At 58.3% G+C, this 112,620-nt stretch carries 110 protein-coding genes, 1 tRNA gene and 12 pseudogenes (1 of these 123 only partly in view); 68 read left to right on the top strand and 55 right to left on the bottom strand.

What is annotated here, in order from left to right; genetic code table 11:
* Together KX729_RS27595 and KX729_RS27590 are read right to left on the bottom strand one after the other, a co-directional pair.
* Positions 1–241, bottom strand: partial view of a patatin-like phospholipase family protein gene (locus tag KX729_RS27595; protein ID WP_219745694.1) — the beginning only. The gene continues 785 nt to the left of window position 1, outside the view; the window shows 241 of its 1,026 coding nt (coding positions 1–241); its start codon is at positions 239–241; the stop codon falls past the left edge of the window.
* Between the two features lie 34 nt (positions 242–275).
* Positions 276–1,196 carry an LLM class flavin-dependent oxidoreductase gene (locus KX729_RS27590; RefSeq protein WP_219745693.1) on the bottom strand — a complete coding sequence of 307 codons (921 nt, stop codon included), beginning with the start codon at positions 1,194–1,196 and terminating at the stop codon, positions 276–278.
* A gap of 742 nt (positions 1,197–1,938) precedes the next feature.
* Between KX729_RS27590 and KX729_RS27585 the strand changes: the two genes are divergently transcribed.
* Together KX729_RS27585 and KX729_RS27580 are read left to right on the top strand one after the other, a co-directional pair.
* Positions 1,939–2,829, top strand: coding sequence for an MBL fold metallo-hydrolase (locus KX729_RS27585; protein ID WP_219745692.1), 891 nt, complete (start codon positions 1,939–1,941; stop codon positions 2,827–2,829).
* Between the two features lie 42 nt (positions 2,830–2,871).
* A complete protein-coding gene (locus KX729_RS27580; RefSeq protein ID WP_219745691.1) occupies positions 2,872–3,672 on the top strand; it encodes an SDR family NAD(P)-dependent oxidoreductase in 801 nt (266 codons plus the stop codon).
* A gap of 479 nt (positions 3,673–4,151) precedes the next feature.
* On the opposite strand, the gene KX729_RS27575 is transcribed toward KX729_RS27580, so the two are convergent.
* From KX729_RS27575 to KX729_RS27565, 3 genes are all read right to left on the bottom strand, one after another.
* Entirely contained in the window at positions 4,152–4,397 is a 246-nt protein-coding gene (locus tag KX729_RS27575; protein ID WP_219745690.1) for a DUF6894 family protein, read from the bottom strand.
* 72 nt (positions 4,398–4,469) lie between these two features.
* Positions 4,470–4,655 (bottom strand): hypothetical protein, encoded by a 186-nt coding sequence (locus tag KX729_RS27570; RefSeq protein ID WP_219745689.1) that lies wholly within the window; start codon positions 4,653–4,655, stop codon positions 4,470–4,472.
* Positions 4,655–4,882, bottom strand: coding sequence for a hypothetical protein (locus tag KX729_RS27565; RefSeq protein ID WP_219745688.1), 228 nt, complete (start codon positions 4,880–4,882; stop codon positions 4,655–4,657). Before KX729_RS27565 ends, KX729_RS27570 begins: the two co-directional genes overlap by 1 nt.
* Before the next feature lie 757 nt (positions 4,883–5,639).
* Here KX729_RS27565 and KX729_RS27560 point away from each other — a divergent pair.
* A pseudogene (locus tag KX729_RS27560) lies at positions 5,640–5,998 on the top strand (hypothetical protein); the annotation flags it as partial.
* 135 nt (positions 5,999–6,133) lie between these two features.
* Here the strand turns inward: KX729_RS27560 and KX729_RS27555 are convergent.
* From KX729_RS27555 to KX729_RS27540, 4 genes are all read right to left on the bottom strand, one after another.
* Complete coding sequence (locus KX729_RS27555; protein WP_219745687.1) at positions 6,134–6,937, bottom strand: response regulator; 804 nt, start codon at positions 6,935–6,937, stop codon at positions 6,134–6,136.
* 68 nt (positions 6,938–7,005) lie between these two features.
* Positions 7,006–8,886 carry a putative bifunctional diguanylate cyclase/phosphodiesterase gene (locus KX729_RS27550; RefSeq protein WP_219745686.1) on the bottom strand — a complete coding sequence of 627 codons (1,881 nt, stop codon included), beginning with the start codon at positions 8,884–8,886 and terminating at the stop codon, positions 7,006–7,008.
* Positions 8,886–10,709, bottom strand: a complete 1,824-nt coding sequence (locus KX729_RS27545) for a sensor histidine kinase (RefSeq protein ID WP_219745685.1) — start codon at positions 10,707–10,709, stop codon at positions 8,886–8,888. The genes KX729_RS27550 and KX729_RS27545 overlap by 1 nt, the downstream gene beginning before the upstream one ends.
* Positions 10,710–11,232: 523 nt before the next feature.
* Positions 11,233–11,373, bottom strand: coding sequence for a hypothetical protein (locus tag KX729_RS27540; protein ID WP_219745684.1), 141 nt, complete (start codon positions 11,371–11,373; stop codon positions 11,233–11,235).
* A 950-nt stretch (positions 11,374–12,323) separates the two neighbouring features.
* On the opposite strand from KX729_RS27540, the gene KX729_RS34450 reads away from it, so the two are divergent.
* The gene (locus tag KX729_RS34450; protein ID WP_312992277.1) at positions 12,324–12,515 is read left to right on the top strand and encodes a gamma-glutamylcyclotransferase; all 192 of its coding nucleotides are present in this window, start codon (positions 12,324–12,326) and stop codon (positions 12,513–12,515) included.
* A gap of 147 nt (positions 12,516–12,662) precedes the next feature.
* Here KX729_RS34450 and KX729_RS27535 read toward each other — a convergent pair whose 3' ends face one another.
* Entirely contained in the window at positions 12,663–13,160 is a 498-nt protein-coding gene (locus KX729_RS27535) for a DUF4142 domain-containing protein (RefSeq protein ID WP_219745733.1), read from the bottom strand.
* A 588-nt stretch (positions 13,161–13,748) separates the two neighbouring features.
* Positions 13,749–13,889: pseudogene (locus KX729_RS34645) on the bottom strand (hypothetical protein); the annotation flags it as partial.
* Positions 13,890–13,979: 90 nt separating this feature from the next.
* Here KX729_RS34645 and KX729_RS34640 point away from each other — a divergent pair.
* On the top strand, positions 13,980–14,216 hold the full coding sequence (locus KX729_RS34640; RefSeq protein ID WP_376776082.1) for an Lrp/AsnC ligand binding domain-containing protein: 237 nt from the start codon (positions 13,980–13,982) through the stop codon (positions 14,214–14,216).
* A 798-nt stretch (positions 14,217–15,014) separates the two neighbouring features.
* On the opposite strand, the gene KX729_RS27525 is transcribed toward KX729_RS34640, so the two are convergent.
* The 5 genes from KX729_RS27525 to KX729_RS27505 form a co-directional block, all read right to left on the bottom strand.
* Positions 15,015–15,458: a hypothetical protein gene (locus KX729_RS27525; protein ID WP_219745682.1), complete on the bottom strand. Its 444-nt coding sequence runs from the start codon at positions 15,456–15,458 to the stop codon at positions 15,015–15,017.
* 12 nt (positions 15,459–15,470) lie between these two features.
* Complete coding sequence (locus KX729_RS27520) at positions 15,471–15,866, bottom strand: hypothetical protein (RefSeq protein ID WP_219745681.1); 396 nt, start codon at positions 15,864–15,866, stop codon at positions 15,471–15,473.
* A gap of 54 nt (positions 15,867–15,920) precedes the next feature.
* On the bottom strand, positions 15,921–16,493 hold the full coding sequence (locus tag KX729_RS27515) for a hypothetical protein (RefSeq protein WP_219745680.1): 573 nt from the start codon (positions 16,491–16,493) through the stop codon (positions 15,921–15,923).
* A gap of 513 nt (positions 16,494–17,006) precedes the next feature.
* The gene (locus tag KX729_RS27510) at positions 17,007–17,549 is read right to left on the bottom strand and encodes a response regulator (RefSeq protein ID WP_376776081.1); all 543 of its coding nucleotides are present in this window, start codon (positions 17,547–17,549) and stop codon (positions 17,007–17,009) included.
* 182 nt (positions 17,550–17,731) lie between these two features.
* Positions 17,732–17,983 (bottom strand): YMGG-like glycine zipper-containing protein, encoded by a 252-nt coding sequence (locus KX729_RS27505; RefSeq protein WP_219745679.1) that lies wholly within the window; start codon positions 17,981–17,983, stop codon positions 17,732–17,734.
* A gap of 1,325 nt (positions 17,984–19,308) precedes the next feature.
* Here KX729_RS27505 and KX729_RS27500 point away from each other — a divergent pair.
* Complete coding sequence (locus KX729_RS27500; RefSeq protein WP_219745678.1) at positions 19,309–19,461, top strand: hypothetical protein; 153 nt, start codon at positions 19,309–19,311, stop codon at positions 19,459–19,461.
* A 110-nt stretch (positions 19,462–19,571) separates the two neighbouring features.
* Complete coding sequence (locus KX729_RS27495; protein WP_219745677.1) at positions 19,572–20,042, top strand: transposase; 471 nt, start codon at positions 19,572–19,574, stop codon at positions 20,040–20,042.
* Positions 20,043–20,090: 48 nt separating this feature from the next.
* Here the strand turns inward: KX729_RS27495 and KX729_RS27490 are convergent, their stop codons facing one another.
* Complete coding sequence (locus KX729_RS27490; protein WP_219745676.1) at positions 20,091–20,294, bottom strand: hypothetical protein; 204 nt, start codon at positions 20,292–20,294, stop codon at positions 20,091–20,093.
* A 48-nt stretch (positions 20,295–20,342) separates the two neighbouring features.
* Between KX729_RS27490 and KX729_RS27485 the strand changes: the two genes are divergently transcribed.
* On the top strand, positions 20,343–20,702 hold the full coding sequence (locus tag KX729_RS27485) for a hypothetical protein (protein WP_219745675.1): 360 nt from the start codon (positions 20,343–20,345) through the stop codon (positions 20,700–20,702).
* Between the two features lie 6 nt (positions 20,703–20,708).
* Here the strand turns inward: KX729_RS27485 and KX729_RS34935 are convergent, their stop codons facing one another.
* The gene (locus tag KX729_RS34935; RefSeq protein ID WP_512699460.1) at positions 20,709–21,062 is read right to left on the bottom strand and encodes a hypothetical protein; all 354 of its coding nucleotides are present in this window, start codon (positions 21,060–21,062) and stop codon (positions 20,709–20,711) included.
* Between KX729_RS34935 and KX729_RS34930 the strand changes: the two are divergent.
* The 3 genes and pseudogenes from KX729_RS34930 to KX729_RS27470 all read left to right on the top strand — a co-directional run.
* Positions 21,045–21,112: pseudogene (locus KX729_RS34930) on the top strand (hypothetical protein); the annotation flags it as partial. The gene KX729_RS34935 and the pseudogene KX729_RS34930 sit on opposite strands and share 18 nt — an antisense overlap.
* Before the next feature lie 226 nt (positions 21,113–21,338).
* Positions 21,339–21,581 (top strand): DUF1236 domain-containing protein, encoded by a 243-nt coding sequence (locus KX729_RS27475; RefSeq protein WP_219745674.1) that lies wholly within the window; start codon positions 21,339–21,341, stop codon positions 21,579–21,581.
* Between the two features lie 366 nt (positions 21,582–21,947).
* On the top strand, positions 21,948–22,406 hold the full coding sequence (locus KX729_RS27470) for a hypothetical protein (RefSeq protein WP_219745673.1): 459 nt from the start codon (positions 21,948–21,950) through the stop codon (positions 22,404–22,406).
* Here KX729_RS27470 and KX729_RS27465 read toward each other — a convergent pair.
* The 5 genes and pseudogenes from KX729_RS27465 to KX729_RS34635 form a co-directional block, all read right to left on the bottom strand.
* Positions 22,380–23,054 carry a response regulator gene (locus KX729_RS27465; RefSeq protein ID WP_219745672.1) on the bottom strand — a complete coding sequence of 225 codons (675 nt, stop codon included), beginning with the start codon at positions 23,052–23,054 and terminating at the stop codon, positions 22,380–22,382. The genes KX729_RS27470 and KX729_RS27465 overlap by 27 nt on opposite strands.
* Positions 23,051–24,502 (bottom strand): sensor histidine kinase, encoded by a 1,452-nt coding sequence (locus tag KX729_RS27460; RefSeq protein WP_246617902.1) that lies wholly within the window; start codon positions 24,500–24,502, stop codon positions 23,051–23,053. Before KX729_RS27460 ends, KX729_RS27465 begins: the two co-directional genes overlap by 4 nt.
* 364 nt (positions 24,503–24,866) lie before the next feature.
* Entirely contained in the window at positions 24,867–25,466 is a 600-nt protein-coding gene (locus KX729_RS27455) for a general stress protein (protein WP_219745671.1), read from the bottom strand.
* A 17-nt stretch (positions 25,467–25,483) separates the two neighbouring features.
* A complete protein-coding gene (locus KX729_RS27450) occupies positions 25,484–25,801 on the bottom strand; it encodes a PepSY domain-containing protein (RefSeq protein ID WP_219745670.1) in 318 nt (105 codons plus the stop codon).
* A gap of 577 nt (positions 25,802–26,378) precedes the next feature.
* Positions 26,379–26,607 (bottom strand): annotated as a pseudogene (locus tag KX729_RS34635) (IS21 family transposase); the annotation flags it as partial.
* Between the two features lie 383 nt (positions 26,608–26,990).
* Here KX729_RS34635 and KX729_RS27440 point away from each other — a divergent pair.
* Positions 26,991–27,451: pseudogene (locus tag KX729_RS27440) on the top strand (ATP-binding cassette domain-containing protein); the annotation flags it as partial.
* A gap of 59 nt (positions 27,452–27,510) precedes the next feature.
* Here the strand turns inward: KX729_RS27440 and KX729_RS27435 are convergent.
* The 5 genes from KX729_RS27435 to KX729_RS27415 form a co-directional block, all read right to left on the bottom strand.
* The gene (locus KX729_RS27435; protein WP_219745668.1) at positions 27,511–27,924 is read right to left on the bottom strand and encodes a DUF4174 domain-containing protein; all 414 of its coding nucleotides are present in this window, start codon (positions 27,922–27,924) and stop codon (positions 27,511–27,513) included.
* A 178-nt stretch (positions 27,925–28,102) separates the two neighbouring features.
* A complete protein-coding gene (locus tag KX729_RS27430) occupies positions 28,103–28,708 on the bottom strand; it encodes a J domain-containing protein (RefSeq protein ID WP_219745731.1) in 606 nt (201 codons plus the stop codon).
* Positions 28,709–28,815: 107 nt separating this feature from the next.
* The gene (locus tag KX729_RS27425) at positions 28,816–29,130 is read right to left on the bottom strand and encodes a hypothetical protein (protein WP_219745667.1); all 315 of its coding nucleotides are present in this window, start codon (positions 29,128–29,130) and stop codon (positions 28,816–28,818) included.
* Positions 29,131–31,440: 2,310 nt separating this feature from the next.
* Positions 31,441–31,896: a hypothetical protein gene (locus KX729_RS27420; RefSeq protein WP_219745666.1), complete on the bottom strand. Its 456-nt coding sequence runs from the start codon at positions 31,894–31,896 to the stop codon at positions 31,441–31,443.
* Positions 31,893–33,055 (bottom strand): IS3 family transposase gene (locus KX729_RS27415; protein ID WP_312992271.1). Its coding sequence is split into 2 segments (ribosomal slippage): positions 31,893–32,797 and positions 32,797–33,055, totalling 1,164 coding nucleotides; the frame shifts between segments, so codons are not numbered across the junction. The genes KX729_RS27420 and KX729_RS27415 overlap by 4 nt, the downstream gene beginning before the upstream one ends.
* A 157-nt stretch (positions 33,056–33,212) precedes the next feature.
* On the opposite strand from KX729_RS27415, the pseudogene KX729_RS27410 reads away from it, so the two are divergent.
* Positions 33,213–33,386, top strand: a pseudogene (locus KX729_RS27410) (transposase); the annotation flags it as partial.
* A 52-nt stretch (positions 33,387–33,438) separates the two neighbouring features.
* Here the strand turns inward: KX729_RS27410 and KX729_RS34630 are convergent.
* Positions 33,439–33,534: pseudogene (locus KX729_RS34630) on the bottom strand (hypothetical protein); the annotation flags it as partial.
* 421 nt (positions 33,535–33,955) lie between these two features.
* Positions 33,956–34,153 (bottom strand): IS66 family insertion sequence element accessory protein TnpB, encoded by a 198-nt coding sequence (gene tnpB, locus KX729_RS27400; RefSeq protein WP_219745665.1) that lies wholly within the window; start codon positions 34,151–34,153, stop codon positions 33,956–33,958.
* A gap of 573 nt (positions 34,154–34,726) precedes the next feature.
* Here tnpB and KX729_RS27395 point away from each other — a divergent pair.
* Positions 34,727–34,897: a hypothetical protein gene (locus KX729_RS27395; RefSeq protein WP_219745664.1), complete on the top strand. Its 171-nt coding sequence runs from the start codon at positions 34,727–34,729 to the stop codon at positions 34,895–34,897.
* 210 nt (positions 34,898–35,107) lie between these two features.
* Here the strand turns inward: KX729_RS27395 and KX729_RS27390 are convergent, their stop codons facing one another.
* Entirely contained in the window at positions 35,108–35,287 is a 180-nt protein-coding gene (locus tag KX729_RS27390) for a hypothetical protein (protein ID WP_219745663.1), read from the bottom strand.
* A gap of 631 nt (positions 35,288–35,918) precedes the next feature.
* On the opposite strand from KX729_RS27390, the gene KX729_RS27385 reads away from it, so the two are divergent.
* Together KX729_RS27385 and KX729_RS27380 are read left to right on the top strand one after the other, a co-directional pair.
* The gene (locus tag KX729_RS27385; protein WP_219745662.1) at positions 35,919–36,056 is read left to right on the top strand and encodes a hypothetical protein; all 138 of its coding nucleotides are present in this window, start codon (positions 35,919–35,921) and stop codon (positions 36,054–36,056) included.
* A 194-nt stretch (positions 36,057–36,250) separates the two neighbouring features.
* On the top strand, positions 36,251–36,385 hold the full coding sequence (locus tag KX729_RS27380; protein WP_219745730.1) for a GMC oxidoreductase: 135 nt from the start codon (positions 36,251–36,253) through the stop codon (positions 36,383–36,385).
* Here the strand turns inward: KX729_RS27380 and KX729_RS27375 are convergent.
* Positions 36,382–37,461: an ABC transporter ATP-binding protein gene (locus KX729_RS27375; RefSeq protein ID WP_219745661.1), complete on the bottom strand. Its 1,080-nt coding sequence runs from the start codon at positions 37,459–37,461 to the stop codon at positions 36,382–36,384. The genes KX729_RS27380 and KX729_RS27375 overlap by 4 nt on opposite strands.
* 100 nt (positions 37,462–37,561) lie before the next feature.
* Between KX729_RS27375 and KX729_RS27370 the strand changes: the two genes are divergently transcribed.
* The 8 genes from KX729_RS27370 (at position 37,562) to KX729_RS27335 (ending at position 44,689) form a co-directional block, all read left to right on the top strand.
* Positions 37,562–38,239 carry a GntR family transcriptional regulator gene (locus KX729_RS27370; RefSeq protein ID WP_219745660.1) on the top strand — a complete coding sequence of 226 codons (678 nt, stop codon included), beginning with the start codon at positions 37,562–37,564 and terminating at the stop codon, positions 38,237–38,239.
* On the top strand, positions 38,236–39,219 hold the full coding sequence (locus tag KX729_RS27365) for an alpha/beta hydrolase (RefSeq protein ID WP_219745659.1): 984 nt from the start codon (positions 38,236–38,238) through the stop codon (positions 39,217–39,219). The genes KX729_RS27370 and KX729_RS27365 overlap by 4 nt, the downstream gene beginning before the upstream one ends.
* Before the next feature lie 27 nt (positions 39,220–39,246).
* Positions 39,247–40,446 (top strand): ABC transporter substrate-binding protein, encoded by a 1,200-nt coding sequence (locus tag KX729_RS27360; RefSeq protein WP_219745658.1) that lies wholly within the window; start codon positions 39,247–39,249, stop codon positions 40,444–40,446.
* Positions 40,447–40,541: 95 nt separating this feature from the next.
* Positions 40,542–41,441, top strand: coding sequence for a carbohydrate ABC transporter permease (locus KX729_RS27355; protein WP_246617900.1), 900 nt, complete (start codon positions 40,542–40,544; stop codon positions 41,439–41,441).
* A complete protein-coding gene (locus tag KX729_RS27350; protein ID WP_219745656.1) occupies positions 41,438–42,271 on the top strand; it encodes a carbohydrate ABC transporter permease in 834 nt (277 codons plus the stop codon). The genes KX729_RS27355 and KX729_RS27350 overlap by 4 nt, the downstream gene beginning before the upstream one ends.
* Before the next feature lie 149 nt (positions 42,272–42,420).
* Complete coding sequence (locus KX729_RS27345) at positions 42,421–43,302, top strand: sugar phosphate isomerase/epimerase family protein (RefSeq protein WP_219745729.1); 882 nt, start codon at positions 42,421–42,423, stop codon at positions 43,300–43,302.
* Positions 43,299–44,294: a Gfo/Idh/MocA family protein gene (locus tag KX729_RS27340; protein WP_219745655.1), complete on the top strand. Its 996-nt coding sequence runs from the start codon at positions 43,299–43,301 to the stop codon at positions 44,292–44,294. The genes KX729_RS27345 and KX729_RS27340 overlap by 4 nt, the downstream gene beginning before the upstream one ends.
* Before the next feature lie 319 nt (positions 44,295–44,613).
* Positions 44,614–44,689 (top strand) — tRNA-Ile (locus KX729_RS27335).
* 808 nt (positions 44,690–45,497) lie between these two features.
* Here the strand turns inward: KX729_RS27335 and KX729_RS34445 are convergent.
* The 3 genes from KX729_RS34445 to KX729_RS33730 form a co-directional block, all read right to left on the bottom strand.
* Complete coding sequence (locus tag KX729_RS34445) at positions 45,498–45,635, bottom strand: hypothetical protein (RefSeq protein ID WP_312992199.1); 138 nt, start codon at positions 45,633–45,635, stop codon at positions 45,498–45,500.
* Positions 45,636–45,772: 137 nt separating this feature from the next.
* Entirely contained in the window at positions 45,773–46,006 is a 234-nt protein-coding gene (locus tag KX729_RS33735; RefSeq protein ID WP_246617898.1) for a hypothetical protein, read from the bottom strand.
* Between the two features lie 55 nt (positions 46,007–46,061).
* Positions 46,062–46,481: a hypothetical protein gene (locus tag KX729_RS33730; RefSeq protein ID WP_246617897.1), complete on the bottom strand. Its 420-nt coding sequence runs from the start codon at positions 46,479–46,481 to the stop codon at positions 46,062–46,064.
* An 86-nt stretch (positions 46,482–46,567) separates the two neighbouring features.
* Between KX729_RS33730 and KX729_RS33725 the strand changes: the two are divergent.
* Positions 46,568–46,684 (top strand): annotated as a pseudogene (locus KX729_RS33725) (ribonuclease activity regulator RraA); the annotation flags it as partial.
* A gap of 251 nt (positions 46,685–46,935) precedes the next feature.
* On the opposite strand, the gene KX729_RS27320 reads toward KX729_RS33725, so the two are convergent.
* Positions 46,936–47,511, bottom strand: a complete 576-nt coding sequence (locus KX729_RS27320) for a histidine phosphatase family protein (protein WP_219745654.1) — start codon at positions 47,509–47,511, stop codon at positions 46,936–46,938.
* A 139-nt stretch (positions 47,512–47,650) separates the two neighbouring features.
* Between KX729_RS27320 and zwf the strand changes: the two genes are divergently transcribed.
* Positions 47,651–49,174 (top strand): glucose-6-phosphate dehydrogenase, encoded by a 1,524-nt coding sequence (gene zwf / locus KX729_RS27315; RefSeq protein WP_219745728.1) that lies wholly within the window; start codon positions 47,651–47,653, stop codon positions 49,172–49,174.
* A 123-nt stretch (positions 49,175–49,297) separates the two neighbouring features.
* Here zwf and KX729_RS33720 read toward each other — a convergent pair.
* The 6 genes and pseudogenes from KX729_RS33720 to KX729_RS27285 form a co-directional block, all read right to left on the bottom strand.
* Positions 49,298–50,058 (bottom strand): annotated as a pseudogene (locus KX729_RS33720) (hypothetical protein); the annotation flags it as partial.
* A gap of 137 nt (positions 50,059–50,195) precedes the next feature.
* A complete protein-coding gene (ligD, locus tag KX729_RS27305; RefSeq protein ID WP_219745653.1) occupies positions 50,196–51,233 on the bottom strand; it encodes a non-homologous end-joining DNA ligase in 1,038 nt (345 codons plus the stop codon).
* A gap of 143 nt (positions 51,234–51,376) precedes the next feature.
* A complete protein-coding gene (locus KX729_RS27300) occupies positions 51,377–51,703 on the bottom strand; it encodes a hypothetical protein (RefSeq protein ID WP_219745652.1) in 327 nt (108 codons plus the stop codon).
* Positions 51,704–51,706: 3 nt separating this feature from the next.
* Positions 51,707–52,525, bottom strand: coding sequence for a non-homologous end joining protein Ku (ku, locus tag KX729_RS27295; protein WP_219745651.1), 819 nt, complete (start codon positions 52,523–52,525; stop codon positions 51,707–51,709).
* Positions 52,526–52,527: 2 nt separating this feature from the next.
* On the bottom strand, positions 52,528–53,436 hold the full coding sequence (gene ku, locus KX729_RS27290) for a non-homologous end joining protein Ku (RefSeq protein ID WP_219745650.1): 909 nt from the start codon (positions 53,434–53,436) through the stop codon (positions 52,528–52,530).
* Between the two features lie 159 nt (positions 53,437–53,595).
* Positions 53,596–53,871 carry a hypothetical protein gene (locus KX729_RS27285; RefSeq protein ID WP_219745649.1) on the bottom strand — a complete coding sequence of 92 codons (276 nt, stop codon included), beginning with the start codon at positions 53,869–53,871 and terminating at the stop codon, positions 53,596–53,598.
* A 110-nt stretch (positions 53,872–53,981) separates the two neighbouring features.
* On the opposite strand from KX729_RS27285, the gene KX729_RS27280 reads away from it, so the two are divergent.
* Both KX729_RS27280 and KX729_RS27275 read left to right on the top strand, forming a co-directional pair.
* The gene (locus KX729_RS27280) at positions 53,982–54,209 is read left to right on the top strand and encodes a hypothetical protein (RefSeq protein WP_219745648.1); all 228 of its coding nucleotides are present in this window, start codon (positions 53,982–53,984) and stop codon (positions 54,207–54,209) included.
* A gap of 267 nt (positions 54,210–54,476) precedes the next feature.
* Positions 54,477–54,773, top strand: coding sequence for a hypothetical protein (locus KX729_RS27275; RefSeq protein WP_219745647.1), 297 nt, complete (start codon positions 54,477–54,479; stop codon positions 54,771–54,773).
* 1,035 nt (positions 54,774–55,808) lie between these two features.
* On the opposite strand, the gene KX729_RS27270 is transcribed toward KX729_RS27275, so the two are convergent.
* Complete coding sequence (locus KX729_RS27270) at positions 55,809–56,057, bottom strand: hypothetical protein (protein ID WP_219745646.1); 249 nt, start codon at positions 56,055–56,057, stop codon at positions 55,809–55,811.
* A 349-nt stretch (positions 56,058–56,406) separates the two neighbouring features.
* On the opposite strand from KX729_RS27270, the gene KX729_RS27265 reads away from it, so the two are divergent.
* Complete coding sequence (locus KX729_RS27265) at positions 56,407–56,700, top strand: hypothetical protein (protein ID WP_219745645.1); 294 nt, start codon at positions 56,407–56,409, stop codon at positions 56,698–56,700.
* Positions 56,701–57,138: 438 nt separating this feature from the next.
* Positions 57,139–57,327: pseudogene (locus KX729_RS27260) on the top strand (ABC transporter ATP-binding protein); the annotation flags it as partial.
* Between the two features lie 233 nt (positions 57,328–57,560).
* Here KX729_RS27260 and KX729_RS27255 read toward each other — a convergent pair.
* Both KX729_RS27255 and KX729_RS27250 read right to left on the bottom strand, forming a co-directional pair.
* Positions 57,561–58,442, bottom strand: a complete 882-nt coding sequence (locus tag KX729_RS27255) for a 2-dehydro-3-deoxygalactonokinase (protein ID WP_219745644.1) — start codon at positions 58,440–58,442, stop codon at positions 57,561–57,563.
* A gap of 30 nt (positions 58,443–58,472) precedes the next feature.
* Entirely contained in the window at positions 58,473–59,624 is a 1,152-nt protein-coding gene (locus tag KX729_RS27250) for a mandelate racemase/muconate lactonizing enzyme family protein (RefSeq protein WP_219745643.1), read from the bottom strand.
* 140 nt (positions 59,625–59,764) lie between these two features.
* On the opposite strand from KX729_RS27250, the gene KX729_RS27245 reads away from it, so the two are divergent.
* The 8 genes from KX729_RS27245 (at position 59,765) to KX729_RS27210 (ending at position 68,843) form a co-directional block, all read left to right on the top strand.
* The gene (locus KX729_RS27245) at positions 59,765–61,489 is read left to right on the top strand and encodes an SMP-30/gluconolactonase/LRE family protein (RefSeq protein ID WP_219745642.1); all 1,725 of its coding nucleotides are present in this window, start codon (positions 59,765–59,767) and stop codon (positions 61,487–61,489) included.
* 16 nt (positions 61,490–61,505) lie between these two features.
* Positions 61,506–62,600: an ABC transporter ATP-binding protein gene (locus KX729_RS27240; protein ID WP_219745641.1), complete on the top strand. Its 1,095-nt coding sequence runs from the start codon at positions 61,506–61,508 to the stop codon at positions 62,598–62,600.
* The gene (locus tag KX729_RS27235; protein WP_219745640.1) at positions 62,597–63,403 is read left to right on the top strand and encodes an SDR family NAD(P)-dependent oxidoreductase; all 807 of its coding nucleotides are present in this window, start codon (positions 62,597–62,599) and stop codon (positions 63,401–63,403) included. Before KX729_RS27240 ends, KX729_RS27235 begins: the two co-directional genes overlap by 4 nt.
* An 87-nt stretch (positions 63,404–63,490) precedes the next feature.
* On the top strand, positions 63,491–64,762 hold the full coding sequence (locus KX729_RS27230; protein WP_219745639.1) for an ABC transporter substrate-binding protein: 1,272 nt from the start codon (positions 63,491–63,493) through the stop codon (positions 64,760–64,762).
* A gap of 211 nt (positions 64,763–64,973) precedes the next feature.
* Positions 64,974–65,906: a carbohydrate ABC transporter permease gene (locus KX729_RS27225; protein ID WP_219745638.1), complete on the top strand. Its 933-nt coding sequence runs from the start codon at positions 64,974–64,976 to the stop codon at positions 65,904–65,906.
* Between the two features lies 1 nt (position 65,907).
* A complete protein-coding gene (locus tag KX729_RS27220; RefSeq protein WP_219745637.1) occupies positions 65,908–66,744 on the top strand; it encodes a carbohydrate ABC transporter permease in 837 nt (278 codons plus the stop codon).
* Positions 66,741–67,652 carry a dihydrodipicolinate synthase family protein gene (locus KX729_RS27215; RefSeq protein ID WP_219745636.1) on the top strand — a complete coding sequence of 304 codons (912 nt, stop codon included), beginning with the start codon at positions 66,741–66,743 and terminating at the stop codon, positions 67,650–67,652. The genes KX729_RS27220 and KX729_RS27215 overlap by 4 nt, the downstream gene beginning before the upstream one ends.
* Before the next feature lie 9 nt (positions 67,653–67,661).
* A complete protein-coding gene (locus KX729_RS27210; protein WP_219745635.1) occupies positions 67,662–68,843 on the top strand; it encodes a mandelate racemase/muconate lactonizing enzyme family protein in 1,182 nt (393 codons plus the stop codon).
* A 163-nt stretch (positions 68,844–69,006) separates the two neighbouring features.
* Here the strand turns inward: KX729_RS27210 and KX729_RS27205 are convergent, their stop codons facing one another.
* A complete protein-coding gene (locus tag KX729_RS27205; protein WP_376776085.1) occupies positions 69,007–69,759 on the bottom strand; it encodes an extracellular catalytic domain type 1 short-chain-length polyhydroxyalkanoate depolymerase in 753 nt (250 codons plus the stop codon).
* Between the two features lie 10 nt (positions 69,760–69,769).
* The gene (locus tag KX729_RS34625) at positions 69,770–69,949 is read right to left on the bottom strand and encodes a PHB depolymerase family esterase (RefSeq protein ID WP_376776084.1); all 180 of its coding nucleotides are present in this window, start codon (positions 69,947–69,949) and stop codon (positions 69,770–69,772) included.
* A 498-nt stretch (positions 69,950–70,447) separates the two neighbouring features.
* Between KX729_RS34625 and KX729_RS27195 the strand changes: the two genes are divergently transcribed.
* The 5 genes from KX729_RS27195 (at position 70,448) to paoC (ending at position 76,407) form a co-directional block, all read left to right on the top strand.
* A complete protein-coding gene (locus KX729_RS27195; protein WP_376776080.1) occupies positions 70,448–71,359 on the top strand; it encodes an alpha/beta fold hydrolase in 912 nt (303 codons plus the stop codon).
* The gene (locus KX729_RS27190; RefSeq protein WP_219745633.1) at positions 71,346–71,771 is read left to right on the top strand and encodes a DoxX family protein; all 426 of its coding nucleotides are present in this window, start codon (positions 71,346–71,348) and stop codon (positions 71,769–71,771) included. The genes KX729_RS27195 and KX729_RS27190 overlap by 14 nt, the downstream gene beginning before the upstream one ends.
* A gap of 854 nt (positions 71,772–72,625) precedes the next feature.
* Entirely contained in the window at positions 72,626–73,258 is a 633-nt protein-coding gene (paoA, locus tag KX729_RS27185) for an aldehyde dehydrogenase iron-sulfur subunit PaoA (protein ID WP_219745632.1), read from the top strand.
* Complete coding sequence (locus KX729_RS27180; protein ID WP_219745631.1) at positions 73,255–74,205, top strand: FAD binding domain-containing protein; 951 nt, start codon at positions 73,255–73,257, stop codon at positions 74,203–74,205. Before paoA ends, KX729_RS27180 begins: the two co-directional genes overlap by 4 nt.
* 3 nt (positions 74,206–74,208) lie before the next feature.
* Complete coding sequence (paoC, locus tag KX729_RS27175; RefSeq protein ID WP_219745630.1) at positions 74,209–76,407, top strand: aldehyde oxidoreductase molybdenum-binding subunit PaoC; 2,199 nt, start codon at positions 74,209–74,211, stop codon at positions 76,405–76,407.
* Between the two features lie 499 nt (positions 76,408–76,906).
* On the opposite strand, the gene KX729_RS27170 is transcribed toward paoC, so the two are convergent.
* Positions 76,907–80,242: a DEAD/DEAH box helicase gene (locus tag KX729_RS27170; RefSeq protein ID WP_219745629.1), complete on the bottom strand. Its 3,336-nt coding sequence runs from the start codon at positions 80,240–80,242 to the stop codon at positions 76,907–76,909.
* A 610-nt stretch (positions 80,243–80,852) separates the two neighbouring features.
* Between KX729_RS27170 and KX729_RS27165 the strand changes: the two genes are divergently transcribed.
* The 21 genes and pseudogenes from KX729_RS27165 to KX729_RS27070 all read left to right on the top strand — a co-directional run bounded on the left by KX729_RS27165 (position 80,853) and on the right by KX729_RS27070 (position 102,675).
* A complete protein-coding gene (locus KX729_RS27165; protein ID WP_312992164.1) occupies positions 80,853–81,254 on the top strand; it encodes a response regulator in 402 nt (133 codons plus the stop codon).
* A 73-nt stretch (positions 81,255–81,327) separates the two neighbouring features.
* Positions 81,328–82,140, top strand: a pseudogene (locus tag KX729_RS34925) (methyl-accepting chemotaxis protein); the annotation flags it as partial.
* A 429-nt stretch (positions 82,141–82,569) separates the two neighbouring features.
* Entirely contained in the window at positions 82,570–83,313 is a 744-nt protein-coding gene (locus tag KX729_RS34920) for a methyl-accepting chemotaxis protein (protein ID WP_512699459.1), read from the top strand.
* 4 nt (positions 83,314–83,317) lie between these two features.
* A complete protein-coding gene (locus KX729_RS27155; RefSeq protein ID WP_219745627.1) occupies positions 83,318–84,748 on the top strand; it encodes a chemotaxis protein CheW in 1,431 nt (476 codons plus the stop codon).
* Entirely contained in the window at positions 84,745–85,830 is a 1,086-nt protein-coding gene (gene cheB / locus KX729_RS27150) for a chemotaxis-specific protein-glutamate methyltransferase CheB (RefSeq protein ID WP_219745626.1), read from the top strand. The genes KX729_RS27155 and cheB overlap by 4 nt, the downstream gene beginning before the upstream one ends.
* Positions 85,830–86,696 (top strand): CheR family methyltransferase, encoded by an 867-nt coding sequence (locus KX729_RS27145; protein WP_219745625.1) that lies wholly within the window; start codon positions 85,830–85,832, stop codon positions 86,694–86,696. Before cheB ends, KX729_RS27145 begins: the two co-directional genes overlap by 1 nt.
* Entirely contained in the window at positions 86,697–88,655 is a 1,959-nt protein-coding gene (locus tag KX729_RS27140; RefSeq protein ID WP_219745624.1) for a chemotaxis protein CheA, read from the top strand.
* Positions 88,655–88,915, top strand: coding sequence for a hypothetical protein (locus tag KX729_RS27135; RefSeq protein ID WP_219745623.1), 261 nt, complete (start codon positions 88,655–88,657; stop codon positions 88,913–88,915). Before KX729_RS27140 ends, KX729_RS27135 begins: the two co-directional genes overlap by 1 nt.
* Positions 88,916–89,004: 89 nt before the next feature.
* Positions 89,005–89,388 (top strand): response regulator, encoded by a 384-nt coding sequence (locus tag KX729_RS27130; RefSeq protein WP_219745622.1) that lies wholly within the window; start codon positions 89,005–89,007, stop codon positions 89,386–89,388.
* Positions 89,385–90,020, top strand: a complete 636-nt coding sequence (locus tag KX729_RS27125) for a chemotaxis protein CheC (protein ID WP_219745621.1) — start codon at positions 89,385–89,387, stop codon at positions 90,018–90,020. The genes KX729_RS27130 and KX729_RS27125 overlap by 4 nt, the downstream gene beginning before the upstream one ends.
* A gap of 31 nt (positions 90,021–90,051) precedes the next feature.
* Positions 90,052–92,421: a PAS domain-containing hybrid sensor histidine kinase/response regulator family protein gene (locus tag KX729_RS27120; RefSeq protein WP_219745620.1), complete on the top strand. Its 2,370-nt coding sequence runs from the start codon at positions 90,052–90,054 to the stop codon at positions 92,419–92,421.
* A 363-nt stretch (positions 92,422–92,784) separates the two neighbouring features.
* A complete protein-coding gene (locus KX729_RS27115) occupies positions 92,785–93,012 on the top strand; it encodes a hypothetical protein (protein ID WP_219745619.1) in 228 nt (75 codons plus the stop codon).
* Positions 93,013–94,179: 1,167 nt separating this feature from the next.
* Positions 94,180–94,953, top strand: coding sequence for an IclR family transcriptional regulator (locus tag KX729_RS27110; RefSeq protein WP_219745618.1), 774 nt, complete (start codon positions 94,180–94,182; stop codon positions 94,951–94,953).
* A gap of 5 nt (positions 94,954–94,958) precedes the next feature.
* The gene (locus KX729_RS27105) at positions 94,959–96,668 is read left to right on the top strand and encodes a phospholipase D-like domain-containing protein (RefSeq protein ID WP_246617894.1); all 1,710 of its coding nucleotides are present in this window, start codon (positions 94,959–94,961) and stop codon (positions 96,666–96,668) included.
* A complete protein-coding gene (locus KX729_RS27100; RefSeq protein WP_219745617.1) occupies positions 96,665–97,387 on the top strand; it encodes a hypothetical protein in 723 nt (240 codons plus the stop codon). The genes KX729_RS27105 and KX729_RS27100 overlap by 4 nt, the downstream gene beginning before the upstream one ends.
* Positions 97,384–98,352, top strand: coding sequence for a membrane dipeptidase (locus tag KX729_RS27095; RefSeq protein WP_219745616.1), 969 nt, complete (start codon positions 97,384–97,386; stop codon positions 98,350–98,352). Before KX729_RS27100 ends, KX729_RS27095 begins: the two co-directional genes overlap by 4 nt.
* Positions 98,353–98,392: 40 nt before the next feature.
* Complete coding sequence (locus KX729_RS27090; RefSeq protein WP_219745615.1) at positions 98,393–99,433, top strand: ABC transporter substrate-binding protein; 1,041 nt, start codon at positions 98,393–98,395, stop codon at positions 99,431–99,433.
* 96 nt (positions 99,434–99,529) lie between these two features.
* The gene (locus KX729_RS27085) at positions 99,530–100,378 is read left to right on the top strand and encodes an ABC transporter permease (RefSeq protein WP_219745614.1); all 849 of its coding nucleotides are present in this window, start codon (positions 99,530–99,532) and stop codon (positions 100,376–100,378) included.
* 6 nt (positions 100,379–100,384) lie between these two features.
* The gene (locus KX729_RS27080) at positions 100,385–101,191 is read left to right on the top strand and encodes an ABC transporter permease (protein WP_219745613.1); all 807 of its coding nucleotides are present in this window, start codon (positions 100,385–100,387) and stop codon (positions 101,189–101,191) included.
* 19 nt (positions 101,192–101,210) lie between these two features.
* On the top strand, positions 101,211–102,278 hold the full coding sequence (locus KX729_RS27075) for an ABC transporter ATP-binding protein (protein WP_219745612.1): 1,068 nt from the start codon (positions 101,211–101,213) through the stop codon (positions 102,276–102,278).
* Positions 102,279–102,294: 16 nt separating this feature from the next.
* On the top strand, positions 102,295–102,675 hold the full coding sequence (locus KX729_RS27070) for a RidA family protein (RefSeq protein ID WP_219745611.1): 381 nt from the start codon (positions 102,295–102,297) through the stop codon (positions 102,673–102,675).
* Here KX729_RS27070 and KX729_RS27065 read toward each other — a convergent pair whose 3' ends face one another.
* From KX729_RS27065 to KX729_RS27055, 3 genes are all read right to left on the bottom strand, one after another.
* Positions 102,676–104,229: an acetolactate synthase large subunit gene (locus tag KX729_RS27065; RefSeq protein WP_219745610.1), complete on the bottom strand. Its 1,554-nt coding sequence runs from the start codon at positions 104,227–104,229 to the stop codon at positions 102,676–102,678.
* A 33-nt stretch (positions 104,230–104,262) separates the two neighbouring features.
* Positions 104,263–105,570 carry a 4-aminobutyrate--2-oxoglutarate transaminase gene (gene gabT, locus KX729_RS27060; RefSeq protein ID WP_219745609.1) on the bottom strand — a complete coding sequence of 436 codons (1,308 nt, stop codon included), beginning with the start codon at positions 105,568–105,570 and terminating at the stop codon, positions 104,263–104,265.
* Between the two features lie 75 nt (positions 105,571–105,645).
* Positions 105,646–106,233 carry a cupin domain-containing protein gene (locus KX729_RS27055; RefSeq protein ID WP_219745608.1) on the bottom strand — a complete coding sequence of 196 codons (588 nt, stop codon included), beginning with the start codon at positions 106,231–106,233 and terminating at the stop codon, positions 105,646–105,648.
* A gap of 249 nt (positions 106,234–106,482) precedes the next feature.
* On the opposite strand from KX729_RS27055, the gene KX729_RS27050 reads away from it, so the two are divergent.
* Entirely contained in the window at positions 106,483–108,783 is a 2,301-nt protein-coding gene (locus tag KX729_RS27050; RefSeq protein WP_219745607.1) for a methyl-accepting chemotaxis protein, read from the top strand.
* A gap of 114 nt (positions 108,784–108,897) precedes the next feature.
* Here KX729_RS27050 and KX729_RS34620 read toward each other — a convergent pair.
* Positions 108,898–109,037: pseudogene (locus KX729_RS34620) on the bottom strand (ABC transporter substrate-binding protein); the annotation flags it as partial.
* A gap of 320 nt (positions 109,038–109,357) precedes the next feature.
* On the opposite strand from KX729_RS34620, the gene KX729_RS27045 reads away from it, so the two are divergent.
* The 3 genes from KX729_RS27045 (at position 109,358) to KX729_RS27035 (ending at position 111,420) form a co-directional block, all read left to right on the top strand.
* A complete protein-coding gene (locus KX729_RS27045) occupies positions 109,358–109,840 on the top strand; it encodes a pyridoxamine 5'-phosphate oxidase family protein (protein WP_219745606.1) in 483 nt (160 codons plus the stop codon).
* Positions 109,841–110,024: 184 nt separating this feature from the next.
* Complete coding sequence (locus tag KX729_RS27040; protein WP_219745605.1) at positions 110,025–110,261, top strand: circadian clock KaiB family protein; 237 nt, start codon at positions 110,025–110,027, stop codon at positions 110,259–110,261.
* A gap of 892 nt (positions 110,262–111,153) precedes the next feature.
* Complete coding sequence (locus tag KX729_RS27035; protein ID WP_219745604.1) at positions 111,154–111,420, top strand: DUF982 domain-containing protein; 267 nt, start codon at positions 111,154–111,156, stop codon at positions 111,418–111,420.
* Here the strand turns inward: KX729_RS27035 and KX729_RS27030 are convergent, their stop codons facing one another.
* The 3 genes from KX729_RS27030 to KX729_RS27020 all read right to left on the bottom strand — a co-directional run bounded on the left by KX729_RS27030 (position 111,421) and on the right by KX729_RS27020 (position 112,470).
* Positions 111,421–111,621 carry a DUF2934 domain-containing protein gene (locus KX729_RS27030; RefSeq protein ID WP_219745603.1) on the bottom strand — a complete coding sequence of 67 codons (201 nt, stop codon included), beginning with the start codon at positions 111,619–111,621 and terminating at the stop codon, positions 111,421–111,423.
* A 169-nt stretch (positions 111,622–111,790) separates the two neighbouring features.
* A complete protein-coding gene (locus KX729_RS34615) occupies positions 111,791–112,000 on the bottom strand; it encodes a hypothetical protein (protein ID WP_219745602.1) in 210 nt (69 codons plus the stop codon).
* Between the two features lie 5 nt (positions 112,001–112,005).
* Positions 112,006–112,470, bottom strand: coding sequence for a LysE family translocator (locus KX729_RS27020; protein ID WP_219745601.1), 465 nt, complete (start codon positions 112,468–112,470; stop codon positions 112,006–112,008).
* Between the last annotated feature and the right edge of the window lie 150 nt (positions 112,471–112,620).

The raw sequence follows: 112,620 nt of genomic DNA, 5'->3' as shown, positions 1-112,620 counted from the left end.
GCCCATGGTGGCTGATGAATGATAATGTTTCGGTTGCCACCCGCCAGAAATCGTTCAGCCGCGCGACCCGGTCTTGCGGATGGTTCCCGACGATAAGCGCACCGTTCACGGCACCAATGGAGGCACCCGCTACTCGATCGAACGCGACGCCCGCTTCGAGCAATGCCTGGATTGCGCCAGCCTGATAGGCTCCGAGCGCATTGCCGCCAGATAGGCACAACCATGTCTGCCGCTCTGACATCATGTTTTCCTTCCATTTTGCGAAAGTGAAAGTTTCATTTGTTCTGAGCGTCACTGGTGAGATACGGGATAACCTCTCTCGCCATGAACCACAGGAACCCCTCCTGGTCGAGCGAGACGTTATGGATATAGATCTCTTCGAATCCGCAAGACCCGGCCGCCCCGATGAGAGCCAGCAGCTCTTCGCCGTGGACGATGAGCGGGATCACGTCTTCAATCTCTTCAGGTGCCATGCCGCGTGTCACCGCATCGAAATCTCTCGGCAACTTCAGTTCAGCCAGGCAATCAGGAGGCGCAGCAGCATTGCGCCAGTTTTGCCACGCGGCGATGCGGGCCTCTTCTTTGTTTGTTGCCCAAGCGACCTGTAACTGGAGAACGCGGGGTTTCCCGGTGATCAACCCGTCCGCCCAGGGTCCCATCCACGCCGCCGTCGCCGAAGTGAGCGCGGCGCCGAAAAACAAAGGGGAGCGGGCAGGACGAGACCAGAGCTTGGCGTCTTCTGCGGCGAACCAGGGGTGACGCACTGAAACGGTGTCGCCTCGAAGCAGGGCTCGGATGATCTCCGTACCGGCAAGCAGCCGCTCATTGCGCTGCGTCTTATCGGGCCAGCCATTGCCAACCACTGCCTCATTCAGGGCCTCGCCGCTTCCGACAGCGATCCACCGCAGCCTGTCGGGATATATTTCCGCGAGCGTGGCGATGGTATGCGCGAGTACGACGGGGTGATACCGCCAGCCGCCCGGGATTGCCAAGCTTGAGAAAGGCAGGGACGTGGCGGCAAGTGCTGCACCGAGCCAGGCCCAGTTATTGCCCGAGTTTGCTTGCCGTTCGCTCCATGGGGTAATGTGGTCCGATGTCATGATGCCGCCGAACCCCGCATCCTCGGCAGCCTTTGCAAGGGTGAGCAGCCGACTGGGCGGAAACTGCTCATGGGACGCGTGATAACCGATCAGCATTCGGATCAACCTGCACCGCCGACTGGCGTCACGACCTTCCCTGATCCATCGCATTCCGGGCAAGTTTTGCCATCAACCTGACCCTTTCCTGCACAGGCACGACAAGTATTCTCGCCGGAATTCGGAGTGCCCTCTGGCACAGCCTCAGGATTTCTGGTTCCATCGTTCGGATCTTGAGCGGTCATTTTGTCCTCGCGCTATGTCTGGCCCTGGAACCATCCGCTTGCCTTCGGGTTCCATCGGATCGCCAGCTTCGTTCCCGCTCGGTGTCTGAAGCGAGCCTTCCGTCTGCTTCCGTACGTTGACGAGCACGTGCTTGAACCTCTTTGCTTCAGTTTCCACCTGAGGTCCTCCACCCTGCACGTGCACCACCGTGTGCCCGAAGTCAGCCGTGGCGCGCGGCGGCTGTCGGGAGGATGAGAAGGCGCTCCCGAGTACCGGTTGAGTGCCCTCAGCTCAGATTGCGCGTTACAGGATGAGAGGCTATCGGATCACCGAGTGGCATCGTCCAGTCGGCACTTACGCCACGCTACATGGCCGCAAGCCCAAGCGTACGTTTTCGCATTGAGTAGAACCTCTGTCGGAACTTCGGTCGAGCCTCTCATAAATGAACGATATTTGCAGCTCGAATCTCGGTAAGATGCCTTGTTCCCTGAGGAACTACTCGAAGCTCTAGCGCTTCGAGGTACTTGTGCCGTCGCATTCCCTTAGCAGCGGACCCGCGAATCCAGGAAAGACCCTTATGGCCCAGCAAATTCCGCTCAGCGAAGACGACCGCGCCGACGAGGTCGATCGTGACGACGGCACCCGCAATATCGCAGCCGACCTCGCCTATATCCGCACTATCATGGCCAACGTCGTTTTCTATGGTCTGCCAGATGGCGGCGACCGTGGCTGGGTCCTGATTGACGCCGGCGTCATTGGCGGGAAAGCCTCAATCAAAAAAGCGGCGGCCGAGCGTTTCGGTGATGCCTCACGTCCCGCTGCGATCATCCTCACCCATGGACATTTCGACCATGTCGGCGCGCTTGAGGACCTCGCGGAAGAATGGGACGTGCAGGTTTACGCCCACGAGCTGGAGCATCCTTATTTGAACGGGAAGGCATCTTATCCAGACGGCGACCCTACCGTCGGCGGCGGCCTGATGGCGAGACTTTCCGGGCTGCTACCCACGAAGCCCGTCGATGTATCCGCGCGGCTGCGGCCGCTTCCAGGCGGCGGAAGCCTTCCCTTCATGGATGGTTGGCACTGGGTTCATACGCCTGGGCACTCGCCGGGACATGTTTCGCTGTGGCGTGAGCGCGACCGGGCCCTGATCGTCGGAGATGCGTTCGTCACGACAAGAGCTGAATCAGCATATGCGACCGCGTTTCAGACGCTACAACTGCACGGTCCGCCACGCTATTTTACCATCGATTGGGTCAAGTCGAAAGAATCCGTGGAAGTGTTGGCGGATCTGGAGCCCGATCTCGTCATAAGCGGCCATGGTAGAGCAATGCAGGGTGCGGAACTTGCCGTAAAGCTGCATACGCTGGTCCGCGACTTCGATCGCATCGCTGTACCCGAGCAAGGCCGGTATGTCAGCCATCCTGCGACAGTCGAGGATGGCTCGGCATACATAACACTGAGCTGAGATGTCCGGGATCATGATCGACGCGGTTGAAGGGAGACCGATATGACAGTTTGCACAGCCCGGCGCGGCCTGGCGGTTATCACGGGTGCTTCGAGTGGCATCGGCTTCGAACTCGCCAAATGCGCAGCTGGCGAGGGCTTCGACCTCATTATTGCTGCCGATGAGCCAGAGATCGAAGAGGCTGCGGCTGGTCTGAGAACAAGTGACTTTACAGTCGATACGGTTCAGGCAGACCTTTCGACCATTGCCGGTGTCGATCGACTGATCGAATATATCGTCTCAACAGGGTGGCCGATCGATTTGCTGATGGCAAACGCCGGCCGCAGCCTTGGTCACGCCTTTCTCGATCAGGATTTCGATGACGCCCGACGCGTTGTTGATACTAATGTCACCGGCACGATCTACCTGGTCCATCAGATCGGCAATATGATGCGAAGCCGGGGGGAGGGCCGCATCATGCTGACGGGCTCCATCGCCGGCTTTTCGCCAGGCCCATTTCAGGCCGTCTATAATGGCACCAAGGCTTTCATCAACAGCTTCTCCTTCGCCCTTCGGAACGAGTTGAAAGACAGCGGCGTCAGCGTGACCTGCCTGATGCCGGGCGTTACCGAGACGGACATATTTCGAAAGGCGGATATGCTCGACACTGCCATCAACGCCCAGGAAAAAGATGATCCGGCAGATGTTGCGAGAACAGGGTTTGACGCGATGATGAACGGGGAGGGCGACGTCGTCAGTGGCTGGAAGAACAAACTGCAGACAGCTGTTGCCAACGTAACACCAGCCGGCGCGCTGGCGGCACAGCATCGAAAATTGACGGAACCCGGTTCTGCGCCGAAATAGGCATTCAATTATCCTCACGCGCTGAGAAACCGTTTCAAAGCAGCCAGCATTTGTAAGAACGAAGAATGCGATTTTCGCGCGAGCGTAGATGTCCGAGCGGCGGCCTGCTTTCGATTAAGCGTACTCAACAATGCGGTCGAGCATGCCGTAGGAGAAGAGGCACGCACTAGTCGACATGAGGATTTGTCCGATCAAGCCGCCATCGTCAGCTTTCCTCTTGCCTTTGGCATCCCGGACAGCGTGCTAAACCGCCGTCAATTCTACACGCTCAAGCGAATTAGCTATTAGCCACTCTTCGAATACGCTCATGAGATGACGTCGCCGCTAAAATTGACAGTAAACGGCAGCGAGCGCTCGGATCGACCCGCTATAAGTGAGCATAACGCCGTAGGCACTGCCGATGCATCGGAAGCGGTTGTTATGGTCATACGTTGCGCGCTCTTGCAAAGTGCAGCGGTAGCATGAGCACGCAGAGGCGACTACTGTGTTCGTTGCGTCCAACCACCCCGAAAGAACAGTTCGCCGTTGTAAATGTCTAGACCGACATCGTCGCGGACATTGACCTGTATATGGACGGTGCTATCAGAGGGCAGTTCGTCACGAGCGATCTCTGTAAGAATCCGCGAAACTTCGCCTCGCACTTGATCCGGTCCCTCAAGCTCAACACCATCGTTATCACGGTGCAAGCCGTGACCGTTAATAACGTCAAAAAAGAACCGGGCCATTACTCACTCCTATGGTTACGGAGAGCGAAGTCAAGTCAGCCGGTTTTGTTCCAAGACAGGGCGCGCGGCGGGTTAATGGGCACCTTTAACATGCTTGTCCGCATTCAAGCGGTTGCGGATCATTGAAACGATTTGTAACGCGTACTCGCAAACCTCCAGGTCAGTTAGGCCGTCGGTTGTAGCCGCGGCGATGGCTGCTTCAATCGAATTGGTAAGGCGGTCGATCGCTCGCTGATCAACTTCGCTTCTCTCGCCCATCACCATTCTCCCGCGATCAGATCGCCAAGTTCTTCGTCCATCGGTGGGTCATTGTCGTTGCTCAAGTTGTACTCGATCCGAAACAGCGCAGCTTTATAGTGCGCTACTAACCATTCGGCCTTTCGCTCTTCCTCCCGAGTAACGTCACCTATTTCAGGTAAGACGATGCGCGTACCTTCGTGGATCATGCGGAGCGTTTCGAGATGCCGGTGAAGGTTATTCAACATGCTGTCCGCTAGCTCCTGCTCCCAACCGTTGAGTTGTTCCCTACGTCGCCTTTCCATTGCCTGCTCCGATTGATGCCGAAGGGTATTCCTAAGCGAGAAATTCGTGAAAAGTTCCAAAGGCGGAAAGTCTGGCTACCAAAAAAGGAAGGATCCCTATCAAACTTAACCCGGAGCAACAGCAGTTGGACTGGTCGAACGACGACAACGTTCCGACTTTCCAGAATATCGTTGGCGAAGAAAGGTCAATGCCATTACTGACTTCGGTGCTGGTGACGGTTACATATCGGAATGGGTTCGCCCGGTGTGTGGTGGCGCTGGCAAAGGCGATATTGCAGCACCCTGACTCAGATCCTTGTTCGCGGGCACGGTATTCGACCTAACAGCGTAACAGCCCGCGCAGTCTGCAGGGCTCTTCCGATAGCGGCAGCGCTCAAAACGATCCGGCTCGTAGGCGGCGCCCCGCAAGCCATAGCGCTCTCTCAGGGTCCGCAGCCCGAGCAAAGAGACAGACGCAGCCTGGCTGTACGACAACATTTCCCAGCAGGGTCGAGGGGAAGGTGAAGGCTTATTCGCACGGATGGGGGAGCGGCAGGCGCTTATAGTGCGGCAGTTCGGTAACACGGCCTTCTGCCGTGAACGAACGCCTGGTGCAGTGGTAGCCGGAACCTGACGTCTACATTTGCAATGCTGAATATGCTGGGAAATGGTAGATGTTCGTGTGGTTCCGCCGCCACTGGGTTAAGTGGCATTGAGAATCGATGCAGCCGAGGTTGCTGGCGCTGGGATCGGCGCGGTGGTCGGTGGTGCGGGCGGCCTACTCACAGGTCTTGGCCTGATGGCCATTCCAGGCGTTGGCCCGGTTGTGGCAGCTGGTTAGCTCGCGGCGACCGCTGCGGGTGCTGCAGCCGGCGCCGTCGCTGGTGGGGCCGCAGGCTCGAATGTAGCTCTGGCATCAGAAGCAGAGGCTATCCGGAAGCGCTCGGACTGGGTCGATACGGTGGAGCGCCGCACCCCCTACGAGCAGCAGGGATGGACACGATTCGACGACACCCTCGACCCATACCATACCACCAAATCGAGCAGGAACGGCTGCGATATCGTCGCACCGGCCTCTAACACACCCCACGAGGGGCGCCACCGTGGCGCCCTTCTCATTTGCAGTCTCCCTCAGGGCTCGTGATCGGAGAGTTGTCAACAAGATTCCCATGCAGGTTGAAATCCTGAAGTCGTGGGTTTTAAAACTAAATAGATTTAAACGTCGTTATCAAGCGAGCGATAGCCGGCGACCCAAGACAAGAAAAGTTCAGGCTGCTTCAACGCACTGTATGGGCAGAACGCAAGCCCATCCCTGCGGCCGTACGCCGCTCTACCTTCGCGGAAAGCGACGTCCTTCGCCTGCGGCGGTGGTAGCGCCGATTGGGAATCAAGGCGATCGATTATGACGCCGTTCGAAACGGCCGGTTCTGGCTTTGCATTCACTTGTGCGCGAAGCTGGGCGATCTCTCTCTCAAGTTCGAGCGTTCTCGCCTCCCTCTCAGACGAAGCAGCAGCGGCCATTCTCTCCGAGTTCCATCTGTGGATCAGCGCGGTTGCCAGCTGGAGCAGCTCATCGGGATTGAACGGCTTGACAAGATAGAAGAGTCGATCGGCGCCACCCACTTCGGCAGCAAGCTGGTGCGGCGGATGATCGGAGTAGCCAGTGACAACGACGATGTTGATATCCGGGCTGATCTGCCGCAACCGCTTGGCTGTTTCGAGGCCATTTATGCCAGGCGGGATACGCATGTCGATAAATGCGATTGGATATTGGCTTTTCTCGTCTTGTCTTGCTTCAATCCACCGGAGTGCTTCTTCGCCTTGCCGACAGAGATCAACACCCGCGACAGTTGTCGATGTCTTTGGCTTTGTCGAAGCGGACTCGAACAGCGTATTTGCGATCGTCTCGAGTTCATCTTCGGCTTTCGCGACGATGCCGCTGAAAACGCTCCCATACGCCGCCAAGACATCTGGTTCGTCGTCCACGACAAGAATTCTTGCTTCGGCAAAATGGCTCAAACTGTCCTCTTATCTGTCCTCGGCATCCGGAGGGGCAAAATCTGCATCACACGATCCGCATGATCTGCTTAAGCTGCACGGTCCGCACTGCGCTGACGATCCAAAAGCTGCTTCACATCCTCTCGGCTGCAAGGCCGGTGGAAAAGGAAGCCTTGCATCTGATCACAACCGGCAGCGCGCAAAAGCTCATGCTGAAACACCTCTTCGACGCCTTCCGCGGTCACCGTCAACCCCATGGCCTCACCTAGCCCAACAAGCGACCGTATAATCCGTTCAGCGTTAGGTTCAATGCGCAGGTTACTGACGAACGACTGGTCAATCTTCAGCTTGTTGAAACGGAGTTGGCTAAGATAACCGATACCGGCATAGCCACTTCCAAAGTCGTCCAGCGCAAGTTTAAAGCCAGCGTCACACAGCTTCTCCACTTGCTGCGCGAAATCGAACATGTTGCCGCACAAGGCGGTTTCCGTAATCTCGAACTCGATGAGTGAGGGTGATATGTCTGCCGCTCTTGCAAGCTGGATCACTTTTTCGGCGAAGCACGGCTGGCTGAATTGGACAGCGGAAAGGTTTATGGAGGTAATAATATCTGGCCAGGAGCGGATATCCCTCATGGCCTGGCGCAATACCCAATCGCCAAGCTCAATCATCATGTTGTTTTGCTCTGCAATGGAAATGAACACGGCTGGCGAGACATCTCCATGCTCCGGATGCGTCCAACGCAAGAGGGCTTCAAGGCCCGTTACCTTGCAGCCGTCGGCGCTCATCAAGGGCTGATAGTGCAGCTGGAGACCACTATTCTCGATGGCAGCCTTCAGGTCGCATGCGATCACTTGGCTACGGAGGAATTCGTCATCAAGGCTCTTGTCATAGCCTCTAGCGGTACCTCTGCCAGCCGCCTTAGCGGAATAGAGCGCCAAGTCTGCGCGGCGCATCGCGTCCGACAGGCCGCCGCCGACGACATCGCATCGACAGTATCCGATCGAAAGGCTAACCGGTAACTCGGACCCCGCTTCGGCAAAAGGGATATCGCCAACCCGCAGGACCCGGTTCAGTACACTATCTAATTCCTCACCCTCGGTAATTACGACAGCGAATTCATCACCGCCCAACCGAGCGACAAACCCATCCTGTCCAGTAGCGCGGACGATGCGATCTCCCACGTTACAGATAAAAAGGTCCCCAACTGCGTGACCGTGCACGTCGTTCACCATCTTGAACCGGTCGAGATCGATATAGGCAAAGAAGAGTTTGCCGTCTGCCTTACTGGCTTCTGACATCGCCGCATCAAAAGCTTCCTGCAGTCCTTTTCGGTTCAGCAATCCTGTCAATGGGTCGCGCCGCGCCGCTCGGTGGGCCGACGCCTCGCTGACCTGCAGTGCTCGGTTGACCTTTTCGAGTTCTTGCAGACGTCCGGTCAGTTCGGCTGCGGCGCGCATGTCGCTCGTCCAGCGGTGAACGAGCGTCGTCGCCATCTGCCGGACCTCATCCGCATCGAATGGCTTCACCAGATAGAACAGGCGGTCCTGTGCTCCGATAGCTCCTGCGATCTCAGCCGGCCGGTGATCGGAATACCCCGTCACCATCACGATGTTGATCGCAGGATCGAGCGCCCGCATCCGTCTCGCCGCCTCAACTCCGTCAAAGCCCGGCGGCATCCGGACGTCGACAAAGACCGCGGCGAAGGGCTCGCCTTTGCCTGCGGCCTCTCCGAATACGGCAACTGCCTCGTCGCCCTGCCGGCAGTAAACGATCTCGTCGATCCCGGTGCCGTTTATAGCAGGTGTCTGCTCGTCGCCGAAAAGATCAGCCGCGAGCGCGTCGAGGGTCACCTCAGCCTGCGCACTGGCACCTTCGACGAGATCGGATAGAATCCTCCGGTACGCTTCTATGACACCAGTCTCGTCATCACAGACAAGAATTCGTCGGCGCAATAGAGCATTGGTCATCAGGCAGCAGCCTTGTTGATCTGCAGTGCGGGAAGAATAATGCTGACCGTCGTGCCCTGCTCGATCCCCGCGCTTTCCACCATTATCTTACCACCCATGGCGTTGATCGCGTTCGCACAATAGTGCAGGCCAAGACCTCGTTTTCCGTCGCGCTTGGTGCTGAAGCCTTTTTCGAAGACGCGATCGAGATGAACTCTTTCAATGCCAATGCCGCTGTCGCGGATATGCAGAACCACCTGCGCGTTCCCCTGATCCGATACAGCTTGTTCCGTGGCGACTTCTATATGGCCCATCTTCTTAGGAGATAGTTCTATGGCCTCCGCCGCATTGATCAGAATATTGGCGATCACTTGGTCGAGTGGAATTTTGTGACCCATAACCGCTGCGCCATGCATGCCGTCCAGTTTGACCACGACCGTGCCGCGGTGCTCCACCACTCGCACAGCGTCGACGATGGTTTGCTTGAGATCAATCTTTTCAGCAACCCGCTCAAGCTGTGCGGAAGCATCTGATTCTCGAAGGATATCTTCAATGTGACGCAGCATCGTCACCATCGAGTGGAGATCTTTCTGGTTCTTCGCGTCGTCCTCGAGCAAACGAGCGGCAGACATTGCCACAAACTGGTTGAGTTTGGTCGCACGTTCAGGGGCAAGGTCAGGATTCTTCAGCTGATCAATGGCCTTAGCAAGGTTTTGCCGTGAGGTCGTCTCGTTCTGTCTCGATAGGTGCCAGGCCAATGCAGATACTGGGCTCATGGCGTTACGGACATTATGGAGGAGATCTGCTGCCTGATCGGCGGCGCCATGGTCGTAGTCCTGCCGACGGAGTTTGTCCCGCAACTCGGCCAGCTGCCGCGCCATCCCGTTGAAGGATTGCAGTGTCTCGCTTAGCTCATCGCCTCTGCCATCCTCCGGCAATGTCGCCAGATTTCCACTCGAAGCCACAGCATTGAGATGAGATCGGAGTCTCTCGATACGGCTCACCGCGATCTTGCGGATCACGAAGCCGAGCGCGAGTAGAAGCAGCGCTGAGCCCGCTAGAAGGAAAAGCATCGTCGTCAAAATAGTGCGCTGGCCAACAGCGCTGATATCGCGGAGGGTGGTGGAAACAAGCATAGCAACCGGGGCGCCATCTAGACCCGCAAGCTGATCAACCCGGTTTAGGGAAGCTGCGTCAGATGATCTCGCAGTCCTAGTTATAGAACCGGGTTGTAGTAGGTCAAAGTCCACCTTCGTCGCCGCTTTGATCGCGCTTGAATCGAGAATGCGACCAAGAAGCAGAATTCCTACGCGTTCGCCGCTGCGGTCCGACCGCAAGATCGGCGCGTAGCCCACGACAATCACGCCCTCCTCGGTTCGCATCAGCCCCGACTGGATCTTGATCTCGTCGTGTTTGGCGACCAGAGCATTCACCGAGGGAGTCGCGCCCGTCTGGAACAGCTTGAGTGGCTTCGGTGCTTCGCCCTCATACCTGAAGCCTTTGTCCAAAATGATTTTGCCGTCGTTGTCGAGTGCCACGAAGTAGTTCACCCCAAGCGTCTTCAGGGATTCCGCCGTAACATTCTTCTCTTCGTACTCATCGCTTCGACCGCTCATGAACTCATAGGTGTCGTCCCAGATGGCGTAATCGCCGGCGCTGTTAGCAACCTGTTCCTTCTGAAGCTCAATCGCCTCGATGACACGGCTTTGGTTCTGATCCGCCGCCTGCGCTTCGAGCGCAGCAAAGCTTGGCATGACCGCCATCCGCAGCGCCGCAAAGTTCAGACCCGCTGAGACGGCAACAACCCCGAGAAGTGCCAGATTGATTTTGGTGACGAGACGCATGACCTACCCCTGTTTTTACGGAGTTTACCGTCTTGAATATTAAGCAAGGCTTCTATTCGACGGTAAACATCTCTCGGAGCACGCAATGTACGTTATCGTACAAAATGGGGCCTTTACCACTGATTTCGGAGAGGGGCACCGATATCCCAGCCGAGACTATGGAATCATCAAACGCGCTCCGCTTTGCCCGTCTTCTCCGCCCAGCAACGTCTTTAGCTTAAAGCGGTTCGAGCATCACCTTAAGCTGACCCGGATGCCTTACGCCGAACAGATACCAGTTCACGAGCTCTCGGGCGATGTTGGCCGCATCGGGATGATCGAGTGTGACTGATCTCTCACCGCAAACCTCTTCCAGTAATGCCCTGAGAAATCGAAGATCACTCGGCTCGAGAGTATCGAACGATGAAAATGCCACTGCAGCCCCCTGCTGCTCCACCCACGAAGATGATACAAATTTTCCCGAACCCCCTGCAAGCGTTCCATGCGCCGTCAGACTTCGGTCCGATGGAGTACCGATTTTTGCTCAGGTGGACGCTTTTATCTCGTCACGAGCTTCGGCCATCTCCGCAGTAATTCCGCCCAAGCCGCCACTCACCGTGAGGCGACCCTGGGTGTCCGTCTCCGGCAGGACGAGCTCTCTCCACTGGCGGTCTGCCTTACTCATCAGCATTATCGAGATCACCCTCGCACGGGTTTGACAACTGCTGCAACGTCAGTCCAGGACCAGCGCTAGGATCTTTAAGGCGCCGAAATAGTGACAACCGGCTTAGCATCACCAGCCAGACGGCAAATATGCGCCAAGATTCAAAACGCTCTACGAAGCCATCCAACTCAGCGAATAGAAGCCGGAACTTCTTTTGAACTAGGCCATGACATGTTGGGCCAAACGTTCCGAGGTAAACGACGTCTTGGAGAGCCTCTGAGGCCCGCCGTCAGAGCAGCATCACCGAATTCGCGGCGTGCAGCGCCCTTCACTGGTAGAGCCTGACTAAGGTTCGTCTTCCATCATCTGTTGCGGGCGACATGTTGGCGTTATGACCTTTCGGGCCGATTGTTCTTACTGATTTAGTTCGTCGCATTAGGGCGCTTGCCGAAAAAGCCGAGCAAGTCGAGGACGTCGCTGATGAAAGGCTTCGGGTGCAAAAGGCTCTTGGACTTGGACGGGCGCTACTGTACGATGCAAATCCGGCAACGCCGCCGGCTCACTCCTCGCGGCTCTCTTATCTCGCGGGGCCGGGTAGCGGTCGACCCGCGGATAAATTGGCACGGCGAAGGCGCATAAGGACTAAACTCCAAGACAATTTCTGCGGATGGATATTGCTCGCGGCATTACCAGTTGCCGCTAAGCCATCCTGGCAAAAGCAAGTCCGAGACGATCACCGCGGCTATTCCGACCCACGAAAGCTTGACGCTTCGGTTTCGAACCATTTCCCTAAGTTGTCCGTGGGTTGCGAGGACCTGTTCGCGCAGATCGTCAACGAGGGACGAAGGTGACCGCGCCCCCGGGATGGTCATGACTTCGGCACGCTCAAAAAGGGCTCCCCACCTTTCGAAAAGGGATTCAAGGCGTTCGATACATCGGCGACGTCGAACCCTCGAAGCTAACCCCTCTACATCGCCGGATCGTTCGACGGCCCGACGATGCTGGATCGACCGGGAGAGGAATTGCGTGTCCGGGGGGAATTGTTCGACGTCGAAGAAGATCGGATCTCCATCCTGGACGAACTTGAGGGCATCGGAGAAGAGTGGAGCTTCCGCACGAACGCTGGACGTTGCGCCAGTGGGCGGCCGCAATGGAAGCGATAATCCCATCTCAATCGACCTCGTGAAACCTGAAGAGTGTCATCCTTCTCTATGTTGTTAAAGGGCCGGCATCAGGTGCCGGCCCCCGAGAAGTCGGTGCCAGTACATCCGTGGTCACCGATCAGCGGTATGCGCGAAGAAAAACCAGCGTTACTTGTTCATATCCTTCGCCATCATCAGATGGTGCTCAAGGGCGGGACGGGTCTTCGCAGCCCACGCCTTGAGGTCAGCATTTTCACCTTCTTCGCCGTAGCGCTTAAAGAGGTCGACAGCGTCTTCGTGGGCATCTTCCTGATCGGAATGGTACTGCTTTGTAAAGTCGTCGCCCTTGAGCTTCTTGAGGTCGTCAAGCATGCTTTGCTGGGCAGAGCTCATCGCCGTCGGGATGGTGGCTTTCACTTTGCCACCTGATACCAAAGCCTTCAGCTCCTCGGACGTCTTCGTGTGATCTGTGATCATCTGCTGGGCGAAGGTCTTGGTCGCAGGGTCCTGAGACTGTACAAGAGCAAGTTTGCTGGATTCGATCTCGAACATGTCCGACGCGGCCGCCTCAGTCACGAAATCTTCGGTTTTTGGGGCGACACCCATGACGGAGTTGACGCCGGTCTTTTCCGCGGCGGATTGCGCCAGGACTGGTGACGCGAGCATAACGGCAAGGCCGGCGAGTACGAGGACGGTTTTCAAAATCAGTGCTCCTTTTTGTGGAATATCGTCACTTTAAACTCCTGCGCGTCCTGAACGTTCCGCGCGGACCTGCGGCAATATAATTTCCTTTCGAACCAGCTCTCCAACCGCGCCACCCGAAGACTGGAAAACGCCGCCCCTCGCCAGGCGAATGTAACTCTGCTTCGTGCTGCTTGGCCATCGTTAGGCACTCCGGCACCACACTAAAGGACGAGCCCGTTTCTGTCGGCCCATACGGGAAAATGCGCCTCCGCTGCTGCCCGTAGTGCAATCGCAACCTTTAGTCTCCACACTGCCTCTTCCTTTTCACCTGCGACCCGAGCGACGCTGAATGAGAGGAGGGAAGGGCTGTCCTGCAGTGCAGCGGAAACTCGAGCGGGGTCGAGATGAGCTTCGGGCCAAGGAATGCCCACTGTCTTTATCTTCTCAGCGAGGTCGGCTCCGACCACATCCAGGTCCGATCCTGTCGTCACCGCCCACCAGTGATCCGACCATAGACAAGCATGCCCAGCCTGTTCCGAATTGTCGCGTTTGGCTCAGACGGCTTGATATTCAGTGTTTTTTCCGGCCATTGTTGCGATTGCGGCCAAACACTCCGAGATTGAGAGTGAATTTCCCAACTTGTCCAATGTTGGCACTGCTTGCCTGCAGGTTCAGGATCAGCCAATCGTCGCCATGCAAACGATGCCAATTGTGTCCTGAATTCGACGAGAGCCATCGCTGCTCCCGACATGTGGCTCATTCGCCTCGCCACAGCCGGGCCGGTTGACAGAACGGCTCGTGATGCGGCTCCAACGAAGAGTCCAGGCGTTTAAGGAGGCATTGCCGAACGTGACAGAGATCATTCAGGCACAGTGTCTGTTTGGTGATCCTGACTACATGCTGCACATCGTAACCAAAGACCTTCCTGCGTTTCAACGTCTTTATGACGAGAAGCTGTCGGCCCTTCCGCATGTACTGCGGCTAATGTCGACATTGGTTATGAAGACGATCCTCCAGAATAGACCGCTTCAGATTTGACGTCTGGTTTTAGCGCGAAGCGGAAGACGCCTATGACCTGAAGCTGATTTCGCAAATTTGCCCTAGATGCCTAATCTGCCAGACAAAGAAAAAGATCGTGACCGCAAAAGCGATTGCGGCGGCTGAAGCCCCATCAACATCATCCTTACAGGATATTCCGACCATTCGCCGTGCAGCATCGTGGACCAGGTGGGTGGCCAGATCAATTGTTGTATCTCGTGAAGCCGTTCCATCCTGACCAATTGCTGCAAATGAGCTCAACGCTGCTCAGTCGATGGCTAGCGGAAGCGGGCCATCGCCGACAGCCTGACTTCCAACGTTAGCGCCGGAACAAGTCCAGCGGCATTGAGTGAAAGTGAAGCGGAGGCGCGGAACTGAGGGATGAGGTCACGATTAACGTTTCGCACGCGGATGGATCTTGGAAAGTGTCCGGCGCTCAAGGGCAAAGCGTCGACGACCCTACCGGACCGGCGGCTTGCGGCCCTCCGACCAACCCTCACCAAACCAACGGGCAGCATTTCTGGCAGGTCGCTCTGCGGTTCGTCGCTTCAATAGGGTCCGCTTCTGCCTCTACACTCCCGTAAAGGAGCCGGATTTGTCTCCTGCATCGATTGCTGGTTACCGCTCACTTTCGGATGATGCGTTGGCGCTATCGCAGGCCAACATTGATCAAATAGATCCCGACCGAGACTTCGATCAGCAAAACTGTCCAGAATAAAGTTCCCATAGGTCCGTCCGTGTTGACCTCCATAAACCATTTGGCCTCCGTCGATGCACGGAGGCCATCTGTCATCCGGATCACTGCTTCGGCAGGACGACATTGCTGTCGGTCGTGCTTTTCACCGGCTTTTCACCGGGCACGTGAGACATGCTACGGGTCGTGCTCTGCAGATCATCGCCTTGGACGCGTGTCTTTGTCTGCGACTTGCTGAACGTCCCTTGATCCATCGCCTGGGCCTTGGATTGCGTCCGCAGCCCATTCGGGTTCTCGTTTACCTTGGTCTGGCTTTTTGCCTTTCCGTCAGCGGTAGCAGCGCTGCCTCCAGATCCGATCGATGCCGTTGTACCATCGTCGGTTTTGCAAGCGCCCGCGGTGCCAAGCGTGCTGGCGGACGTGCCGCCCGCCGCGGCACTGCCGCCGGAGCCGACGGTACCAGCCGCATTACAGTCCTGCGCAAATACTGGTGTCGTGAACACCGACGCCAGGAACGCCAAGCCTACGATCGAAATTGCTTTCGACATGATTGCCTCCATTCACTTCTTGGGTTTCGTTACATCGCACGTTCCGTCAGAGCGGCGGGTGATGACCGTTCCGTCGGGCCGTGTCACGCTGGCGGTCGAAAACGACTGGCTGCCAGCGGTGCCACTGCTGGCGGACGAGCCGGCACTCGAAGACGTCGAGCCGTTGCCCGACTGCATCGTCGTCGTGTTGCCGTCGATTGTCGTTGAAGACGAAACGCTGCCGCCGCCGGCAGTGACCGAGGTCGATGTACCGTTGCCGATCGATCCGGTGCTATCGATGACGGTGCAGGTGGTCCCGTCGTCGAGTTTGATAGTCTCATTGGCCGACAATGCGGTGCCTGCGATCATGAGCGCCAGGATCAGCGGCAGGGCAAAGGCGCCCTTGTGTAAGATTGATACCGAGGTCATGCCCGGTCCTCCTGAAGATGGGCGGAAGCCTATGGCTTCCGCCCTGTGAATGGATTAGCAGGAGCCGCCTTCCTTCTTGGCCTGGCCGGGAGGGCATGCCTTTTTGCCCTGGCCGTTCTCCATTCCGGCGCTGCCGGCGGAACTGCCGCCCGTTCCGACCGAGCTGGTCGAGGTGCCATCCTTGGCGGATGTGCCGCCGGTGCCGAGCGTAGACGCTGAACCGGAGCCGTTGCCGGAGCCTGCAGCCGAACCGCCCGTGCCAACCGAGCTGCTGGACTGGCCGCCGCCGGCCGAGGTGCCGCCCGTGCCAAGGGTCGAAGCCGAACCCGAACCGCTGCCCGATCCTGCAGCCGAGCCACCAGTACCGACCGAGCTGCTGGATGTGCCGCCGCCAGCAGACGTACCACCGGTGCCAAGCGTCGAGGCCGAACCGGAGCCGCAATTGGTGCCGGTGGTGCAGTTGGTGCCGCCTGCCGAGCTGCCGCCCGTGCCGATGCTGCTGCTGGAGGTGCCGCCGCCGGCCGACGTGCCGCCGGTACCGACGGTGCTGCTGGTTTGGGCATAAGCGGACAGGGTCGTGCCTGCGAGAAGTGCTGCGGCAAAGGCCGCACGTACAACGATGTTCATCCTCATATCTCCTTGAATTTTTTCGAGCTTCTGACGCCCGTGCGCTTCGAAGCTGTCAATCAAACCCAAGGCTTTCCTGCTTGTTCCAGCCCGGGACTTCAGTCGGTGCCACCTTTGGACCTTTGGTCCTTAGCGGGGATCGACTAAGGTCCTACCGGCGGACATTTTCCCGGACAGGCGCGGTTTCGAGCCTGGACCACGTTCAAAAACCAGAATTTCAGATAACACTTCGATCGACCACTGCCGGTGGATAAAGCCAAATGTGCTAGGGCGTGAATAGCGCTGGCCTCAGCATCGATCGATGGTGGCAACAATACGGAGATGGAGCTCCAGGATCGTCAGCGGCTCGGCTCTGGAGTTGGAACAGCGAATGGCTGATCGCTTGTCGGATCTTCAGGCCCGCGTTTCGCGCCATCATTCGATGGCTGCTCGGCGGGATAACACCGTCGGATACATCGCCATGCCAATGCAGCCTCCGTACGGTTGATCACCCCGAGCTTGGAGAATTCTACGTCAAATGATGCTTGATGTTTTTTCTCGAAGCTCGAGCTTGATGGCAATCTTTCGATTGCTGAATCCCCACATCAGCAGTTCGAGAATCCGCTGTTCTCGTTCCTTCAAGCTCGCTATCGTTTGCTCACGAGGCAGAGCAAGGACTTTGGCGCATACGTTCGGTTCGACATAGCCGTTCCCGGTGGATATATGGTCGAGAAGCGTGGCCAGCGCTTGGGCCCCGATGCCTTTCAAGATGTAACCGCGAACGCCGAGCTGCAGTGCCTGGCGAAGGTCGTCATCCTGCTCCGAGGCGGTGAGCATCACGATCTTTGCATTTGGTTGGGCCTGAAGGACCGGAGCGATCGTCTCGATCCACCTCCGGGGAAGTGATATGTCGAGAAGCAGGATATCTGGTGATAACCTCTCTGCGATGGTCACGGCGTCAGCTGCACACTCCCCTTCCGCCACGACATCGAAACCATTTTCAATGAGGCTGAGCCGCACACCTTCCCTAAATAGTGGATGGTCGTCGACGACCGCAAGCCTCAGATTCTGACGCATGCCCGTTTCACTTTGGACTTCGCTGTTGATGACGGGATTTCTCACCGTCGCAAATGGGACAGTATGGTGAGACCCCGTGCACTAATGCCTAAATCACGCTTTCCAGCGACGACACCTGAACGGAGTTTGTCCAGGTGTCGCCCTTAGTTTGCAAGTCCAGGTTTTGAGGCGCGCTCTACCGGTCAGCAGCGATCAACGTAGCGGCGGCCGTACTGATCGCGATAATAGCAACGGCCCGGTTGATCAGCCACGCTTCCAATCAAAGCTCCGGACACACCGCCCACAGCGGCGCCAACGGCCGCGCCGCGAACATTGCCGGTTGCGACGCCGCCTATCACTGCGCCTGTTGCGGCTCCGAAGCCCGCACCTTGCTCGGTCGCGGTGCAAGCTGCGAGAGATGTTGCGATAAGTCCGATGGTTAAGATCCGCTTCATGTGATCCTCCTGTTAGTGTCCCGGCAAAAACTGTGCCATGGTCTCAAGTTGCAACGACAGCGCATATGCGATGAAGATCACCAAAGAATTGGCGGTCGAGGCGCGCACCCCATCAGATGCCGCCATCCGCCGCCAAGTCCATATCGTGGGGACCTTTGCCGCACAGCCTATGGACCAATGGCCAATTAGGCGTAGGACTTTTGGTACCATGATCGGTTTCGCTTCAGCTGTTGGTCGGCGGTGAAACTGCTCAAAGCGTCGTCGCATGACCGGCCACAGGCTTTGCCGCCCCCAGGTCTTCGTCTTTGGCAAAACCGTCGGGCGCTAGACGTTGGACGATCAGACTTTGGCTTGAACGCATTCGCAAAGGTCCAAGGTTGGAAACAAGGATTCCTTCCAAAGGTTTGCGTTGATGAAGGAGACAAGGGATGGATCCCCCCAATTATCGACTAAGGCTGGTGGCCGAAGACCTGCTTGCCATACATCGCCGGTATCCGGACGTAAGTATGGCGGCTGGTGCACGCCTGTTGGCTTGCCTGCTGCTCGAATGACAGCCGGCTCTCGATCTTCCGATCCCGATATTGTCGAAACTTTATTGGAGTCGCGGAAAAGATGCTTCTGACGTCCGTCACAGTTCACTAAATGCGAGGATGAGGCAGCCTTAAACTTGTTGAGGAGGGCGGCGGCGAAACTGTCTCTTATCTCTGGGGAGATGGGAAACACGGCAATCTGCGCAACTGCTCAGTTGTGAAGCTATCGAATACCGTCTGATGATCTTGGTCAGTGCTTCTTCAACACCCGCAATTGAATGCCGTTGCAGAACCGCCCCAATCCGTTAAGTCAGCTATGAACTGCAATTCTGAGACAGGGGCCCCTTACTGAACGCCCCTTTGCAGCCTGCTGCCTGGGAGACAAAATATGAAATCGCCCTGGCAATTTATCTCGGATTTGGCCGGCCGCCGGCGCCAGCGTCTCGCCGAACAGAGTTCCGAGCCGACTGCCGATGAAGGTCCCGATCGGCTCTTGCTGCCAGCCCCATCAGATTGGCCCGAAGACGGTGTCACGACGACCAACGCTAATAACCAGCCCGATCAATTAACACGCCCGCCTGAGGAAGCGCTGCATGAGGAGACGCAGCTTAGTGCACAAGCGTCGCTTGGTGAGGCCGTAGGCTATAGCCAGAAAGACGACGGAACCACGTTGGTAGCCCCCGAGACATCAAACGCTACCCAAGCTCAGAGTGTGCCGAAGACTAGAGGACGTGTCGCGCGCAGCGCAAGACCAGAGTCTCGACACAACCCGATGTCGCTCAGGCACCCGGTTTAATGCCAGACCAGATGCCGGTTGCGCGCACGTTTCATGATGATGTCAGGTCGGTCGACGTCAACATCAAGCGGCTCCGGACCGAACTTGCGGCAGAGCTGCGCGTGCAGAAAGAGCAGCTTAAAAAGATGCTCGAGCGTTTCGATTGCCAATAGCGGCCATTTTCGGTGAAAAATGCCGAATGGCTGGGTCTTGAAGGGGCTCAGACATGTTGACTATTCGTGGTGGGTGTTTGACATAGTGTTGATCCAGATGAGGGCTCCCCATGGCTGAAGAAGACGTTCAAGCACCTGCAGACGTGACCGCGACGAACGAACCGGAACAGACCGCACTTGCGCGTCAGAAGAAGATCCCTCGGCCGAAGAAGGCAGTAGCCGAAAAGGCGAGCGCTTCTGCTCCAGTGGTCGCAAGACCGAAGACACGTGGCCTGACAGATCAGGAGAAGCAGGACAGGGTCTCCCAGATCGAGAAGGACGTTGCTGGTGGCGCGACCTTGAAAGATGCGGTCAAAACAGTCGGGATCTCCGATCAGACCTACTATCAGTGGAAAAAAGCTGCCGCAAAGCTTGCTGTGGCTCCCGTCGCTTCCAAGGCCAGCGACAAATCCGTCTCTGCCGACGACGAAATCGCCGAGTTCATCGCGCTGGAAGAGGAAAATCGGCGGCTGCGGAAGCTTGTTGCCGAGAAGCTTCGGGCTGAGAACGCAGACCTTCGCAAACGTCTGAGAATTGAATAAGATTGCTGTCAGCGGTGGGCGCCGAGCCCATCACGCCGTCGCCACCGATCATGCCACCGAAGAAGCTTTGAATTCATGAAAGCACCACGACGCGAATTCGTCGTTGAGTACAAATCGGCCCGCCGACAGACCAAAGCGCAGCCGAAATCGATCTGGGGAAACCTCGATCTTGGTGCGGTTGCGCGTCAGGTCGATGCAGACGACGTCCTGCCTGCCGAACAGCCAATCCGACCTGAGCCCGTCGAAGCGCAATCGGTTAAACCTCCAACGTCCTCGAACGCTGTCGTCCAGGCGGCGGAGATGCCCGAGAACGTGGATGATCTCCCGCCATTGGTCGAGGCCGGTTCCCAAATCGTCGACGTAGTTTTTCCCCCGGATATTGACGTCCCGATTGACGCGTCACCTCCGGCTGAGGCCGAGACATCCCAGCCGCAAAGGAGACGCAAACGGAAATCAGCGACGCGAGAGCTTTCCCCGCGCCGTTCTGACGCCCCGCATGCAATTCTGCCGGCAGTCGAGCTCGACGATGACATCGAAGCGCTTGATGCCGAGAACCGCCGGCTGAAGCGTCTCATGGTGGATAAACTTCGCAGCGAGAACGGTCGGCTCCAATCGATCCTCGACCGGCTTGAAGAGATCCCGGCCACCTGTCGGGGCTGAACGAGTTCACAAAGAGAACTCGATCAAAACGAGTAGGCGCAACGCTCCGGTCAGCGCGAACAAGATGGCTCCGAAGTCAAAAGCATCGAGCTGGAACGGCTGATCGCCCAGGGCATCACGCTTCTGGAACGCCGCAACAGTTCCGAGTTCATGCGCGACTATGCGGGCGACCTCTTCGAGGCCCAGACCGGCTCCGCCTGGCGGCCGCGCACTGGCTCGAAGGTCAGCCACGCAAACATGACCGCCGCGATGGTCGACAGCCGCGATTTCCTGTCCGCTCGCCGACGCGCCGAGGCCGAAGTGCTGATCCCGGCCGGTACCAAGATCGCCTTTGCCGGTGGCATGGACTTCAACGATCACGAATGGATCTGGGCCAAGCTCGACCAGGCCAGCGCAAACACCCCGACATGGTGCTTCTGCACGGCGGATCGCCCAAGGGGGCCGAGCGCATCGCTGCCTGCTGGGCCGAGGGCCCAGATCAGCTTCAGCCGAACTGGACAAAACACGCCAGGCCGCCCCGTTCCGTCGCAACGACCGCCTCCTCCTGCTCCCCAGACCGGGATCCCGAGCCGACGAGCGGGGCCGTTACGGGTGCGATCGTCGGCGGCCCTGTTGGTGCAACCGTCGGCGGTGTGGTTGGCCGTTGCAGGCACTGCGATCGATCCGCCGCCGGAACGTGTCGTCACCTATGTCCGCGAGGCTCCGATGCCGATCGAACCGGTTATTCTGGAAGAGAAGGTGGTCTTGGGTGAGGCCTTGCCTACAGCGGTCGCCGTCAAGCAGGTGCCTGAGAACCCCAAATACAGCTGCGCGATCGTCAACAAGCAGCGGGTGATCGTAGAACCGTCGTCCCGCAAGGTCATTCAGGTGATCGACTAAACCAATCCCAAGGTCGGGCGGTGTCACAGCCGCCCGCCTTGTCCCCTTCTTATTACAATGTTTGGAATGATCATGGCATCCGCAATCACTGGAACAATGTTGGCGATGGCACCTATGGTTTTGGCGCTTGTTTTTCTTCACGACCAATCCAGAAATCTTCCGTCTAGGGTTTACGTACCAGACGCTGCGGTTCTCGCAATAACCGGGAAATGACGGATCGGGCCTATCGACGCAGCCGTCCCGAACGGGCGGTGAACATTGGCAACGTCCGCGACCTGTTGCAGCTTTGTTTACTTCGCCATCGCGCCGTGGTTCTGTGGTTCGGACCGAGCAATCTTGAACCAGATCCGAGGACACGGAAATCCGATGATATCCCGCCGTAGCTTCCTGTTGGGCTCAAGTTGGTTGGCCACGGTTGCCGCCACCACGGTCGACATCGATCAGGCGTCCGCCAAGAACGGGAACGGTGGAAACGGTGGCGGTGGCGGTGGCGGTGGCGGAAACAATGGTAATGGTGGGGGAAACGGAAACAGCGGCGGGAATGGCAACGGAAACGGCAATGCCGGTGGCGACGGTCAAGGGAAGGGGCCAGGGACAGGAAGCTCGCTCCGCTCGACGACCTCATCATCCCGAAGCGAGGTCAATGCCCGCACCGGCGACACAGTCAGCGTTTCCGGATCGTCCATTCAAGTTCGTCATCGCACCGGAATCGAAGAAGCGCTGACCGAAGGGCGCTACGTTATGCGCGACAAGCGCGGCAGAACCATCGTTGAACGCGCCGCAACCCAGGCCGATCGGTCACGAATCCAGTCGCTTCTCGATTAACGGAGCGGCCGGCCTCTTCGCACCCGACGCCTGCCATTTCAACGCAGCTTCCGTACGATTGGAAGCGCCAAACTTTGCCATGATCTTAGTCATATGATGCTTGACGGTCTTCTCGTGAAGACTGAGACGGCGCCCGATCACCTTATTGCTCAGTCCCATGGCGACAAGTTCAATAACGTCGATTTCGCGGGCGCTCAATCCATAGGATAGGTTGGCTGGTTCGGCAGCATCAAGCGAGCCGGCGATCAGTTTAAGGCTCAGATCCGACGCGACATAGCGCTCGCCCTCTGCCACTGTTTTCAATACGTCGGCAAAGGTGGTCGGACCTACGCCCTTCAGCACATATCCACACGCTCCGAGTTGAAGCGCTTTGCGGACATGCTCGCCATCCTCCGACGCGGTCAGCATAACGATTTTGACATGAGGGGAGGTTCTAACGATTGTATCGATCGCCTCTAGCCCCCCACCGGGCATCGAGATGTCCAGGAGTATGACGTCGGGGCCGTGCTCTCGGGCGATAGCGATCGCATCTGCTGCGCAGGCACCCTCTGCGACGACATCCATGCCCAGCTCGACGAGGGTACTCGCAACCCCAGCCCTGAAAAAAGGATGATCATCGACAATCCCCACCCGCAACGTCCCGTTCATGCAGCCTCCGCTTCAAAAATCTTCAATGACATCGTCAAAGTCGTCCCTTGCTGGGATGTCGTTAGGTCGAACCTTCCGCCCAGGCTCTCGACACGGTCTTTCAGCCCGGAAAGGCCTAGTCCATCGTTCGAAACGCTCGGATCAAAGCCAGGCCCGTGATCGCTGACGGCAACCACGACACAATCGCCGGCAATCCACTGCTCGACTCGTTGGCCTTTGCCATCGGCGTGTTTCCAACCGTTGTTGAGCGCCTCCTGAACAAAGCGGTAGATGCAGATGCGCGCGGATGCGGGAAGAACTGCATAGGCCCCTTCCGCGATCAGTTCCACATCCACGCCGGTGTGGGATCGATAATTCGAAACGACACGGTCCAGGATTTCCGGGAGAGGAAGCGTTTCAATATCCGGGAGAGCGAGCCCACGACAGATATTGCGGACCTCACGGATTGCATCGTCGAGACTGTGCTTGATCGCCTCGACCTCTTTCATCCGTTCGGGCTCAGGACGACTGCCGTCGCGAATTGCTCGGCTTTCAACCCGCATCGATGCATAGGCCATGAGTTGGACAGGGCCGTCATGAAGATCGGCGCTAACACGTCGGAGGACTCGCTCATTGAGAGAGGCGGCGTTCTGTGAAGCTCTCCGGACGCGACCCGAAAGGTCCTGATTATGGCGTAGCAGCAGATCAAGTTCTTCGACGCGTGCGTTCAATGCGGTGCGCTGGTTTTCAATGGTCTTGCTGCCCTTAAGGACGATCGCTGATAACAGGAGGAAAAAACCCACCGTGACGGCGACAACGGCAAGCCAACTTTTTGTCCGCGTCAACGCCAGGGTATCGGTCAGTTCATTCGCGCGCTCATAAAACTCCGCGACGGCAATCACTTCGCCCGACCACGGCTGGTGTATAGGATTGTAAATCTCCAGGACCGGCGTGTCTGATTTTACCGCGGCGGCTGGATCTTCGTCCTTGTCTAGCTCGAACTCCGCCACCATCTGGCCGGAAAAGGCGCGCTTCAGATCATCATCCGGCGGGACCTTCATCCCCATCAGGGCTTTGTCGTTGGAATAGAGCGCCGTTCCGTCACCCCTCCACAACCGAAACGAAATCAAACGATTTGCGAGCGCGCCCTGGCCCAACGTCTCATCCAGAGCTCTCTCAATCGACTCGTCGAGGCTCTCGGTTGTGGTCAGGTCTGGCAGGATCGGCGCTATGACGCTGTCAACATAGAGAGCCGTAGCGGCGGCAGTGTTTTGGGTGATTGCTTTAGCGATCAGATCGGTGACGAAAAAACCAACAGAAAGGAGCGCAACGAGCGTCACAAGTCCGCCAGCAAAAAAGAACTGCTTTGCAAGGGAGAATGAGCCGAAGAACTTCACAAATGCACGCACTTCAACCGGTCCTCTCAAGATGGAGAGCGACGTAAATAATGCAGCATATTCGGGGTTCAATACGTCAATCGAAGATCGGCAGCGCAGAACAAAGGTCGACCTTGCGAGACAACACAAAAATCCCGCACGACGGCGGGCCAACTGCGGTCTAGTCGATTAGGTAGGGACCGGTCCCAAGACAGGTCGCTCCTAATAGCCGATATTCATGTCGAATAAATGTACGCTCGGGAAAAACGTAATCGCAGAGTTGGTGCATGGGCGAGCAGATCTCGGCCATGCCTGAGGCTTTATAACTCGCTGGGTTTAATCTGAACCGGTCGTCAAAAGCAGCGTATCGCGAGACGTGTTCTCGACCGTGGGAGTAGAGACGAACGTATTGCTTATCGGAAGAAAAGGGCGCCGGGAGGCGCCCTTCGTGGCTTGGTCAGAGAGCGCCACGGCGATAGCGGAGCCGCTCTTCTTCGACCTGGCTGGCATCATACGGATCAAGCGTGTCATTAAATCGCGTCCATCCCTGCTTTTCATAGGCGGTACGACGCTCAGTCGGATCGACCCAGTTTGAGCGTTTCAAGATCGCTTCGGCTTCGGGCGCAATGGCGTCATCCACCTTGGCGGTGACCAATGTACCGCCCCGGCGAACGCCTTCAGCATAAAAATGGGCATCGCGTTCCGGAATACCGGAGTCCGTCAGCGCGCCGATAATGCCGCCGGCCGCACCGCCGGCGACCGCACCGGCCGCTGCACCAGCAGCGGTCGCTGCAAGCCAGCCTGCAGCCACAACAGGTCCAACACCGGGGATCGCCATCAAGCCAAGGCCGGTGAGAAGTCCGCCTGCGCCGCCGACCACCGCGCCAATCCCGGCGCCGGTTCCGGCACCCTCGGCCGCGTTCGAATCCCCGTGCCGCCGGTCCGCATTATTGGAGACGATGCTGATGTCGTTAGACCGCACGCCTGCAGTTTCTAGTTCACTCACCGCTGCGCTGGCATCGGCATAGTCGTCGAATAGTCCGGTTACAGTTCTCATCGATGATCTCCTTGAGGTTACTTGGCGACAACGTTGCCCTGGTAATCCAGTGCAATCGAGACGGCCTTACCGTCCTTCATGCCTGCGGCGTTCCAGACGCCTTTGTCGTCTTTCTTGAGGTCCTTGACCCCGGTGTATCCGGCTTTTTCAATCCGATCCTTTGCCTGGCTTTCCGTAAAGCTGTTTGCGCCCTCTACCGGCGCTGTGGGGTTCTTGGTGTCCGGTGTCGCGACCGCGGGCGTGTTGCCATTGCTGTTGGCCGCTGGCGCAGTCTGCGCAACGGCGGAAAAAGCCGCAACGGAAGCGAGTGCGGCGGCGAGAATGATGGTTTTCATGGTTTCCTCTCTAGCTCGGATCTTCGTCGTTGGATCCGTTTGCTCAACACCCCGATAACCTGATGGTTCCGCCATTGGACTTTAGGCCGAAGGTCCGGACCGATGACCCTGAGAGCGCAAAGGACGTTTGTTCGGTCATCGTAACGAGAGGCGCTGCGGATATGGCCGATCCAATATGGACCGGTACCGATTGGTTGGACCGCGACGAGCACTTAGCTGCAGCAGGCATTTCCGCCGGATGACGGTTTGCAACATTACGATGTGCGGCTGTCAGGTTCGACGAGCGACCGATCGCGCGGTTTGTAGTTTGCTGGCCGCGCGGAACGCTCAACATGCACGGCGTCATCATACAGGGGAAGGGGCCTCGGCACAGTAGAGCTGCATCGGCTTTTACGCCGTCGCCTACCTCGAATGTCAACTTGACCGATCCGTCAAGCTGCACATGCTCCGACGCCTTTCGGATGATCGCCGCGAATGATCGGGATCGTATGGCCGGCGTAGTTGCATTCCATCGCGAAACCAGTAACGCGACGGCTGCGGTAGGTGGACCTGGCTCGGCTTTCGTGATCGACAAACCGGCCGCAAAACCATATATAGCCATAGCCATCCGGTTCCCGGTATTCCTGCCAAAGCAAATGGAGCGTGACGCCCTTGCGCTCCAGTTCTATGGCCATCTTCGGCCAGTTCGGCTCGACCGTATCGCGTGGATGCCGTCCCATACGCCGGAATAGTCGATGCTCAAAAACATCGTCCTCGTCCAGGCCCGGAGGTAGCGGCCAGACCGCAAGCCCGGCTTCCCTTAATCTCTGAAACCGGTCTTTTTTTGAGCTTCGATAGCCATAGATCGGATCAAAGCAGATCCTAGACCAGTTCGACGATAACCCCTGATCCACGAGCAATAGTAAAACAATCCAAGTGTTCGGTTCGGACGAGATATCGATAACCGCAACGGCCACAACTCAACCGCTTAGCCGCGCCACGATATGCAAGCATTGGTCTGGCCATACCGAACTCTCGAGGTTAAGCACAAGGGTTTTTCCGGATACTTTCAAAAAGGAAAAGTCTGAGCACGCTGCGTCTGGACCTAGACGCAGGGTGCCCTTGTTGATGACACTGGTTATGCTGTTCGTGACGCCGTCCGAGATCCCACCGTCAGCATTGGAGGCGAGGTGCTAGTCTATCGACATTGCTCGCGATCCTGTCGATCGGCTTTACGGGGCTCGTTGAAGGCATTGTCACGATCGGCGAGTTTGTGGCTGCGGTTTATGCTCTCAGCCGGGCCATACCTTTACTTTTCTGCAGATGGGCCAGCAGATCTTTCAGGCGCCCGGCACGATCAATGACGCCATGCCCGTCATGACTACACCGCCGACGATCGTCGACCGGCCAGACGCGACCGAGTTGACCGTGGAAAGCGGTCCGGTTCGCCTCGAGAACCATAGATTCTCCTACAAGTCGAGCCCACCCGTGATCGTGAACCTCTCGCTGACGATCTGTCCTGGCGAAAAGGTCGGTCTCTTTGGCCTCTCCGGCGCCGACAAGACAATGCTCGCCAGTTTGCTCCTTCGCTTCTACGATATCAAAGACGGCACAATCCCGATCGATGAAAGATATCGCGACGTCACGCAAACCGGTCTACGCCGCGCCATTCTAAGCGCGCTTTTTGTTGAAAATTCGGAACGCGATACCTGAATATCAGAGGGCTGGAGTCACGAAATCGTGGAACGGCGAACATGCCCGTAAGCTGAGCGATCAAGGCTTGGGCAACTGATGCGCGGTTGCGAGTAAGCGCTAGCCTTGTTCGGCCTTGCGCATGGACATTCTTTGACAACGCGGTTGCTGCGAAACTTCACGCCGCCGTCCTTGCCCACGAGCAGCACCTGAAAGCGATCGTCGGCGAGCTTCGCTTCCTTGCGAAGAGCGGCCGCGTTCAGACCAGATGCGTTTCCATAAATGGAAAGAGCTCCGCCATCGGCGACTTTGATTATTACGATGTCACGATAGGCGAACTCGTCTTTCTTGCTTTCGAGCAATTCGATCTGTTGGTCAAGCCGTGGGTCCGCTGAGCTCCCGAAAACAAGGATGACGCGGTTTTTCCATTCGAGATCGGGAAGACTTTGCATGGCTGATACCTATGAGGCTAGGAGGTCAACAGCGAAGGCTAAGACCATTCGGTTCATATCGAAGTCCTCTGTTGATGAAGCCTAACGTGCTGCGAGTATATTGTTCGCGGTCTCGCAGACCGTCTCGTGGTGGGGGTGAGTGTGGGCTTGTCCGCAGGCTGCGGCGCCGGCTGCCTCGTCAACAGAACCCGTTGAGTTTGAGGATCTTGTGCGCTTCGATCGCCGCCCGAAGTTCGTTTTCGGAATTGCGATTGCCCTGGTTCGCATCCGGATGATGCATTTTGAGCCGTTCCTTGTAGCGGCTTCTAATCTCCTCAGGAGTTGCTTCCGGCGACAGGCCCAAGGTCTCGAACGCCTTCGCTTCGAGGACCTTGAGTTTTCGGGCCTGAAGGGCCGCTCTTGCCGCCTGGCGTTCTGCCGCACTCTTGCGGGCGTTGATTGCCTTGGCAGAACCTGATCGCGCCGTCGATGGAAGAGGGGCTTCGGTCGCCCGTTTGGCCCGCACGCCGATCGTCGGGCGAAGGCCACTTGCCGCCTCCTTTTGGTAGCGAGCCGTTTCGGGGTCGGACAGAGCCGGCGAATAGCTGTAACCCTTGGTGTATTTTTGAACATGCTCGGCACAGAAGAGCAAGTACAAGCCATCTGCCCCGCTCCCGACCGGTGCTCTGTGCGTGCCCGGCTTTTCGCAGCCATCCCACTGGCATCGTGGGCCGGTCGGTTCGTTTTTGGTCTGAGATTTGCGGATGGGGCGCAGGCCCACGAATATTTTGGAGTCAGAGGTCATAGGCGGGATATAGGGTGAACTGTCGACTGGTGGCAAGGATTTCACTGTAAGTGCGCTACAGCCGAAACAGCGAGCACCTTCCAATTAACCGATCAAGCCGCGCTGATTCAGCAATTGATCTGTAATTCCAATTTCAGCAAAATCAGTGCTCTAATTAACTTGGTGACGTGCCAATGGTTCGGCTCCTTACAGGGCCCGAATTTGGTTCCTTCTGGGGATTCATCGCCGAAGAAGTTGCTGAACGTGACCCGCAGCTTTTTCCCTGAAATCTGGAGGGTACCGGCACCACCAATTACCTCCGCTGGACTGAGGAAGACCCGTTTTTGAGTCGGGTATTGGGTGAGTATGTGGGTCGCGTCGAAACGACGTTTGTTACCAAACCAAAGCCTGACGGCGTCCAGTATGACCGCTATACGGTCCATCTTCTCGCTATGTTTCGAGAGATGTGGAAGACGGTCGAGGATTACACTCCTATCAGGTGACGACAAACTTCTTCGCATCCTCGACCACCAGCATGGTCGTTCGTCTTTCTTTCCAAGGGGATGGCGGGGCAGATAGCCCAAGCAACTACTAACCCGCATGATGCTCAAATGGCTTTGACAAACGCATTGTCCCAATGCGCGTGGCGTGACGGCGATAGGAATTGCAGAGCCTCGATCGCGCCGGTCCCTGCAACCGCAAGTACGCCAAAAGGACCGTATGTGTGTGATATGCGACGACAAACAAGAAGCTCATCAATGCGAATGCTAGGACACGATCGACATTCACTGGAAGCAAGTCATGAGGGCGCAACTCAATCGGACTCATGGTGACGAAGATGATCAATGCCAAGCTCGTCCACGCTACTGCACGCAGGATTTTCTGTGTCATCATTGTGTTATAAATGGAAATGCTGCCCTGCAGCAATCAAACTCGTTTGCGATGATTAGCCCCGCGCCTATCATTTCCTACAAACGCGGCGGGATTTCTTGAGCGCCCTATACGCTTTGGTACACCGGACGGGCCATGCCAGGCAGGAAAAAGACGAGCCTTCTTCGCGCTCGTGAAAATATCAGCACTTAAGAATGCATACTCGGTTAGGCCCGCGCGCCCTATCATCGCGCAAGCGAGGCCAACGACGGCAAAGCCGCGCTGACCTCTACCGCAGTAGGGTATGACGGGTGAGGTCACTGCGGTGCCAGATCGCTATCAGGCTGACAGTTCCAAAGGAAATTCAGACGGAAGTGATGGTTGTTCGAAAGTTAAGGATGGGACACGAACGTGCAGCACGACCCGCATCGATGATGGGACATTCTTAACATTCCGCCGCGAGCGGCGTCGGTAGCTGATACGAAGGGAGCGGACGGAATTTGCTCTTGGCATACTCATGAGGACCTTCTTTCGATAGGTCCCTCATATCGGATGCGCTTGCCGCGGCAACTTGATCCATGGAATGCGGTTACGCAGTAACCTTACCGGCGCTCGCCCAACCACCGCTCCCTATTAGCGCGCTAGAGCAGCCTGTTGACGTCATCACCGTTCCTTGGTCAAGGACAATTCGCCATTGGTGGCTTATGTGGCGACAAGTGGGGAGTGTCAGACCTATTAGCAATTAGGCGAAAGCAGCCTGTGGGCTCGATATCACTTCTACTCGGATTGTGGCGCGACCGTCTTTTACGAGAACGAAGATTTGCCCGGTGCGTACGCGATCCCCGTCGGCGCTTTTGCTGATCCGGCGTTCCCGCATCCGACGCGATCAATCTTTGAACGGCGCAAACATGAATGGGTTGATGTCTTGGAAAGCGGTATCGTCGCCAAGTTCTGACAAGTCCGGCCGGGGCGCTTCAATCACCTGTTCGGCCCGGCTGTCTTCGAAGAACCAGCCAACCAAACGGTGGAATGAAGATCGCGGCTTCAGTAAAATCAGCTGACTATGAGAAATTTCCCCAGCGAAAGATTTTAGCAGCGGTCATGTGTTTTTTCGGCCGCTCTCCCCGAGGGGTTTTCCTCAATGGCCCTAAAGATCAAAGGCTCGTTGAAGAGTTGTCGTCCCCAGCGAAACTGCATCCTCATTAAAGTACCCAGATATAGTGGCACTGGCGTCTCGTCTCCCACGGTATTCAGGTCTGGAAGCTGAGCGCTTCCGAGAATGTCGCGGGCAACAGCCGTGACGACGGCGTCTGATACTTTCTGCAGCGAAGTCGACTCAACTCCGGACTGGAGCTGATATTGTATTGATGGGTAGTCACCGATAAATTAGCTGTATATTGAGAGCCATCGGCTCGCGCCTATGCGCGGTTGACGGGTATAGTCGCGACCGGCCGCAAGTGCTGGATGAGTTCGCGCGCGGTCAGATAGCGCTCGAAGAGCATGTTGACATGCGAGCGGCGCAGAATACGCGGCAGACGCCTAATTTAATTGAGGAACTTTTTGTCACGAAAGCCGTTAACGATTCGAGCGGCGTAACCTAGTCAGTGACGCAGTTCACATGGAAGAGCCCGGGATCCACCCCGGGCTTTTTCTATTTTGAAGTCGTACGCCGGTGCGGGCGGTCGCTGGACCATTTGCATTCCGCAAGTAGAGCTGGTGCATCGTCTCGGCAACGGCTTTCGATTCTGTCCCGGGAGGTGGTGTAGGTCGATAGCGGTGGTCATCGGCTTTTTCCGGTAGGGTTGGGTTGTTCAAGCACAACCTTTTGGAAAGACCACCGATGACCAATTGGAGTTGCCCCATAAATTCCGGACAGGATCGGTTTAGAGACTTTGATGATAGACGGCTATTATGCCGTCGTTGACAAGGCTTTGAAGTAGGGGGGACATCTCCTCAGATCGGACGAAAGCCACCCGCTCGTGGCCAACTGTTTCCAGTAAAACTGTTGTTCCTGACGTCATGAACAGGTCCTCAGGAAACGACCGCTTAGACCAATCAAATAATCCACTAGCGAAGTCGGTCATAGCTTTTAGAACCGATGGGTTTACGTTATACTCCAAGACTCTGCCAAAGCCGTTAAGAAGCGTTGTGCCGGGCCATGACTGCTGAATGCTGTCACTGACTTTCGCACTCTCGATCTGGTCTAATAGCTGTTTTCCTTCCGCCGCTATGTCGCCTTGAACGACGAAGCCAATCGTGTCGGCGTTTCGCCCGAGTTCGGCCAGAAGGGCGACGTACACAGCTCCTTGGATATCGTCTACCACGTCAAACACCATCATTCGGCGGCTCCCGCGCTGCGCATATCCGTCTGACTGCTCGACAAGAACTCTCTCGGAGAACGATAGCCGAGTGCCTTGTGAGGATGAAGTGTGTTGTAGTGCTCGAACCATGCGGGCAGTTGCGCGATGACGGTCATGGCGTCCGGGACGGGGTTGACCGAGACGTAATCGCGCTTGAAGGTTTTGACGAAGGCCTCGGCCATTCCGTTGGATTGGGGACTGCGAACGGGCGTTGAACACGGCTCCATGCCGATATCGATGAGCAGCGTTTTGGTTTCCTTTGCGATGAAGCAGGAGCCGTTGTCCGTCAGCCATTCGATTGACTTTGGAAGTTTGTTGACGAGACCGAAACGGTTCTCAACAGCCGTGATGACAAGGTCCTGGACGTCCTCGCTTTTGATGCCCTCGGTTGTCGCGACATGGGCGATAGCCTCGCGATCACAGCAATCGAGAGCGAAGGCAACGCGGACCTTCTCCTTGTTGTCACAACCGATTTCGAAGCCGTCTGAACACCAACGCAGATTGGATTGCTCGACGGCGACGCGGCCATCGTGGCGACGGGTGTCGACTGCACCCGTATGGCGCTGAAGAAGCATGCCGTGAACCTTCATCACCCGGTAGACGCGTTTGGCATTTGGCCATGGACGGTTTTCGCTGCGGGCTTTACGGCGCAGGATCGCGTGGACCCGGCGATATCCGTAGGTCGGCATGTCATCGATGATCGTCTTGATCTCATCCATCAGTTCCTGATCAGCGAGCGGCGGCCGCCCTCTGGCTCTGGAAGGACGTTGCCTCACACGTTCCGCTATGTTGGATCGGGCGACAGCCAAGGTCTCGCACACCGCCGTCATCGCGAACCGTCCTTCGGCAACGACAGCGAGCGCAACAGGTGTTTTTTTGACCCTGATGCTATCTCAAGCGCTTCTTTGAGGATTTCGCCTTCCATCGTCTTTTTGCCGAGGAGGCGCTGAAGTTCTTTCACTTGGTTCTGAAGCGCTCTGTATTCGGATGCCGGGACGACCTCTTCCTGCGATGCCGTCGCCGTCAGCGCACCTTGCGCCGCCAATTTACGCCAGGCGAACAACTGGTTTGGCTGAATGCCATGCCGTCGAGCAACGATGCTGACCGTGACATCCGGCTCGTAGGTCTCCTGGACTATCGCGAGCTTCTCCGCTGTCGACCAGCGACGACGGCGCTAAGGGCCGGACAGCACTTCTATCTTAGGTATGTGACTAGTCATAATGGGCACATTACTCCTCACACTTAACAATTGGGAGATCGTGTCCGGAGATTTAGGGGGCCACTACACCAATAACATGATGGACCTGCGCTCTCGTGTTGAGAAGAGTGCTGATGCGGATTTGCTGCGCGAGATGATTGGCTTTGCGGCCGAGAAGCTGATGGAGCTGGAGGTGGGTGCCAAGACCGGTGCGGCCTACGGCGAGAAGAACGACTTTCGGCTTGCTCAGCGTAACGGCTATCGCGATCGCGTGCCTCGTCGGGGTCGGCTTTGCCCTTAACCACATTGAAGCAGGCAGTTTTGGCCTCTGCCAGCGCGTCACCTTCTTCAGTCGGCCACTCGTAAACCAGCTTTCGAGCCGCCGTGTCGGTGTCCGGAATAACAACGTATAGGCCCACACGATCGAGTTGGATTTCGACTGGTTCATCCCATCCGCTACCCTCGTGCCGGTTGAAAGGAATCGGTAACGAGGATAGGGTAGGTGTGCTGATCAAAGCGTTCTCAAACTTGGAGAACCCGGTTTCTCCAAGATTAGCACTTTCCAAACCCGGTCGTCCTCTGGCCGGGTTTCTTTTTAACAAATAATGTTTGTTCGATAGCGTACCGACAACAAATCAGATATGGATGTTCCCGCGATCCACAAGATGCGGCTTGTACTCGTGACGGGAGCGTCCAGCGGAAATGCTAGACGCTCCCAATCTCCATATTGGGCTGGTTGATACTCCTCCAACGGATGGCGAACACCACCCGTACATACAATGGATAACCAAGCATTAGCAGGACTTGCTAAGATTGGGTGTAGTGATAGTCGGCGTGTTACTACGCGTTTTTCAACCGCTTCGAGTAGAAGCAGCCCCCTGATCCACCCCACCAGACGATCTTGAGCCGGTCCGCCCGCTTCGCCCGGAAGACACATATGAAGCCGTTGAACAGATCACTGCCGGCGTCGTGCACCAGCGACATCAGGTTGTCCGGCCGCTTGCGGAAGTGGGTAGAATGGCTGGCGAGGAACACCATCAAACCCGCGGGGGATCATGCTGAGCGAACCGACCGGATCCCGCGCTGCAGACGTTCTTCGTCAGCATGCCAGCCGTCCCGCACGACGATACCGACGAAAACGATTTCGACGAGGGGGCGGGGTCAGATACAACGATCTGCGGATCAACCGCCGCTGTTGCTTGTCCAGGCTCATAGTTGCCCAACAGTTTCCTGCGCCAGCGGTAGAGTTGAAACGGCAAAATTCCGCACTGTGCGCAAGCGACCAGACCATGGTGAGCGATCCGTTTCCCTATCCGGCACGGCGTGCTAATTGCGGCAGTTCCAAGTACATCTATGGGGTCATCACCCCGAGTTAGTGTCACGGGGTTCCTGGCTCGGCTAGGCTTCACACGTGAGAATGTGGAGTAGCACTGTCCCGTGGTGCGGCGAGTGACAGCAAAGCTTGAGGCCACCCCAATCCAAGCAAACGCTAATACCACGAGAAGCGAACCGTGCGGCAATTGCCGAAGAATTTGAAAGTCGGAGTAACGGCGGCGTGCTTGACCTTGCCGCGACGCACCACGCCTCTATGTCCGGTTGACGGAGGTAACCATGGCCGAGCAAGAACAAGATGTGACGAAGACCGAGCGCAAACGCCGGGATCATGAAGAGACCACCCGGTTTGCGCAGGAAGCCTCCCGGCAATGGTTGCAGGAATCTCGCGAAAAGACCGAACGGCTTCGGGCCTTGAGACTGGCGAAGGGTCAGCAGCATGACTCCTGAGCATGAAGAGGAAATCCTCGGATCTTTCATCGCGTATATGGGAACGGCTCCTGCCAAAGGCATGATTGATATCAACATCTTCAGTGAAGGCGTCCAGACTGCACGAGCCGGGAGATGGATCTCGGATTGTCCATACGGGCGGGACGAGCGCGAGAAGGTCGAGATGTGGCGATCCGGCTATTGCAGCGTTATGGTACGTCACCTACCGATCTAGTGGTGGACTTGCGAAGCTTGATCAGAAAGAGATTCGCGCTGTTCTACCAGACCATTTGGTGGCAGATTGTCGCGGAGAAGTGCTAGGCGACGACGGTATTCTGCAGTAGCCGCGACGTATTCTTCGGAAATGGAAGCACGTTCTTTTTCGTCGGCAAGATCAATGAATTCGGTCAAGGCATTGGTTCGCAGTGATTTGACGTTTCGGCTATATCATCATATCGAATTCTTACCGTCGGCCTAACACGGCTCTTTCAAGCACTAAACTCTTCGTCGGCATCTTAAGGCAACCTGCGATTAAGCCCGGCGTTCCTCAACGCTTCTAATCCTGGCGTTCATGCGGTGGTGCTTAGGTTCGGTCCTTTCCAGGGGAATGACCGGCGGGAGGGCAAGGCAGGCAGCCGGAAAAAAAGGCCCGCCCACCGGGCAGGCGTCGAAGCCGCAGCAAGACAAGAGCTTATCTTGCAGAAACACGCGCTCGTTGATTCTGCCGCTCTTCGACAGCGCCATGGCGCAGTAGCCGGCACCCCCGACGCCACCGGCGAGCAAAGCCTCGGCGTCGCTGGCCGCCGATCCGCTGGCAGCGGTTGCCGAGGTGATGAAGTAGGAAAAGCTGCGTAACGAGCTGATCGGCCGGTCGAGGAACTCCTAAAGACCCCGCCGGCGGCACCAACCGCAGCCCCGGCCGCATCCGCCGAGGTGTCACGCTCGGCTACTTCGCCCGCCAGGCGTCAACCCGGGAATTTCTGGGTTGCCTGCCGCTCATGCTCTGCTTTCTGATTGCCGGCGCGTGACTAGGGTAAGCTTGTTGGTCAAGCGACTTTCTCCCCTCGCAGCCGGCGACATCCGCGTCTGCGCGGACGCCGATCTGGACGCGTGCCGCGCATCCGGTTCAATTCGTACCGAGCGCTCCGACATGGACAACATGATCAAAGCACCCGGCTGACGCGCGAGATCTACAACTCCGACCCCCAAAGGCCTGACCGGAGACGAGATTTTACCCGGTAAAGGACTTGCAGACCGATGCAGAGCTGGAAGCCGTCATCCGCAGACGGCGCTGATCCGGCATCATGTGCTGGGTACATGCGCGATTGGCGTGACATCAGGCGCCGTTGCGATCCGTAACACAAGGTTCACGGCATCGAAGGCCTGGGCGTTGTCGATGCTTCCCTCATGCCGGAAGAGCCAGGTGACAATACCAACATCCCGACAGCCATGATTGCAGAAAAAGGGTCTGACATGATCTGCGGACGGAATGTCGCCACATCGGGTTAGATATAGGCCAGCCGCTTTTGAGTCGCCTCATTGAAGAGATGCAGGCTGCCGCGGCGTCCTCGAACATGCACTGTTTCCCCGACCCGGATGTCGGCATCTCTCGGAAACTCGACCGAGAGCATTTTTGAATGGCCGACCTCCAGATAGCCGTAAGTCTGGCTTCCGAGCCGCTCGGCGACCATCAGTTCACCGCTGAGCCAAGCCTCCTCAGCCGGGCACCGGATCAGATCTTCCGGCCTGATGCCGAGCACGATATTTTTTACGAGGCTATCGACGGCATCTGACCCTTCCAGACGGACGGTCCGGCCCAGCAGTTCCACCGTCCCGCCACTCCCCGAGATTGTCGTCGGCAACGTATTCATCGTCGGGCTGCCGATGAAACGTGCGACGAAAAGGCTGGCAGGCTTATGGTAGAGGTCGAGTGGCTTGCCGATCTGCTCGACGACCCCACCGTTCATCACGACGATGCGGTCGGCGAGCGTCATCGCCTCCACCTGATCGTGGGTGACGTAAACGGTGGTGGCCTTCATGCGGTTGTGAAGCTTGGCGATCTCAAGGCGCATCTCGACACGCAATGCCGCATCGAGATTGGAAAGCGGCTCGTCGAACAGAAATGCCGCCGGCTCTCGGACGATGGCGCGACCCATGGCGACACGCTGACGCTGTCCGCCGGATAGCTGCGCCGGCCGGCGATCGAGATAGTCCTGAATCTTCAGGATATCCGCCGCCTGGTTGACGCGCTTGTCGATGTCGTTCTGGTTGCCGCCGCGCATCTTCAGCCCGAACGACATGTTCTCGCGCACGCTCATGTGCGGGTAGAGCGCATAGTCCTGAAAGACCATGGCGATGTTGCGTTCCGCAGGCGGCAGTTCGTTGACCGTATGGCCGTCGATATTTAGTTCGCCGCCCGAGATTTCCTCCAGCCCGGCGATCATGCGCAGCAGCGTGGACTTGCCGCAGCCGGATGGCCCCACGAGCACGAGGAACTCGCCGCTGCCGATCTCAATGTCTATGTCGTGGATGACCCGCAGGGCGCCGTAGGATTTCTGGATTTTCTTCAATGCAATGCCGGCCACGTTTTCCTCCCCGGATACGACTTTCGAGCTTGACGCCAATTATCGATATCAATATCGATAATGATAAGTTTGGAAATGCGCAACGGCTGGATCGACCTACATGGCGTATTTTTCGTCCCGACCGACACCTGTCAAAACGCCGAAGGCGAGCGTCGCGTTTAATGCGCTGAAACGCGATATCATGCTTGGGAATTTGGCCGCGGGAAAGGGGCTCACGGAGCTGGAACTGGCAGCGCATTTCCAATGCAGTCAGGGAACCGTACGGGAAGCGCTGTTGCAGCTGCAGGAAGAAGGGCTTGTTCGCCGGCAGGGTCACCGCGGCACTCAGGTCTCCGAATGCACCGAGGACGAGGCGATCGAGATGTTCCGCTTGAGGCAGCAGATCGAGGGAAGCGGCATAACGCGCGTCATGCTGGCGCCGAGCCGCACACTGACCCGAGACCTGAGCGGCCTTCTGGAAAAAATGCTGGTCGCGGCGGCGGCCGGCGACGAGTTGGAACTCGCCTCATTCGACCGCGACTTTCATCGCCGTATATTCGAGGATGCCAACCTGCCGGCCCTCGACCCGATCTTGCACCGGTGTCTGGTGCACAACCACCGTTTCAAGATTTCCCGCAGCCCAATGGCGCGCGATCTTGAGGCGACGGCCATGCGCCACCGCAGCATCATCGATGCGATCGAAGGCGGCGATGCCCGCCGTGCTTCGGCGGCCATGCATCATCACATCGCGACGATCGTTGACTTCGGACCGGAAGTTTTTCCGGAGGCGACCCAATGATCGACGTTGTCGAACTATCGGCTGAGTTGTCGGGCGAAACGTTGACCCTTATGGAACGGGTCGCCGCCGAGCTGGGGCCTTTGTCCGATCCGACGACCCTGCCGTCGGCGGAAGGACGTGCGCAGTCGCTTGCCGCCAATGTCCGCAACAACGTCAACCTGCCGGAGATGGAGAATGTCGCCGAAGTCTTTGTTGCGGAGGATGCAGTCCTCGGATCGGCGCGCTGTCGCGTGAAGGTTTTGGTGCCGGCCGGGGTGGGCGAGGGTGCAATCCTTTTCGTGCACGGTGGCGGCTTTGCCTTCTGTTCTCCGGAGACGCATGAGCGATGCGCGCGGGTCCTGGCGCTCGAAGCGGGTCTCCCGGTTGTCCTGCCGCATTATCGGCTAGCGCCGGAAAATCCCTATCCCGCCGGGTTGAAGGATGTCGTTGCCACGCTTCGCAGCCTTTTCGAGGTGACAGCTGGAGCCGGTGTGCGCCCCGGCCTCCTGTTGATGTCCGGTGACTCGGCCGGCGCAAACCTCGCGCTCGCGACGATGCTGCACGAGCAGGCTGAAGGCCGTGCGTTGCCGGATGCGGGACTGCTTTTCTACGGCAACTATGCGCGCAGTTTCGACACGCCTTCCTACGAGCGCTTTGCCGATGGCCCAGGTCTGACACGTGGCAAGATGCAGCGTTACTGGTCATTTTATGCCGGCGGGCGGGCGATCGAGGATGACCTGCTTGCCTGTCCGCTTGCGGCATCAGATGCGGCGCTCGCCGCATTGCCGCCGCTCTACCTGATGGCGGCGGCAGTCGATCCGCTGCTGTCCGACACGTTGACTCTGAGCCAGCGTCTCAGGGCTCTCGGCCGCGACGACGAGCTGAACGTCGTGCCGGGCGTCGTTCACGGTTTTCTGCAGAATACAAACGAACTTTCAGCCGCAAGGGAGGCTCTGGCGGCTGCAGGCAAAGCAGCAAGGCAACTGACGCGACGTCCATGACGGGACGTTCAAGAGGAGGAGATAGACGTGAAATTCCTGAGGACACTGGCGCTCGGCGCCGCTCTTGCGGCGTCTGCCGCATTCACCCAGGCGAAGGCTGAAACCGTTCGCTTCTGGTACCATTTCGACAACCCGGCAAATCCGATGACGGATCTCGTCAAGAAGTTCGAAGCGGCTAATCCCGGCATCAAGATCGAAGCCGAGAACGTGCCGTGGAACAGCTATTACGACAATCTCTACACCTCGCTGGTCGGCGGCAACGCACCCGACGCTGCCATGGTAAAGCTTTTCGCCCAGCCGCGACTGGCAGAAATGGGCGCGCTGGAGCCGATCGGTAAGCAGATCGACAGTTGGCAGGGTAAGGCCGACCTTCTCGACAACCTGCTGGAACTCAACAAGGGACCTGACGGCAAGCAATATTACCTGCCGATCCAGTATGTGGTCCTTTACCTCTACTACCGCACCGATCTCTTCCAGGCTGCCGGCCTGCAGCCGCCGAAGACCTGCGAAGACTTCCGCAACGCTGCGATCAAGCTGACCAACGCACCGCAGACCTATGGTTTTGGCCTGCGCGGAGGCAAGGGCGGCTGGGACCAGTGGGGCGCCTTCGTGATGTCGCAGGGCGCCGAGCTAAAGCCGGGCGGTCTCGTCAAGCCGGAGGCTATCGCCGCCAACCAGTGGCTGGTCGATCTCTTCCAGAAGGACAAGGTCATCCCGCCGTCTGCGCCGAACGACGGCTTCCAGGAAATCGTCGCCGCTTTCAAATCCGGCAAGACCGCTATGACCATCCATCATATCGGTTCGTCCAAGGATCTCGTTGCCGCGCTCGGCGACAAGGTTTCCGCCGTTCCGGTTCCGAAATGCGGCAATGGCCAATGGACCTCCTACGGCGACGAGTCGCTGGCGATCTTCTCCTCGTCTTCGGTCACGGACGCTGCCTGGAAGTGGATTTCGTTCCTCGCCGAAGGCCAGAACAACGTCGCCTTCAACAGCGCGACCGGCCAGCTGACGGTCACCAAGAGCGGTTCGGCCGACTGGAAGCTGCATGAGCGCCGTTTCGTCGATGCGACCGTCCAGTCCCTGCCGTTCGCCAAGGTGCTGCCGCAGACATCCGCCGTATCCGAATTCGTCAACACGGCGTGGCAGACCAACATGCAGCAGGCCCTGACCGGCCAGATCACGCCGAAGCAGATGATGGAACAGCTGCAGACACTGTTTGCACAGTAAGCTCTCCTGGTCCCGACGCCAAGCGTGTCGGGACCTCCTTTTCCGCCTTGCTTCCCACAGGCAGGACAAGCATGTCCCTATCCATATCTTCCCCCATGGCACGCCGCAGAATCTCCATCTGGCGTTCGGAACGGCTGCTGCCTTATCTGCTGTTGGCGCCGGCCGTGGTGGTGACCGTCGTCATCGTTTTCATGCCTATGGTGCAGGCAGTCTTCACCAGCTTCTACGACCTGATCCTGTTCCGGCCGAATGCCAGCAAATTCGTGGGGTTCGGCAACTATGGGAAACTGTTCAGCGATCCGGTGTTCTGGACCGCGCTCTGGAACACGATCATCTGGATCGGCCTCACCGTGCCGCTGCAGATGGGGCTCGGGCTGATGACCGCGGTGCTTCTCAACCGCGAATTTCCCTGGCGGGGGCTGGCGCGCGCCCTGATCATCATTCCATGGGCCTTGCCGAGCGTGGTGATCGCACTGATGTGGCGCTGGATCTACGATCCGAATACCGGTGTGCTGAACGATATTCTGATCTATCTCTCGATCGTCCAGTCGGCCGTTCCGTGGCTGGCCGACCCCAAAGTGGCGATCTACGCGATCATTGCGACACTCACCTGGCAAGGTTTTCCATTCTTCGCGGTGATGATCCTCGCCGGCCTGCAGGGCATCCCGAAAAGCCAGTATGAGGCGGCCTCGATCGATGGTGCCTCGACCTGGCGGCAGTTCGTCCACATCACTCTGCCCGGCATCGCACCGGTTCTCGCGACCGCGGGTCTGCTGCGGGTGATCTGGGTTGCCAATTCCATGGACGTCATCTTCGTCATGACCGGCGGCGGTCCTGGTTACGCAACGCATACGTTGCCGCTTTATGCCTTTATCAAGGCCCGCCAGAACCTCGACTTCGGCTACGGCACATCTATCGCCGTCACCTTTACGATTTTCCTCGGTGCCTTCGTGGCTCTCTATCTGGCCCGCACTATGCGCGAGGTGGAAAGATGAACAAGCAAACCACCGTTCGCCGGATCATTACCACGGATCTGCCCGTACTTGTGATTGTCCTGTTCGCCATGGCGCCGTTTGCCTGGATGATACTGACGTCGCTAACCCCAACGGCAACCCTGAACGCGACCGGAGTTGCGCTCTCGCCGATAGGCTGGAGTCTCGACAATTATTTTCGGTTGATCGAGCAGACGTCGTTCCTGAAGAACATGCTCGACAGCCTCATCATTGCCTGTGGCACGGTCGTGGTCGGCCTGATCGTGTCGGTAACGGCGGCCTATGCCTTTTCCCGTTTCCGTTTCAGGGGCCGCAAGCTTTTGATGCTGCAGTTCCTGCTGATCAACATGTTCCCGATCGTGTTGCTCATCCTGCCGCTCTTCGTGCTGATGCGCCGCTCCAGTCTTCTCGACACGCATTTCGGTCTGATCCTCGCTAATGCGACTGTGGCGATCCCGTTCGCCGTGTGGATGCTGACGAGCTATATCGGCGCCATCCCGAAAAGCCTCGACGAAGCGGCGATGACGGATGGTTGCTCGCGGCTGACGGCGTTGCGCAAGGTAGTCCTGCCGCTCACCATGCCCGGCATCATTTCCACCGGCATATACATCTTCATCACCGCCTGGAATGAATATCTCTATGCGCTGACGCTCGGCGGACGAAACGTGCGGCCCGTCACCGTCGCCATCCAGACCCTGATCGGCGAGTACCAGATCGAATGGGGTCTGCTGGCCGCCGGTGCCGTGGTTGGCGCCATGCCCGCGACCATCCTCTTCCTACTTGTCCAGCGTCGGCTGATCGGTGGGCTGACTCAAGGGGCGGTGAAGGGGTGAGGTGAGAAATGGTCGGCGAAGCCGATGAAACGATCAGGTGGATCGTTTTGAATGACGAACGCCCGGAGCCCGAGCGAAGAGCCAGGGGACGGTTCGGCAAGCTCGAACAACGCCAAACTGAATTTTTGGATGCAAAAAGAGGAATGACAATGAACCCCATCGGGTTGATTTCCATGCAATATGCTAGGCCGTTCACGGCGGAGCATTTCCCGCTGTTTGCGAAGATGCGCGAGCATGGCTTCGATTTCGTCGAGCTTCTGGTTCCGGAAGCCGGCGAAATTGATCTCACGGAAACGAGGAAGGCGCTCGATGATGCCGGTCTCGGCGCGGTGCTTGCCGCACGCGTCAACCTGCAGCGCAATCTTTCGTCTGCAGATCCCGAAGCGCATCGCGCCGGTATCGACTATCTGAAATATACTGTCGATTGCGCGGCCGGCCTGGGCGCGAAAATTGTCGGCGGTCCGCTGACCGGCAATCCGCTCGTCTTCGCAGGCAGGCCCCCTCTGCCGGTTGATGAAACCGAACGGTTGGCTCGCAAGGAACGCTGCGTCGCGGGCCTCAAGGAAGCCGGTGATCACGCAGCAAAAGCTGGCGTGCTATTGGCCGTGGAGCCTCTGAACCGCTTCGAGAGCGACGTGCTGTGCACCACCCAACAAGCTATGGAGCTACTGGATGCGGTCGACCATCCGGCTGTGAAGCTGATGCTCGATACCTTTCACATGCATATGGAAGAAAGCTCGCTCGCCGAGGCGATCCTTCTCGCCGGAGATCACCTCGTGCATTTCCAGGCCAATGAAAATCACCGCGGCTTTCCAGGAACGGGCATGACCAACTGGGTTGAGGTCTGCCGCGCGCTTCACGAGGTCAGCTACAAGGGGCCCGTTTCGCTCGAGCCTTTCCGCCGCAACGACGACCGGTTCGGCGTGCCGTTCGCCCAATGGCGGGCACCGCACGAAGACGAAAGCGATCGCCTTGCAGCATCCAGCACCTTTATGAAATCCCATCTCCTGCTTACGGAATATCGTCGATGACTTTGAAAATCGGTTGGATCGGTTGCGGTGTCCACGCAACCCAGATGCTGCTTCCTCAGCTTGTGCGCCATGACGTCGAGCTCGTCGCCATGTGCGATATCGACGGCAAGCGCCTGAAGGATGCCGGGCGGCAATTCGGCGTCACCAATCTGACGACGGATGCGCAAACGCTGATCTCGACCCCCGGCATCGACGCGGTCGGCATGGCGGTCGGTCCGGATCAGCACTTGGCCTTCGGCAAGGCAGCGCTCGAACGCGGTCTTTCGGTTTTTATGGAAAAGCCTCCGTCAGGCTCGGCCGCCGGGGCGCGCGAACTGCTCGCCGCCTCCGAAAAGGCGAAAAAGCCGCTGCTGGTCGGTTTCATGAAGCGTTATTCGATCGGCAATCGCATGGCGGCGAATATCGTCAGATCCGGCCGCTTCGGCGATGTTCTGGGCCTCACCGGTTACTATATGACGGCGCCGGGCTATTTCGTCGGCAATGTCGATTATACAGGCTTCTTCCTGCATCACTGCGTTCACTACATGGATCTGGTGTCCTTTCTGGTTTCGCCGGTGCGCTCGATTTCCACGCGCAAGGTGGAGAAGGTGCCGGGTCGCATGCTTTTCCATGTTGCTTTCGAATTCGAATGCGGCGCTATCGGCAACATCGCCATGGGCACCGTGCAGTCGCGCGGCACGCCGGTCGAGCGCATCGAACTGATGGGCGATCATCAGCGCATCGAGGTGGACGACGTGATCGAGATTAAGTGGCACCGCAACCCACCCTTCAAGATCGATGACCTCGGTGCGACGCTGACGGAGAACTGCGATACGCTGACGTGGAAACCGAATTTTACGGCCGCGGCCAACGAGGACCCGAAGGGCTATCATGCGCTTCTGGCGGACGTCGTGCCTGCTCTGGGCGGGGCACCGACACCTGCCCCCACGATCGCCGAAGGCGTCATCGCCATGGAACGATTGGAAATGATGCGGCGCGAACTGGCGCTCTGAGACGACGATTCATCCCGACCATTAAAAAGGCACCGCCCAAGTCTCGCCGGTGCCTTTTTATGTCTCGAGCCTTCTCGGATGACTTGACGACGATTTGCCGCGGACCGTTTGTCAACCGTTCGTAGCCGTCCTTGGTGATCGTGACCGACTCCATACGGCATGATTTTCCTTGTTCACGGTCGCCCGGCACTGAAGTGCTGAAATTTCAAATTAGGTTTCGACACGCGGGTCGGGTTTCTAATCCGTTCAGGCGAGACATTTTTTTGTGGGTGTGTAAGAGATTGCATTTTAACGGAAGGGACCCTAGTTTCCCGCGGCCGGGCCTGTAGCTCAACGGTTAGAGCCGTCGGCTCATAACCGATTGGTTGCAGGTTCGAATCCTGCCGGGCCCACCAACGACTATGTCGGCCGCCACGATCCGTTGATCTGGCCTCCATCAACCTCTGAACTCACGGCGCAAAAAAATGCCCCTAAGACGGGGTGTTTCGCGTTTGAGCGTAAATGCAGGAATTTTCACAAAAATGTGAAGTCTGGCAATCGCGGTGAATCCGAGGGACGTTGACCGGGTTAATCTGGCGACGACGACCGTGCCGTTGTCGCAGGTAGTCAGGTCCGCGAGGGTTATCTTCGTTGCCATCAGAGTCTTGGATCACAGCAAGGGCGCGAGGCCAGCTCGGAATGGTTGTCCCCGACAGTGCCGCTGGTTACCGCATGCTTATGGGGCGAACGATCTATTTGCGCGGACCTTCGAATATTATAGCTTTCTGTCGGAACTGGCCGTGTCTGAGGGGTTCGGCTCATGGGCGAGGGCCGCCTTGAGAACAGTAATTGTCCGTTCTTGTGCGATTTCGGGTATGTCCTTATACCCTCGACGGATTTCAGCTGGTCGATGATGCCCTTGACGAAATTAGGCTTCATGCGTTCGGCCACGCCAAGGGCAATGCCGACCTTGTCGTTCAGTAGCGATAAAGCCTCGATGACATATTCATCACCGCAGAATTCGCCACGCACGCGAGATCAAAGATATACCGAGGTTGCAGCGATCCTCCGCGACAATGGATTTTCTTCGCAATTATCTCGCCCGGCGTTTCGAGATCGACTTGAACGCCTCGTACTCCCGTTGTGTGACAGGGTCTTTCGTGAGACTGGGCGCGCAAATGAAGTCGATCTCGCCGACTCCGGAGAACGCCATTTTCAGCGCCCTCACCCGTCGGTCTTATATTCGTCCGGCTCCATCTCAAGCGTGTTACCCTGCGTATTAGGATTGAGATATGGAAGGACTTGCGGATCGTCGACGAACAGATCGATATCGTAGCTTTCGCGATAGTCGATCTGCAACATCGTCGCGGTACCGCCGCGAAGGACCAGCTATCCACGACCGTAAACGCCGAGTTGGCCTGATTGATGATAGATACCGCCTGATCGAACAGGGTTTCCGACTGGCTCCTCGACAAGGAAGTGATCGCCTGTCAGAGCATCTATCTGGCGCCCGTTTCCGTTTTGATCTGTCGCACGAAATAATCGAGAGATATCTGAATTGCCGCCAAGATCAGCCTTCTGACGCTCTCATCCATAGCGAACACCCGCAGGCGCTCGAGCACGTGGAGGCTTTCGATGATGTGGTCCTTGACCGTGTCGAAGTCCAGAAGGTGATTGATCGCGGGCGTCTGCACATTGACGAACGCCAGGGATTTTATCGGCCGAACGATCATGTCGGGTTGGAGGTAGAGCCTCAATGCATCGGTAGTTCCTCGGATTTCCTGGTCGTCAATGCAACTCGCAGCCGATGCCCTTGAACTTGAGGATCAGCCTGAGGCTGTTGCCGCCAAATAGGGGAGGGTAGTAAATTCCGCTCCCGACGACGTCCGGTTTGATGAGGTGGAGTTGTGGGAATTGAGACGAGGCAATTGCATCAGTAGTTCTGATAGAACTCCATGATCGTGACATCTGGCGACTTGACGTCTCCTCTCCCTGAAATCCGCTACTGAAGGCGAACTCGGGTCGTTCAGCGAGGAAATCAATCACGACCTCGTAGGACAGGTTCGCATCGATCTGCGAGGAATGCTCGACGGCGAGAGTCTGGTAGTAGGATTGCGGCGACATCAGGATCGCCTTGAACCGCTGCCACTGGCCACTAAGGATGCTTGCCTCGCCACGCATGCGATAGCGGGCAAACTGGCGGTCCATCAACGGTGCGCGAACCTTGTTCTCAATGAGGATGCCGCATCGTCATCGGTCTTAACCACCAATTCGATGTCAGTCTCCCCTAGCGAGAGGCGGTCGCCATGGAGGAGCAGGAAGAGTTTCTAAAGCTGGAAATTGAGTCTGGAAAATCTACACTCGGTGTCTATCCGCCCAACGCGGAAACTTTGGAACGTTTCGACACGTAGCGTCGAGTACGAGCCTTCGTCGCATAGGACGAGCCGCTCCCGTTTTGACGCTACCCGCCCGCTTCTATGGATGAAGGCTCGCACGAAAGCCGTTGCGATTAACGACAGTTCACCTGGTAAGCATGGTGGCAAAGCAGGCCTCGCATAAGCGCACAGAGGCATCCGCATCAACGCTGTTCGCCAAGAAGCAGACGTGTTCCTTTCCGTGAATGCGACATCCAAGGCCTGGATCAATGATTACGGTGGAGGCTTTACGTATTCCACGCCCGGATAACCGGTTCTTGACGATCGTGCTCGTATCCGAGGATACTAAGGCTTGCTGTGCCAAGAACGAAGCTTTCGCCCCGTTCGAGCCGAAGTCCGAGCCATCTGGCGGCAAGAACACGCAGAAAATGCGAACTTGAGAAAATTAAGATGGGTGCACCGATCTGTCTGATGTTGTGGATGATGCGATCCGCTCTTACACCCACCTGTTTCACATCTTCACCGCCTGGGGCACCATCACGGAAAAGCCGCCAGCCGGGCGCCGTCTGCTGAATCTCCTTCGTAGTGATCCCTTCATACTGTCCGTAATCCCACTCGTGTAGATCGGGCTTCACGGACACCTCGGATGCGAATCCAGCAAGCTCGCATGTCCTGCGCGCGCGCAGAGACGGACTTGACCAGACGACCTCAGTGGCAAATTCCTGTAGACGCCCAGCGAGCGATCTCGCAGCTTCTTCGCCATTGGGCGTCAGATCGATATCCGACCTTCCAGTGTGACGGCCGGAGACCCAGGCCGTCTCGCCATGTCGAACCAGGAAAATCTGTGGCAGAAGCATCGGCATGGCGTTTCCTTTCCATAAGCTTGATCCGTTCCGAGATAGGTCCCGCATACCGTCGAGAAAGTCCACATCCCCGGAGAATTGCTGATCGCAGGCTCAGCCCTATATCCCTGCAATGTTTCATCGAAGGGAGCCATGTATGATGGTCTCAAAGTCAGCACCGCCAGTCACTCTCGTCATCTTCGGCGCTACCGGCGATCTGACCCGCCGGCTGCTTATTCCCGCGATTATCAACCTCACCCGCAGCGGTCTGGTGGGAGATGATCTCACCATTCTCGGCGTCGGCATCGATCAGGGCGATGACGAATTCCTGCGGGGGCGCCTTGATAAGTTCCTGAGCCATCTCAACCCTCACCAAGACGAACAGGCGACGAAGGATGAGGCCTGGGACAGCCTGAGATCACGAATTTCCTATCTGAGCGGCGACTTCACAAAAGACGGCATCTACGATGCCATCGGAAAACGGCTTGGGCCGACGGCGAATGCCGCCTTCTATCTCGCCGTACCGCCAAGCTTGTTTGGACCGATTGTTGAAAAGCTCGCGACGCATGGATTGATGGAGGAAACTGACGTCTGCTTCCGCCGCGTCGCGATCGAAAAACCGTTCGGTACCGACCTCGCCTCGGCGCGCGCGCTCAATGCGCAGATATTGGCGCGGGTTTCGGAGACACAGGTCTACCGGCTCGATCATTTCCTCGGCAAGGAGACCGTGCAGAACCTGATGACGGCACGCTTTGCAAACATGATCATCGAAGGCCTGTGGGGCAACAACTTCATCGACCATGTTCAAATCACGGCCGCGGAGATCGTCGATGTCGGCAGCCGTGGCAAGTTCTATGACGCGACGGGAGCGCTTCGGGACATGGTCCCGAACCATCTGTTCCAATTGCTGGCAATGATTGCCATGGAACCGCCGAACAGTTTCGATGCCGAGGCTGTTCGCAATGAAAAGGGAAAGGTTCTGAAAGCTCTGCGTGTCTACTCAGTGGAGGAGGCGTCAGCAAACAGCGTACGAGGGGCGTATGGGCCTGGATCTCTGAATGGCCTGCAGGTGACAGGATATCGGGAGACGCCCGATGTTACCCCCGATAGCAGAACCGAAACCTATGTCGCTCTCAAGCTCTACGCCGACACTTGGCGCTGGGCGGGAGTGCCGTTCTATCTTCGGACGGGGAAGGCTTTGACCGCGCGCGACACAGAAATTGTCATCACATTTAACAAGGTGCCGTTTGCTCAGTTCCGCGAGACCGAAGTAACACGACACTTGCCGCCAAATCGGCTCGTTATCCAGGTTCAGCCGGATGAAGGAATGAGCATGGAGATCTCGATCAAGCGCCCCGGCCAATCGGTTGAGACCGTTCCCGTATCGATGGACTTCCGCTACGCTGACAGGTTCGATATCGGGCAAACGACCGGCTATGAATCCTTGATCTACGATTTGTTCATTGGTGACCAGACTCTGTTCCAGCGCGCGGATAGCATCGAAGCAGGATGGGCGGCAGTCCAGCCGTTTCTTGATGCCTGGGCGGGCGGTGGCACATTTCCGGATACATATGCTCCCGGTAGCATGGGGCCGGCCTCGGCAGATGATCTGATCCGAAAAGACGGACGCGAGTGGCATGAGCTCGGCGTCGTTTTGCACCAGGGGGCTGGTCGGCCGGTCTGAGGCGAGGCCATTGGCGCATCAGATGTCGCCAGCGAATGTCGGAGCGAGATTCAGGATGGCAGGATCCTGATAGTTTTGAACTGGCGGAAGATTGGCGCAGCCGGTAGCATAAGACGCTTCGACCTTGACGACACCGGACGGGGAGGCGGCAAGCGCGCCGAACATCAAGCCGAGATGCTCGATCTTCTGAGAGGCAGTTTCTTCGCCCCAGACCCATTGCGCTGTAAGCCTATCGCTGTCAGCATCGAGGTCTTAAAAACGGATCAGGTCTGCCATTTCCCATCGCAAGACGCGGCAGTGCGCAGCAGGTCCGGATGGTCGAGTTCCTCGGCCATGTGCAAATTCACGTTGGCAGCAGAGTCAGTGTGCGCGGCGAAGGCGAACCGCCGCCATAGGTGACGCCGGCGCACCCAGTCGAGGGCAGGCTGCTGAAATCATCCGGCAAATGCAGGGAAATACGCCGCCGCTCTGCCGGACTGATGTAGCCGGGATCATGACCGTAAAGGGAGCGCGTCTGGTGCGGTAGCTTCTCCTTCAAAAACCCTTCCGGTACTCTGTAGCGCATCTCTATCCAGCGCAGGATGGCCAAACTGGCAACCGACCGCGGGGACACTCTCGCCCTGGATCCAGGACAAAAAGCGTCTTGCTGTCGAAGGTCTCTGTCAAACGAACCACGGCACGATAGAGCTGCCAGTAACTGTCCCCGAACCGGCGCATGTGATAAATGAGCGCATCCTGAAAGCTTGCCGGATCGTCGGCGTTTCGAATAACGGATCAGAGAATGGGCTGATTTGCTTCGGCGCAGGACCGCGTTGCGCAGATGTGTTCCGGGCATAAATTGGTCTAGTCCAGGCAATCGAGACGGATGGTGCTCTCGCGTTCATGCGCGGCAACAATGTCATCCCATTCCAACCGACCTGAACCCTGTATTCGAGACACGACCGGCCTACACACGCATTGAGTTAGAATGCGGAGTTAAACGAACGGTATTTTCCTCCGCCACAAAACTGGTCATCCTTGTTTAATCCGTGTCCGTCAGCTTAAAAACCTTCGAATTATCCTGCTCATCACGAAGGCCCTTGTACGAGGCGTGCCGCAGGTTTCCATCGCTTGTCCAGCCGCGAAAGTGGATTTCAGCGATCAGGGTCGGCTGCGCAAACACGAGATTTCTTCCCTTTAACGGGACGGCTGGTCGCTTCGTTTTTAGCTCATCGAGCATTTGTTTCAGTTCAATTGCGTCGCGCTCCTTAAAGCCAGTGCCGACTGATCCCACTGACCTTAGGCCATCACCCTGTCGCGCCGCCAACAACAGACTGCCGATGCCGCCTCGCGCCACGCTGCTTTTCTCGTATCCTATGACGAAAAAGCTCTCACTCTGCACGCATTTGATCTTGAGCCAATCGCCGGTGCGGCCGGATCGATATTTGCTGTCGCGATGCTTGGCGATGATCCCTTCAAGGCCGTATTCGCACGCTTTCTCCAGCAGGTCGTCGCCATCGCCCTCGACTTCCTCGGAGAGCTGGATCGCGCCGGTTGCGCCGTCGAGGAAATCCGTCAACAGGTGACGTCTCACCGATAGTTCAGTATTCGTCAGGAGGTGACCATCGAAATACATGACATCGAAGGCAAAAAAGATTGCTTCGGCTGAAACCTTCTTTCCACCACGTCCGCCGAGCGACCGTTGTAAAGCGCCAAAATCTGAGCGGCCCCGGTCGTCAAGAATGACGGCCTCTCCGTCGAGAATGGCGGTTCCGACGTTAAGTTTTTTAGCCGCGTCTTTGATGGCCGGAAAACGACGGGTCCAGTCATGGCCGCCTCGTGTCAAGATACGGACGTTACCATGCTCGATGTGTACCGCTAAACGATACCCATCGAATTTGACCTCGTATGTCCAGTCGGGACCGGAGGGCGGTTTTGGCTTGAGAAGGGCCAAAGCGGGCTCGATCCTCTCCGGCATCCTGTCGAATGGAAGATTGGGCTGGGCAGGGTCTCTCGCCCTGCGGGGCCGCGATTTCGCGACGCTATCATCGTGGAGAAGGGGCTTTGAGGGGCGACGCATTACATGACCTCGGATGGAGAGTACCTTACCCTCTAATCCGGGATTCAATTGTTTCGGCTCCGATTCGTTCCTTACGTGCCTAGCCTCAAGCCGAGATTGCTTAATGTTATTGGAATGCACGATCTTTCAGGAACGTCGCCCGATTAACAGGATGTGGTCGATACCATCGCCTGCTGAAAATGAACCGGCCAGTGCGATTCGTCCGATAGACCACCCTGATCGTCGTCAGCGATGTGGGCAGAAGTAAAAAATAGGCCACGCGGCAGGGGGCCGTCGCCTATAATTTTCCAGTCAACCTCTGCTTCCAAGGCAAAGGCATCCCGTCCGCATATCGCAATCAAAGCCACACCATCAGTCAAGCACTGATCGATCAGCGCTTTAAGACGTAAGCTCTTTGGCACAGGGTTCTGCAGAATGATGGCACGCGCAAGTCTCATCTCACCAAGATAGAGCGATGCAATCAGCAACAAAGGCTAGCCTGCTTTGCGCGCCTTAAGCTCCTTGGCGACCGACTTCTTCAGCGCATCCATGATGCTGACGACATTCGACTTCGACTCCTTGTCGCCGGTAGATGCCTTGGTAGTCTTTCTCGTCGGTTTGCTTTGCTTTTTCTTGTCCGCGATCAGCTGCAGCAAACTCTCTTGGATCGGATCAGAAACCATAGTAGGCGACCAGTACTTCAGCCGCTTCTTGATAATCTTCTCTATGGCCTCGACGCCTTTGGCGTCCGACTTTTTATCGATGCCCGTGAAGTAATCGGTTTCGGGACGAACTTCGTCTCCGTAGCGCAGAGTCCATACAACGATCCCTTCTCCGCGTGGCGCCAAAATCACCGCTCTTTCACGCCGTCCCAGCACGACCCGCGAGACGCCGACCACGTCCTGCGCCTTCATTGCCTCTCTGATAACCGCAAAGGCTTCATCGCCTATCTTCTCGTTGACGGTGAGGTAATACGGTGTGTCGAAATAAACCCACTCGATGCTGTCTCGTGCTACGAATTTTTCGATGTCGATTGTCCGCACCGTCTCCAACTCGACCGCTTCCAGGTCTTCGTCGGTCAGGATGACGTAATCGTTCTCGCCGCGCTCGTAGCCTTTCGCTTCGTCCTCATCCTTGACCGGCTTGCCGGTGACACTATCGAGGTAGTGAGAGACGACGCGTTTGCCGGTCTTCTCGTTGAGAGTGTGAAATCTAACCTTCTCGCTTTCGGATTTGGCGGGCGTCATAGCGACGGGGCAGGTGACGAGCGACAGCTTCAAATAGCCGCGCCAGTAGGGACGACGGGGTGCCATGATCAGCTTGCCTTCCTTTGCAAGGTTTTGCCAGACGAAGTTTTAGAAGACTTCGAAGTTGTTTTCTTGGCGGTGGATGCTTTCTTCTTTCCGGCGCTCGTGGTCGCGGCCTTCGGCTTTTTCGCCGCCCCTTTGTCCATCCCGGCGCTTTCACGCAATGCCTTCAACAGGTCGTTAGGCTTGGATACCTTAACCGGCTTCGGCTTCGGCAAGGATTTTCCGTTGGCCTTCGCTTCGACTAAGGCAGCGAGGGCGGTCTCGTATCTGTCATCGGTCGTTCCCGGATCGAACTCCCCGATCTTGGTGCTTATAATATGCTTGGCGAGGTCAAGCATTTCTCCTTCGACCTTCACCCTGGCGACGTCCTTGAACGCTTCTTCCGACGAGCGCACCTCGTAATCGAAGTTTAATGTCGTTGCGATCAGGCCAAGTCCGTGAGGCCGGATCAGGACCGTTCGCATTCTTCTGAATAGGACGGTGCGCGCAACGGCCGTTGCGTTCGTCTTCTTCAACGCATCTCTGATGCAGCTGAACGCATCATTCGCCTCATCATCAACCGGGACCAGGTAGTACGGCTTGTCGAAGTAGACATCATCGACATCACCGCACGGAATAAATGCCTCTGCTTCGAGCATCTTATCGGAGTCGGGAACGACCGCCGCGACTTCGTCGGGGTCGATCATGATGTAGTCGCCGCTCCCGGTTTCGAATCCTTTGACCTGCTGGTCGCGTTCCACGACCTCTTCCGTCTCGCTGTCGATGAACTCCCGCTTGAGCCGGTTTCCGGTCTTCGCGTTCAGCATGTGGAAGCTGATGCGGTCCGACGTCGAAGCAGCGGAGTACAGGCCTACGGCGCAGCTAACCTCCCCAACCTTTAGATGACCTTTCCACTGAGCACGATGCGCTGCCATTTAATCACTCCGGGTCCGGGTTCATGTTAGGGAGGTTGGTTTCGACCTCCCGCTGTTTGTCGTCTGACAACGACGCAACGTTCGTGCGCCAAAATCCAGCGGCGGCTTCTGGCTCGCCGTCCCAAAGCCGAGTGCTGACAATGTTGTCGTCGAGTTTGGCTATAAGTTCCCACCCAGACGAGCATATTCCTCCGCAAGCCGGGCAGCACCCGTTGAAGGTCCGATCATCGGGCAATCCCAACCTATCTCCGGACCCGTGGGACCATCGAGTAAGTCTACGTCAATCAAGGCGACATCCGCGTTCACACCTAGCGAAAGGGCCTTGGATTTTGTCGAAGCCATTCCAACTGGCTTATATCCAAGTTCGATGACGACCTCTTCCAAATAGAGGGCTATGAGCGGCTGGTCTTCGACGATTAATATACGGCAGGTCATCGGCTCATTTCCTTCTTGCACTTGTAGACGATGAACCGCTCGATCGTTGGACGCTCCTGATGTCGATCCGGGAGGCTGGTTAGTACCGGATGTTGTGAGAATGCGGCCTCTTGAATGGCCGCTACAGGGTTCACATCTTTTCCCTCATGAGCAAACTGCAGGCGATCATCGCTATCATCACAACCGGCGCCGGCATTATTGGCGGCGCTTGGTTAGGTGCGATCTTGGCGGGATGGCTGGGCGCGATGCTCTTCTTCCCATTTGGAGGGGGTGCCGGTTACCTGATCGGAGCGAAGCCCGGCGTGACATTTGACTTTTTCGGCGAACTCCTGTCGTAGCTCATGACTGTCCCGAACTTCGTGACTCTTTTGCGGTGCCAACGGGTCTCGAAGTTCGTCCGAGACATGTAAGCAGCGCTCTAGCTTTGGAACACTTCTGAGCCCATATTGGTTTTGAACCGTCACGAGGGCGCGCCCCCCTAACCGGTCGTTGGCATCCTTGACAACTGAGCGCTCTCGAGCGCGCCGGCATTCGCGACTCGCCCCCGGAACTTATCCCTCTGCCGACTGTTCGGATAGCGCAACGTAACCAGGGAGAACCCACCAATGTATAAGATTCTTGCAGCCTCGATCCTCACCATCGGCCTCGCTACTTCCGCTTTTGCTCAGGGCGCTGGTAACTCTGGAAGCGGTAACGGCGGCAACTCTAACCAGAGCGGCGGTTCTGGTGCAGCAACGACGATGCAGCCGACCGCAAAAGACAACATGATGACTAACAGCACATCCGGGACCACTCCCCAGGACGCAATGAAGGACTGCCCATCCTCAACGGCTGGCGCAGGCGCCGCTGGCAGCGCCAAGACCGACACCAACGCGACCAACCCGGCTTGCGTAAACAAGTAACTTGGTCATAACCTCGAAAAGCCCGGGAAACCGGGCTTTTTTCGTATTGCTATTTGAAACGAATGATCGATGAATCCGTTGCGTTCGCCATTCTGGTTTTGGGTTATCATAATGGCTGTGGTAATAGCGGGCTATGCAGCCTTCTCAACGTAAGCTGGTGCACCCTCATCGAGAGAGTTCTGGCGCGGGGGCATGCTTTCGGCCTCCAGTGTACAAGCTAATAGCTATGTTCTACTCGAGTTGCGACGAAATCTGCGGACATTCTAAGGTGCCTAAAGGCACTCCCCATCGAAGACGCTTCAAAGCGCGTCCATCGCTGCGGCAAAGGGGGTAGCCTGAAGCCGTTTATAGTCATATCCGTTAAGGCCGATGTTGTAGTGCAAGTCGTACAACTCAAAGTCAGAGCCCGATGGAGCATCGTATTCAGCGAAGCCTTGGTACGACCAGTCGCCCGTGTCATCTCGCAGGGATGCGAGCTCTACCGCAGTAATGAAGCGGCCGGAATACGGCCTTGGTAATCCGAAATTGTTTCCACGTACCGCTCTGTGCTGTTCAAGCGCAGAAGACGAGCATCAACCGCGAAGCGCGGCGGGGTCCGCTTTGGTCCATTGCGATCACAGTTTACGGTGGCTACCTCGCTTCAGCTGGGTCGATCCCCCCGCCGCATAGCGAAGCAACTTATCCATGACAATGCGGCTCTCGGCGCGAAGAGGAGGAGTACTTTGCAGGAGTTTCTCGTTTTCGGTAAAGTTCTAGGTCCCGCTATGCTTTCCGCATTGGGACAGGGGTTCACACTTCACTATGGGCGCAGGACGCTAATCTGGCTCTTTATAGTCCTGTTTCACGGAATATCCTTCGCTGGAATCGCGCTCGTACACTGGTCTTATACTGGAAGCAAAGTAGCGGCGAAGGGCGGCGCTTGTGCTGCGGTAGCAGCGGGCCTGGTCTTAGGCTATGCTTGGATATCGGTAATGCCTTCGTTTCTGTCTACCTCATCCCGATTTAATTGCGCAAGTATAGCTCGCGGAGGCTTCATCATAGTGCTTTTGCTTGATGTGCAGTCATGGTGCAAAGCTCTTCCTGAGCGATGATCGGCTGCGGGGTCGCGCCTAGATCGAATGCGCCGCAACCCTCACCAGATTGTAACCAAGTCTTTTCACCTGATACCAACGTTTCGAGACTATAACCACCATAATCGTTTTGGAGGTCCGGTGCTTGTCTCGTCTTCTCAAGTTCGTTGGCGTCTGCTGCCTTTCCGCCGTCTTGTTGTTGTGTGCCGCACAAGCAAGCGTCGAACTCTACGGCGTCGTCTGGACTGACTCTCCGCTCAGCAATGGCTTCGAATAGCTTTCAACGCGCCGCGACATGAAAGATAGGCGTCCTGACAAATGGCAATAAGCGAGCGCTAATACGTTTTGCTATCCAAAAACCGTGCTGGATCGAGCTTGTTCTTCCAGAGTCGGACTCATGCAATTCCGGCTCGCCGCGCATACCGAAGCTGCATGGTGCACGGGCCGGCCTGTCCCCCAGGCCGGCCTTTTTTCGTTAGCGTAGTCCGGGAGCGAGGCCTTGAATCCAATGCGCCTTCGCCTAAATTTTGCGGCGTCAAACGAGCGCGAGAAAGGAGATAGCCATGGCGAACACCCTGTTTGACAAACCTCTCTTCGTAAGAAGACCCCGGTACATCCAGGAGCTTTGCAGCCTCGAGGATGTGTGTGATCTTCTCGATGAATGGCCCGATGAGAAGAGGGACACCACCTACGAGGTTTTGGCGAAGGCATCTCGGATGGCAGCTCAAGGAATTTTCCCTTTGCCTGCGTTCCGGGAAAACGTCCGCCGGTTTCTGATAAGGCAGGGCGCGCTTGCCAATATCGACGAGGTGCCGCTGTTTGCTAAGCGCATGACCGACCGCAATATCGGGTCGTAAGCTCCCATATTTTTGAAAGAGCCTTTGCAGAATGGGTGAGGTTATCCCATTGTGTTAGAATGGCCAGCACCGGAGCAAGTCTCCTTGCCTATCTGAGACTGAAATGCCGCGGCAGGCCCTACAGGCGGGGCCTGTCCTTCTGCCCTGAGCGTCGACGCCATACCCTCAAGCTTTTCTGACGGTTCAATCAACGAACTGCAACCTAAATTGAGTTTGCGGAACGGGTGCTCCCAACCTGGAGTGATGTGATTTGAGCCTTCGTTTAAGAGGAGCCTCCACATGATTGAGCGCGAGTCGGAAGAAGTTATTCCGCAACGTCCAGTTCCAAAATCCGTCATGGACGAATTTAAAGAGTGGTTTGACTATACCAGTTGCTGCCTCGGCCTTGCCGCTTGGGACGCCGCGATTGTCTACGTCTGCATCAATACCTGGGCAGATCGTCGGAAACGGCTCGAAGTGGCGCAGGCGCTGTTGCTCGGTCCGATAGTGATCCTGATCGACGAGCCCTCGGTTGGGCTCTCGCCGAACCTCGTACAGGAAGTTCTCCGTACGCTGATGCGGCTGCGGGATCAGGGCGTGACGATCCTGATGGTGAAGCAGAACGCAAAGGCGGCGCCCGCCGTGTCGAGTTTGCATTCTTTTCGAAGCATATCGAAGGGCGCCCAGGGAGTCTGGCAGGATTTCGCCGACCGTCGGTGGCTTCGATCGCATCAAAGCCATTCAGGCGCGTAAGCGGCTAGTTGGCGATGTGTATAACTCAGGTCTGCCAAGGCCGTTGGACCTAATTCAGTTGCACCTGAGGGGCAATCGATTCCGTGTCCAAGGGCTCGGCGCCCTGTTCGTACCGACAAAAAGCGAAGTTACGAGCTGGCGAGCGCTCGCTGAACACGGGCAAAGCCCTTTTCGATCGACGGTGAGGAGAGCGTTATGCGGGCGCCGGCCAAGTCGAGCGCCAGTTTGTATTTTTCGGCAAGTGCCGTGTGACCGAGGATGTTGATGTCACGGGATTTATCGTCGCCCAGAGCCTCGGCAATCTCCGCACCGATCATCAGGCCGGCGAGGTAGTCGGTGATATCGTCCGGTGGCAGTTGATTGAACAGAACAAGGCTGCGAGCGGAAAAAATGCGAGCGAGAATCCGGCCCGGCAGGGCATCCTGCTGATAAGCGGTCTCGACACCACGACGAAATGCGTCCGGCCGTTCCTTGTATGCCGAAGGGATGAGCCGCGAGACGAGCGAATCCTTCTTCAGTAGATTGAGGATTTCGCCGGACATGTACGTGGTGATACCGGTAATGCAGCCATTGTCCATCGTCACCCATTTCGCATGCGGGCCGGGCAGCACGAAAAGGCCGTCCGTCTGCTTAAGCCCGAAGAGTGACATTTCCTCCCCGCGCATCACGTCCGGTAGCGGTTTCGTCTGGGCGATACCGGGTACGAAGACCAGCGGCGGCAAGCCGTCGACCTCATGGGTGACGGCTTGGGCTCCAAGGTCCTCGGGGCCCGCGGGCACGACCGCGAAAGGGCTTTCGATCCAGCCGTTACGGCTGGTGATCATGCCGGAAAACAGGATCCTCTCGACCTTGTCCATCCAGTCGCCGAGTTCTTCGCGCAGTGCGGCTTCGAAAGCGCCATTGGCGACTTTGGTGGTGCCGCGGTCGCTGTTCCTCTCGCCAAGTACCTTCTCCCCGTCCAGCAGAAGGGCGCGGAAGGCCATTGAAGTCCATTCGATTGCGATAATCATGTGTTGATGGTCCTGGAAGGCAATGTCGCTTTAATAGGCGGGCTTTACTGGAAACCAGTCCTTGCGCTCGGTATCGAGATAGGCACCTGCAATGCCGGACACGCGGTATTTCTCAAGTTTTTCAACATCGATATCAACTCCAAGTCCCGGTCCCTCCGGAACCTGGAAACGGCCACCCACCAGCACCGGTGCATTGGGTGAGATGTCGCCGCCAAGGTAGGCGCGCTCGGTGTCGATGGCGATCGACATGTTGGGAAGCGATGCTGCAAGGTGGATATAGGCGGATTGCGATAGCGCGAGTTCGGCACCGGAATGCAGCGTGACGGAAATGCCGACCGCCTCGCAGATCGCTGCTGCCTTGATCGTTTGCCAGAGGCCGCCAGCCTCATGCGGGTCGAGCAAAACCACGTCGGCCGCTTGGGCGCGGACGATGTTGCCAACATCGGATAGCGTATAGGCGCTCTCGTCCAGCGCGATCGGCACGGGTGAATGGGCGACAAGCGCGGCGTGGCCGGAAAGATCGTCGAGTTCGAGCGGTTGCTCCACATAAGCCGGATCGAAGGCTTTCAGCTTTTCGAGCTGGCGCTTGGCGGTCGCGGGGTTCCAGGCGCCGTTGACGTCGAGCCGCAGCGGATGGTCGCCGATCACCTTTCGAGACGTTTCGGCCACGGCGATGTCGCTTCTCTCATCGAAGCCGATCTTCACCTTGAAAGTCGTATAGCCGATATCGAGGAAGCGCTTCAGCCGTTCCGACAAACTCTTCGGATCATTGGTGAAAAGATACGCCGCGGCTTCGACATCCTTTCGCCAGCGCCCACCCCACATCGCGGAAAGCGGCAGGCAGGCCTGTTTGCCAAGCGCATCCCACATGGCCATTTCCATGGCGCAGATTGCCATCACGGCGGCACGCTTATGATGATAAAAGCCGGCGCCTAGTACATGCCGGTGAAAGCGCTCAGCATCCGCGACCGGATAACCGATCGCGAGCGGTGCGACGATATCCACGAACACCGCCGGTACATTGGCAATTAGAGAAATCGTCTCGCCCCAACCAATGATTCCAGCATCCGTCTCGATCCTGCATATGAGACGCGTGGTGCCGATCCGGCGCCCGGAGCCCCATAGGATGTCCTCGGTAAACGGCATACGGATCAGCCAATGATCCACTTTTGTAATGCGCAAGATGTCCTCCCATCGACCTCGGCGTAAGGCCTCTCCAGTTTCACTGTTGACATGGAACTTAGTTCCAAGATAACTCACTTGGCAAGAGCGAGGCGACATGCTGTGGGAGCGGCAATGAAAATCGTCGCCTGGGAGAGGTTATGGCCAAGGTTCAATTGGAAGCAATCGACAAGGATGCTGTGAACGATACGGGCGGAGTGCCGGGCGTTCAGGCGCTGACGCGCGGCATCCAGATCGTCGACGCGGTCGCGGCAGAAGCCCGCGGTCTGCGCTTCACTGCGCTGCTCGACCAGACGCAGTTGCCAAAGGGCACGCTGCATCGCCTCTTACAGGCGCTGGTGGACGAGCGGCTGCTGCATTTCGACACCCGGGATCAAGTCTACCGGCTCGCGCCCAGGGTGTTCCAGTGGGCCCACAAGGTTTGGGACAATTTCGACCTGCGCGGCGCGGCGGAGCCCGAACTCGCCCGCCTTCGCGATCTGACGGGGGAGGCGATCCGGCTCGGTGTGCTCGATGGTGACAGCGTTCTCTACATCGATCAGCGGGAAGTGCCGCAGCCGCTTCGGCTCAATAACGGTGTCGGCTCGCGGGCCGCACCACATGCCAGCGGACTTGGCAAGGCGATCCTGGCGCATCTGTCTCTCGAGAAGCGCCGGGCGCTGCTCGATGGCTTGGAATTGGATCGCCTCACACCCAATACGATTGTTAATCCTGACGAATTGAGCCGACAGCTCGATCTCACCAAGGCGCGCGGTTACGCGGTCTCGGTGGACGAGCAGCATATTGGCATTTCCTCGGTCGCCGCCCCCGTCCTGAACCACCGCGGCGAGCCGATCGGTGCGATCGGCGTCATTGCCCCCTCGTTCCGCCTGCCTGTCGACCGCCTGCATGCTCTCGGTCGCGATGTGATCGAGGCGGCCCGCCGTACCTCCGGCAATTATGGAGAATTCGCCATGTCGCTTGCGGTCAAGCCGCGCCCCCTCGGCCCCGATCGCGCCGATGTGCGCTGTGTCATTCCGGCAAGTATGTTTCTGGGTGAAGGGCCGCACTGGTCGCCCGAACACAAGAAGCTCTATTTCGTCGATATCCTGGCGCCGGCCGTACTGACCGGCGATCCGGTGAAGGGCACCTACACCGCCATGCAGGTGCCGGAGCTGATCAGCTTCATCGTGCCGCGCGCACGCGGCGGTTTTGTCGCTGCCATGCATGGCGAGATCCGCGGCATCGATCTGTCGAACGGCGAGATCACCACGATTGCCCGACCGGAGGCCGATCGTCCCGGCAACCGTTTCAACGATGGCAAATGTGACCGCCGTGGGCGGCTTTGGGCCGGCACCCTGGCGATCGACAGTTCTCCCGATCAGGGCCGGCTTTGGCGGATCGATACGGATGGCCGGTCCAAGGAGATGGATCGAGGCTTCCATGTTTCGAACGGCCTTGGCTGGAGCCCGGACGATCGCACCATGTATTTCACCGATACCAACCGCCAGAGCGTCTATGCCTATGATTTCGATATCGAAACCGGCGAGATCGGCAACCGGCGCACCTTCATCACCGTGCCGGAAGCCGAAGGCAAGCCGGATGGCATGACCGTCGATGCAGAAGGCTTCCTCTGGGTCGCTCATTGGGATGGCTGGTGTGTCACCCGCTATGACCCGGAAGGCAAGGTGGAGCGCGTCGTGCATCTGCCCGTGCCGCGGCCGACAAGCTGTGTCTTCGGCGGAGCTAATATGCAGACGCTGTTCGTCACCTCGGCGCGCATCCGGCTTTCGGCGGCGCAGCTTTCCGAAGCGCCGCTCTCCGGCAGCGTGTTTTCGATCGACACCGGCATCAAGGGCCAGGCCGCGCAGATGTTCGCGGGCTGAAAATCAAGAGACAGATATGGCCAAGCTTGAACTGATAGATATCCGCAAATCCTTCGGCTCCGCCGAAGTGCTGAAGGGCATCGACCTGACCGTGGAAGATGGTGAGTTCGTCGCTTTCGTCGGCCCATCCGGCTGTGGAAAGTCGACATTGCTGCGCCTGATCTGCGGCCTCGATGAAATCACTGCCGGCCGGATGGCAATAGATGGCGAGCTTGTCAATGACGTACCGCCCGCCAAGCGCGGCATTGCGATGGTCTTCCAATCCTATGCGCTTTACCCCCATATGACGGTGGCGGAAAACATGGGCTATGCCCTTCGCCTTGCCGGCACGCCGAAGGAGGAAATTACCTCACGCGTGACCAAGGCGGCCAAGAAGCTGCGGATCGACGCGTATCTGGAGCGCAAGCCGCGGCAGCTTTCGGGCGGCCAGCGCCAACGTGTCGCGATCGGCCGTGCGATTGTCCGCGAACCGCGCATTTTCCTTTTCGACGAGCCGCTTTCCAACCTCGATGCGGCACTGCGCGTCGAAATGCGCATCGAAATCGCCCGCATGAAGGAAACGCTTGGCACGACGATGATCTACGTCACCCACGATCAGATCGAGGCGATGACGCTGGCCGACAAAATCGTCGTGCTGAGTGCCGGTCGGGTCGAGCAGATCGGGTCGCCGCTCGATCTCTACAACAAGCCGATCAACCGCTTCGTGGCGGGCTTTATCGGCTCACCGAAGATGAATTTCCTGAAACTCGGTGCCAAGAAAAGTGACGGCCTGTTCGCCGTGCCCGGTGGCGAAGTGCGCCTGCCGCGCAATCTCACTTCCAGCCCCACCGAGATCGGCATCCGCCCCGAGCATGTGGAGCTCGTCAATCGGGGCGCCCCTGACTCGCTCGCCGGCACAGTGACGATCACCGAACATCTCGGTAGCGACACCTATGCCTATGTCGCCTTGGATGGCGTCGAGGAGATGGTCGTGGTTCGACTCTCCGGTGATCGGGCGGTCAAGCGCAACGAGCCGATCGGCGTTCATGTGGACCCTGCGATGATTCATGTCTTTTCCGCCGATGGCCTGTCGTTGGCATCCGCGCGTCCCGTCGCCCTGGAGGCCGCATGACCATCCATCAGGAACTGGTTGAAAAGGTGCATGTCGAGGTCGCGCGATATCCGAGCCTCAAGGACAAGGCCGTGCTGATCACTGGTGGCGGATCGGGTATCGGTGCATCCCTGGTCGAGCATTTCTGCGCGCAGGGCTGCAAGGTTGGTTTCCTTGAACTGAACGCGAATGTTGCCGATGAAACCGCGGAACTCATCAGCAGAAAGACGGGGAACAGGCCATTCTACCGCGCTGCGGACCTGCGCGATATCGAGGCGTTGAAGGCTGGTGTCGAAGCTTTGAGGACAGAGATTGGGCCGATCCAGGTTCTCGTCAACAATGCGGGCAATGACGACCGCAAGCCTCTCGAAGAGGTGACGCCGGAATACTGGGACGAGCGGTTCCAAACCAATCTCCGTCACCAATTCTTCGCGGTTCAGGCTGTCGTCCCTGAAATGGCGGAGCTCGGCGGCGGATCGATCATCAACATGGGGTCGATCTCATGGATGCGCGGCGCGGCCGGCCTGATCTTCTATACGACGGCTAAATCCGCGGTAATGGGCATGACGAAGTCGCTCGCCCGCGAGCTCGGCGAACGCAGTATTCGTGTGAATTCGATCGCGCCCGGCTGGGTCTTGACCGAACGCCAGGTGGAGCGCGCCAAGCGTATCTATCAGGGCAAATTTTCCGAATATCTCGAGGTCCAGTGCCTCAAAGAGCATTTGCTGCCACCTGACATCGCCCGCATGGCGCTGTTTCTGGCGGCGGATGATGCCCGCCTTATTACCGCGCAGACGTTCATCGTTGACGGAGGCGTCGTCTAAAGGGAGAGGAAAAGAGAAATGGCGCTCGCCGCCTGCCTTTTTTTGAATTGAAACAAAGTTCCACTATCATCGTATCGGGAGGATCGGATGAACGTAATGAAGAACATGATCGGCGCGGCGGCCACCGCCCTCGTGCTTGGTGCGGGCGCCGCGAAAGCGGCTGATCTCAGCTATATGAGTTTCACCTATGCCGAGGAGCCGAACAAGGCCGCCGTGCAGGCTACGCTCGACGACTTCAATAAGGCTGAGAAACTGACGGTCGAGCCTCTTGGCTTCGCCTGGGGCGACATGCAGAAGAACATTTTCCTGCGCGCCCGGTCTAAGACATTGCCGGATATCGCTCAGCTTTCCGAGCGCTGGCTGCCGACTTTTGCGGCCTTGGACAATCTCGTCGATCTGAACACGGTCTATGGCAAGGATAAGCTTGAGGCCGCTTTCGCGCCGGATGCGCTGGCCATGGGCAATATCGGCGGCAAGCAGCTTGCGCTTCCGTTGATCTCCGGCTCGATCGGCATGGTCGCCAACAAGGAAGTGCTGGCCAAAGCCGGCATCGCCGACGCACCGAAGACGATCGAGGACTTCAAGAAGGTGATGGTCGCGGTGCGAGACAAGGTGCCGAATTCGGTTCCCTACACGATGGCGACCAAGAACAATGGCTCCATCTTGATCGACTTCATGGTGTGGAACTGGGTCCATGGCGGCCGCATCATCGACGATAGCGGCAAAGTCGTCATCGACAGCAAGGAAAGCCGCGATGCGCTGGGCTTCATGGTGAGCCTGATGAAGGATCGCCTGGCCGCGCCGGAGATTGACCGCCCGGATTCGCGCCGTCTTCTGGCGCAGGGCGCTTCCGCCTTCTATCTCGACGCGCCCCAGACCCGCACCTTCCTGCGTGACTTCTCCGGCAAGGGCGAAGCCTTCGACGCCAATGTTCTGCCCATGCCGACGCCTGTTCTGAAGTCCGGTGACAAGTCGGTTTCCGTTCAGTGGGGCCACCTTCTGGTTCAGTTCGCCAATGGCGGCAAGGCTAAGGCGACCGATCCGGCAGACAAGTTCCTGACCTACATCACGTCCGATCCGGTACAGACCACCTACACGCTGAAGATGAGCGCGCTTCCTGTGACCAAGTCAGCCCGATCTGCTGTCGCAAACGATGCCTATCTAAAGAACTGGTCGGCCGCGACCGGTGACGCCCGCCGCAATGAAGTCGGCATATGGTCGAATGCTGCCGATCTGACGAATATCATCGGTGAAGAAGTGCAGGGTGCGCTGCTCGGCCAGAAGTCGGCCGATGATGCGATCAAGTCCATGCAGACGCGTCTGACGACCAGCATGGAGAAGGCGAAGAAGTCGGAGTAGTCGCCGCCTTCAGGTTTCGCCCCTCACTCTACCCCTCTCCCCGCGCCCGGGGAGAGGGGACGTGCCCTACGCTACGACAGTGATGAAGACAAACCGCGCGGCAGCTCCCTTCTCCCCGCATGCGGGGGAGAAGGTGGCGGTAGCCGGATGAGGGGCACTCCTCGCCGCGCGTAACCAGCCGTCGAATGAAAGACCACACAGGAAATACCGAATGGCCGTGATCGAAAATAACCCGCTCGCCTATCCGGTTTCGCCAAAGGCGAACCGCGGCGGCCTCAAGGCGGGCCAGAACCGGATCGGGTTGCTGATGCTGCTCCCCGCGGCACTCGCCTTCGCCGCTGTCATCCTCTACCCGTTCCTGTCGGCACTCGGCCTGTCGTTGTTTGAATATACGGTCGTGATGATGGAGCCGCGTTATATCGGCCTCCAGAATTTCGCGAAGATTGCCACCGACGCCGATGTTTGGGCGGCGTTCTGGACGACCGCTATCTACGTCGCGCTCACTACGGCCGGTACGCTGGTCGCCGGTCTCGGCTGGGCGCTGATCATGAACCAGCCGTTTGCCGGGCGCGGCGTGCTGCGGTCGCTGTCGCTGCTCCCCTGGGTGCTTCCATCGACGGTGAGCGCCTTCATCTGGGGCTGGATCTTCAATTCCCGGTATGGCGTGCTGAATGCGTTTCTGATGGAACTTGGCGTCATCGATTTTCCGCAAGCCTGGCTTTCGACGCCGCAGGGCGCGATGCTGGCGGTGGTGCTGACCAAGGTCTGGCTCTCCATTCCGCTTTTCATGTCCTTTTTCCTCGCCGGGTTGCAAAGCCTCGACAAGGAGCAGATTGATGCGGCGCGCGTCGATGGCGCCGGCAACTGGGCAGTGCTGCGCGATCATATCCTGCCGCATCTCAGACCCGTGCTGATCATCGTCGTCGTGCTAGGCGTGATCGGCAACCTGCAGCAGTTCGACACGGTTTACGCGCTGACTGGCGGCGGTCCGGTGCGTGCGACGACGGTTCTCTCCGTGGAGGTCTATCGCCGTGCCTTCGAGCAATGGGACATCGGCTTTGCGTCTGCCGTCGGTGTGCTCTGGGTCTGCTCGCTGCTGCCACCCGCCTTTTTCTATCTGCGCATGCTGGTGAAGGGAAACTGAGATGTTTGACCTTTCCTCGATGAAGGCGAAAATCGTCTTCGGCCTCGCCACTCTTGTGATCGGCTTTTTCCTGTTCTTCCCGCTCTATTGGCTGGTAATCTCGTCACTGAAGGCGAATGGCGAGCTTTATAGGGTCGTGCCGACGCCGATTCCGACAATGCCGAGCCTCGAGCATTTCATCCGAGCGCTGACTACCGGCAAGCTGCCGATGTATTTGATGAACAGCCTGATCACCTCGACCTGCAGCGCGGCGCTTGTCACACTACTGGCGCTCTATGCCGGGTTCAGCTTTGCGAAATACCGCTATATCGGCCGCCAGCCGGTGATGCTGTTCATGCTCTCGGCGCAGATGTTTCCGTTCGGCCTGCTGTTGATTTCGATCTATCCGCTGATGAGTGAACTGAACCTACTCGATACGCGGCCGGGCCTGATCCTAAGCTATGTCGTCTTCGCGCTGCCTGTCTCGACCTACATGCTCTACAGCTATTTTTCCCAGGTGCCGGACGAGTTGATCGATGCGGCGCGGGCGGATGGGGCGAGCGACCTGCGCATCTTCCACACGATCGTCATTCCGATCTCCATCCCGCCGATCGTTACCGTCTTCCTCTATTCCTTCATGTGGTCCTGGAACGATCTTCTCTATTCGATGACGCTGATCACCTCAGAGGATAAGCGCACAATCGGGCCGGGCCTGCTTCTCACCTATCTCAACGAGGTCAATTCCGATTGGGGCGGCGCCATGGCGGCATCGCTGGTGGCATCCACCCCCATCGTGATCGCCTTCATGTTCCTTCAACGTTACTTCATTCAGGGCGTCACCGCCGGAGCAGTCAAATGACCAAAACCCTAGCCGGAGCCTTTCCCGTTCTTCCCACGCCATTCCGTGATGACGGTTCGATCGATGAGGCGGATTTCCTGTCAGTCATCGACTTCGCACTGGAGAGCCAGGTGGACGGCGTCGTTTATCCGGGGGTTGCGAGCGAGGTGGATACGCTGACGCCGGAAGAGCGCAAACGGCAGGTGGAACTGCTCGCCGAGCGCATCCGCGGCCGCATCCCGATCATCATTGGCGCAAGCGATCCGGACCCGGAGGCTGCGGCGAAGCACGTGGCGCAGGCGGCCGAAATAGGAGCAGGGGCTGCCATGGTGATGGCGCCGCTTTCGCTTGGTAACGACATCGCCGCCCAGACCGCCTACTTCAGGCAAGTGGCGGCCAATGCCGGCGTGCCCATCATGTTGCAGAACCAGCCGAAGCCGATCGGTGCCGGCCTCACGCCGGAAGAGGTGGCGGCGGTCGCCAATGCCGTGCCGGAAATCCGCTACATCAAGGAAGAGACCGCCCCCTGCGGCCAGCACCTCACCCGCATCAAGGCGGCTGCCAACGGCTCGCTCGAAGCGATCTTCGGCGGTGCCGGCGGGCGTTACATCACAGACGAACTGGCTCGCGGAGCGGCGGGCACGATGCCGGCGGCCGAGCTTGCCGATATCCATGCACAAATGATCCATGCCTGGCAGAAGGGCGATGCGGCCACCACGCGCAAACTCTACAACGTCTCGCTGCCGCTCCTGAATTTCCAGGCGATCTTCCGCATGCACATGACCAAGGAAGTGCTGCGCCGTCGAGGTGTCATCAAGCACACGTTCGTGCGCGGCAAGGGGCCGAAATTCGATGAGGGCGACCGCAAGGAACTGGCGTTGCTGCTCGACGAGGCCGACCTTCCCTACACCAATCACAAGCCGAACTGAGCGGGAAACATGCCGAAAAACGTTGTCGATGCGATCGTCTCGGTCGAGACCTTCATCATCTCAATTCCGCGCGAAGTGCCTTATCTTGGACCGCTCAAGGAAGGTGAGGCGATCAACGAGCGCGGTTATCTAATCCGCAAGGGCAACCGCACCATCTATCCATCGACCGATATGACGCTGTTGATCAAGGTGACGGGCGAGAGCGGCAAGGTCGGCTGGGGCGAATGCTACGGCATCGTTGCGCCCGAGGCGACCAAGGCAATCATCGACGACGTGATCGGCCCGGTCATTATCGGCCGCGATCCCGGTGATGCGGCGGTCATCCATGAGGATCTCTACGACTTGATGCGGGTGCGCGGTTTCTTCGGCGGTTATTATCTCGATGCGCTGGCGGGCGTCGATATCGCCCTTTGGGATCTGGCCGGCAAGAACCTCGGCGTGCCGATCTCGACGCTGCTCGGCGGACGGCGGCATGATACGATCCGCGCCTATGTCTCGGGTCTGCCTAAGGCGACGCTGAAGGAACGCTGCGATCTGGCGGCCGATTGGGTCGGCAAAGGCTATAAGGGCATCAAGTTTGCGGCCGTCGTGTCCGAAGAGGATATCGTCAAGGAAATGGCGGCGCTGCGTGAAGCTGTCGGGCCGGATATCGACCTGATGGTCGACCTGCACTGGAAATTCGAGGCGAGCGAGGCGATCCGCATCATCCGCCGGCTGGAGCCCTACAATCTCTATTTCGCGGAAGCGCCGGTGCAGCCCGAAAATCTTGAAGGCCAGGCACGGGTGGCGGCCGGCATCGGCGTGCCGCTGGCGCTCGGCGAGGAACTGCGCACCATCTACGAATACCGGCCACGTTTCGAGGCGCGGGCAATGAGCATCGTGCAGCCCGAAATGGGTCATACTGGCGTCACCGAGTTCATCCGCATCGGGCAGATGGCGCAAGCCTTCCACATGAACATCATGCCGCATGCCTCGATCAGCGTCGGCATCTTTATGGCGGCGAGCCTGCAGACTGCTTCGGCGCTACAGAACCTACCCTATCATGAATACCAGCATTCGATCTTCGACCGGAACCTCACCTACACAAAGGGCGACATGGCAACGGGCAATGGGACGTATTTGGTGCCGACGGGCGCAGGTCTTGGTGTTGAACCGAAGGAAGAGGTCTTCGAGTTCGCCATCCGGCGGTAGAAGCATTGATCCGCATACAGGATCGGGTGCCAAGCCAGCCTATCCTGTCACGTCAAAGATCTGAAAGTGATCTGGCCCTGAGAGCTTCTGCGATCGGAATCATCCAGCGTCTCACGCCTTTCTAGACCGCCGTGCGCGGAACGATCAGCTCTGCGTTAATCCACTATCCGGCTTGTTTTCGAGTAAAAGGCGTTATTGTCCTTGTCGAAGCCGATCCGCTGGAGCTCGCCCTCCTCATTGGAGATCCGCGGATGCTGTTCGGTGCCGTCGAAGCATCCAAGGTTTGATGTGCTGGGGTGCGCGAAGGCTCGTGACGCTTCTCGAAGGATGGCGTCAGCCCCCAGTCCCGAGCAAAATAGACCGTGGAGGAAAACCTGGCGTCGAGCCTGTAGGGACCGCTTCGACCATAACCGTCGTGGATATCAAGCGGCGTACCGTGCGCCATGCCCGCGATGGAAATGTGCTCAACCGCGACCCGGCCCTCCGTGTCCCTCCATGATGTCACCGTATGGCCGTCGATCACTACGACGGTCGAGGCGGCGGCATGGATTCCGTGTACCCCGTGCCACTGCGCCGCGACGGCCTCGCCATTAGCGGGAACAACCGTATTGTCGCGGGAACCGTGCAGGACGGTGATCGTCGGCCAAGGGCCTTTGTTCCTGATGGTCGAGCGAAGGATGCCTTGAAGATGCGCCGCGGGCGGGATGCCATGATCGCGCATGCGGTCGAACGCTTCAGGCACACTGTCTGCGATCCCGTAAGGCAACCCCGCGATGATGGCGCCACCTGCGAAGATCTCGGGGTAGGTCGCCAGCATGACATTGGCCATTACGCCCCCCGCCGACAGACCCGTAACGAAAATGCGCGTTGGGCTGATGCCGCAGCGTTTGACCACCGTGTCAATCATCTGCCGGATCGATTGTGCCTCACCGACGTCGCGGCGGATATCGGCCGGCGCGAACCAACTGAATCATGTATTGACATTGTTCTGACCTGGTCTGCTGAGGGTAGAGGACGACAAAGCCATACTCGTCGGCAAGACGCGACCAACCTGAACCATGTTCATAGGCTGCGGCTGTCTGGGTGCAGCCATGGAGCGCGACCAGCAGACCGGGCCGCTCTGCGAGGGGTTTCGGCGCGTGGACATACGCCTCGAGCGCGCCGTGATATGACCCGAAGGCACCGAGATCGACCAGCGAGGACCTGGAGGAACTGCGCCTTGTCGCAGGGCACGCAGCTTGACCAGCCGTGCCAGCGTGTCGGACAACGATCTCTTGGAAACGCCTCGGTCAGAATCGGCCGGGATGGCGATGACTGCTTATAAAGTCCCTATAGCGCATATGTTGCTGCGCTGCACAAAAGTCTGGACTTGCTAGCGTGCCCTGCAAAGCAGGATAGGCGCCCCGAAGTCTGGTTTAAATCGGCCATCCCAGCGTGAACCGTCCGTCATCATTTGACGTAGTCATGTTGAAGTTCATCCCGCCCGCCATCGCGTATTCAGGGAATACATGTCCACTCTCCTTACACGTCTACTCTTCACCGCCATCCTGATCGTCATATCGATCCTCGATCAGCCTTCGACATCGCTTGCAGCCGAAACGTCGGTGCGTCCGGTTCGGCTCGACGTTGGCGGCTTCAAGCTTAATAGCGTTCTGCTCAAGAAAGGCAGACTGGGTGATCTTCCGCCCGTCGTGTTTCTTCACGGCGCAAGCACCGGTCTTTACGATCCGATGTTTTCCTTTCGCGATAAGCTGGAAGGACGAGCAACATTGCTCTTCGTGGACCGCCCGGGCCACGGCGAGTCCGATGTCGGGCCATTCGCGAACATACGTCCCGACGGGCAAGCCGATGCGGTCGCCCGGTTGATGAAAATGCGCGGCATCGAAAAGGCGATTATCGTCAGCCATTCGTTTGGCGGGGCAATAGCCGCGTCGCTTGCGGTTCGCCATCCGGAAAAAGTGTCCGGTCTCGTCTTCCTGTCTCCGGCCGTCTACCCCTGGAAGGGCGGCATTGCCTGGTACTATCAGGAAGCCAGCAAACCCGTGACGGGTGTGTTGTTCAGCATTCTGATCGCTCCCCCGGTGGGTGTGTTTGCCATCGACATGGCGGCGAAGAGCGTCTTTGCTCCCAATCGTCCTCCCGCGGATTACATCGAACAAACCCGGGCATGGCAGGCGCTACGGCCGAATGCGTTCCGGCATAATGCGCAGGAGATTGCCGCGCTGAGCGACTGGGCAAGGAGCGCTTCACCGGGTTATCGAAAAATTCGCGCGCCAACGATTGTCATCACGGGAGATGCCGACGGGATCGTATCTGCGGACATTCACGCACGTCACCTTGCTCGCGACATTCGGGGCTCCAGGCTGATCGTTGTCCACAATCTCGGCCACAAATCCGACTATGTCGCGCGTGATCTGGCGGTCGCAGCCATCGAGCAGGTTGCCGGGAAAAAAGCGGATCTGACCGCCGCGAAAAGGGCCGTCGAGCGGAGAATTTTCCCCGATGGCAAAGATTGAAGCGTGGCGTTTTCGGTGCCGCATGGGCCTGGCTATCCTATATGGCGTCGCAGGCGTTCTCCACATCGCTCTCCCCGGCCCGTTCGTGAGCATCACGCCGCACTGGGTCCCGGACGTGGAAGAGGTGATCCTGCTGACCGGGATCTGTGAAATTGCCGGGGCAATCGGGTTGCTACTACCGAGAACCCGTCGGTTCGCGGGCGCGGCATTGGCCTTTTACGCAGTCTGCGTATTTCCGGCAAACATCGGGCATGCGATCGACAATATTGCTATGCACGGCACGTCAATTTGGCCTTGGCTGTACCATCTGCCGCGTTTAGCACTTCAGCCCGCTCTCGTGTGGGCTGCACTCTTTGCAGGTGGGCTCGCCGCTCCGGCCATTCCGCACGTGAACCAAAAAAAACACGAATAGTGCTGTGCCGTAATCGATAGCGGCGCTATTGGTTTGCACCGAGAGCCGACCCTTTCCCGCAATCCCCGATCCGCTTTCAGTGCAAACCAACAACGATGGCTTAATCGTTTAGAGTTCATCATCGACCGGTTACCGGTTCGCATCCCATCAAGAGCTGCGATTGCGATAAATCGCCCCTTCAGCGGCTTTTCAGACGCATGTAGGCTCCTTCTTATGCAAACCATTCAATGATACGAACGCTCGAAGAGATCGTTTACGAGCTCAGTGCTGCGCTGAGATCTTTCAATCCAATCATGAGCATCATCGGGTCGGGCGGAGAAGGCAAAAATCCGACAGCCTCACAGAAGGCACGTGCGTCATCGGAAATCGCATGAAGGCGCCGAGGTGACAGCGGATTTTAATGGGCGACGTGATCAGCCGGCCGCGCACGAGCGCGAGTCATTCTAATGCTTAATCCATGCCTGATACCAACAACTGTATTTTCATCATAAGATCAAGCTCCTAGAGGTGCGAGATGCGTTCAACCTCCACCACGGTCAGCTGTGCATAAGCTCTGTTAGCCTGACGGAATTGTTCTACAGGGCCGAATAGTCGGCACCCGGAACGTAATAAGGCGATGAATTGGCTACCGCAAGGGCATCGAGGCTGCAGCCCGTGAGGCAGGTATCCTTCGACACGGAGCCCGCTCATCGCTCCCGAGTTTCCGGAGCCGACCTAGCTTCCAAGGGCAGAGAGAGCCGCAGACGGTCGTCCATTCTCGGTCATTGTGACAGAAGAATGGAACCGACATGCCTGGCATAGGTTTCACCTCCCTGATTTGTTCCATTTGCCGCAAGCGAAGGGGTCGATCGCCAATGCCTACCCTTGAAATAACCCGGAGAGATCTCATGGTCGCAACAGCCACCGTTCCTGTCACCTCAACAAGTGCGGGTTCGCAAACTCGCCTGCAATCGGAGGCGTCGGTCGTCGACATCCACTGTACCCGCGTGGCTTTCGCGGTGAACGGCACGAGGCAGGAACTGGAAATTGACAACCGCACGACATTGCTCGACGCGTTGCGAGAGCATCTGCATCTGACCGGCACCAAGAAAGGCTGCGATCATGGACAGTGTGGTGCTTGCACCGTGATTGTCGATGGACGCCGGATCAATTCCTGTCTCACCTTGGCGGTCATGCATGACGGTGACGAGGTCACCACGATCGAAGGGCTGGGACAACCCGGCAACCTGCACCAGATGCAGGCCGCGTTTGTCAAACACGACGGCTTCCAATGCGGCTACTGTACGCCCGGACAGATCTGTTCCGCCGTGGTGGTGCTTGAGGAAATCAAGGCGAACATTCCAAGCCACGTCACCGAAGACCTCACTGAACAAGCAGAGATTACAACTGCCGAAATCCGGGAGCGCATGAGTGGCAATATCTGTCGGTGCGGGGCCTACTCTAACATAGTCGACGCTATCACCGAAGTTGCGGGGGTGCGGACATGAGGGCTTTTTCCTATGAGCGCGCCGCCTCGGTCGAGGCTGCGGCACAGGCTGCAGCGCATAATCCCGAGTCAAGGTTCATCGCCGGCGGCACCAACCTTCTCGATCTCATGAAGCTTGAAATCGAAAAACCGTCGCATCTGATCGACGTCAACGGCCTCGGCCTGGACACGATCGAAAGCACGGCTGAAGGCGGGCTGCGCATCGGTGCGGTGGTACGGAATACGGACCTTGCCGCGCACGAAACCGTCCGCCGCGACTACGGCGTACTCGCCCGGGCGCTGGTCGCGGGCGCATCCGGCCAGCTACGCAACAGGGCGACGACGGCTGGTAATCTTTTGCAGCGTACGCGCTGCCCATATTTCTATGATCCAAACCAGCCCTGTAACAAACGGCTGCCGGGCAGCGGCTGCTCCGCCATCGGTGGGATTACCCGCCAGTTGGGCGTCGTCGGAACGAGCGAAGCCTGTATCGCGACGCATCCAAGCGATATGGCTGTGGCAATGCGAGCACTGGATGCGATCGTGGATACCGTGAAGCCCGGCGGCGAAAGGCGCTCTATCCCAATTGCCGATTTTCACCGGCTTCCCGGCAATACGCCGCATATCGAAACCGAGCTGCAACAGGGCGAAATCATTACTTCCGTTGTGCTGCCTCCACCGATCGGCGGCAAGCATATTTACCGCAAGGTCCGGGATCGTGCCTCTTATGCATTCGCGCTGGTTTCGGTCGCAGCGGTCATCCAGCCGGATGGAACCGGGAAGGTCGCCGTTGGCGGGGTCGCGCACAAACCCTGGCGGATAGAAGCCGCCGAGAGTGAGTTGCCGAACGGCGCTCGTGCCACCGTCTCGATATTGATGGCGGATGCCCGCCCCACCGATCAGAACAGTTTCAAGGTCGATCTGCTCGAGCGCACGCTCGGCGCGGTATTGGCGGGAGCGAGGGGATAAATTATGCAGTTCGATAAACCCGCAACGACCAATCCGATCGATCAGCTCAAAGTCGTCGGCAAGCCGATCCACCGGATCGACGGCGAGCTGAAAACAACCGGACGCGCCACGTATGCCTATGAATGGCACGACCCAGATATGCAATATGCCTACGGATATCCGGTGGGTGCCGCTATAGCCAAAGGTCAGGTCATATCAATCGACAGTTCCGTGGCGAAACAGGCCCATGGTGTTCTCGATGTCCTCACCACGCTCGATCTCGGCGATCTTAAAAAGGGCAAGATGAACACCGCCAGGTTATTCGGCGGCAAACAAGTTCAGCATTACCATCAGGCGATCGCCGTCGTTGTCGCCGAGACGTTCGAGCAGGCGCGCGCCGCTGCCACACTAATCAAGGTCGAATACGCTCCGGAACAAGGCGCATTCGATTTGAGGAGTGAGCTGGACAATGCAACAATGCCGGATCCCTCGACCGAGCCGGAAAGTTCTACCGGTGACTTCCACGCCGCTTTCGTCGTGGCCCCCGTGACGCTGGACGCAGAATATTCGACACCGGATCAATCCCACTCCATGATGGAGCCGCACGCCTCGATCGCAGCCTGGAAAGGGGAGGAGGTCACCGTCTGGACATCCAGCCAGATGATTGACTGGTGGCGCAGCGACTTGGCGATCACCCTTGGAATCGACAAGGAGAAGGTGCATCTGATGTCGCCCTTTATCGGGGGCGGGTTCGGTGGCAAGCTTTTCCTGCGCGTAGACGCGGTTCTGGCGGCCTTGGCGGCAAAGACGGTCGGACGGCCGGTCAAGGTCGCGCTGCCGCGCCCGATGATGCCGAACAACACGACGCATCGGCCAGCGACCATCCAGCGCATCCGGATCGGTGCAGAACAGGACGGCAAGATCACGGCGGTCGCGCACGAAAGCTGGTCCGGAGACCTTCCGGGCGGTGGGCCGGAAACAGCAGTCATGCAGACGCGTTTGCTATATTCGGGTGACAACCGGATGACCGCCATGAAACTGGCGACGCTCGATCTGCCGGAAGGCAATGCCATGCGCGCGCCGGGTGAGGCACCGGGGCTTATGGCGCTCGAAATCGCAATGGACGAGATGGCCGAGAAGCTCGGACTGGACCCGATCGAGTTCCGGATCATCAACGACACCCAGGTCGATCCGGAACATCCGGAACGGCCATTCTCATACCGCGACCTGATCGGTTGCCTCAGGCTCGGAGCCGAAAGGTTCGGTTGGGACAAGCGCGCCCGGCCCGCGACTAGGCGGGAGGGCAGCTGGATGATCGGCATGGGCGTCGCCACCGCCTTCCGCAACAACCTGGTCATGACGTCCGGCGCACGCGTGACACTTGACCAGGAAGGCATCATCACCGTCGAGACTGACATGACGGATATTGGAACCGGCAGCTATACGATCATCGCCCAGACCGCGGCAGAGATGATGGGCGTCGATATCGAAAAGGTCGCCGTCCAACTCGGCGACTCCCGATTCCCCGTATCGGCGGGGTCTGGGGGGCAGTTCGGCGCAAATTCCGCGACATCAGGCGTCTACGCCGCTTGCGTCAAGCTTCGCGATGCCGTTGCCAGCAAGCTCGGCTTTAATTCCGCAGACGCTATCTTCGAGAATGGTCAGGTGCGCGTCGGCAATCGCTCCTTTCCCCTATCAGAAGCCGCTGGAGCAGAAGGCTTGGTCGGCGAAGATAAGATAGAATGGGGCAAGCTGGCCGAAACTCACCAGCAATCGACCTTTGGCGGTCACTTCGTTGAAGTCGCCGTCGATGTCTACACAGGAGAAACGCGTATTCGCCGCATGTTGGCGGTCTGCGCGGCCGGGCGAGTGCTCAACCCGATCACAGCCCGCAGCCAGGTCATCGGCGCGATGACGATGGGCGCCGGCGCCGCGCTCTCGGAAGAGCTGGCGGTTGATATGCGACGCGGCTTTTTCGTCAACCACGACCTCGCCGGATACGAAGTGCCGGTCCACGCGGACATCCCGCATCAGGACGTCATATTCCTAGATGAAACAGACCCTTACTCGTCGCCGATGAAAGCAAAAGGCGTTGGGGAACTGGGCCTTTGCGGTGTATCGGCGGCGATTGCCAATGCCGTCTACAACGCGACGGGCATCAGGGTCAGGGACTATCCGATTACGCTCGATAAACTGATCGGCCGACTGCCCGAGGTCGTCTGATATCAGCGGTGGCCTATGGGCCACCGCCTCGAACATGAAGGCGGTTTAGCACACAAAATCTACGCAAATACGCGACGTCGCGTATTCGCAATGCGGCGACATATTCATCGTTCGACGCAATTACGCCATGAAAGTATAAACGCTTCCCGTTTGAAAATTAGCAGGAAAAGGTAATCGCGTTCGCATATGACGCGCTTTACGGTCGCCCGTGGCGTTTGGGTGATGGCGACTGTTGACTAGCCTTGCACACCGTCCGTCAATGACCTGCGATCGTGGCACCGGCTGAAGCAAGCTGTCGATAATACAGAAATGAAATGGCGCGAGCCAATTTGCAGCGGAAATAGCCGCCAGAACGGTTGTCCTGCTTAACGCGGTAATCGAAGCCTAGAGCGGAAAGGCCGACTGAGCCGCTTCTCCACACTCTTACCAATCTGGCTTATGCCTTGGGGCTTGCCGCGCCGTGCGCGTTAAAATCCCTCGTGACGAGCAACGGTCTTTCTCACGGCCGGCGCGGCGTTACGACCGCTCGTTCAAAGAACCGCAGCTGCTCATCGCCACTTTCGATTGTGATTTCAAATATCAGCCGCTCTCCTCGCCGGATCGCCCCAGCCTTTTTGGTCAACGTCGCGATGACTTTTGCGGGTGTCCTTGGTGTCAGAGTCATCGCCAGTCCTTTTGGCCCGGCCTCCATTTTGGCAATGCCCAGGCGACCAGCGTCGAGCTGCAGGCGAGTTGTCCGCAGGAGTAGGGCTACCTCATCAGGAAGTTCGCCGAACCTGTCTTCGAACTCCTCTTCGAGGTCGTCCATTTCTCTCCGTGTGGATGCTCGCAACAGCTTGGCATAGAGATTGAGTCTCACCGCTGGGTCCGACACATAATCTGCGGGTATCGTGCCGGCCACGTCGAGGTGGAGGATTGCGCACTGCCTGATGGCCGATGATTGCTTGCGTATTTTCGCAACGGCTTCCGCAAGTAGTTTCTGGTATAGTCCGGTGCCGATCGCCTTCATATGCCCGGCTTGATCCTCCCCAGCAATGTCGCCCCCGCCACGCAGGTCGAGATCTCGAAGGCTGATCGCCAGGCCGGAGCCCAGGCGGTCATTCTCGACAAGGGTCGAAAGCCGCAGCCGCGTTTCCTCGGCCAGTTCTGCACCTTCTTCCGTCAGAAGAGTGCATATGCCCTGCGCTGCTCCGCGTCCAACACGTCCGCGCAGTTGATGAAGCTGTGCCAGCCCGAATCGATCAGCGTGCCATACGAACATAGTGTTGGCTCGCGGCACATCGAGGCCGTTTTCGATGATGTTGGTGGCGAGCAGGACGTCGCCGTCACCTTCCGCAAAACCGACAATAGCTTCATCGATAGCTGCCACGGGCATCTTGCCGTGAGCCACCTTGACGGAAAGCTCCGGAACGATCTTTCGCAGTATCGTTGCGACGTCTTCTATGTCCTCGATGCGGGGCACTACGACGAAGCTCTGCCCTCCTCGTCGATATTCACGCATCAGCCCGGTCCGCATCGATGCGCTGTCGAACATTGCAAGCGAGGTACGGATAGGCCGACGTCTCGAGGGCGGCGTCGTCAGGAGGCTGACCTCCTGAATCCCAACCATCGCCGATTGCAAGGTCCGCGGTATAGGTGTCGCCGACATGGTGAGCATATGAAGAGACGGTGCAAGAGTGTTCATCGCTCGCTTGTCCTTCAGCCCGAAGCGGTGCTCCTCATCCACGATCAGCAGCGCCAGACGGGCAAAGCGGACATCCTTCGCCAAGATCGCTTGGGTCGCAACGACGACACCGATTTCACCTGCTGCCAGCGCCGCTTTTACGTGTTTTGCCTCGCTTGGCTTGAGCAGCCGAGACAGCATGCTGACTGCGATACCAGTCGCCGCGAAGCGGCGCTCGAACGTAGCAAAGTGCTGACGAGCCAACACGGTGGTCGGTGCGATGACGACCACCTGACCGCCTGCGAGCGATACCGCTGCTGCTGCCCGTAACGCGATCTCAGTCTTGCCGAAGCCGACGTCTCCACAGACAAGGCGGTTCATCGTGTGTCCGGATGCCAGATCAAAGAGGACTGCCTGGATGGCTTCGGCCTGGTCATACGTTTCGGTAAATGGAAACCGCCGCGTGAAGGCGGAGAATTCGGCGCGAGGCGGAATGAATCGCTCTGCTTGCGACGCCTGCCTATGCTTGGCGACGGTCGCGAGATGACGCGCGGCGGACAGAATGTCCGCTGCAATCTTTTCTCGTTTCTTCTGCCAAGCGTCATTGTGAAGGCGATCAAGGGTAACGGCTTCGGGTTCGGAGCCATAACGCCACAGCTTTCCAAATTCCTCCATCGGCACAAGCACGGAACCTTCGTCGCGATATTCCAGACGGGCGGCTTCCCGAGAGACGCCCTCAACGGCTATGCTTTCCAGATGTTTGAGAATTCCAACGCCATGATCTTCGTGAACAACGACATCGCCTATCCGAAGCTCGGGCTCGGCCAAAAGTGTGCTGGAGCGGGTGACCCTGCCAGATGCATCGGCCGCGGCGATCACAGCTACACTCTGCGCGGCATCGACGAACCCCTGCTCAAGGTCCACGGCCAGTTTGAGAAGAGTGCCGGGCTCGGCCTCCCGAACTGCGTTCCAGGCGTCGATTGACCGAGGGGCGAGCCCAGTTGCCTTTGCCAGGCGCCGACAGAGGGCATCGGCGCTCTTGCCTTTCCCTGAGATTACGACCCTCAGCCCTTGTCGCAGCTGATCCTGCACCAGCTTAACCGACGCGCTACGCGGGTCGGCGTCGGCGGTATCTGTTGGCAGGTCACCGCCTTCTCCGAGATCCATTGCGCCTGTCGATGTTTTGCTGACGTATCGCTCCCATTCGGCGCGGTCGAGGTAGATCGAACGGGAGGAAGGGACGTCCTTCTCTCCGAAATCCTTGCGGGCCTTGCGGGCATCCTCGATGATTTCGAGATAGCGCTCCAGTCGATCGGCCGCACCTGGTGCAAGAATTACGTCGGCGTCACCCAGGATGTCGAACACGGTTGGCATGTCTCCATAAAGGCGCAAAAGGTGGCGCTCCATGGTGTCCGACTTTGGAGCAGGGACTTCCGTGGCGGCTTGGCAGGAAATGGCCTCGGATGCCGGACCAATAATCACGCTTTCGAGATAGCTCTCCGTCCTCTGGGACAGGCGGTCAAAGCCTCTAAGTTCCGAAATCCTATCATCCTTCGACAGAACGATACGCATCGGTCCAGGTGCGCCGGCGGGGTAGATATCAATCACGCCTTCGCGAACGGCCAACTCACCCGGATCGTCCGCAACCCCTTCTTCCACATAGCCCGTTTGTTGGACGAAGTCGGAGAATACGCCGCGATCAAACGGCTTTCCCACCACGAGTTCCAGTTGGCTGTCCGCAACGACGGCTGGCGGCGGAATACGCTGAAGTGTTGCGTCGAACGAGGTCAGAAACAATCGCGGCGCCTCGCTGGGGGAGCTCCAGATCCGTAATGCGTCCATACGCCGGCCCATGCAGTGCCGCGAGGGTGGCACGCGGTCATAGGGAAGGCTGTCCCACGGTGGCAAAATAATCAGCTTGATTTCGGGAAACAGGGCGCCGACGGCCTCAGCAATTTTGGCAGCCGCGCCTTCGCTCAGTGCGACGTAGCACAGCGATCGTTCCGAACGTCGCAGCAATGCCGCAAGCCTAGTCGCCACGAAACCCGGTGGCAGCTTGAAATCCGCCGTCTGATCGGCTGCGGTAGAAGGCACGGACGCATTTTCATCTCTAGACTCTGCGACGCTCACCAGGACCTGCCATTTCTTGCCCGCAATATTATCAGCCTGCATGAACGAAGTTTTGATCAGCCTGTTCCATGCCGCTGGCTGCGTTCCATCGCCTCAGCAAACGCGATTTCGGCATCTTTGCTTCACACCATGAACAACAATCTTTTCGCAGATTTAAGCCGTTACAATCCATCATTGTTCGCCAGTTTTTCAGCTCGCGGCTGGCGAATTCGCGGATTGAGGGGTCGAACCGCTTAGCAGCTGAGGGGATTGAGGATTTTGCTGTTCATCGCAGCCGGTAGGTCTGGTACTTCACGAACTTGCCGCAAACGCAGCCGTTCACGAGTCTCTTTTGATCCGCAAGGTACGCTTGCGGTAGACTGGAAACTGAAGGGACGATCACCCGCGACTGGAATCACGCAGGCCTGTCTCTCCGGATCGCCCTTCCGTCGCTAGATAAAGTGGGACGGGACTTTCGTGGCATACTCTGAAAGCTGATTAGGCTTTCTCCACTCAGCGTCTTGGAGCATTAGGGTGTTACCGCGCAGCAAGGGCCGTAAGGCGAAGCTCGAACGCCGTAGTCCAAGATGTCCTTTCGCTTTGGTCGATCTTCAAGACGAAATAATTGACGTTATTGAGCCTCGGGAACCGTCTGTGCGCCTAAGCGTTGCTGGTGGCTGACAATCGTTTTCATGGTATTTTCAATATGGCTCTCGACACTATTTCCGTTCTTGTTGTCGAAGAAGAGGTGCTGATACGCTTGAGCCTTGTAGAAGATCTGGGTGATGCCGGCTTTCAGGTGTTTGAGGCGGGTAATGCCAACGATGCGCTGCAACTTCTAAATTGCAATCCCAAGATCCAGGCTCTGTTCACAGACATCGACATGCCCGGCCTGATGAATGGTTTGAAACTGGCCGAACTCGTGAGCCACTCGCGCCCTGAGATAGCGATCCTCCTGACGTCTGGGTATTTAAAGGTTCCCAAGAACGATCTGCCCATACAAGTTCCTTTCCTTTCAAAACCATATGATATTGATCGCGTGGTAAACCATATCCGCGAGCAAACAGTCCGCTAATGCGAGAAAATTTGCTTTGCATCGACCTTTACGCCATAAAAATCAGATAGAGCAGCTGCCTAGGGAGTGAGCGATGCAACGGTTTGCGTGCTCAAGCTCAAGGCCGGGACACAACGGATATTTCATGGCACTGGTGAAGACATCCCGATTGGGCTCACGGGCGACCGCGACCAGGGCTCCCGGGGAAGGGCCTGCGGTTACCGTCGCAGACAAGGCCGCAACGTCGCGCCGGCTGCAAGATCGTTCCCGCGTCCGGCAGCAAAAGGCGGCCGAGCGGATCGGGGCTGCGACTGAAGAACTTGCTACCGGGGTTGCGGAAGCGGCTGCCGCCGCTGAAGAACTGCGGCGCGCACTGGAACAAATTGCAAGCGGGGCCGAGGAAGCGGCGGGCGCCGCTCACCAATCCTTGTCTGCCACCAATCACCTGTCCTTACGATTTTCCACAGCCCGGTCGGAGGCAGATGCTGCTCGTCGGCGCACCGAGGAGCTCCAGAACTCGGTTCTTGAATCCGCCGCGCAGATCGATGTATCGGTTTCGGCGATCGACGCCAACGCCACGCGGCAGATCGCAGCCATCGCGGTCATCAGCACGCTTCAATCTCAGGCTGAAAGTATCGGAGCCACGACCGTCGCGGTGGCGGATATCTCCGATCGTACCAATCTACTCGCGCTCAACGCGGCGATCGAGGCGGCTCGAGCCGGGGACGACGGTCGCGGTTTTGCAGTCGTCGCCGACGAGGTCCGTGCGCTGGCGGAAATTGCCGAGCGGAGCTCCCGCGATGTCAGCCGGCATGCCGAGACAATCGTCGATGGGGTGCGCCAGATTGCCGACCGCATCAAGTCCGCCGCGTCCACCGCGCAGGAGCAGACTAGGTCAGGCAGGGCGATAGCCGAAGTCCTGCACACCATCCGGTCGGGTCTCAGCGACCTGTCTCAGGGCAGCCAGACTATCTTGATTGCCGCGGTCGAAGCGGAAGTAGCGGCACGGGAGGCCCAGAAGGGTGCCGAGACCGTCTCGTCAGCCGCCGAAGAGCAGTCGGCGGCTGCGACGGAGGCGCAGCGCGCCGTCCAGCAGCAAAGTGCGGCGCTCGAGGAAAGCCAGCAGACCGCCCAGGCGCTTGCGATCCTGGCGGACGATCTTGTGAACGAAAGCGGCCGGGCCGCAAGAACGGAAGAGTTGAGTTCGGCTGCCGAAGAACTGTCGTCGACCGTTCAGGAACTGTCCGGCGCGGCTAGCGAAATCCTCATCGCCGTCGAGCAGATCAGCCGGGGCGCGGAAGCGCAGGCCGCCGCGACGCAGGAAGCCAATGCGGCCATGGCCCAGATCGAGAAGAGTGCTTTCCAGACGCAGGAGAGCGCCGAGCAAACCAACCGTCGCGCAGAGGAAATCAAGGCGCTGCTTGCGACGAACAAAGGGGGGGTGAGCGGCATTGCCGCCGGTGTCTCCCACGCTCTTGTCGAAACGCGCAACGCCTTGGCGGAACTCAGCTCGCTCGGCGAAATCGGTTTCCAGATCGAACGCACCGTGGATCGGATCGTTTTGGTTGCGGTTCAGACCAGCATGCTGGCCGTCAGCGGCTCCGTGGAAGCGGCACGAGCCGGCGAAGCCGGGCGCGGGTTTGCCATCGTCTCGACCGACATTCGCAAGCTGGCGCAGGATGCCGCCGAGAATATCGATGGCGTCAAGGACATCGTGCGACAGATCAGGGTACAGATCGCGACCGTTCAGCGCGAGCTCGAGATGATCGTCGCGGCGTCCGAAGCTGAAATCGCCAAGAACAGGCTGATCGTCGACCGTCTGACAGTCGCGGAAACCGACATAGACACGATGGTACGCGGCAGCGCCTCAATCCTTGATGCTGCTCAGGCGGTTCTGGTTGCAGTCAAACAGGTGCAGGCCGGTACCCAGCAGATCGCCTCAGTTGCGCAGGAAGCGGGCGCTGCTTCCGAGCAGGCGGCAACGGCGGCGCGACAGCAATCGCGCGGCGCCGAAGATCTTGCTGCAGCCGTCGAAGAAATTGCATCGCTGGCCGATGAACTCCAGATGGCCGGAAACTGAGGCGATGGTAATTTCCTCCGCTGCGGGCGCCGATCAGAGGCGGCTCTTATTTCAGGTCGGAGAGAGACGTCACGAAATCGACGCGCGCCTGGTGCTGGAGGTTGTCAGGGTACCGCATATCACTCGGGTTCCGCATGGTCCGGAAGCGCTGGCGGGCATTGCCAATCTCCGCGGCAGGCCGATACCGGTCCTGTCGATGGAAAGGGTTCTGGGTGGCTTCAAAAGCATCGCATCCCATGAAGGCAAGATCATAGTCTACGACCATGCAGGCGCAGTCGGGCTTCTTGTCGACGACGTGCTGAGGCTTTCGGCTGATGCAGCCGATGCAACGGCGATGCCCCTACAGGACCTAAACGGCCTGCTGGACACGGCGTTCAAAGCGACAAGACGAGCGCCGATCAGTCGCCTCGCCGAGATGGACAGCAAGATCGGGACGGAGACGCGCGTCCGGCTAACCGCCTTGCTGTCGTTCCGGGTGGCAGATCAACTGTACGGCCTGCCGCTCGATCGCGTCCGCGAGGTTGCCACGCTGACCGGCGATATCGCGATGATCCCGACCGCAGAAGACGCGATAATCGGCCTCGTTCCGATGCGAGACAGCATCCTGCCGCTGGTTTCGCTTGCGTCCCTTCTCGGTCTTGATCGTGGACGCTCGACAGGTAACGGAGCCTGTATCGTCATCGTCGAGCATGAAGATGACGTGGTCGGCCTTGTGGTGGACGATATGGACGTCATCCGTCGGCTTGCCGACGATGCCATCGATACGGTTCCAGCCGTCCTGCAACGCGGACGCGGCAATGCGCAGATCGATGCGATCGGCCGCATTGCTGATGGCGGACTGCTGATCTCGATCCTGTCGCCGGAAAAGCTGTTCGGCCATCGGGCGGTCACGCAGGCGATCAGCCAGAATACGGGAGCAAGATCGATGGAAAAAACGGCGGAAAGCGAAGTTGCATCCGAACAGTTTCTGATCTTTCAACTCGGCGACGAACATTATGGCCTGCCGATCGCATCGGTCGATGAAGTCGTCCAGGTCCCCGACGACGTAACCCGCATCCCGGGCGCGCCAAAATTCGTGATGGGCGTCATCAGTTTGCGTGGCAAGGCCATTCCGTTGATCGACCAGCGCACCCGATTCGATTTGGCAGCCTTGTCACAGGCCACCAAGGTACGCGCCATCGTCGTGACATTGGGAGCCCTTCAGGCCGGTTTCGTTGTCGATGGCGTCTCGGAAGTAAAGGCCGTTTCCTCCGCCGCTCTTTCGGCGGCGCCTGAATTTTCCTCCGAGCGGACAGATGTCTTCGACCGGATCGCGCATATCGAAACCGAGGGCAGGATGATCTTGCTGATCGACCCGCAGGAACTGCTGACGCGTACAGAGCGGGATGTCGTCGCGGCGATCACTGACGAAAAGTCGATGGTGGCCGGTTCGTGATCCGTCTTCTTATCGTTGAAGATTCCGCCTTGATGCGGAAGCTGCTTGGACAGATCTTCAGCGCCGAGGGAGATTTCACCGTCGAGTTCGCGCGAGACGGTGCTGAGGCCCTGAAAGTCATCTCGGGCTTTCAGCCCGACGTGGTCACACTCGATATCCACATGCCGCTGATGGACGGGCTTGTTTGCCTGGACCGGATCATGCTCGAACATCCCTGTCCCGTGGTCATGGTTTCGTCACTGACTGAAGAAGGTGCGGAAGAGACCCTGGCGGCGCTGGAGATCGGCGCGGTCGATTTCATTGCCAAACCGGGCGGCGCGATTTCTCTTTCCATCGACGAACTCACTCCACGTCTGGTCGAGAAGGTTCGGACGGCAGCAACGGTCCGCATCCGGCGCAGCCGACGGCTTGCAGAGCGCGTTCGCCTGGCGCAGACGATACTGCCGCAGCAGGCGATCCTGCCGCGCGGACGCCGAGATTCTCCAGCGCGACCGATCAGGCAGGCGGGCAGGCCGGGTATCGTGATGATCGGGACATCGACCGGCGGTCCGCCGGCGCTTGATGCGGTGCTTGCCAACCTTCCGTCGGGCTTCGATTGGCCGGTGGTGGTCGCACAACATATGCCAGCATCCTTCACCGGCCCGCTTGCCAAGCGGTTGGACAAGATATGCGCTCTGACCGTCAGCGAGGTCGCTCAGCAGACCAGATTGGAACCGGGCAATATCTATGTTGCCAAGGGCGATGCGGATATCGTTATCGCATCGCGCGCCGGATCATTGGTGGCGATGGCAGCTCCAAGCGATCAGGCCTATCGGTGGCATCCAAGCGTCGACCGCATGGTACGCTCTGCCATGAAACACCTGCCGGCGGCCGATCTTGTCGGTATTCTGATGACGGGCATGGGAAATGACGGAGCCGCTGCGATGGCCGACTTGCGGAGCGCCGGTGGCTACACGATTGCCGAAGCCGAAGAAACGGCCGTCGTATGGGGGATGCCGGGAGAACTGGTGCGCCTCGGTGGCGCAAGCGAGATCAGACGCGTCGAGGAGATCGCCGCTTCTTTGATGGATCGGGTCTGCTGATGGTCATCCCTCCGACCAATTCGGGGAATCACGGCGCCTCGCCGCTTTCTGCGTCGGATCTCGAGGAGATCTGCGAGATCATCTACAAACGCAGCGGCATGGTTTTCGGTGAAACCAAGCGTTACTACATCGAACGGCGCATCACCGATCTGATCGACCAGCGGAACGCCCAATCGGCGAGGAACTACATTTCCATTTTGCGCGGCGACCTGCGTGAGACGGAATTGCTGATCAACAGCTTCACGGTCAACGAGACCTATTTCTATCGCGAGCAGCACCAGCTTGCCTGCCTGAGCAATTCGATCCTCCCGGACATTATCCGCTCGAAAGGGCCGGGGGATCGTATCCGGATCTGGTCGATGCCCTGCTCAAGCGGCGAAGAACCCTATTCGATCGCCATCTGGCTGCTCGAAAACTGGCCTCTCGTCGATGCCTACAATATCGAGATCGTCGGCTCTGACATCGATACCGCGATCTTGCGGCGGGCGGCGGAAGGGTATTACGGTCAGCGATCACTCTCGAAGCTTCCGAAGGATATCGTGGACCGGTATTTCGAACCGGAAAACCAACAGGATCGCCGCCTCATAGAAGATTTGCGAGAATCCGTGACGTTTGCCCGAGGCAACATTGTCGATCGCCAGACGCTTGCCGCGATCGGGCGTTTCGATGTTATATTCTGCCGGAACCTGCTGATCTATTTCGATGAGGCGGCACGGGAGGTCGCGGCCCGCAACATCCACGACCTGCTTTATCCCGGTGGCTATATCTGCCTCGGTCATACGGAATCCATGTCGCGCATTTCGGAAACTTTCGAAGCGGTCCGTTTTCCCGACGCCATCGTCTATCGAGAGGCGGGAGACAAATGAATGGATGAATTGATCGAACAATTCGCCATCGAGGCACGCGAACTGATCCAGCAGGCGTCGGAAGATCTCATGGCGCTGGAGGCAAATCCGCGTGCGCGCGAAAGCCTCGAAAGCGCATTCCGGGCGATCCATACGCTGAAGGGATCGGTCGGGCTGTTCGATTTCGGCCCGATGGCGGGCATATTGCACCAGGCTGAAGATCTCCTGTCGCAGGCGCGCGCCGGCAAGATCGTCGTGGACGCGGCGCTGATCGATCCGATTCTGGCGATCATCGAATGGGTCGATGACAGTATCGACGGCATTTCGCAAACGGGAGGCCTCCCGGAAGCACAGGAGAAACAGGCTACGCGGCTGCTTGGGATCCTTAACGGCGCAGTGACCGCGCGAGACAACGATGCGCCGGCCGACGCGCCCGCGGCGATTCCCGACTGGGCGCTTTCCCTGCATCAATTGATGTCGGCATCCGGGGCGGCGGGGCAGATGATAGCCATTCGTTACGAGCCGCATCCCGAGTGTTTCTTCAGCGGTGACGATCCGCTCGCGACGATCTCCAGTCTGCCGGATCTCAGGCATCTGACGGTTTCGCTGAAAGAGCCCCAGCCGTTGCCAGAGAAATTCGACCCTTTTCGCTGCGGCCTGCTGATCGAGGCGGTATCGGGCACTTCGCTTGCAGAGGCGGAAGCCGTGTTCCGGCTTATACCCGATCAAGTTAAGCTTTTTGTCTTGACCGTCGCCGCTGATAAGCGGGCAGGCATCGCGCCGGAACCGGCATCGGGCCGCAGCCCGGAGCGTCAGTCGACAACCATGCGGGTGGACTCGACACGTATCGATAAACTTGTCGAAATTGCCGGCGAGCTGGTCACAGCGAAGAACAGCCTCGTTCCGCTCTCTGAAGAAGCGCGCAACCACGGCAATGGTCCGCTTGCTAAGCGCATCCTCTCCAGCCATCACGAGATCGAGCGTCTGGTTGCTTCGCTCTACGGTGCCGTCACTCAGGCGCGGATGATACCGCTCGAAAATACGTTCCGCCGGTTTCCGCGATTGGTCAGGGACACATCGGCTCGGATCGGTAAGGCCGTCGATCTGGTGATCGAAGGCGAAACGGTCGAGGCGGATCGCGAGATCGTCGAAAATCTCTTCGAGCCCTTGCTTCATCTCGTTCGAAACGGTCTCGACCACGGCCTCGAACCCGAAGATGACCGGCTGAAATTATCCAAGCCGAAACGGGGGCGCCTCCTTTTGCGGGCCCGGCAGCGGGGAGATCAGATCGAAATCGAAGTCGCGGATGACGGTCGCGGCATGGACCCGCAGCGTGTACGCGCGGCAGCGGTGGATCGCGGCATTCTATCGGAGAGCCAGGCTTCGACACTTTCGGAAACGGATATCCTCCAGCTTGTCTTCGCGCCCGGCTTCTCGACGGCAGCGTCGATTTCCGAACTCTCCGGCCGCGGCGTCGGCCTCGATGCGGTACATACCTCCGTCAAACGGCTGGGCGGGACGGTTGAGTTGCAAAGCGTTCCGGGGTTGGGCACTTCGTTCTTTCTGAAATTACCGATCAGCTTTTCGATGACGCAGCTCATGATCGTCGAGGTCGGCGGCGAGCGTTACGGCGTACCGATCACTGCCATCGTCGAGACCCATAAACTGCCATTGAGCGCCATCCAGTCGGTCAGGGCAGGACGTGCGTTCGTGCTACGCGATCGCACGATACCTTTGCTGCATCTGGGCGAATTGCTACAGGTCGCCGCGCCGAACTCGCAATCCGGCGATCTCAAGGTGTTGATCGTGCGGGCCGGTCAGGAAGATATCGGTGTTGCCGTGGATGCGATCGCCGAGCGGGCCGAAACTCTCACTCGGCCTTTGGCCGGGCTTCTGCAAGGCGTGGCCGGAATAGCGGGAACGACGTTGCTGGGAGATGGAAGGGTCCTGCTGGTGCTGAATATGGAGGAGTTGTTGTAATGACGATCAGCCTCGATGCAGGCGCCATCACCCTTTCGGGAGCATGTGGGGTGGAGGAGGCGGAGCCGTTGATGAGTTACCTGGAGAGCCGGCCGGACCTTCCCGTCGATATTAGCGCGGCAACCGTCATCCATACCGCTCTTTGGCAGGCATTGATGGTGTTCGGACCCGAGATAATCGGGACGCCTATATCATCTTTTATGGCGGATAAGCTGCTGCCCGGGGTAAGGGCCGATATTGCCACAAGACGCGAAATATAGGCGGCGAACTTGCGAAGATCCCTGGATCCCCATAAGGCTATAACCATCTCCGCCGCAGGCGGGTGCAGGGTGAGTAAACGGAGTATGAAATGACGGTCACAGTCCTTGTCGTGGACGACAGCAAACTGGCCCGTATCGTGGCGGGCAAGGCAATCGCCGCGCTGCAGCCCGACTGGACCCGCGTCGAAGCGGGTAGTGCGGCCGATGCCTTGGGCATTGTCGAGACACAGCAGATCGACATCGCCATCCTGGATTTCAATATGCCGGACAAGGACGGGCTTGAACTGGCATCGGAGTTGCGCGTCGACTATCCGAATATGCCGATCGCGGTGATCACCGCGAATGTTCAGGACGAGATCATTGCCAGGGTGAGGGCGTTGAACGCCACGTTCGTTGCCAAGCCGGTCACCCAGGAAGCGCTCACCGGCTTTATTTCGGGGGCAGCACTTCGGCTCAAAAAGGCCGGGACATGACCGACAACACGATTGCGCTGGACGAACTCGAACGCGACGCGTTGACCGAGCTCGTCAATATCGGTGTCAGCCGCGCGGCTGCGAGCCTGCGCAAGATGGTGAACAGGCAGGTCATCCTGTCGGTTCCATCGGTTGAGATCGTGACGCGCAAGTCTGCAGCTGCTCTGATCGGCCAGCGCGAAAGCGAAACGCTGATCGCCGTCCAGCAGCAATTCGAGGGGCCATTTTCCGGCCGGGCGCTGTTGATCTTCCCGGAGAGCAACGGTCTGTCGCTCGTGCGGGCGATCGTCGGCGATGAGATGGATGAGGCTGACCTCGCCAGCATGGAGGAAGAGGCGCTTGCCGAGACCGGCAACGTCATTCTGAACGGCTGCCTCGGAACAATGGCCAACATGTTGCAGCATACGCTGAAAATGTCACTGCCAGATGTCCGCCGCGGAGACAGCAACCTTCTGTTCGGTGTTCTCGGCAGCGCGCGAGAAGAAAGCTTCGTCTTGTTTCTCTATATCAACTTTTCGGTTCGCGAACACAATATCCGCGGCTATATCGCAATGATCATGGACCTTCCGTCCCTTGAGAAGCTCAAACAGCTCATCGCCGATTTCATCAATCGCGTGATGACTGCAACATAATAACGGTAGCGGATGAATATCGGCGGCGATCATGACTAGGGATGCCGACAACCCGGTAGCCGGATTGGCTGGAGTACGTTCCGAGTTGGAAACGGCCGAGCGCCGGTTGCAGCTGACGCTGGAGGCTGCCGGCGCGGCCTGTGGGTGGGAGTGGGATATAACCCGCAAGCGGCTTATCGCCGACCCTCGCTTTGCAGCGATTACCAACCAGGACCCTGTAGCGCTCGCGGACGGCGTATCTACCGACCACTTCTTCGCATCTATCCATCCGGACGACCTCAAGCGCGTAAAGGTCGCCGTGGCCGGCATCCTCGCCGGTTCGGAAGTGTTCTCCAAGGAATACCGCCTTCAGCGCAATGACGGCGGATATCGGTGGGTGCATGCCAGTGGCCAGGCCGTGCTGAACGACGAGGACGAGCCCGTCAAGTTCATAGGCATGCTTGTGGATATCACCGAACAAAAACGTGCCACCGAGCAATTGCGGATTGCCCAGTCAGCAGGCGGCATTGGTACGTTTGAATACATAGTTGGTTATAGCACGATCAACGTTTCTGAGCAGTTCTGCCGGCTCTTTGGCCTGCACCCGACGCGGATTCTCCCTGTCCGGACGCTGAACGATCTCATCCATCCCGATGACGAGCGGGTCATCGATCTCAGTGATCCCGATGGCGTTCAGAACGAACGGAGCATCGAGTTCAGAGTCACTCGCCCCGATGATGGCGAGGAGAGGTGGCTTGCCCGACGCGGCGAATATGTCGATGATACCGAGACCAGCGGCCGGCGCTTCGTGGGGGCAGTCTTCGATATTACTGAAGCCAAGCAGACCCAGGAGAGCTTGCGGCAGGCCAATCAAACGCTGTCCGAAATCGCTCGTGAAAGCATGCGGGAACGAAATCGCGTCTGGACGAATTCGCGCGATCTTCTGGTGGTAATCGGTACCGATGGCGTGTTTCGCGATGTCAGCCCGGCTTGGCTAGAGGTCCTTGGCCATCTTCCCGAAGAGGTCGTCGGACGCCATGTGATCGACTTTGTCTGGGCCGAAGACGTGGCTCAGGTCAGGCCGCAGCTGAACAAGGCAGTCGAAAACACGCATACCAAAATCGATTTACGCATGACTTGCAAGGATGGGCCGCCCCGGATCATCTCCTGGATGACCTCTCGCGAAGAAGACCGGGTCTACGCCTACGGCCGAGACGTAACGGTTGAGAAACAGCAGCAGGCAGTGCTCGAAGACACTGAAGCCCAGTTGAGACAGGCCCAGAAGATGGAAGCCGTCGGCCAGTTGACTGGCGGCATAGCGCACGATTTCAATAATATGCTGACCGGGGTGATCGGCGCGCTTTCCGTCATCAAGCGCCGGATCGCGGCCAGGCGACTGGACGACCTTGACAAGTTCATCGACGCTGCGAGTTCATCGGCAGCACGAGCCGCCGCGCTGACCCACCGTCTCCTGGCCTTTTCCCGAAGACAATCTCTGGATCGACAAATGGTTGACGTGAGGCAGCTCGTCGACTCGATGGAGGACCTGTTCCGGCGTACCCTCGGCGAACAGGTCGAGTTGCTGATCGACATGGTTCCAGACACCTGGAAGGCAATCACCGACACCAACCAGCTTGAAAGCGCCATTCTCAATCTCGTCATCAATGCACGCGATGCCATGCCCGATGGTGGAAAGCTGACGATCGAAACAAACAATCTCATTCTGAACGAAGGAGATCTGGCGGCGGGCGAAACCCTGGTGCCGGGACGTTACGTTGTCCTTGCTGTTAGCGATACGGGCATCGGAATGTCGCAGGCGACTATCGAAAAAGCCTTCGATCCGTTCTTCACGACAAAGCCTATCGGGCAGGGGACCGGTCTCGGCCTGTCAATGATCTACGGTTTCGCGCAGCAATCCGGCGGCCATGTCCGGATTTACAGTCAGGTCGGCTTGGGGACCACCATCAAACTATATCTCCCCGGCAGCACTGAAGATGTTACGGATCAGGGCGCGGCAATAGATCCCAACGTCGTCCCGCCACGCGGTGAAGGCGAAACGGTTCTGGTGGTCGAGGACGACGATTCCGTGCGCATGCTGGTCGTCGATGTGTTGAACGAACTAGGATATCGCGTGGTTGAAGCGATCGATGGCAACGAAGCCCTGCCGCTCATAGACGGAAAGGGCCGTCTTGATCTTTTAATTTCGGATGTCGGATTGCCCGGCCTAAACGGCCGGCAGCTTGCTGAGATCGCCATAACCGCGCGCCCCTCTCTTAAGGTCCTCTTCATCACCGGATATGCGGCCACGGCCGCATCTCGCGCCGATTTTCTGGCGCCAGGCATGGAAATGATCACCAAACCTTTCGCAATCGACGATCTTGCCCAGAGGGTGAGGGAGATATTGACCGCGACTCGTCACTAGTCTCATTTTATCAGTTCTGCAGAACTCAGTGCATCTTCGATGATTTTCTGGAGACCATGCGATCCCGGCGAGGCTTCCGTCTCGTGATAAGTTGGGGCAAAAGCGGGTTCCGCTGGGTAATCGTTTTGTTCTTGGAAGAGGACGTCAGCCGCTCGCAGCGGGCGCTGTAGACAGGAGAAGAGTGTGCGTTGTCGAGCATGTCAGCCCCGCGTCGGCTGTAGCCGTCGCTCATATCAAGCGGTACGGCGTGGCCAATGCCCGGGACAGAAGTATCTTCTAATACCGCCAGCCGACCGGACTTTTTTTCATGGCTTGATCCAATGAATTTCCCGCGATGGCAAAAACTGCAGCTTGGCGTTTCCGATGCCGCATACCGAGGTGAGTTGCCCGTGGCACTCCGCTTATAGCCGCGAACTTCAGGCGCGGAAGCGTCTACTTGATACGCGCCGTCTTGCCGGGGATTTTGTTGATCGTGGCGGGCGCTCCAGCCGTCCTTACGCCAATATCCGCACGTTCGTCGAGATCGATCGCGCCCTCATCGGCAACAATGTCGTGCGCCATATCATACGAGGCGGCGTCGACCAAGGCTGAGACCGGAAAGCCGCCACGCCGAAGCCCTCTACGTAGGCGTCACGGTCATCAGGAAAAAGCCAATCTCCGAGCCATAACCAGAAAGCTTAAGTTTTCGGATCCAACGGCAGAGCTTTCGTTGTCGCCTTCATAGCCAGGCATCAGCCGGATGCCACCAATTCCTGCGTCCTTCAGTTTGGAAACTGCCGCTTCTGCTTCCCGACGGCCGTCGAAAAATGCTGTCAGTGTAGTGTTCGCGGGCGATATTCGGAACGCCTTCATCGTAGAAATTGGCCATTGGTGTGTTCTTCCGGGTGTTGGCGGAATGTGATCCGGCGGATCAAATGAATGTTCCTAAAACAACGCTTGTGCCGTTGCTGGTGGCAGCTCAAGTATCGGATAGGAGTGTCAAGGCGCGGTTCGCCTTCACGAACACACCCTCGGCTAGTCTGCTTCCGATACTGAAGTTGACAAGTTCGGAAATCGCGAGAGTTTGAGCTCGGCTTGGTCTTTGGGCTGTGCAGTCGACGGTTATAATGCCCGTCGGCTAATCAATTTTGAAAATTGATTCCACGCTGCTGCCCGCGGCTCGAAAGTAACGAACTTTTGGTGACATCGACACATGATTTCGTTGCAGAACTCGTTCGCGCTGCTAATTGGCCGAGCAAGCTCTCAGCTCAGCAAGTCGATAGATTTTAACCCGGGCAATCGGCCTCACCGAATCGCGGCAGCAAGCCAACATCAATCCTATCAGCGGACTCAATCCGGACCGTTCTCGCCGGCGCCGATCGGGTATCCCGAGAAGAGTGGCATCATGCGCTGCTTCACGTAGCCGAGATGATCCGCGACATCCATATCATTCTTCATGCTGAAATGGGGATACGAACCGCTCACCGAGATGCCGGACGTTTTTCTATGGTGACTAAGTGCAGCGATCGAGGCCTCGCCTAAGGTGTTGGGTTCGGCTAGGGGTCATATTTTACAAAAATCGGGTGGGAGCGGTTCAGCGCGGATCGATCCTGTTTTCGTTTCCGGATCGCTTCTTTTCCGATGCACATCCGTCCCCGAACATCGTTTGCAAGCCGTCTGACAAAAAAAGATCACAGCTGACTCAGGGGCTTAACCGGATTTGTCAGGCAATTTTCACGCCAATGGCGCCCAGCACGATTGACATGGATTAACACGGGTATGATTATATTCATTATGGATACGACATATTCAAATAGAATACAAGAAGAAAGTGGTGGTGTTCGACCACTTTCGACGGTCCTCAAAACGATGGCGGTGCTGGACGTGCTGGCATCGAGCGTCCGCGGCATGAAGCTGCCGGAGATCGCCACGGCAATGGAACTTTCCCGACCCACGGCATATCAGCGGCTCTTGACGCTGGTCGAAGCCGGCTGGGTTGAGCAGGATCACGAGATGCGCTACCGGCTTTCGATGCATGCTTGCCGGCTTGCCGCCGCGGCACTTGAGCAGGCCGATCTTGGAACGCGGATCCAGCCCGTTCTCGAAATGCTTGTCCATCGCGTCCGGGAGACTGCGTCCCTGGCGGTGCTCGACCGCGGCCTGCCATGCATCGTTTCGCGCGTCGAATCCGAAAGCGTCCTGCGCGCCGAGCAGAAGATCGGCACGACCATGTCGCTCGAAGGTTCTGCTTCGGGACGTATCCTGACGGCTTTCGCTGACGAGATGACGCTCGGGCGCCTGAAGGAAGGCGGCGGAGTGCTTTCCTCCGAAGAGCTTTTAAACAATGCCCGCCGCGACGGTTATGCGCTGTCGAGCGGTTATACCCATAGCGGCGTCATCGCGATTGCCGCGCCGATCTTCGACATGCACGGCAAGTGCACATCCGCCCTTTCGCTGGTCATGCCGGAATTCCGGTTCGATCTCGAAACCTTCCGCGAGCCGCTTATCGAAACGGCCCGCACCATCACAAAAATGCAGCAGGGGGAGCGTTGACGGCGATGACCGCGACTTCCGAGAAGATGGCAATACCGCAGCCGCGACCGGCCGATGAGGTGATGAAGACCGCGCGCCTTGCCGCGATCCAGCCGAGCCGGCTCAGCGGCACGCGCGCCTTCATGAACAAGATGATCCGCGAATGCTGGGACATTTCCAATGTCCTGTTCGATGTGGACGGCAATGCCGAAGGCACGGTGATCTATTCGATCAAGGCGCCGGGGCAGGAATTCTCCTTCATCGGCTTCTCTCGTCCGCCGAGCCGTACCGCCCGTACCGGCCGTATCATCGGCCAGGCTTGGGACATGATGGGCACGCTCATCGAAGGCCCAGCGACCGAGGCGGAGATCGAAACCGCGCGTCGTGAAATCCCCAAGCTTTATACCGGCCGTGCCACGGCGAAGACGCTGATCTGGTGCCGTTCGAACCGCTCGATGCGCGTCTTCGACCAGACCATGGCGGCGCTTGCCGATGGTCGCCAGCCGGCGGTCGAGGATATCGCCAAGGTCTGCTATCTGATGCGCAACACCGGCCTCGATGGCAACGGCACGTTCGGCACGCGCTCCTTCCCGTCGCTCGGCGCAAGCCATGCGCTTGGCGGTGTTCTACAGGCGCAATTGCTGACCGCCTATCTGATGCGGGAATTTTCCTGCGATCTCGTCGAGCATCTCGCGGCCAAGGCGTCCGACAAGGCCGTCAAGCTAGATCCGCAGTTGCGCCGCTATATCGGCGTCGGCAATGGCTCGGCGCTTGGCCTCATCTTCTTCGTGCATAAACATCCCCGGCTGATCAACGCCCTGGTATCCGCACGCGAGAACGCGATCGTCGCGGCGCGGGGCATGAAGCTCGAGGCGGGTGACGCGCGTGCGACTACTCTTGTCGATCTCCTCCGGCAAGCGATCGCTTTCCGTCGTCAGGACCGCATGGTCTACGAGACTTTTGCCTCCAGCGTGGAAGTTGCCGACGACCTCGAAAAGATCGTCACGGCGCTTGAAGAATTTTGCAGAAGCGGCACCGTGCTCGGCCGAAACGCGGACTATCCGCTCGATATCCTGGCGTCCGAATTCGTCGATGAACTGGTCCCGGAGGCCTATGAAACCTTTCTGTCCCTCCTGATCGAACTCGTTCCGGAGGAGGCTGATCGACTTCTTGCCGCTGCGCACGGTCCGGACGAACTCAGTGTCTCGCCGGCGGAAGCCGTCGAGGACCTGAAAGCCCTGGTTCGCGACGAATACCAATGGGCGCTTGATACCGACATGAGCGCGCCGGATGCCTATAAATATGTCTGGTACAAGTCCGAGACGGCGGAAGAGCCGCGTCGTGGCGCACGCGAGGAAGTGCCGGAAGCGCTTGATCTCGGTCTCGATATCTGCGGAAGCATCCAGTCGCTGTTCTCCGATCTGGACGAAGAGGATGGCGCTCAGAGCGTCGCGCGTTTCCTGATGAAACATCCCGAGCATCGCTACATGGTCGCCCGCATCCAGAGCTTGCGCGGGCAGGGCTATCATACGCCGCGCGCCAACATCAACGCGGAGGCCTTCGTGCCGATCGATCTCGTGCGACTGATGAATGTCGGCATCCACGGCATCGACAAGACGCGCGACTTCCTCAGCCGCAACCTGCGCGGCGTGCTCTATCACGGCGCACCGACGCCAGACGATCTGCGCGCTGGCTACAGCGGCACCTGGTATTATCCGGCGGAACCTGTCCTATGACCAAATTGCAGTCGAAGGCCACGATGCGCGTCATGCCGCGCGAAATGCGATTGATGTCCGAACGCATCCTCTCGCTGTCGAGCCTGCCGAAGGGTTTTTTCCTGACGGTCGGCGATCTCCCAATGTACTCGCAAAAGCTCGGTCTTGGCGGCTTCCGCCTGTTCGAGGAGCGTTTTAAGAGCTTCCGATCGGCCGATCCTTCCCGCATTTCGATCACCGCGGAACAGGGTAATCGCATCGCTCTCGATGCGGCCGGCGAGCATGCCTGGTTCGTGCTGCCGGCGGCCATCGACCTCTTGGGCGAGCTGACGGCGAGGTTTGGTTCGGGAGAGTTGACGATTGCCGGTGCGGTCGATGCTGCGGAATTCGCAATCGCTGCAGATTTCGGCGGGCGTTCAGGCCTATCGGTGACTGTTGTCGACAATGTGCTGACGGCGGTGCCTGCGCAGGTCACGGGAGACGTAAGCAAGGACGATCGGTTGCTCTGGTCGGTGCTGCAGGACGGCGTCGAGATCGACGCGGACCTCTGGTGGCGCATTTACCATCTCGCCAAGCAGGCGCTGGCGACCGACAGCGTCGTGTCCCGCCGCCACGCCGGACCGATGATCGTCAATGAGGACGGCACGGTCATCGGCCGCAAGGACAATGACGACGAGACAGACGTCTCCTTCCTGTCGTCCAATATTTCCGAACGCATGATAGAGAGCGCGAGATCATGATCATCGACGGTTTGCAATGCGGGCATTTTGATCGCGCCTCTTTCGAGACCCTGCTGAAGGGAACGGTCGGCGGCGTCGTCAACACCTGCGGCTTCTGGGAAGGCACCGTTGAATCCCTGGATTCGATCGGCCGCTGGCGCGATCTGGTCCGTGACAATTCGGAGATCGCCGAGATTGCCCTGACGGCTGGTGACATCAGCCGCATTTCCGATGCGGGCAAGCTCGCCATCATCATGGGCTTCCAGAACTCGAACCTGTTCGAAGGCCGTATTCGTTTCGTCGAGATGTTCGCCGAACTTGGCGTTCGAGTCGTCCAGCTCACCTACAACAACCAGAATGAGCTCGGCGGCTCCTGCTACGAGGCCGAGGATTCCGGTCTTGCCCGTTTCGGCAAGGAAGTTGTGCGCGAGATGAACGCCGCCGGCATCCTCGTCGATTGCAGCCATGTCGGCGACCGCACGACGCTCGACGCGATCAAGGTATCGCAAAAACCGATCGCCGTCACTCATGCCAATGCGCAGTCGCTTTTCATGCACAAGCGCAACAAGTCGGATGACGTTATCCGGGCGTTGAAGGATACCAGCGGCGTCATCGGCTGCGCTGCCTATCGGAATATCACCGGAGACGAATTCTGCGCTTCGATCGAGGCCTGGTGCACGATGGTTGCCCGCACCGTCGATATCGCCGGTATCGACTCCGTCGCGATCGGCACCGACAAGAGCCACAACTTCACCGCTCCGGACTATGCCTGGATGCGCAAGGGCCGCTGGACCCGCGGCGAGGATTACGGCGCGAGTGCTGCCGGCAAACCGCTGAAAGCCGCGCCGCCTGAATGGTTCAAGAACGTGGAAGACATAAGGGTGATCCCGGATGGGCTGAAGACGGTCGGCTTCTCGGAAGCGGAGGTCGCGAAGATCACCCATGGGAACTGGCTCCGCCTCTATGAGGCGACCTTCAGGAAATGATGAAGCCACTTCAAGAAAAACATAAAGAGGAGAACCGCGCATGACCGGAATAAAGACGTTTCTGATGCCTGACCGCCGCCGATTTCTAAAGACTGCCGGCGCAGTCGTCACGGCATCTCTCGCAGCGCCCTATATCGTTCGCGCTCAGGAAAAGATCCTTTACATCAACACCTGGGGTGGTCCTTGGGAGATTGCGGCCAAGACGCATCTGATCGACCCCTTCACTAAGGAGACAGGCATTCAGGTGAAGACGGTCTCACCGGTTTCCTTTGCCAAGCTCGCCCAGCAGGTGAAGACCGGTACCTACGAGTTTGATGTCACGACGCTCGGTGGCGGCGAACTGGTGCGCGCCAATCAAGCCGGCATCATTGAACAGCTGAAGGCTCCCTACGAAGGCGGCCTGTTCGAAAACGGCGTCGCGTCGCACGCTTTTGCGACCGTGCTCGCCTGGCGCACCGACAAGTACAAGGAAGAGCCGAAGACCTGGGCGGATTTCTGGAACGTCGAGAAATTCCCGGGGAGCCGTTCGTTGCAGCGTTATGCGTCGCGCGTCATCCCGATCGCGCTTCTGGCCGACGGCGTGGCGGTTAAGGACCTTTATCCGCTCGATGTCGATCGCGCCTTCAAGTCGCTCAACAAGATCAAGAAGCATGTCCGCGTCTGGTGGACGGCTGGCGCCCAGTCGACGCAGATCCTGCGTGACGGCGAAGTCGACATGATCGGCATCTGGCACGGCCGGTACTTCGAAGCGGAAAAGGCCGGCGCACCGGTCGGCATGACCTGGAATCAGGGCGAGATCGAACGCGCCTACTGGGTCGTCGCCAAGAAGACGCCGAACCTCGAAAACGCCAAGAAGTTCGTCGAATTCGCCACCAGTGCCAAGCCACTTGCAGGCTTCTCGAAGGCGGCCGACTACGGCGCGCTGAACCCGGCTTCGAACGAATTCGTCAGCGCCGATGATGCCAAGCGCATGCCAACCTCGCCGGCCAACTACAAGCTGACTTTCGAACAGGATATGGCCAACTTCGGCATCGATCCGGCAGAACTTGCCGAACGTTTCGAGGAGTGGGTCGCAAGCTGATCCGTTCTCCCGGATCAGACCGACCTGCCTGAGCGGCATCGCGCAATCACCGTGCGATGCCGCACCGACCCCGCTTGCCATTGAGAAGGAACGGCAATGGGCATGAGCCTTTCAAGACTGACGGAAAAGACGAACATCTGGCCGTGGCTGCTTCTCGCGCCGCTCGGTATATATATGCTCGTCTTTTTCGTCGTACCGCTCGCCGACGTGGCGATCATGAGCGTCACAGACCCACGCGTCTCTTTGGCGAATTACCAGAAGGTCCTGACAGGCGCGCTCTACCAGCGCGTCTTCATCAATACCTTCCTGACGGCCGCCTTCGTGACGCTGTGCTGCCTCGCTGTCGGTTATCCGCTCGCCTATCTGATGGCGCATTCGAAGCCGCGCACGGCAATGCTGATCCTTCTGCTCGTGACCATGAGCTTCTGGACGAGCTTTCTGGTGCGCACCTATTCCTGGATGGTGCTGCTTGGCAACAACGGCCCGCTGATCGCCTTCCTGCAGATGATGGGCATCGAACAGCTGCCACAGCTACTCTTCACGCGTTTCTCCTCGACGCTCGCCATGGTGCATATCCTGGCGCCCTACATGATCATGAACATCTTCTCGGTGATGAAGAAGATCGATCCGGCGCTGATCCGCTCGGCGGAAAGCCTCGGCGCCAAGGGCTGGTCGCTGTTCCGCCATGTCTACTTGCCGCTGACGGCACCGGGCATCGCCAACGGTTCTGTTCTCGTCTTTGTCATCTGCCTCGGCTTCTACGTGACGCCTGTCCTGCTCGGCAGCCCGCGCGAACAGATGATCGCCGGCCTGATTGGCCATCAGATCGACGAGTTCCTCGCCTTCGGCCTCGGTTCTGCAATGGCCATGGTGCTGCTGTTCGTCACGCTCATCATTCTCACCATTTATCACCGCCGTTTTGGCCTCGACAAACTCTGGGGTTGATCGATCATGAATACGTTCATGCGCTGGGCCGGCATCCTGGTCGTCATCTTCATCGCAGCTCCGCTAGTCATCGTCGTGCCGATGTCCTTTTCCAGCGCGAATTCGCTGCAGTTCCCGCCGCCGGGCTACTGGTTCGGTTATTACCGCGCCTACTTCACCAACCCGGACTGGCTGATCCCGACATGGAACAGCGTCATCATCGCAACGGCAACCACGATCCTGACCATGGTGCTGGTCGTGCCCGCGACCTTTGCGCTGGTCCGCCACAAGTTCCGCGGCAAGAGCGCCGCCGACGTGATGATGCTGATGCCGCTTGCGGTGCCGCATATCGTCATGGCGGTGGGGTACTATTCCTATTTCGGCGATCTCGGCCTGGTGCATAGCCATCTCGGCGTTATTCTCGCCCATACCTGCCTCTCGGTGCCGATCGCCTTTCTGGTTCTGTCCGCCAACCTGAAGGGTTTCGACCGCAATCTCGAGCGTGCCGCCCAGAGCCTCGGGGCCAGCCCGACGCGGACCTTCATCCACATCACCCTGCCGATCCTGCGCCCCGGTCTGATCATCAGTGCATTGTTCGCCTTCGTTCAGTCTTTCGACGAGACGGTCGTGGCGATCTTCATCTCGGGGCGCGATGCAGCCACCCTGCCGCGCAAGATGTTCGACAGCATCCGTCAGGAAGCAGACCCGGTCATCGCGGTCATCTCGACGTTGCTGTTCCTGCTTGTGATGGTCGGCATCGCCGCCCCCTATTTCGCCAGCGCGCTTCGCAGCCGCGCTCCCAAGCCAAGCCGCCCGCCGGCAGGCGCACACTGACCGTTTCCAAGGACTTCCCATGACGAGCTATCTTGAACTCTCCAAGATCACCAAGACCTACGGGAATTTCACAGCCCTCGACAATGTGAGCCTGTCGGTCGAGAAGGGCGAGTTCGTGACATTCCTCGGGCCGAGCGGCTCGGGCAAGACGACGACGCTGATGATCATCGCCGGCTTTGAGAAAGCCAGCGGCGGTGCGGTGCAGGTCGGCGGCCGGTCGATCACCGAGCTTGCGCCGCACGAACGCAATATCGGCATCGTCTTCCAGAACTACGCGCTGTTTCCGCACAAGACCGCCGTCGAGAACGTCTATTTCCCGCTACAGATGCGGGGCGTCGGCCGCGACCAGGGGCTGAGGCAGGCAGAGGACATGCTGTCGCTCGTCGGGTTGAAGGGCTTCGGCCACCGTCATCCGAAGGAGCTTTCCGGCGGTCAGCAGCAGCGTGTGGCGCTCGCCCGCGCGCTGGTCTTCGAGCCGTCTTTGCTGTTGCTCGACGAGCCGCTTGGCGCGCTTGACAAGAACCTGCGCGAGCAGATGCAGATCGAGATCAAGCGCATCCAGCGCAGCCTCGGCGTGACCACGATTTTCGTGACGCATGATCAGTCCGAAGCCATGTCGATGTCCGACCGGATCGTGGTGTTCGAGAAAGGCAGGATCGAGCAATGCGCCGCGCCGCTCGATATCTACCACCGTCCGCAGACGTCCTTCGTCGCTGCCTTCATCGGCGAGAGCAATCTCATCCCGGCAACGATCGGCAGTGCCGCCGGCAAGACGGCAGAAAATCCGACGCTTGGCGCGTTCGACTACGCCGCTTCCGACAATGTTCTGTCCGACGGCCAGGCGGTGACGCTGCTGATCCGCCCGGAGCATATCAAGCTGTCGCGCAACCCGATCGAAGGCCGCCAGAACATTCGAATGACGGTCGAGACCATCGTCAATTACGGTGACAACGCTCTCGTCATCGGCAGGGCCGGCGACATTCCCATGCGGGTGAGAGTGCTCGGTGCCGATGTGGTCATTATCAGGGAAGGCCAGGAATGCTGCATCAGCTGGACGCCTGAATCCGTCTTCGTGATCACCAAATAGAGCAGGCAACAGTACCATGACCACAGATTTCTCCTCGATCATAGAGCGTTTCGGTGTCGGCAAACGTGGCAGCCTTGCCGTAATGCATCAGGGCACCGGCTATTTTGCCTGCACCCCGCAGGCGCCCTATGACGGATCGTTGAGCACCGCCGAGCAGACCCGCCAGCTTCTTGCCAAGGCAGAAGGCCGGCTGGCGGAAATTGGCAGCGCGAAAGAGGGTCTGATACTCTGCGCCATCATCCTGGCGAACATGGACGACTATGCTGCCATGAACGAGGTTTGGGACGAATGGGTGGCCGATGTCGCTCCGCCCGCCCGCGCCTGCTTCGAGGCCCGCCTTGCGAGCCCCGATCTCAAGGTCGAGATGATCATGATCTCGGCCGCAAAGCCCGCCTGATCAGACGATTGCCGCCTCGATGAGGAACGGTCCCTTGCGGGAAAGCGCGGCGGTATAGAGTTTCACGAATTCGGCCGTGTTCGTCGCCCGGCCAGATTCGACGCCCAGGCCCTTGGCGAGCGAGCACCAGTCGAGTTTCGGCTGGTCGAGGTCCAGCATCTTGCGGGCGTTGACGCCGTAGGAGTTGACGCCGACATTCGTCATCTCGCCCTGCAGGATGCGATAGGCATTGTTGGCGAAGACGATGGTGACCACATCGAGGTTTTCGCGCGCCTGCGTCCAGAGACCTTGCACCGTGTACATGCCGCTGCCATCCGCCTGAAGGGCGACGACCTTGCGATCCGGAGCGCCGATCGCGGCGCCTGCGGCGAGCGGAATGCCGATACCGATCGAACCGCCGGTGATCGGCAGATGGTCATGCGGACGCAGGCCGGGGGCGAGCGCCGGATACTGACCGATCGACGTCAATGCCTCATCGATGACGATGGCGTCTTCCGGCAAGTGACGCGCGATCGCCAGGCTGATCGCATCCGGCGTCAACGCGCCGTCCGGCACCTGGATTTCGTTCTGGCAAAAGGCATTTCGGGCAAAATTGGCATCTCCTTTGATGCTAAGCTCGCCAGCCAATGCATCCAGGGCCGCGGCAAGATCATGCTCATGCTCGGCAAGCTGGATCACTTCGCAGGATGGCGGCAGCGTCGTGCTTGGCTTGCCCGGATAAGCGAAGAAGGTGACGGGGCGCTGTGCGCCGATGCAGATCGCCACCTCGAACTGTTTCAGGGCTTCGACCGCGAGTTCGATATTGTAGGGGATCGGTCGCACGAAGGCACGACCTGCGCCGCGCGCCCCGCGATCCGATTGCACCGTGAACAGGGCTGCACCGGTGGCAGCAGCGATGCGGCCGGCCGTTTCCAACGGCTTCTCGCGCAAAGCCCGACCGCCCATGATGATGACGGTGCGTTTGCCACTCTTCAGCGCTGCTGCCGCGGCCTTCAGGGTGCTGGAATCGAGTGTTGGAGCAGCGGGAATTGTTGCCCGTGAAAGCGGCTCGGGCGTGACTTCGCCCCAGGCGGCATCCGCCGGCAGGATCATCGTCGAAACGCCGCGCCTGGCAATGGCGGCGGCGAAACCTTCCTCGGTGCAACGGCGGATATCCGTCGGGCCGGCGGCACGGCCGACCCAATGGGACATCGGCCGGGCAAGGCTCTCGATATCGCTTGTCAGCGGCGCGTCATATTGCAAATGATAGGAAGCGTGGTCGCCGACGACGTTCAGGATCGGCGTGCGGGCGCGGCGTGCATTGTGCAGATTGGCGAGACCGTTTGCGAGACCGGGACCAAGATGCAGAAGCGTCGCCGCTGGCTTGTCCGCCATGCGCGCATATCCATCCGCCATGCCCGTGACGACGCCCTCGGAAAGGCCCAGAATACAACGCATTTCCGGCTTGCGATCGAGCGCTGCGACAAAATGCATTTCCGAAGTGCCGGGATTGGCGAAGCAGACATCGACGCCATTGACCAGCAGGACGTCACAAAGCATATCGGCGCCGTTCATGCGCTTTTCCTTTCCTGATCCGATCGGTGCTGCTTACGCTGCAGCCGAAGCGCCGGCACCCGAGAATGCCGCTTCAATGGAAGCCTCGAGGACGGCAAGGCCTTCTTCGAGCACCTCCCATTCTATCGTCAACGGCGGCAGCAAACGGACCACATTGAGCCGTGTTCCGCAAGAAAGCAGGATCAGCCCGCGGTTTTCTGCCTCGGCGATGATACGATTGGTGATCTGCGGTGCTGCGGCCTTGGACTGACGATCCTCCACCAGCTCGAAAGCCACCATTGCGCCAAGCCCGCGCACGTCGCCGATAGGTTCCATGCCCTGGCGGGACGCAATCGAATTGAGACGTGCGGTGATCCGGCGGCCGACTTCGGCGGCGCGATCACAGAGTTTTTCGTTGTCGATAACGTCCAGAACGGCATTGGCAGCTGCGACGGACAGCGGATTTCCGGCATAGGTGCCGCCGAGTCCACCCGGGTGCGCCGCGTTCATGATCTTCGTTTTGCCGGTTACGGCAGACAGCGGAAAACCGCCGGCGAGACCCTTGGCCATGGTGACGAGATCGGGCTTCACGCCTGCGTGTTCAAAGCCAAACATCTTGCCGGTGCGTGCCATCCCGGCCTGGACTTCGTCGGCGATCAGCAGGATCCCGTAACTGTCCGCAATCTCGCGCAATTGCATCAGGAACTCCGTTGGTGCCACGTTGAAGCCGCCTTCACCCTGGATAGGCTCGACGATGAAGGCCGCGATCCGCTCCGGATCGACCTCAGACACAAAGAGCCGCTCAAGCTCCGCGATAGCCTGTTCCGTCGAATAGCCAAGAAACGGATTGGGGAAGGGCGCATGATAGATCTCGGCCGGGAAAGGACCGAAGTTCTTCTTGTAGGGCATAACCTTTCCGGTCAGCGCCATGCCGAGCATGGTGCGGCCGTGAAAAGCGCCGGAAAAGGCGATGACGCCAGCGCGTCCGGTATAGGCGCGGGCGATCTTCACGGCATTCTCGACGGCTTCGGCGCCAGTGGTGACCAGCATGGTGCGGTTGTCGGCACCCGTCGGCGCAATCGCGTTCAGCCGTTCGGCAAGACGGACATATCCTTCGTACGGCGCCACATGGAAGCAGGTATGGGTAAAGCGCTCAGCCTGTTCGGCAACCGCCTTCATGACAGTCGGGTTGCGATGCCCGGTATTGTTGACTGCAATGCCGGCCGCGAAGTCGATAAAGCGCCTGCCGTCCACGTCCCAGAGTTCGGCATTCAGTGCTTTCTCGGCAAAAATCTCTCTGGTGCCAACGCCGCCTGCTACGGCAGACTTCCGACGCGAATGCAAATCACTGGAGGCGGTCATCCAAACATCCCTCTTTAGGTCGATGACCAAGCTATAATCTTGCTCATTATTTTGAGCAAGTGCTGTTCGATGGAATCAGAGATATGGCGGGGAGCAGGCCGAGATGACGATCGTGCGGCGATCCGAAAGATTGCGGAAGCGATGCGGCACGCGGCTGTCGAACAGATAGGCCTCGCCGGCCTTCAGTACGCGCACATCATCGCCCACGGTAAGCTCAAGCTCGCCTTCAACTACATACCCACCTTCCGCAGAGGCATGCTGGAGAAGCGTATCTCCCGTATCTGCATTCGGCTCATACACTTCGTGAAGAATTTGCAGGTTATGAGCCCGCGCATCACCGATCTGTCGGAAAACAAGCGTACCGTCGGTTCCGCCAGAAATTGGCGATGCGGCGATTTGCGACGTCAGATCAACAAGTTCATGCGCGGAAAAGAACGGTCCTTTCGGCGGGCTGCGCTCGGGTTCGAAAAAGTCTCCCATGCCGACGCCAAGACCGCTCAAGATCTTTCTCAGGGTCGAGACGGACGGGCTGACCTTGTTGGTCTCGACCTGGGAAATCTGCGCATGCGGCACGCCGGCGCGTTCTGCAAGCTGGCGCTGGGAAAGGCCTGCCGCTATACGCATGGAATTCAGCCGGGCGCCAATATCGAATTTTTTGTCCATCTCGTCACGTTCCGTTTTGGCGAACCGTTATGCCTTGGATCTTAACTGGCGGCAATGGATGATATATTGAGCATTCGTAGCGTGGTGATCCGGCATCTATCATCGCGTCGTCAACCTCATTCCACGTCATCTCCGTGCCGAACGAATACAAGTCTAAAGTAATTTATAACCATCTGATGTTTATGTTTGCCACCAGGATCGGGCAGCAATCGAGTTTGCGTTGCCCGGGTGTTTCTATCAGGGGTTTGCATGACCAGATTGTTGTGGTCTCTTTCTTTTCGCGCGCTTTTGACGGTTCTTGCGATCGTACCGTTGGCGGCTGTTGCAGTGCTTGGTGCGATCGTCATCCGGGACGAGTTCCGCAATTACCAGAAGCTGAGCGGCGCAGCAGCGCTGGAGCGTCTGGCCGGAGCAGGCGGACAGCTTATGCTCGCCTTGCCGGTGGAAAGTGCATCTTCGCCCGACCAGCGCCCGCAGATGCGCCAGAAGACGGATGCTGCCTATAAGGCAATCGTGGCAAGCTATGGCGACGTTATTTCGGCCGGTTACGATGACCAGATCCTGTCGGGCATCAAGCGTGGCCTTGACGAGCGATATGCAAAGCTCGCCGAATTCCGCTCCAAGGTGGATGCCGGCCCGATCGATGCGATGATGCCGCTCCTCTACATGCAGCCGATTTCCGCGGCGTCGATCCAGGTTACGGCACGTGCCGGCAACATCATGGAAGATCGTGACCTGCAGCAGGGCGTTACGGGCTACAACGCATTTCTGCAGTTCAATGAAGGTTATCTGGTCCTGAACCGGATCGGCATGCAATATGTCAAGAACGGGACCTTGTCGCTTGAGGAGTTCGCGCGTCTGGGTGCCGCGACGACCCAGATCCGCATTTATGGCCAGCTCGTGCGTGAGTTCGTCAACCCTGCCGTCGTGTCGCGGCTGGATACCTTTATGCAGTCTCCTGCTGGGCGTGGGCTTCAGCAGAAGATCGACGAAATGTCGAAGAATACCGCCTATACCCCGGTGCCTGCCGATCTCGACATCTGGACCAAGACGATGGCAGAGCGCCGCGATTTCGTCGGACAGTTGCTGATCGATACCGCAGGCTCCGTCCATGCCAATGCCGTGTCGAAACTCGAGGACGCCTATTCCTCGCTGGTGACTGCACTGACAGTGCTCGGTGCTTTCGTCATCGCGGCGATTGGTATGTCGGTCGCGATCGCGCGTCTGCTGTCTAAGTCGATCCGCCGCATCGGCGAACGGATGTCGAGCCTTGCGGCAGGTAATACGGATGAGGCGATCCCCTATAGCGACCGCAAGGACGAGATCGGCGACATGGCCCGCTCGGTGGAAGTGTTCCGCGAAGCCGCCATCCGCAACTATCAGCTCGAGGCAGAAGCAGACGCGACCCGTCGTCGTTCGGAAGCCGAGCGGATCGAGCTACAGCAGATGACCGAGGCTGAAGCCCAGGCCAAGCTTACCCAAGCGACCGGCGCGCTGGCTACGAACCTGCGCCGCCTCGCCGATGGTGACATGCAATGCGAAGTGCATGATCAACTGGCGCCGCAGTTCGAAAGCCTGCGCCATGACTTCAACACTTCCGTTCGCCAGCTGCGCGACGCGCTCTTGAGCGTTGGCAACTCGGTATCGACCGTCAACAGCGGCTCGAAGGAAATCTCGGACGCATCCGACAATCTGTCGAAGCGTACCGAACAGCAGGCCGCCTCGCTGGAAGAGACCGCCGCGGCACTGGAGGAGATCACCTCCAACGTCGTCTCGACGTCGAAGCGCACCGCCGAAGCCCGCGATGTGGTGCGGGATGCCCGCATCCGCGCCGACCAGTCCGGCCAGGTGGTCCGCAATGCGGTCGCAGCCATGGAGCGGATCGAGAAGTCGTCGCAGCAGATCGGCCAGATCATCGGCGTCATCGACGAGATTGCCTTCCAGACCAACCTTCTGGCGCTGAATGCGGGCGTCGAGGCGGCTCGTGCCGGCGAGGCCGGAAAGGGGTTTGCCGTCGTCGCTCAGGAAGTCCGTGAACTGGCACAGCGTTCGGCAAATGCCGCCAAGGAGATTAAGGGCCTGATCTCGAATTCGGCCGTGGCCGTGTCCGAAGGCGTCAAGCTGGTCAGCGATACGGGCGAGGGGCTTGCTGCCATCGAGCAGCTGGTCCGGACGGTGACCTCGCATATGGATGCGATCGCGACCGCCGCTCAGGAACAGTCGGTCGGTCTTGCGCAGGTCAATACTGCGGTCAACCATATGGACCAGTCGACCCAGCAGAACGCGGCGATGGTTGAAGAGATGAATGCTGCCGGCGCCGGTCTTGCGCAGGAAAGCGCCAAGCTCAGCGATCTTCTCTCGCAGTTCCAGTTCGGCGGTGGTGGTGCAGGCAGCCAGCTGCGCGACACTGCCGCCCGCATGCGGGCACCGGTAGCTACCCCGGCTCGTCCGGCTGCCCCAGCGCCGAGCCGCCCGGCGATCGCCCGCGCACCGGTCTCGCGCGGCAATGCCGCGGTCGCTCAATCGACGGATGACTGGCAGGAATTCTGAGAAAGCCATTTGGGCCCCGCTGTGCATTCTTTTGAGAAGCATGGCGCGCCAGAGCCAAAAAAGGGCGGCCTGTGCCGCCCTTTTCTTTTCTGGGTGGTTGCAAATCTCCGCCTTTTACCAGGCGGGGTCTTTCACCGCCTCAAGGCCTTCAACTCGTTGTTGTAGAGTTCGCCATCGATCCGCTCGACCTTGCGCATATAGATGCTCTGGATGATGTCGCCGGATTCGGCATCGATCGTCACCGGTCCTCGGGGTCTGGCAAATTACATGCCCTCGGCGGCACCCAAACCGACCCGTCGCAGGTTCGTCCCATCGAACCTTTATATAGCGCCTTGAAATGATCGCTCAGACGTCTGCAGCATATCAGGCTGGGTGAGCTTAAGCCGCTGGTCTTCACCGTCAACTGCTTGTCTAGTGAGGAATACGCTCGGAAGGATAAAGCGCCGCTCCAGTCTTTTGAGCTGTAGCTGCTAAGAACCTGGCGCCGTTAGGAATGGTTTCCGTGTGATGGAACCGGGACATCCGATTGTCGTTCTGTCCGCTCTACAAGATACGGAGCCGAAGGAGAAAACGAATGGCGACCAACGACGACGACAACAGCAAGGTATGGGATTTGGCCGAGAAGATCGGTTTCTGCATGCTGACGACACAGGCCGGAACTGATCTGAAGGCGCGCCCCATGTCGGCTTATGCGGAGAGGATCGACAACGCCTTCTATTTCCTGACCGACGTTGCCAGTCACAAGGATGACGAGGTTGCCCGCCACCCGAACGTCTGCCTGGCGTTCGCCGACAGCAAGGGTCAGAAATACGTCTCGATCTCCGGAACGGCGGAGGTCCAGAACGATCGGCGGAAAATCCGCGATCTCTGGGCGACGCCGGCCAAGGCCTGGTGGGACAATGCCGACGATCCGTCGATCCGGATCCTGAAGGTCACGCCGTCCGCCGCCGAATATTGGGACAGTCCCGGCACGGTGCTGAGCTACATAAAGATGGCGGCGGCTGCAGTGACGAGCGCAAAGCCCGACATGGGCGAAAATGCCAAGGTGCAGATGTAAGCGAAACTATATCGGCATAGTGCGGCGGGCTCTTTCGAGCCCGCCATCGCGGCCGGCACGGGATATGAAGCGCGGACTCAACGACCGCGCCTGAATGGCGACGTCGACACCGTATGGGGAAGGACCGATCGTCTTCGCAGGCAGCATGTCGGAAGAACGTTATCTCTCCGGCGCCCGATAACGAATGAAGCAGCTGGTTCTTTTTGTGAATGGCAAGCACCCGCGCTCGGTCGCAGCCTACAAAAACCTGCAAGCGGCCTGCGAGCGCCATACACCAGGCGAGTACGCAATCGAGCTGGTGGACGTGCGCCAGCGCCGGGAGGTGGCTTGCGAAAAGGATCTGGTGGCGCTGCCGCGCTGCTTGGTGATCTGCCGCCACCGTTGCGCAAGATCGTCGGTGACCCTGCCAATCTGGACGTAATCGGATTTCTGAGCAAACCCGATGGAAGCTCCTAAACCTGCCTATTGCATCACTCAACAAGAATGTTGACATTGCCCCGAACGGGCCAAAACCAACTGCTATGAAAAACGTTGCTAAGGCTCTGATCGAAAAAGATGGGTCTTCGTCATCCTTGATGCCGAAGACGCTCTTTATGGTTTGGGTATTGAAGTAGGCTCTTTTACATCCAATGCTGACGCAGTTGCCTGGCTCAAAATTACCGACCAGTTGTAGCCGTCGTCGATCAACGTTTGCGCGACGGGACATCGGATCCACTGCGAATGCACTGGCCGCGGCCTCCATCCTGTTCGTTGTATTCTACCGGATGCCTATGAACCGGATGTTTACGCCATATTCCAGACCGTGCGCTGGATTGACAACCCAACGATATATAGGTCTTGCACGCCGCGATCGTCGGGGCGATGAACTCCGAGGACCGACCGGTACGAACCACCTACTTCTGGCAACGCGCCTGTGGCTGAGGTTCAGCTTGAGAGCCGGGCGTCTTGGGTCGCTGGGCGTTTGTATGCGGCGTCGTTTTGCACGCTTCCTGGTCGCTTACACTGTTAGTGACGGAAATGTCAGGCTGACCGGCAGCTGCAGGATTGCTCGCACTCGGCTTGTTCCCCTGGGGCGCCGAAGAGGTCGTTGAACTGGACGTGCCAGTGCCCTGTGCCAACACAGGTGGCGTAGTTGTGACGGCTAGGATCATGGCGGAGAGAAGGTATTTAAGCATGGCAATCTCCTTTGCCGCCAAACCGTGGCGCGTCGAGATCGTTCCCCCGTTATTCTCGCATCGCAGCAAAATTTTGATTATTTGACACATTTTCCGCGTATAACGGTGAACGCGGGGGCTTAACCGAAAGGAAAAGCCTTGAACTCTGTCATTGAAGTTGCATTCGGCATCGCCTGGGAAGACCCGGTTTTCGTCCGGGCGGAAATGTTCGACGATCGAGCGATCCGGGGACCGCGCGAGGCCTTGCGCTATCTTCAGCACGACTTCGGCCGCCAGTCCGGGCAGGCTTACTGGGCGGCCGTTGCAGCCTGCAACGCTGCAATGCGCAGCCAGGCCCACCTTGGCCGTTCGCGCGACACATTTATAGCTGCTTATGCGGAGTACCGCTTCAAAACAGATCTTTGATCAGGCTTGATTGGCCTGATTGATGGGGAAATCGTTCACCAGTCGCGCACTCGCCCTGCTGGTTTCCGCTTTCTGGGCTCCAGCCTCCCATTCTGCGTTCGCCTGGCGCCAGTGTTCGCCGTCCTGGCCATGTGGCCGGCCGGCCAGCTCCCATAGCGTGTAGGCACGCTCTTTGATCCACTCGTCACGTTCGGTCGCCATCGAAACCTCCAATATGCTTTTACCTGCACATGGGATTCGGGTGGCGATTCTCAAGTCTTATCTAACTTTCTTGGCCTGGATCTCATCGTCCAGGGACGTGACCAGCCGCTGGCGCTGCAGACAATCGAGTCGTATGTGGTCGCTATCAACCAGCTCGGCGCGGGAACAGTCAGTTGGTCTTGCGGAGGTCAATCCCGCCGTCAATCAGATAGATCAGGTGACCCAGCAAAACGCCGCCATGGTCGAGGAAGCCAATGCGGCAGGCGTCACTTTGGCTCAGGAAGCCGGCTGCTTCCGGGGGCTTGTTGGGCGGTCCCAACTGGCGCATCAAAGCCGCATCGGTAGCCCTCCACCTATCGTGCCGGGTGACATAGACCATAATAGCTAAGTCTTGGCGGCGGTCAGGCGCATCCGACGGATGCCAAGGTAAACGAGATAGGCGACGCCCGCATATTTGACGATTTCAAAGGTGAGGGCCGACGTCATCAGGATCGCAGACAGACCGAGCGTCGCCATGAGCGTGTGAACGAGGTTGCCGAATGCGACACCGAACCCCGGCGCGATCCCCACCCGTTGTCCACCACTAATGCGTCGGGCGAGCACGAAGACCACTGCCGGACCCGGGATCAGAATTGAGCCGCGGAACCTGCAGTGTAGGTCAGGTAGGTTGTTAGGTCGATCACGATATCTAAGGAAGGTGCTGCCGGGGCGGTGTCCGCCGCACCAGACCAGCTCCAGCAATCGAAAGACGATACCTCCATCCAAAACTCCGCGCCACTTGGCTAATGGCTGACACGCCAAAAGCCCAGGATCTTTGGAACCCCGCAGTATCCTCCTGTTGAGTTCCATAATTTACCTTATCTGATAATTGAGTGTAGCCGCAAAGTTAGAATGTCCTGTTTCTGCAAAGTTGGAATGTCACACTCCCCGGGTCTGAATGATGCCTGGGAGTTTGCAGATGGGATTGATAGCGATGAGCGAGCGCGATCTGCGGCGGAT

The sequence above is a fragment of the Neorhizobium populisoli genome, assembly GCF_019430945.1.
Lineage (GTDB): Bacteria > Pseudomonadota > Alphaproteobacteria > Rhizobiales > Rhizobiaceae > Neorhizobium > Neorhizobium populisoli.
This window is presented reverse-complemented; position numbering and strand designations above follow the sequence as displayed.

Excerpts from the sequence above, each read along its gene's own strand:
- KX729_RS27590 (WP_219745693.1), bottom strand. The coding sequence starts at position 1,196 with ATGCTGATCGGTTATCACGCGTCCCATGAGCAGTTTCCGCCCAGTCGG.
- KX729_RS27585 (WP_219745692.1), top strand. The coding sequence starts at position 1,939 with ATGGCCCAGCAAATTCCGCTCAGCGAAGACGACCGCGCCGACGAGGTC.
- KX729_RS27580 (WP_219745691.1), top strand. The coding sequence starts at position 2,872 with ATGACAGTTTGCACAGCCCGGCGCGGCCTGGCGGTTATCACGGGTGCT.
- KX729_RS27575 (WP_219745690.1), bottom strand. The coding sequence starts at position 4,397 with ATGGCCCGGTTCTTTTTTGACGTTATTAACGGTCACGGCTTGCACCGT.
- KX729_RS27570 (WP_219745689.1), bottom strand. The coding sequence starts at position 4,655 with ATGGGCGAGAGAAGCGAAGTTGATCAGCGAGCGATCGACCGCCTTACC.
- KX729_RS27565 (WP_219745688.1), bottom strand. The coding sequence starts at position 4,882 with ATGTTGAATAACCTTCACCGGCATCTCGAAACGCTCCGCATGATCCAC.
- KX729_RS27550 (WP_219745686.1), bottom strand. The coding sequence starts at position 8,886 with ATGACCAATGCTCTATTGCGCCGACGAATTCTTGTCTGTGATGACGAG.
- KX729_RS27545 (WP_219745685.1), bottom strand. The coding sequence starts at position 10,709 with ATGCGTCTCGTCACCAAAATCAATCTGGCACTTCTCGGGGTTGTTGCC.
- KX729_RS27540 (WP_219745684.1), bottom strand. The coding sequence starts at position 11,373 with ATGAGTAAGGCAGACCGCCAGTGGAGAGAGCTCGTCCTGCCGGAGACG.
- KX729_RS27535 (WP_219745733.1), bottom strand. The coding sequence starts at position 13,160 with ATGCTCGCGTCACCAGTCCTGGCGCAATCCGCCGCGGAAAAGACCGGC.
- KX729_RS34640 (WP_376776082.1), top strand. The coding sequence starts at position 13,980 with ATGCGGCTCCAACGAAGAGTCCAGGCGTTTAAGGAGGCATTGCCGAAC.
- KX729_RS27525 (WP_219745682.1), bottom strand. The coding sequence starts at position 15,458 with ATGTCGAAAGCAATTTCGATCGTAGGCTTGGCGTTCCTGGCGTCGGTG.
- KX729_RS27520 (WP_219745681.1), bottom strand. The coding sequence starts at position 15,866 with ATGACCTCGGTATCAATCTTACACAAGGGCGCCTTTGCCCTGCCGCTG.
- KX729_RS27515 (WP_219745680.1), bottom strand. The coding sequence starts at position 16,493 with ATGAACATCGTTGTACGTGCGGCCTTTGCCGCAGCACTTCTCGCAGGC.
- KX729_RS27510 (WP_376776081.1), bottom strand. The coding sequence starts at position 17,549 with ATGCGTCAGAATCTGAGGCTTGCGGTCGTCGACGACCATCCACTATTT.
- KX729_RS27505 (WP_219745679.1), bottom strand. The coding sequence starts at position 17,983 with ATGAAGCGGATCTTAACCATCGGACTTATCGCAACATCTCTCGCAGCT.
- KX729_RS27500 (WP_219745678.1), top strand. The coding sequence starts at position 19,309 with ATGCCAGACCAGATGCCGGTTGCGCGCACGTTTCATGATGATGTCAGG.
- KX729_RS27495 (WP_219745677.1), top strand. The coding sequence starts at position 19,572 with ATGGCTGAAGAAGACGTTCAAGCACCTGCAGACGTGACCGCGACGAAC.
- KX729_RS27485 (WP_219745675.1), top strand. The coding sequence starts at position 20,343 with ATGCCCGAGAACGTGGATGATCTCCCGCCATTGGTCGAGGCCGGTTCC.
- KX729_RS27470 (WP_219745673.1), top strand. The coding sequence starts at position 21,948 with ATGATATCCCGCCGTAGCTTCCTGTTGGGCTCAAGTTGGTTGGCCACG.
- KX729_RS27465 (WP_219745672.1), bottom strand. The coding sequence starts at position 23,054 with ATGAACGGGACGTTGCGGGTGGGGATTGTCGATGATCATCCTTTTTTC.
- KX729_RS27455 (WP_219745671.1), bottom strand. The coding sequence starts at position 25,466 with ATGAGAACTGTAACCGGACTATTCGACGACTATGCCGATGCCAGCGCA.
- KX729_RS27450 (WP_219745670.1), bottom strand. The coding sequence starts at position 25,801 with ATGAAAACCATCATTCTCGCCGCCGCACTCGCTTCCGTTGCGGCTTTT.
- KX729_RS27435 (WP_219745668.1), bottom strand. The coding sequence starts at position 27,924 with ATGCAAAGTCTTCCCGATCTCGAATGGAAAAACCGCGTCATCCTTGTT.
- KX729_RS27430 (WP_219745731.1), bottom strand. The coding sequence starts at position 28,708 with ATGACCTCTGACTCCAAAATATTCGTGGGCCTGCGCCCCATCCGCAAA.
- KX729_RS27425 (WP_219745667.1), bottom strand. The coding sequence starts at position 29,130 with ATGGACCGTATAGCGGTCATACTGGACGCCGTCAGGCTTTGGTTTGGT.
- KX729_RS27420 (WP_219745666.1), bottom strand. The coding sequence starts at position 31,896 with ATGATGGTGTTTGACGTGGTAGACGATATCCAAGGAGCTGTGTACGTC.
- tnpB (WP_219745665.1), bottom strand. The coding sequence starts at position 34,153 with ATGGTGTTCCTCGCCAGCCATTCTACCCACTTCCGCAAGCGGCCGGAC.
- KX729_RS27395 (WP_219745664.1), top strand. The coding sequence starts at position 34,727 with ATGGCCGAGCAAGAACAAGATGTGACGAAGACCGAGCGCAAACGCCGG.
- KX729_RS27370 (WP_219745660.1), top strand. The coding sequence starts at position 37,562 with ATGGCGTATTTTTCGTCCCGACCGACACCTGTCAAAACGCCGAAGGCG.
- KX729_RS27365 (WP_219745659.1), top strand. The coding sequence starts at position 38,236 with ATGATCGACGTTGTCGAACTATCGGCTGAGTTGTCGGGCGAAACGTTG.
- KX729_RS27355 (WP_246617900.1), top strand. The coding sequence starts at position 40,542 with ATGGCACGCCGCAGAATCTCCATCTGGCGTTCGGAACGGCTGCTGCCT.
- KX729_RS27350 (WP_219745656.1), top strand. The coding sequence starts at position 41,438 with ATGAACAAGCAAACCACCGTTCGCCGGATCATTACCACGGATCTGCCC.
- KX729_RS27345 (WP_219745729.1), top strand. The coding sequence starts at position 42,421 with ATGAACCCCATCGGGTTGATTTCCATGCAATATGCTAGGCCGTTCACG.
- KX729_RS27340 (WP_219745655.1), top strand. The coding sequence starts at position 43,299 with ATGACTTTGAAAATCGGTTGGATCGGTTGCGGTGTCCACGCAACCCAG.
- KX729_RS34445 (WP_312992199.1), bottom strand. The coding sequence starts at position 45,635 with ATGTTGCAGATCGACTATCGCGAAAGCTACGATATCGATCTGTTCGTC.
- KX729_RS33735 (WP_246617898.1), bottom strand. The coding sequence starts at position 46,006 with ATGATCGTTCGGCCGATAAAATCCCTGGCGTTCGTCAATGTGCAGACG.
- KX729_RS33730 (WP_246617897.1), bottom strand. The coding sequence starts at position 46,481 with ATGGACCGCCAGTTTGCCCGCTATCGCATGCGTGGCGAGGCAAGCATC.
- KX729_RS27320 (WP_219745654.1), bottom strand. The coding sequence starts at position 47,511 with ATGCCGATGCTTCTGCCACAGATTTTCCTGGTTCGACATGGCGAGACG.
- zwf (WP_219745728.1), top strand. The coding sequence starts at position 47,651 with ATGGTCTCAAAGTCAGCACCGCCAGTCACTCTCGTCATCTTCGGCGCT.
- ligD (WP_219745653.1), bottom strand. The coding sequence starts at position 51,233 with ATGCGTCGCCCCTCAAAGCCCCTTCTCCACGATGATAGCGTCGCGAAA.
- ku (WP_219745651.1), bottom strand. The coding sequence starts at position 52,525 with ATGGCACCCCGTCGTCCCTACTGGCGCGGCTATTTGAAGCTGTCGCTC.
- ku (WP_219745650.1), bottom strand. The coding sequence starts at position 53,436 with ATGGCAGCGCATCGTGCTCAGTGGAAAGGTCATCTAAAGGTTGGGGAG.
- KX729_RS27285 (WP_219745649.1), bottom strand. The coding sequence starts at position 53,871 with ATGACCTGCCGTATATTAATCGTCGAAGACCAGCCGCTCATAGCCCTC.
- KX729_RS27275 (WP_219745647.1), top strand. The coding sequence starts at position 54,477 with ATGTATAAGATTCTTGCAGCCTCGATCCTCACCATCGGCCTCGCTACT.
- KX729_RS27265 (WP_219745645.1), top strand. The coding sequence starts at position 56,407 with ATGGCGAACACCCTGTTTGACAAACCTCTCTTCGTAAGAAGACCCCGG.
- KX729_RS27255 (WP_219745644.1), bottom strand. The coding sequence starts at position 58,442 with ATGATTATCGCAATCGAATGGACTTCAATGGCCTTCCGCGCCCTTCTG.
- KX729_RS27245 (WP_219745642.1), top strand. The coding sequence starts at position 59,765 with ATGGCCAAGGTTCAATTGGAAGCAATCGACAAGGATGCTGTGAACGAT.
- KX729_RS27240 (WP_219745641.1), top strand. The coding sequence starts at position 61,506 with ATGGCCAAGCTTGAACTGATAGATATCCGCAAATCCTTCGGCTCCGCC.
- KX729_RS27235 (WP_219745640.1), top strand. The coding sequence starts at position 62,597 with ATGACCATCCATCAGGAACTGGTTGAAAAGGTGCATGTCGAGGTCGCG.
- KX729_RS27230 (WP_219745639.1), top strand. The coding sequence starts at position 63,491 with ATGAACGTAATGAAGAACATGATCGGCGCGGCGGCCACCGCCCTCGTG.
- KX729_RS27225 (WP_219745638.1), top strand. The coding sequence starts at position 64,974 with ATGGCCGTGATCGAAAATAACCCGCTCGCCTATCCGGTTTCGCCAAAG.
- KX729_RS27220 (WP_219745637.1), top strand. The coding sequence starts at position 65,908 with ATGTTTGACCTTTCCTCGATGAAGGCGAAAATCGTCTTCGGCCTCGCC.
- KX729_RS27215 (WP_219745636.1), top strand. The coding sequence starts at position 66,741 with ATGACCAAAACCCTAGCCGGAGCCTTTCCCGTTCTTCCCACGCCATTC.
- KX729_RS27210 (WP_219745635.1), top strand. The coding sequence starts at position 67,662 with ATGCCGAAAAACGTTGTCGATGCGATCGTCTCGGTCGAGACCTTCATC.
- KX729_RS27190 (WP_219745633.1), top strand. The coding sequence starts at position 71,346 with ATGGCAAAGATTGAAGCGTGGCGTTTTCGGTGCCGCATGGGCCTGGCT.
- paoA (WP_219745632.1), top strand. The coding sequence starts at position 72,626 with ATGCCTACCCTTGAAATAACCCGGAGAGATCTCATGGTCGCAACAGCC.
- KX729_RS27180 (WP_219745631.1), top strand. The coding sequence starts at position 73,255 with ATGAGGGCTTTTTCCTATGAGCGCGCCGCCTCGGTCGAGGCTGCGGCA.
- paoC (WP_219745630.1), top strand. The coding sequence starts at position 74,209 with ATGCAGTTCGATAAACCCGCAACGACCAATCCGATCGATCAGCTCAAA.
- KX729_RS27170 (WP_219745629.1), bottom strand. The coding sequence starts at position 80,242 with ATGCAGGCTGATAATATTGCGGGCAAGAAATGGCAGGTCCTGGTGAGC.
- KX729_RS34920 (WP_512699459.1), top strand. The coding sequence starts at position 82,570 with ATGGCCCAGATCGAGAAGAGTGCTTTCCAGACGCAGGAGAGCGCCGAG.
- KX729_RS27155 (WP_219745627.1), top strand. The coding sequence starts at position 83,318 with ATGGTAATTTCCTCCGCTGCGGGCGCCGATCAGAGGCGGCTCTTATTT.
- KX729_RS27145 (WP_219745625.1), top strand. The coding sequence starts at position 85,830 with ATGGTCATCCCTCCGACCAATTCGGGGAATCACGGCGCCTCGCCGCTT.
- KX729_RS27140 (WP_219745624.1), top strand. The coding sequence starts at position 86,697 with ATGGATGAATTGATCGAACAATTCGCCATCGAGGCACGCGAACTGATC.
- KX729_RS27135 (WP_219745623.1), top strand. The coding sequence starts at position 88,655 with ATGACGATCAGCCTCGATGCAGGCGCCATCACCCTTTCGGGAGCATGT.
- KX729_RS27130 (WP_219745622.1), top strand. The coding sequence starts at position 89,005 with ATGACGGTCACAGTCCTTGTCGTGGACGACAGCAAACTGGCCCGTATC.
- KX729_RS27125 (WP_219745621.1), top strand. The coding sequence starts at position 89,385 with ATGACCGACAACACGATTGCGCTGGACGAACTCGAACGCGACGCGTTG.
- KX729_RS27120 (WP_219745620.1), top strand. The coding sequence starts at position 90,052 with ATGACTAGGGATGCCGACAACCCGGTAGCCGGATTGGCTGGAGTACGT.
- KX729_RS27115 (WP_219745619.1), top strand. The coding sequence starts at position 92,785 with ATGCCGCATACCGAGGTGAGTTGCCCGTGGCACTCCGCTTATAGCCGC.
- KX729_RS27110 (WP_219745618.1), top strand. The coding sequence starts at position 94,180 with ATGATTATATTCATTATGGATACGACATATTCAAATAGAATACAAGAA.
- KX729_RS27105 (WP_246617894.1), top strand. The coding sequence starts at position 94,959 with ATGACCGCGACTTCCGAGAAGATGGCAATACCGCAGCCGCGACCGGCC.
- KX729_RS27100 (WP_219745617.1), top strand. The coding sequence starts at position 96,665 with ATGACCAAATTGCAGTCGAAGGCCACGATGCGCGTCATGCCGCGCGAA.
- KX729_RS27095 (WP_219745616.1), top strand. The coding sequence starts at position 97,384 with ATGATCATCGACGGTTTGCAATGCGGGCATTTTGATCGCGCCTCTTTC.
- KX729_RS27090 (WP_219745615.1), top strand. The coding sequence starts at position 98,393 with ATGACCGGAATAAAGACGTTTCTGATGCCTGACCGCCGCCGATTTCTA.
- KX729_RS27085 (WP_219745614.1), top strand. The coding sequence starts at position 99,530 with ATGGGCATGAGCCTTTCAAGACTGACGGAAAAGACGAACATCTGGCCG.
- KX729_RS27080 (WP_219745613.1), top strand. The coding sequence starts at position 100,385 with ATGAATACGTTCATGCGCTGGGCCGGCATCCTGGTCGTCATCTTCATC.
- KX729_RS27075 (WP_219745612.1), top strand. The coding sequence starts at position 101,211 with ATGACGAGCTATCTTGAACTCTCCAAGATCACCAAGACCTACGGGAAT.
- KX729_RS27070 (WP_219745611.1), top strand. The coding sequence starts at position 102,295 with ATGACCACAGATTTCTCCTCGATCATAGAGCGTTTCGGTGTCGGCAAA.
- KX729_RS27065 (WP_219745610.1), bottom strand. The coding sequence starts at position 104,229 with ATGAACGGCGCCGATATGCTTTGTGACGTCCTGCTGGTCAATGGCGTC.
- gabT (WP_219745609.1), bottom strand. The coding sequence starts at position 105,570 with ATGACCGCCTCCAGTGATTTGCATTCGCGTCGGAAGTCTGCCGTAGCA.
- KX729_RS27055 (WP_219745608.1), bottom strand. The coding sequence starts at position 106,233 with ATGGACAAAAAATTCGATATTGGCGCCCGGCTGAATTCCATGCGTATA.
- KX729_RS27050 (WP_219745607.1), top strand. The coding sequence starts at position 106,483 with ATGACCAGATTGTTGTGGTCTCTTTCTTTTCGCGCGCTTTTGACGGTT.
- KX729_RS27045 (WP_219745606.1), top strand. The coding sequence starts at position 109,358 with ATGGCGACCAACGACGACGACAACAGCAAGGTATGGGATTTGGCCGAG.
- KX729_RS27040 (WP_219745605.1), top strand. The coding sequence starts at position 110,025 with ATGAAGCAGCTGGTTCTTTTTGTGAATGGCAAGCACCCGCGCTCGGTC.
- KX729_RS27030 (WP_219745603.1), bottom strand. The coding sequence starts at position 111,621 with ATGGCGACCGAACGTGACGAGTGGATCAAAGAGCGTGCCTACACGCTA.
- KX729_RS34615 (WP_219745602.1), bottom strand. The coding sequence starts at position 112,000 with ATGGTCTATGTCACCCGGCACGATAGGTGGAGGGCTACCGATGCGGCT.
- KX729_RS27020 (WP_219745601.1), bottom strand. The coding sequence starts at position 112,470 with ATGGAACTCAACAGGAGGATACTGCGGGGTTCCAAAGATCCTGGGCTT.